The sequence below is a fragment of the Flaviaestuariibacter terrae genome (genome assembly GCF_054777635.1).
Genome location: NZ_BAAHAL010000008.1, coordinates 906,787 through 1,022,129, shown reverse-complemented (window position 1 = coordinate 1,022,129; position 115,343 = coordinate 906,787). Strand labels below are relative to the sequence as shown.

General features: G+C 58.0%; 92 protein-coding genes (2 of these 92 only partly in view). 53 read left to right on the top strand and 39 right to left on the bottom strand.

From position 1 onward, the window contains the following. A protein-coding gene (locus ACYU7Z_RS12465; protein ID WP_460570928.1) for a GH92 family glycosyl hydrolase crosses the window boundary here: on the top strand, positions 1-1,139 show its 3' portion. Its footprint begins 1,129 nt before the window's first position; 1,139 of the gene's 2,268 nt are visible here — the last part of the coding sequence; the start codon falls outside the window, past its left edge; the stop codon is at positions 1,137-1,139. Positions 1,140-1,385: 246 nt separating this feature from the next. Continuing rightward, on the top strand, positions 1,386-2,444 hold the full coding sequence (locus tag ACYU7Z_RS12460) for a hypothetical protein (protein ID WP_460570927.1): 1,059 nt from the start codon (positions 1,386-1,388) through the stop codon (positions 2,442-2,444). 330 nt (positions 2,445-2,774) lie between these two features. On the opposite strand, the gene ACYU7Z_RS12455 is transcribed toward ACYU7Z_RS12460, so the two are convergent. Then, complete coding sequence (locus ACYU7Z_RS12455) at positions 2,775-3,932, bottom strand: zinc-dependent alcohol dehydrogenase (protein WP_460570925.1); 1,158 nt, start codon at positions 3,930-3,932, stop codon at positions 2,775-2,777. A gap of 129 nt (positions 3,933-4,061) precedes the next feature. Here ACYU7Z_RS12455 and ACYU7Z_RS12450 point away from each other — a divergent pair, with 129 nt between their 5' ends. Both ACYU7Z_RS12450 and ACYU7Z_RS12445 read left to right on the top strand, forming a co-directional pair. Then, the gene (locus ACYU7Z_RS12450; RefSeq protein ID WP_460570924.1) at positions 4,062-5,555 is read left to right on the top strand and encodes an alpha-amylase; all 1,494 of its coding nucleotides are present in this window, start codon (positions 4,062-4,064) and stop codon (positions 5,553-5,555) included. Between the two features lie 323 nt (positions 5,556-5,878). After that, positions 5,879-6,754, top strand: a complete 876-nt coding sequence (locus tag ACYU7Z_RS12445) for an SDR family oxidoreductase (protein WP_460570922.1) — start codon at positions 5,879-5,881, stop codon at positions 6,752-6,754. 131 nt (positions 6,755-6,885) lie between these two features. Here the strand turns inward: ACYU7Z_RS12445 and ACYU7Z_RS12440 are convergent, their stop codons facing one another. Beyond that, entirely contained in the window at positions 6,886-7,203 is a 318-nt protein-coding gene (locus ACYU7Z_RS12440; RefSeq protein ID WP_460570921.1) for a GIY-YIG nuclease family protein, read from the bottom strand. Positions 7,204-7,775: 572 nt separating this feature from the next. Continuing rightward, positions 7,776-9,983 (bottom strand): sensor histidine kinase, encoded by a 2,208-nt coding sequence (locus ACYU7Z_RS12435; protein ID WP_460570920.1) that lies wholly within the window; start codon positions 9,981-9,983, stop codon positions 7,776-7,778. A 510-nt stretch (positions 9,984-10,493) separates the two neighbouring features. Between ACYU7Z_RS12435 and ACYU7Z_RS12430 the strand changes: the two genes are divergently transcribed. The 5 genes from ACYU7Z_RS12430 to ACYU7Z_RS12410 are packed head-to-tail and all read left to right on the top strand — an operon-like array spanning position 10,494 to position 17,469. Beyond that, entirely contained in the window at positions 10,494-11,393 is a 900-nt protein-coding gene (locus ACYU7Z_RS12430; protein ID WP_460570918.1) for a DUF4007 family protein, read from the top strand. Beyond that, positions 11,374-14,613, top strand: a complete 3,240-nt coding sequence (locus ACYU7Z_RS12425; RefSeq protein ID WP_460570917.1) for an ATP-binding protein — start codon at positions 11,374-11,376, stop codon at positions 14,611-14,613. Before ACYU7Z_RS12430 ends, ACYU7Z_RS12425 begins: the two co-directional genes overlap by 20 nt. Beyond that, positions 14,606-15,715: a phosphoadenosine phosphosulfate reductase family protein gene (locus tag ACYU7Z_RS12420; protein ID WP_460570915.1), complete on the top strand. Its 1,110-nt coding sequence runs from the start codon at positions 14,606-14,608 to the stop codon at positions 15,713-15,715. Before ACYU7Z_RS12425 ends, ACYU7Z_RS12420 begins: the two co-directional genes overlap by 8 nt. An 8-nt stretch (positions 15,716-15,723) precedes the next feature. Continuing rightward, complete coding sequence (locus ACYU7Z_RS12415) at positions 15,724-16,224, top strand: GIY-YIG nuclease family protein (RefSeq protein ID WP_460570914.1); 501 nt, start codon at positions 15,724-15,726, stop codon at positions 16,222-16,224. Between the two features lie 9 nt (positions 16,225-16,233). Continuing rightward, the gene (locus tag ACYU7Z_RS12410; RefSeq protein ID WP_460570913.1) at positions 16,234-17,469 is read left to right on the top strand and encodes a DGQHR domain-containing protein; all 1,236 of its coding nucleotides are present in this window, start codon (positions 16,234-16,236) and stop codon (positions 17,467-17,469) included. Positions 17,470-17,585: 116 nt separating this feature from the next. Here the strand turns inward: ACYU7Z_RS12410 and ACYU7Z_RS12405 are convergent, their stop codons facing one another. Genes ACYU7Z_RS12405 through ACYU7Z_RS12385 form a run of 5 tightly spaced genes read right to left on the bottom strand, consistent with a single transcriptional unit; the run spans position 17,586 to position 23,163 of the window. Beyond that, positions 17,586-18,197, bottom strand: a complete 612-nt coding sequence (locus ACYU7Z_RS12405; protein ID WP_460570912.1) for a hypothetical protein — start codon at positions 18,195-18,197, stop codon at positions 17,586-17,588. A 45-nt stretch (positions 18,198-18,242) separates the two neighbouring features. Beyond that, positions 18,243-18,740: a hypothetical protein gene (locus ACYU7Z_RS12400; protein WP_460570910.1), complete on the bottom strand. Its 498-nt coding sequence runs from the start codon at positions 18,738-18,740 to the stop codon at positions 18,243-18,245. Then, a complete protein-coding gene (locus tag ACYU7Z_RS12395) occupies positions 18,740-20,923 on the bottom strand; it encodes an AAA family ATPase (protein WP_460570909.1) in 2,184 nt (727 codons plus the stop codon). The genes ACYU7Z_RS12400 and ACYU7Z_RS12395 overlap by 1 nt, the downstream gene beginning before the upstream one ends. A gap of 3 nt (positions 20,924-20,926) precedes the next feature. Further along, entirely contained in the window at positions 20,927-21,142 is a 216-nt protein-coding gene (locus ACYU7Z_RS12390) for a hypothetical protein (protein ID WP_460570908.1), read from the bottom strand. Then, positions 21,139-23,163 (bottom strand): DEAD/DEAH box helicase family protein, encoded by a 2,025-nt coding sequence (locus tag ACYU7Z_RS12385; protein WP_460570906.1) that lies wholly within the window; start codon positions 23,161-23,163, stop codon positions 21,139-21,141. The genes ACYU7Z_RS12390 and ACYU7Z_RS12385 overlap by 4 nt, the downstream gene beginning before the upstream one ends. Before the next feature lie 472 nt (positions 23,164-23,635). Between ACYU7Z_RS12385 and ACYU7Z_RS12380 the strand changes: the two genes are divergently transcribed. From ACYU7Z_RS12380 to ACYU7Z_RS12355, 6 genes are all read left to right on the top strand, one after another. Next, positions 23,636-24,481, top strand: a complete 846-nt coding sequence (locus tag ACYU7Z_RS12380; RefSeq protein ID WP_460570905.1) for a hypothetical protein — start codon at positions 23,636-23,638, stop codon at positions 24,479-24,481. A 308-nt stretch (positions 24,482-24,789) separates the two neighbouring features. Beyond that, the gene (locus tag ACYU7Z_RS12375; protein WP_460570904.1) at positions 24,790-25,098 is read left to right on the top strand and encodes a GNAT family N-acetyltransferase; all 309 of its coding nucleotides are present in this window, start codon (positions 24,790-24,792) and stop codon (positions 25,096-25,098) included. Positions 25,099-25,118: 20 nt separating this feature from the next. Then, the gene (locus ACYU7Z_RS12370) at positions 25,119-25,400 is read left to right on the top strand and encodes a hypothetical protein (RefSeq protein WP_460570902.1); all 282 of its coding nucleotides are present in this window, start codon (positions 25,119-25,121) and stop codon (positions 25,398-25,400) included. 135 nt (positions 25,401-25,535) lie between these two features. Beyond that, on the top strand, positions 25,536-27,401 hold the full coding sequence (locus ACYU7Z_RS12365) for a PAS domain S-box protein (RefSeq protein ID WP_460570901.1): 1,866 nt from the start codon (positions 25,536-25,538) through the stop codon (positions 27,399-27,401). Positions 27,402-27,995: 594 nt separating this feature from the next. Continuing rightward, positions 27,996-30,257, top strand: a complete 2,262-nt coding sequence (locus ACYU7Z_RS12360) for a PAS domain-containing protein (protein ID WP_460570899.1) — start codon at positions 27,996-27,998, stop codon at positions 30,255-30,257. Positions 30,258-30,384: 127 nt separating this feature from the next. Further along, entirely contained in the window at positions 30,385-31,767 is a 1,383-nt protein-coding gene (locus tag ACYU7Z_RS12355) for a M48 family metalloprotease (RefSeq protein ID WP_460570898.1), read from the top strand. Positions 31,768-31,885: 118 nt separating this feature from the next. On the opposite strand, the gene ACYU7Z_RS12350 is transcribed toward ACYU7Z_RS12355, so the two are convergent. Together ACYU7Z_RS12350 and ACYU7Z_RS12345 are read right to left on the bottom strand one after the other, a co-directional pair. Further along, on the bottom strand, positions 31,886-32,305 hold the full coding sequence (locus ACYU7Z_RS12350) for a hypothetical protein (RefSeq protein WP_460570897.1): 420 nt from the start codon (positions 32,303-32,305) through the stop codon (positions 31,886-31,888). A gap of 66 nt (positions 32,306-32,371) precedes the next feature. Further along, positions 32,372-34,795 (bottom strand): outer membrane beta-barrel protein, encoded by a 2,424-nt coding sequence (locus ACYU7Z_RS12345; protein ID WP_460570895.1) that lies wholly within the window; start codon positions 34,793-34,795, stop codon positions 32,372-32,374. Positions 34,796-35,280: 485 nt separating this feature from the next. Between ACYU7Z_RS12345 and ACYU7Z_RS12340 the strand changes: the two genes are divergently transcribed. Then, positions 35,281-35,646 (top strand): hypothetical protein, encoded by a 366-nt coding sequence (locus tag ACYU7Z_RS12340; protein ID WP_460570893.1) that lies wholly within the window; start codon positions 35,281-35,283, stop codon positions 35,644-35,646. Then, positions 35,646-37,421, top strand: coding sequence for a DEAD/DEAH box helicase (locus ACYU7Z_RS12335; protein ID WP_460570891.1), 1,776 nt, complete (start codon positions 35,646-35,648; stop codon positions 37,419-37,421). Before ACYU7Z_RS12340 ends, ACYU7Z_RS12335 begins: the two co-directional genes overlap by 1 nt. Before the next feature lie 77 nt (positions 37,422-37,498). Here ACYU7Z_RS12335 and ACYU7Z_RS12330 read toward each other — a convergent pair whose 3' ends face one another. The 5 genes from ACYU7Z_RS12330 to ACYU7Z_RS12310 form a co-directional block, all read right to left on the bottom strand. Further along, positions 37,499-37,759, bottom strand: a complete 261-nt coding sequence (locus ACYU7Z_RS12330; RefSeq protein ID WP_460570889.1) for a short-chain dehydrogenase — start codon at positions 37,757-37,759, stop codon at positions 37,499-37,501. A 230-nt stretch (positions 37,760-37,989) separates the two neighbouring features. Continuing rightward, positions 37,990-41,379, bottom strand: a complete 3,390-nt coding sequence (locus tag ACYU7Z_RS12325) for an ATP-binding protein (RefSeq protein ID WP_460570887.1) — start codon at positions 41,377-41,379, stop codon at positions 37,990-37,992. A gap of 29 nt (positions 41,380-41,408) precedes the next feature. Further along, positions 41,409-41,786 (bottom strand): hypothetical protein, encoded by a 378-nt coding sequence (locus ACYU7Z_RS12320; protein WP_460570885.1) that lies wholly within the window; start codon positions 41,784-41,786, stop codon positions 41,409-41,411. Positions 41,787-41,850: 64 nt separating this feature from the next. Further along, entirely contained in the window at positions 41,851-44,007 is a 2,157-nt protein-coding gene (locus ACYU7Z_RS12315) for a S9 family peptidase (RefSeq protein ID WP_460570883.1), read from the bottom strand. A 96-nt stretch (positions 44,008-44,103) separates the two neighbouring features. Then, the gene (locus ACYU7Z_RS12310; RefSeq protein ID WP_460570881.1) at positions 44,104-45,048 is read right to left on the bottom strand and encodes a hypothetical protein; all 945 of its coding nucleotides are present in this window, start codon (positions 45,046-45,048) and stop codon (positions 44,104-44,106) included. A 276-nt stretch (positions 45,049-45,324) separates the two neighbouring features. Between ACYU7Z_RS12310 and ACYU7Z_RS12305 the strand changes: the two genes are divergently transcribed. Then, a complete protein-coding gene (locus ACYU7Z_RS12305) occupies positions 45,325-45,492 on the top strand; it encodes a hypothetical protein (RefSeq protein WP_460570879.1) in 168 nt (55 codons plus the stop codon). 103 nt (positions 45,493-45,595) lie between these two features. On the opposite strand, the gene ACYU7Z_RS12300 is transcribed toward ACYU7Z_RS12305, so the two are convergent. From ACYU7Z_RS12300 to ACYU7Z_RS12290, 3 genes are read right to left on the bottom strand one after another with little or no spacing between them, the layout of a single operon-like run. After that, complete coding sequence (locus ACYU7Z_RS12300; RefSeq protein WP_460570877.1) at positions 45,596-47,323, bottom strand: OmpA family protein; 1,728 nt, start codon at positions 47,321-47,323, stop codon at positions 45,596-45,598. 34 nt (positions 47,324-47,357) lie between these two features. After that, on the bottom strand, positions 47,358-48,347 hold the full coding sequence (locus tag ACYU7Z_RS12295) for a PorP/SprF family type IX secretion system membrane protein (protein WP_460570875.1): 990 nt from the start codon (positions 48,345-48,347) through the stop codon (positions 47,358-47,360). Positions 48,348-48,351: 4 nt separating this feature from the next. Then, a complete protein-coding gene (locus ACYU7Z_RS12290) occupies positions 48,352-51,588 on the bottom strand; it encodes an Ig-like domain-containing protein (RefSeq protein ID WP_460570874.1) in 3,237 nt (1,078 codons plus the stop codon). A 402-nt stretch (positions 51,589-51,990) separates the two neighbouring features. Here ACYU7Z_RS12290 and ACYU7Z_RS12285 point away from each other — a divergent pair, with 402 nt between their 5' ends. Further along, positions 51,991-52,194, top strand: coding sequence for a hypothetical protein (locus ACYU7Z_RS12285; RefSeq protein WP_460570872.1), 204 nt, complete (start codon positions 51,991-51,993; stop codon positions 52,192-52,194). Here the strand turns inward: ACYU7Z_RS12285 and pepE are convergent. Together pepE and ACYU7Z_RS12275 are read right to left on the bottom strand one after the other, a co-directional pair. Next, entirely contained in the window at positions 52,191-52,919 is a 729-nt protein-coding gene (pepE, locus tag ACYU7Z_RS12280; RefSeq protein WP_460570870.1) for a type 1 glutamine amidotransferase family protein, read from the bottom strand. The two genes, ACYU7Z_RS12285 and pepE, sit on opposite strands and share 4 nt — an antisense overlap. Before the next feature lie 236 nt (positions 52,920-53,155). Beyond that, positions 53,156-53,560, bottom strand: coding sequence for a YqaE/Pmp3 family membrane protein (locus tag ACYU7Z_RS12275; protein ID WP_460570868.1), 405 nt, complete (start codon positions 53,558-53,560; stop codon positions 53,156-53,158). A gap of 338 nt (positions 53,561-53,898) precedes the next feature. Here ACYU7Z_RS12275 and ACYU7Z_RS12270 point away from each other — a divergent pair, with 338 nt between their 5' ends. Further along, entirely contained in the window at positions 53,899-55,035 is a 1,137-nt protein-coding gene (locus tag ACYU7Z_RS12270; RefSeq protein WP_460570866.1) for a L,D-transpeptidase family protein, read from the top strand. Between the two features lie 143 nt (positions 55,036-55,178). Here ACYU7Z_RS12270 and ACYU7Z_RS12265 read toward each other — a convergent pair whose 3' ends face one another. The 3 genes from ACYU7Z_RS12265 to ACYU7Z_RS12255 all read right to left on the bottom strand — a co-directional run bounded on the left by ACYU7Z_RS12265 (position 55,179) and on the right by ACYU7Z_RS12255 (position 58,688). Next, a complete protein-coding gene (locus ACYU7Z_RS12265) occupies positions 55,179-56,561 on the bottom strand; it encodes a rhomboid family intramembrane serine protease (RefSeq protein WP_460570864.1) in 1,383 nt (460 codons plus the stop codon). Between the two features lie 147 nt (positions 56,562-56,708). Further along, complete coding sequence (locus ACYU7Z_RS12260) at positions 56,709-58,010, bottom strand: DNA recombination protein RmuC (RefSeq protein ID WP_460570862.1); 1,302 nt, start codon at positions 58,008-58,010, stop codon at positions 56,709-56,711. Between the two features lie 207 nt (positions 58,011-58,217). Next, positions 58,218-58,688 carry a response regulator gene (locus ACYU7Z_RS12255; protein WP_460570860.1) on the bottom strand — a complete coding sequence of 157 codons (471 nt, stop codon included), beginning with the start codon at positions 58,686-58,688 and terminating at the stop codon, positions 58,218-58,220. A gap of 525 nt (positions 58,689-59,213) precedes the next feature. On the opposite strand from ACYU7Z_RS12255, the gene ACYU7Z_RS12250 reads away from it, so the two are divergent. After that, positions 59,214-60,551, top strand: a complete 1,338-nt coding sequence (locus ACYU7Z_RS12250; protein WP_460570858.1) for a DEAD/DEAH box helicase — start codon at positions 59,214-59,216, stop codon at positions 60,549-60,551. 253 nt (positions 60,552-60,804) lie between these two features. Here the strand turns inward: ACYU7Z_RS12250 and ACYU7Z_RS12245 are convergent, their stop codons facing one another. Both ACYU7Z_RS12245 and ACYU7Z_RS12240 read right to left on the bottom strand, forming a co-directional pair. Next, entirely contained in the window at positions 60,805-61,299 is a 495-nt protein-coding gene (locus ACYU7Z_RS12245) for a hypothetical protein (RefSeq protein WP_460570856.1), read from the bottom strand. Between the two features lie 131 nt (positions 61,300-61,430). Beyond that, positions 61,431-63,203, bottom strand: coding sequence for a hypothetical protein (locus ACYU7Z_RS12240; RefSeq protein WP_460570854.1), 1,773 nt, complete (start codon positions 63,201-63,203; stop codon positions 61,431-61,433). A gap of 442 nt (positions 63,204-63,645) precedes the next feature. Between ACYU7Z_RS12240 and ACYU7Z_RS12235 the strand changes: the two genes are divergently transcribed. From ACYU7Z_RS12235 to ACYU7Z_RS12225, 3 genes are all read left to right on the top strand, one after another. After that, complete coding sequence (locus tag ACYU7Z_RS12235; RefSeq protein ID WP_460570852.1) at positions 63,646-64,143, top strand: hypothetical protein; 498 nt, start codon at positions 63,646-63,648, stop codon at positions 64,141-64,143. 334 nt (positions 64,144-64,477) lie between these two features. Further along, positions 64,478-64,960 carry a hypothetical protein gene (locus tag ACYU7Z_RS12230; RefSeq protein WP_460570850.1) on the top strand — a complete coding sequence of 161 codons (483 nt, stop codon included), beginning with the start codon at positions 64,478-64,480 and terminating at the stop codon, positions 64,958-64,960. A 121-nt stretch (positions 64,961-65,081) separates the two neighbouring features. Beyond that, positions 65,082-66,152: a hypothetical protein gene (locus ACYU7Z_RS12225; RefSeq protein ID WP_460570848.1), complete on the top strand. Its 1,071-nt coding sequence runs from the start codon at positions 65,082-65,084 to the stop codon at positions 66,150-66,152. Positions 66,153-66,538: 386 nt separating this feature from the next. On the opposite strand, the gene ACYU7Z_RS12220 is transcribed toward ACYU7Z_RS12225, so the two are convergent. Together ACYU7Z_RS12220 and ACYU7Z_RS12215 are read right to left on the bottom strand one after the other, a co-directional pair. Further along, positions 66,539-66,796, bottom strand: a complete 258-nt coding sequence (locus ACYU7Z_RS12220) for a hypothetical protein (protein ID WP_460570846.1) — start codon at positions 66,794-66,796, stop codon at positions 66,539-66,541. A gap of 96 nt (positions 66,797-66,892) precedes the next feature. Continuing rightward, positions 66,893-67,681, bottom strand: a complete 789-nt coding sequence (locus ACYU7Z_RS12215) for a hypothetical protein (protein WP_460570844.1) — start codon at positions 67,679-67,681, stop codon at positions 66,893-66,895. Between the two features lie 183 nt (positions 67,682-67,864). On the opposite strand from ACYU7Z_RS12215, the gene ACYU7Z_RS12210 reads away from it, so the two are divergent. The 6 genes from ACYU7Z_RS12210 to ACYU7Z_RS12185 all read left to right on the top strand — a co-directional run bounded on the left by ACYU7Z_RS12210 (position 67,865) and on the right by ACYU7Z_RS12185 (position 75,288). Continuing rightward, positions 67,865-68,713 carry a DNA/RNA non-specific endonuclease gene (locus tag ACYU7Z_RS12210; RefSeq protein WP_460570842.1) on the top strand — a complete coding sequence of 283 codons (849 nt, stop codon included), beginning with the start codon at positions 67,865-67,867 and terminating at the stop codon, positions 68,711-68,713. Between the two features lie 279 nt (positions 68,714-68,992). Further along, positions 68,993-70,330, top strand: a complete 1,338-nt coding sequence (locus tag ACYU7Z_RS12205) for an APC family permease (protein ID WP_460570840.1) — start codon at positions 68,993-68,995, stop codon at positions 70,328-70,330. Positions 70,331-70,462: 132 nt separating this feature from the next. After that, on the top strand, positions 70,463-71,134 hold the full coding sequence (locus tag ACYU7Z_RS12200; protein WP_460570838.1) for a uracil-DNA glycosylase family protein: 672 nt from the start codon (positions 70,463-70,465) through the stop codon (positions 71,132-71,134). A 504-nt stretch (positions 71,135-71,638) separates the two neighbouring features. Next, a complete protein-coding gene (locus ACYU7Z_RS12195; protein ID WP_460570836.1) occupies positions 71,639-73,060 on the top strand; it encodes an MATE family efflux transporter in 1,422 nt (473 codons plus the stop codon). A gap of 247 nt (positions 73,061-73,307) precedes the next feature. Next, on the top strand, positions 73,308-74,360 hold the full coding sequence (locus ACYU7Z_RS12190; RefSeq protein ID WP_460570834.1) for an AI-2E family transporter: 1,053 nt from the start codon (positions 73,308-73,310) through the stop codon (positions 74,358-74,360). Between the two features lie 175 nt (positions 74,361-74,535). Further along, positions 74,536-75,288, top strand: coding sequence for a murein L,D-transpeptidase catalytic domain family protein (locus ACYU7Z_RS12185; RefSeq protein ID WP_460570832.1), 753 nt, complete (start codon positions 74,536-74,538; stop codon positions 75,286-75,288). Positions 75,289-75,417: 129 nt separating this feature from the next. Here the strand turns inward: ACYU7Z_RS12185 and ACYU7Z_RS12180 are convergent, their stop codons facing one another. Next, on the bottom strand, positions 75,418-76,287 hold the full coding sequence (locus tag ACYU7Z_RS12180) for an OmpA/MotB family protein (RefSeq protein ID WP_460570830.1): 870 nt from the start codon (positions 76,285-76,287) through the stop codon (positions 75,418-75,420). 60 nt (positions 76,288-76,347) lie between these two features. Between ACYU7Z_RS12180 and ACYU7Z_RS12175 the strand changes: the two genes are divergently transcribed. The 5 genes from ACYU7Z_RS12175 (at position 76,348) to ACYU7Z_RS12155 (ending at position 81,494) form a co-directional block, all read left to right on the top strand. Then, positions 76,348-76,878: a class IV adenylate cyclase gene (locus ACYU7Z_RS12175; RefSeq protein ID WP_460570828.1), complete on the top strand. Its 531-nt coding sequence runs from the start codon at positions 76,348-76,350 to the stop codon at positions 76,876-76,878. 246 nt (positions 76,879-77,124) lie between these two features. After that, positions 77,125-77,970, top strand: coding sequence for a hypothetical protein (locus tag ACYU7Z_RS12170; RefSeq protein ID WP_460570826.1), 846 nt, complete (start codon positions 77,125-77,127; stop codon positions 77,968-77,970). Position 77,971: 1 nt separating this feature from the next. Next, positions 77,972-80,380, top strand: a complete 2,409-nt coding sequence (locus ACYU7Z_RS12165; protein WP_460570824.1) for a hypothetical protein — start codon at positions 77,972-77,974, stop codon at positions 80,378-80,380. A gap of 192 nt (positions 80,381-80,572) precedes the next feature. Next, the gene (locus tag ACYU7Z_RS12160) at positions 80,573-80,869 is read left to right on the top strand and encodes a hypothetical protein (protein ID WP_460570822.1); all 297 of its coding nucleotides are present in this window, start codon (positions 80,573-80,575) and stop codon (positions 80,867-80,869) included. Positions 80,870-81,155: 286 nt separating this feature from the next. Then, the gene (locus ACYU7Z_RS12155) at positions 81,156-81,494 is read left to right on the top strand and encodes a hypothetical protein (protein ID WP_460570820.1); all 339 of its coding nucleotides are present in this window, start codon (positions 81,156-81,158) and stop codon (positions 81,492-81,494) included. Here ACYU7Z_RS12155 and ACYU7Z_RS12150 read toward each other — a convergent pair. The 4 genes from ACYU7Z_RS12150 to ACYU7Z_RS12135 form a co-directional block, all read right to left on the bottom strand. Further along, positions 81,430-82,575, bottom strand: coding sequence for an N-acetylglucosamine-6-phosphate deacetylase (locus ACYU7Z_RS12150; RefSeq protein WP_460570818.1), 1,146 nt, complete (start codon positions 82,573-82,575; stop codon positions 81,430-81,432). The two genes, ACYU7Z_RS12155 and ACYU7Z_RS12150, sit on opposite strands and share 65 nt — an antisense overlap. Positions 82,576-82,605: 30 nt before the next feature. After that, a complete protein-coding gene (locus ACYU7Z_RS12145) occupies positions 82,606-84,282 on the bottom strand; it encodes a hypothetical protein (RefSeq protein ID WP_460570816.1) in 1,677 nt (558 codons plus the stop codon). Between the two features lie 75 nt (positions 84,283-84,357). Further along, on the bottom strand, positions 84,358-85,038 hold the full coding sequence (locus tag ACYU7Z_RS12140; protein WP_460570814.1) for a response regulator transcription factor: 681 nt from the start codon (positions 85,036-85,038) through the stop codon (positions 84,358-84,360). Next, positions 85,035-86,513, bottom strand: coding sequence for a sensor histidine kinase (locus ACYU7Z_RS12135; protein ID WP_460570812.1), 1,479 nt, complete (start codon positions 86,511-86,513; stop codon positions 85,035-85,037). Before ACYU7Z_RS12135 ends, ACYU7Z_RS12140 begins: the two co-directional genes overlap by 4 nt. A gap of 143 nt (positions 86,514-86,656) precedes the next feature. Between ACYU7Z_RS12135 and ACYU7Z_RS12130 the strand changes: the two genes are divergently transcribed. Next, complete coding sequence (locus ACYU7Z_RS12130; protein ID WP_460570810.1) at positions 86,657-87,478, top strand: GLPGLI family protein; 822 nt, start codon at positions 86,657-86,659, stop codon at positions 87,476-87,478. A 127-nt stretch (positions 87,479-87,605) separates the two neighbouring features. Here the strand turns inward: ACYU7Z_RS12130 and ACYU7Z_RS12125 are convergent, their stop codons facing one another. After that, positions 87,606-88,133, bottom strand: coding sequence for a hypothetical protein (locus tag ACYU7Z_RS12125; RefSeq protein ID WP_460570808.1), 528 nt, complete (start codon positions 88,131-88,133; stop codon positions 87,606-87,608). 159 nt (positions 88,134-88,292) lie between these two features. Between ACYU7Z_RS12125 and ACYU7Z_RS12120 the strand changes: the two genes are divergently transcribed. Further along, positions 88,293-88,451, top strand: coding sequence for a hypothetical protein (locus ACYU7Z_RS12120; protein WP_460570806.1), 159 nt, complete (start codon positions 88,293-88,295; stop codon positions 88,449-88,451). A gap of 181 nt (positions 88,452-88,632) precedes the next feature. On the opposite strand, the gene ACYU7Z_RS12115 is transcribed toward ACYU7Z_RS12120, so the two are convergent. Then, positions 88,633-91,539, bottom strand: coding sequence for an outer membrane beta-barrel protein (locus ACYU7Z_RS12115; protein ID WP_460570804.1), 2,907 nt, complete (start codon positions 91,537-91,539; stop codon positions 88,633-88,635). A gap of 302 nt (positions 91,540-91,841) precedes the next feature. On the opposite strand from ACYU7Z_RS12115, the gene ACYU7Z_RS12110 reads away from it, so the two are divergent. The 9 genes from ACYU7Z_RS12110 (at position 91,842) to ACYU7Z_RS12070 (ending at position 102,495) form a co-directional block, all read left to right on the top strand. Further along, entirely contained in the window at positions 91,842-92,348 is a 507-nt protein-coding gene (locus ACYU7Z_RS12110) for an ankyrin repeat domain-containing protein (protein WP_460570802.1), read from the top strand. Positions 92,349-92,491: 143 nt separating this feature from the next. Beyond that, positions 92,492-95,056 (top strand): M43 family zinc metalloprotease, encoded by a 2,565-nt coding sequence (locus ACYU7Z_RS12105; RefSeq protein ID WP_460570800.1) that lies wholly within the window; start codon positions 92,492-92,494, stop codon positions 95,054-95,056. A 165-nt stretch (positions 95,057-95,221) separates the two neighbouring features. Continuing rightward, positions 95,222-95,989 carry a hypothetical protein gene (locus ACYU7Z_RS12100; protein ID WP_460570798.1) on the top strand — a complete coding sequence of 256 codons (768 nt, stop codon included), beginning with the start codon at positions 95,222-95,224 and terminating at the stop codon, positions 95,987-95,989. A gap of 84 nt (positions 95,990-96,073) precedes the next feature. Next, entirely contained in the window at positions 96,074-97,321 is a 1,248-nt protein-coding gene (locus ACYU7Z_RS12095) for a S41 family peptidase (RefSeq protein ID WP_460570796.1), read from the top strand. Positions 97,322-97,376: 55 nt separating this feature from the next. After that, positions 97,377-97,568 (top strand): hypothetical protein, encoded by a 192-nt coding sequence (locus tag ACYU7Z_RS12090; protein ID WP_460570794.1) that lies wholly within the window; start codon positions 97,377-97,379, stop codon positions 97,566-97,568. 86 nt (positions 97,569-97,654) lie between these two features. Next, positions 97,655-98,272 (top strand): PRC-barrel domain-containing protein, encoded by a 618-nt coding sequence (locus ACYU7Z_RS12085; RefSeq protein ID WP_460570792.1) that lies wholly within the window; start codon positions 97,655-97,657, stop codon positions 98,270-98,272. A 104-nt stretch (positions 98,273-98,376) separates the two neighbouring features. Next, positions 98,377-99,270 carry a hypothetical protein gene (locus ACYU7Z_RS12080; protein WP_460570790.1) on the top strand — a complete coding sequence of 298 codons (894 nt, stop codon included), beginning with the start codon at positions 98,377-98,379 and terminating at the stop codon, positions 99,268-99,270. Between the two features lie 112 nt (positions 99,271-99,382). Continuing rightward, complete coding sequence (locus ACYU7Z_RS12075) at positions 99,383-101,497, top strand: M3 family metallopeptidase (RefSeq protein WP_460570788.1); 2,115 nt, start codon at positions 99,383-99,385, stop codon at positions 101,495-101,497. 239 nt (positions 101,498-101,736) lie between these two features. Further along, complete coding sequence (locus ACYU7Z_RS12070) at positions 101,737-102,495, top strand: slipin family protein (protein WP_460570786.1); 759 nt, start codon at positions 101,737-101,739, stop codon at positions 102,493-102,495. 242 nt (positions 102,496-102,737) lie between these two features. Here ACYU7Z_RS12070 and tnpA read toward each other — a convergent pair whose 3' ends face one another. The 3 genes from tnpA to ACYU7Z_RS12055 all read right to left on the bottom strand — a co-directional run bounded on the left by tnpA (position 102,738) and on the right by ACYU7Z_RS12055 (position 109,090). Further along, positions 102,738-103,199 carry an IS200/IS605 family transposase gene (tnpA, locus tag ACYU7Z_RS12065; RefSeq protein ID WP_460570784.1) on the bottom strand — a complete coding sequence of 154 codons (462 nt, stop codon included), beginning with the start codon at positions 103,197-103,199 and terminating at the stop codon, positions 102,738-102,740. A 359-nt stretch (positions 103,200-103,558) separates the two neighbouring features. Beyond that, positions 103,559-107,305, bottom strand: a complete 3,747-nt coding sequence (locus ACYU7Z_RS12060; RefSeq protein WP_460570782.1) for a DEAD/DEAH box helicase — start codon at positions 107,303-107,305, stop codon at positions 103,559-103,561. A gap of 195 nt (positions 107,306-107,500) precedes the next feature. Then, entirely contained in the window at positions 107,501-109,090 is a 1,590-nt protein-coding gene (locus ACYU7Z_RS12055; protein ID WP_460570780.1) for an ABC-F family ATP-binding cassette domain-containing protein, read from the bottom strand. Positions 109,091-110,053: 963 nt separating this feature from the next. Between ACYU7Z_RS12055 and ACYU7Z_RS12050 the strand changes: the two genes are divergently transcribed. The 7 genes from ACYU7Z_RS12050 to ACYU7Z_RS12020 all read left to right on the top strand — a co-directional run bounded on the left by ACYU7Z_RS12050 (position 110,054) and on the right by ACYU7Z_RS12020 (position 114,030). Beyond that, on the top strand, positions 110,054-110,611 hold the full coding sequence (locus ACYU7Z_RS12050; RefSeq protein WP_460570778.1) for an RNA polymerase sigma factor: 558 nt from the start codon (positions 110,054-110,056) through the stop codon (positions 110,609-110,611). An 88-nt stretch (positions 110,612-110,699) separates the two neighbouring features. Then, entirely contained in the window at positions 110,700-110,975 is a 276-nt protein-coding gene (locus tag ACYU7Z_RS12045) for a hypothetical protein (RefSeq protein ID WP_460570776.1), read from the top strand. 5 nt (positions 110,976-110,980) lie between these two features. Next, positions 110,981-111,544 (top strand): hypothetical protein, encoded by a 564-nt coding sequence (locus tag ACYU7Z_RS12040; protein WP_460570774.1) that lies wholly within the window; start codon positions 110,981-110,983, stop codon positions 111,542-111,544. Between the two features lie 39 nt (positions 111,545-111,583). Continuing rightward, complete coding sequence (locus ACYU7Z_RS12035; protein WP_460570772.1) at positions 111,584-111,964, top strand: hypothetical protein; 381 nt, start codon at positions 111,584-111,586, stop codon at positions 111,962-111,964. A 45-nt stretch (positions 111,965-112,009) separates the two neighbouring features. Further along, entirely contained in the window at positions 112,010-112,792 is a 783-nt protein-coding gene (locus ACYU7Z_RS12030; protein ID WP_460570770.1) for a YHYH protein, read from the top strand. Further along, positions 112,764-113,333: a toxin-antitoxin system YwqK family antitoxin gene (locus ACYU7Z_RS12025; protein WP_460570768.1), complete on the top strand. Its 570-nt coding sequence runs from the start codon at positions 112,764-112,766 to the stop codon at positions 113,331-113,333. The genes ACYU7Z_RS12030 and ACYU7Z_RS12025 overlap by 29 nt, the downstream gene beginning before the upstream one ends. Then, on the top strand, positions 113,305-114,030 hold the full coding sequence (locus tag ACYU7Z_RS12020) for an SCO family protein (RefSeq protein ID WP_460570766.1): 726 nt from the start codon (positions 113,305-113,307) through the stop codon (positions 114,028-114,030). Before ACYU7Z_RS12025 ends, ACYU7Z_RS12020 begins: the two co-directional genes overlap by 29 nt. 314 nt (positions 114,031-114,344) lie before the next feature. Here the strand turns inward: ACYU7Z_RS12020 and ACYU7Z_RS12015 are convergent, their stop codons facing one another. Together ACYU7Z_RS12015 and gcvT are read right to left on the bottom strand one after the other, a co-directional pair. After that, on the bottom strand, positions 114,345-115,100 hold the full coding sequence (locus tag ACYU7Z_RS12015; RefSeq protein ID WP_460570764.1) for a 2-phosphosulfolactate phosphatase: 756 nt from the start codon (positions 115,098-115,100) through the stop codon (positions 114,345-114,347). A 144-nt stretch (positions 115,101-115,244) separates the two neighbouring features. Continuing rightward, positions 115,245-115,343: the final stretch of a glycine cleavage system aminomethyltransferase GcvT gene (gene gcvT / locus ACYU7Z_RS12010; RefSeq protein ID WP_460570762.1), read on the bottom strand. The gene runs 1,005 nt beyond the window's last position; only the last 99 of its 1,104 coding nucleotides appear in the window; its start codon lies off the right edge, out of view — the gene reads right to left on this strand; its stop codon occupies positions 115,245-115,247.

Sequence of the window (115,343 nt, the reverse complement as noted above, 5' to 3'; positions counted from 1 at the left end):
GCGAGGGCGGATGGCTGCCCGAGTGGAGCTCGCCCGGCTATGCCGACATCATGATCGGGAACAACTCGGCCTCCGTGGTAGCCGAAGCCTACCTCAAGGGCGGCCGCGGCTATGCCGTCGATACGCTGTACACAGCACTGCTGCACGGCGCCAACAACGAAGGCCCGCTGAGCGCCGTGGGCCGCTACGGCGCGGGGTATTACAAGCGTCTCGGCTATGTGCCCTATGATGTAAACATCGACGAGAGCGCCGCGCGCACACTCGAATATGCCTATGATGATTTCAGTATTTACCAGCTCGCCAAAGCACTGCATCGCCCCGACTCCGAAATAAACGAATACCGCCGCCGCGCGCTGAATTACCGCAACGTATTCGACCCGCAGACCGGCCTCATGCGCGGCCGCAATGCCGACGGTTCGTTCCAGTCGCCCTTCAATCCCTTCAAGTGGGGCGATGCGTTTACTGAAGGCAACAGCTGGCACTACACCTGGAGCGTCTTCCACGACATCGAGGGACTGAAGCGCTTCATGGGCGGCAACGAGGCTTTCATCCGTAAGCTTGATTCCGTATTTATACTGCCGCCGGCGTTTGATGAGAGCTATTACAAAAGCGTCATCCACGAGATCCGCGAAATGCAGATCATGAACATGGGCCAGTACGCCCACGGCAACCAGCCCATCCAGCACATGATCTACCTGTATAATTACGGGGGACAACCCTGGAAGACGCAGTACTGGGTGCGCGAGGCGATGAACCGTCTCTACCGCCCCACGCCCGATGGCTACTGCGGCGACGAAGACAACGGCCAGACCTCGGCCTGGTACCTTTTCTCCGCCATGGGCTTCTACCCCGTGTGCCCCGCCAGCACACAGTACGTGCTCGGCGCACCGCTGTTCCGGCAAGTGACACTGCACCTCGAAAACGGCAGGACGCTTACGATCGCGGCGCCCAACAACGGCCCCGCCAACCGTTATGTCGGAAGCCTGCTGCGCAACGGGAAACCCTGGGACAAAAACTGGCTCGATCACTTCGACCTCATGAAAGGCGGCAGCCTCCGGTTCAACATGCAGGCGGTGCCGAACAAGCAGCGCGGCACGAAAGCGTCCAGCTATCCCTATTCCCTGTCATTGGAACGCTGACGCAGCGCGCGAGCCAGGCGGGGATATGGTGCACGAGGTGCCGGTTGCCCGAGCGCGGGTAGCAGGTCGGGACAAAAATATTTTGCGAACGCTGCATGCAAAGTCCCTGTCTTTTTAAGAGCGGCCCTTTGCAGCATATGGAAGGCGATCGCTGTCTCTCCAACAGGAACGGCCACTTCCCCGCGCAACACCTATCGGCACCCGGACAACGAGTCCGCTATTTCTGCACACGCTAAATGGATGCACATGAGAACCCTCCCTGCGCCGCGCGCCGTTGCGCGCCTGCTGGCCCCTGCCCTTCTGTTGCTGCTCTTTTCTAACGCCGTTGCACAACCGCGCCCCGACTCGCTGCGGAAGGCCGCACAGCAACAGCTGCTGTATACCGTCGACTTTCTCGACGCGGCCGTCAACTCGCTCAACGCCATCAACAGCCTGCTTCGCAAGGAAGCCTACCGCGTGCGGATCACTTCCTTTAACAACCCTGCGTCCTCCGACCTCGGCTTCAACCTCGACCAGGAAGTGCAGACGGCGCTGAAACCGCTGCTCGACAAAACACGCAGCACCGATCCGCAAAAATTCAGCAGCGTCGTTACCTCGCTCCTGCTCGGCAGCGGCAAGTCGCTGCTCGGCAACCCGGGTGGATCGGTAACCGGCGTACTGCCTACGCTTATGAGCCTCGTGGGCAATCTTGCTGTCCAGGAAAAACGGATCACCCGCGACGATCTCGATTCGTTCCTCGCCGTCACGGGCCGCTACTTCGCGCAGTTCGAAAAACTGCATGCGGCCAATGACTCTTTCGAAGGATCGCTGGGCCGCCTCGACACAAGGATGCACGACCTGCAGTTCGACCTGCGCGAGTACGAGCTCGATCTCTGCGCGCTGCTCTACCCCGATGTGCCGCGGGCCTCGCTCCGCGCGCTCAGCGACGAGGAGCTGCTGCTCCGCTACCTCAACCGCGACCGGCTTGCGGCGCGCTGGGCTGCCGCGCCGCCGCCGGCAACGCTCCGCTACCCGTCGGACGCCATCAAAACCGCAAAGGACCTGTCGGGCAACCTGCAGAAGCTGTTTGCCGACTACCAGAAGATCTACAGTGAAAATTACCAGCAGGTGCGCGGCATCCTCAACGACACGCGGCAGCTGGGCAAGCGGATCAACACGCAGCAGCTCGACCTGTCGCTGAAGGAAGTGGAGGAGCTCTATACAGCAAGCCGCTCCTCCGACGGGCTGGGCCTCCGCCTCGGCACCCTGCAGGAGCGCCTCCGGCTACTGAGCGCCGCCGAGCAATCGGTGCAGCCGGTTCCGTAACACAATGCCTCGGGAAAACGCCGCCTTTCGCTTAGGGAAGGGGCCGGGGGATGGGCCTGGCGGCTGCGCAGGTGGTCGGCTTCTTAAGGGATTTTTTGGCCGGGCAAAAAAAGACCCCTGTCAACACAGGAGTCGTCACCTAAACCAACTGCATGTTTACCCCAGAAACCGGGGCTAGTGAGCAGGGCTCGAAAATAGAAAAAATCTGATTCCAAAAAAACACCGGGCGCAGGGATTTTCGGCGCTAAGGTGCAGGGCGTAAGCGCGCCTCCCGGTAATTTCTTAGTTGCCGTTCAAAATCAACGGCTTATACGATTTTTCTACCGGCGCTCAGGGCTTGAGTACCACCTTCACGCAGTCGTCCTGCTTGTTTTTAAAGATATCGTAGGCATGCGCCGCGTCGGCCAGCGGCAGGCGGTGCGAGATGATGTCGTTGAGTACCACCTTGCGGTTGAGCGTCAGCTCGAAGAGCTCGTCGATGTATTTCTGCACCGGCGCCTGCCCGAAGTGCACGTGCAGCCCTTTGTCGAACACGGTGTGCAGCGGGAAGTTGTCGTACGGGCTTCCGTACACCCCCACCACGCTCACGTGCCCGCCGCGGCGCACGGCCTTGAAGCAGTTGGCCAGCACTTTCATCGTGCCTTTTTCGAGGTGCAGCACCGCCTTAAGCTTTTCGGCAGGCGTGCGGTTGGCCTCCACCCCCACGGCATCGACGCACACATCTGCGCCGCGGCCGGAGGTCATGTCGTAGATCTTTTGCACGAGGTCCTCGTCGTTGGCGTTGATCGTCTCCACGTTATTAACGCTGCGGGCCCGCTCGAGCCGGTACTCCTCGGGGTCGACCGCGATCACGCGCTTCGCCCCGCGCACCCAGGCAGCTTTTTGAGCCATCAGCCCCACCGGTCCCGAGCCGAAGATGACCACCGTCTCGCCACCCGTGACCCCGGCCCAGTCGATCGCCGTCCAGCCCGTGGGAAAGATGTCGGTGAGAAAGAGTACTTCCTCGTCATCCACGCCTTGCGGCACCACGCGCGGGCCGAAGTTGGCGTAGGGCACCCGTACATACTCGGCCTGCCCGCCCTGGTAGCCGCCATAGAGATCGGTATAGCCGAAGAGCCCGCCGCCCTTGCCTTTCGTCATGTCGCCCTCGGGCCCGTAGTGCTCGGGGTTCGATTGCTCGCAATGCCCCGGCAGGTCGTGCGCGCAGAAGAAGCACTGCCCGCAGGCAATGGGAAAGGGCACGACCACGCGGTCGCCCTTTTTGACTTTGGTAACGGTAGGACCCACTTCTTCCACGATTCCCATGAACTCATGGCCCATCACCTGGTCTTTGAGCTGCGGGAAAAAGCCGTCGTAGATGTGCAGGTCGGAGCCGCAGATGGCGGTGGACGTGACGCGGAGAATAATGTCTTGCGGCTGCTCGATCCTGGGGTCGTCTACATTGTCGACCGAGATGTCGCCAATCTTGTGGAATACTGCTGCCTTCATATGGATTGTTTTAATAAACGAAGCGGGGAGCGCCCTGTAAGCGCCCGGGCGGGCAGAAAGGCATAATTCCGGTGCCAATCTCTGGGGTGGCCCGCGATTTTCAGAAAGGTTGCCAAACGGCACAACGACATGCAGCAAGGAACGATGATCCAGCTTTTTCATTGGTATAGCCCCGGCGACGGCACGTACTGGAAGTGGGTGGCCGATACCGCCCCCGCCCTCGCCGCGATGGGCATCAGCGCGGCCTGGCTGCCGCCGGCCTGCAAAGGCTCAGAAGGGGCGGCCTCCGTGGGCTACGATGTGTACGACCTCTACGATCTTGGCGAGTTTGACCAGAAAGGCTCCGTACGTACCAGGTACGGCAGCCGCGAAGAATATGCGGCTGCCGTGAAGGCCCTGCAGGCCGCGGGCATCTCGGTGCTGGCCGACATTGTGCTCAACCACCTCGGCGGCGGCGATGAAACCGAAACCTTCACGGCCCTGCGTATGGATCCCGAGCACCGCCTCACGCCCATCGGCGAGCCCGAACTTGTTGAGGCCTTTACCCGCTTTACCTACCCCGGCCGCGCCGGCCGCTATTCCGATTTCGTGTGGACGCACCAGTGCTTCAGCGGCGTCGACTACCACCACGGCACGCAGGAAACGGCCGTCTTCAACATCCTCCAGGAATGGGGCGACGACTGGGAGGAGCTGCCCTCCGACGAAAAGGGCAACTACGATTACCTGATGTACAACGACATCGAGTTCCGCAACCCCGCTGTGCGCGAGGAGCTGTTCCGCTGGGGCCGCTGGTACCACGAGGCCATCGGCTTCGACGGCCTCCGCCTCGATGCCGTCAAGCATATCTCGCCGCGCTTCTACAACGAGTGGCTCGACCGGCTCCGCGCCGATACGGGCAAGGAGCTCTTTGCCGTGGGCGAATACTGGGCGCCCGGCAATCCCGAGCTGCTACTCCGCTACCTCGCCGAAACCGACGACCGCATGAGCCTCTTCGATGCGCCGCTGCAGCAGCGCTTTCACCAGGCAAGCCGCGCTGGCAAAGACTACGATCTTGCCGGCATCCTCAACGATACCCTTGTGTCGGCCCGTCCCGACAAGGCCGTGACGCTCGTCGACAACCACGACACCCAGCCCCTGCAGGCCCTCGAGGCGCCGGTGGAAGCCTGGTTCAAGCCGCTCGCGTACGCCCTCATTTTGCTGCGCGAGGAAGGCTATCCCTGCGTGTTTGCCCCCGACCTCTTTGGCGCGCATTACCGCGACTACGGCCGCGACGGGCAGGAGCACGAGATCTTTCTCGATACGGTGCCGGCGCTGCCGGCCCTGCTGGCGGCCCGCCGCGATTATGCCCACGGCACGCAGCGGTCCTGGTTCGACCACGGCAACTGCATCGGCTGGACCCGGGAAGGCTATGAAGAATACCCGGGCTGTGCCGTGCTGCTGTCGAACGGCGACGCGGGCTTCAAGCGGATGGAGATGGGCAGCCGCTGGGCCGGCCAAAACTTCCACGACCTGCTGGGCAACTGCGAAGGCATTGTTACGATTGATGAAGAAGGCTTCGGGGAGTTTCGCGTATCCGCAGGATCGGTAAGCGTGTGGGTGCCGGAAGGTAAAGAAGGCAAATGAGGTTCGGAACCGCTAAGAAAAGAGCGAAATAGGTATTCGCGAAGGTCCCTTAGTAACGTCATTGCGCGCGAAGCGAAGCAATCTCTTTCTGCGACTCTGGTGTTCTCAGAAGGCGAAGACAAGGCTGCTCCGCAAGCCCGAGAGATTGCTTCGGGCCTCAGGCGACGCCTCCCCGCAATGACGGCTTCACAATCCTTAGCGTACGGCCTTCTTTTCTTATTCTCTTCGCGGTTCCGGCAATTCTTGCAGGTTGTATTCTTCCAGGTCCCGGAGCAGCCGTGTATGGTACCATTTTAGTGCTGCACCTTTCTCAAAAAAACAAGATGACCGACCCTCGTGAAAAATACCCGAAGCCCCCTTTCAAAGAACAGCAGCAGCCCTGGCCCGGCCTCGCGAAAAATATGGACCCGAAGCCCGATCATGGCGAAAAAAGCTATCAGGGATCGGGGCGCCTTGCCGGCCGTAAGGCGCTGATAACAGGTGGCGATTCGGGTATGGGTCGCGCTGCTGCCATCGCCTATGCCCGCGAGGGCGCCGATGTGGCGATCAACTATTTCCCCACGGAAGAAGAAGATGCGCGCGAAGTAGTGGCGCTGATTGAAGCCGCCGGCCGCAAGGCGGTAGCGCTTCCCGGCGACCTGCGCAGCGAAGACTTCTGCAAAAAGCTCGTGGCCGATGCCGTCAGCGCCCTCGGCGGTCTCGACATCCTGGTGAGCAATGCTGCCAGGCAGCAAACAAAGGCGTCCATTCTCGACATCAGTACCGAGGATTTCGACGCCACGATGAAAACGAATATTTATGCGCCTTTCTGGATCATCAAGGCCGCGCTGCCGCACCTGCAGCCCGGGTCGGTGATCATCGGCACTACCTCCGAGCAGGCCATGGACCCCTCGCCCGAGCTTTACGACTATGCACAAACGAAAGCCGCCACGACCAACTTCGTGCGCTCCCTCGCCAAGCAGCTGGCGCCGAAAGGCATCCGCGTGAACGGCGTCGCGCCCGGCCCCATCTGGACGCCGCTGCAGGTAAGTGGTGGGGCTACCATGGAAAAGCTGAAGCAGTTCGGCGGGCAAACCCCGATGGGTCGCCCGGGCCAGCCCGTGGAGCTCGCCTCCATTTATGTGCAGCTGGCTGCGGATGATGCGAGCTATGCCACCGGCCAGGTGTATGGCGCCATGGGTGGCGGGGGGCAGCCGTAGGGAGGCAGCGCAAATGCGAATCAGGTCCCGGCCGCAAGCGGCCGGGATGACGACGAGGTGCGCTGCGCGCCTGGTCCCCATACAGTCTGATTCCCTGGCCCGACTCATCCGGTTATGGGGCCCCGTGGGATTTAGGGCGTGCCGCGTGCCGGGAGCAGTGTATCGGGATCATAGAAGTGCATATGGGGATTGACCGAAACGATCAGCGTGAGCTTCTGCGCCCGTGACCAGTCTTTCAATAACTTCTCGCGGCGAATGGCGTCGACGATCGTCGGATGCCGCTCGAAGTAAACGAGGTTCGTGCATTTGTACCGGGCCGTAAACGATGTGGGATACAGGTGCCGGATATGTTGCCTGAGTCTTTTCCGAAGGTCGCTGGTTACACCAATATACAATACCGTCTTCCGCAAATTGGTCAGGATGTATACGACGCCGCCGTACGTTCTCATACGGCAATTTGCGCCGTTCTGCCGCTTCGGCGCTGTGCATCAACCGGGCATTTCAAGGTATTATTCCCAACGACTTTCGCTGTTTTTCCCATCATCCGGAAGCAACCTGCGTCATCCTTGTTTGTCATCCATGACAATGCCCCACGGGGCCCCATTCCCGATGGACCCGGGCAACAGGGTAGCTTCGATGGGGACATATGCGCAGCACTTGTCCATTCGTCATCCCGGCCGCAAGCGGCCGGGATCGCGTCCCACTTCTCTACTGGCCGTTACAGTCGCCTGATGCTACAACCTGCCCTTGCACCAGCGCTAAGGCAATCACTGCGGACCCAATGGCCACATTTTATTTAGAGGAATGCACCTGCGACAATGCCCCACGGGGCCCCATTCCCGATGGACCCGGGCAACAGGGGAGCTTCGATGGGGACATACGCGCAGCACTTGTCCCTTCGTCATCCCGGCCGCAAGCGGCCGGGATCCTTGTCGCGCACGAGGATCAACCAATGCCCCTTATTTGTTGACAGCATTTGCCTTTGGCTCCCCAGCGCATGACCACGCCCCAGCCCGCCCACTCATCGCTGCCCATCACCCGGACCCGCCATTCCCGGCTGCCCCGCAGCCGGCACCGTAGCCGTCACCACGGGCAACAGCACCCGGAACACCGATCCCTCGCCCGGAACACCCTGCGCCGAGATATGCCCGCCGTGGCGCCGCACGATCTTGCGGCAGAGGGCGAGACCGAGACCGGTGCCTTCGTACTTGTCTTTGGAGTGCAGGCGCGAGAAGGTTTCGAAGATGTGCTCGGCATAGCCCTGGTCGAAGCCGATGCCGTTGTCGCGCACCTCGATGGAGCTCCAGCCTGGGAGGCGGTCGGCATGACCGGAGATCTCGATACGCGGCGGCACACCTTCGCGGGCAAACTTGAGGGCGTTGTTGAGCAGGTTGAAAAAGAGCTGGTACAGCAGCACCGGCGATCCCTGCAGCACCGGAAGGCGCGTGCAGGTGATGGTCGCATTCTTCTGGCGGATGGGCACCTCCAGGTCTTCGCGGATGGAAGTGAGCAGGTCGGCGAGGGGCACCGGCTGCCAGTCGGGCTCCGACTCGTTGAGGGTCGAGTACGACAGCACCCCATGGATCATCGTAAGCATGCGGTTGGCCGCGTTGCGGATCTTTTCGAGCAGGTTGCGGCTGCGTCCCGACAGCGGCGTATCGGGGTCGTCGAGGATCATCCCCGAAAAGGTCTTGATCTTGCGGGCGGGCTCCTTGAGGTCATGCGAGGTTACGTGGGCAAACTGCTGCAGGTCTTCGTTGGAACGTTGCAGTTCGGCCGTCCGCTCGCGCACCAGCGACTCCAGCAGGGTGGCCGTTTCGCGGCGCTCGGTAACGTCGATGCCGATACCCGAATAGCCTGAGAAGGAGCCGTCGCTGGCATAGCGTGGGGCCACGGTAAACTGGAACCAGCGGTACACGCCGTCGTGGCGGCGGAGACGCAGCTCGTGGGTGGCCGGTGTGCGGCGCGCCACGGCGCTGTTGTAGGCGCTGATGGCTTCCTCCACGTCTTCGGGATGCGCTGCCACGCGCCAGCCCTTGTCGTGCGAATCGAGCACGCTTAGCCCGGTAAATTCAAGCCAGTATTTGTTCCAGTAGGTAGCGTTGTTGGGGGCGGTCATGAACACGATCACCGGCACCTGGTCGGCAAGGCCGCGAAAGAGCTCCTCGCTCCGCTGCACAGCCTCGGCCATTTTGCGGTAGTGCTCCCAGTAGGCTTCGAGCTTGGCCTTCGCGCGTGCCTCCTCGGCCTCGCGGTCTTCGGTATAGGCCACAAAGGCCGTCAGCGTCGAGGCCAGCAACTCGTAATAGGTAAGGTAGGCTTCATTGAGCGTGAGCCGCGGCGATACGCCGGCCACGGCAAAGGCCGCCGGGCCGCTGTAGCCGGGAGGGGTAATGGGCAGGAGAAAGGCCCGCTGCGGCAGCTCGGGGTATGGGCCTACCGAAACAGCGCCGAGGCGGCCGGCCACCATTACTTCAAAGGGGCCACCCTTCTGCGTGGCGCGCTCGAAGGGCCAGTCGGCCGCTTCGGCCACGGGCAGGGGGCTCGTGTGGTCGTCAGAAAAGCCTGCGTGGGCCACGAGCTGGTTGCCTTCGGGGCGGGCGCGGAACAGCAGCAGGAAAGGCAGGTCGAGGTCGAAGGGAGCGAGCGTGGTGGCGGCGAGCACGAGGGCCGCCTCCACGGTATGGGCCTCCCCGCTGCGGCTCGCCAGCGCGCGAAGGGCGCGGCGGCGGCGGATGGAAAGCACCTTGGCCGTCTGGCTGCTTACCGGCATGAACACGCCGGCCACCGTCCCGTCGGCGCCGCGTATGGGGCTGAACGAGAAGGTGAAGAAGCTTTCTTCCAGGTAGCCGTTGTGGTCGAAGAGGAGGCGCTGGTTTTCCACGCAAGAGGCCTCGCCATGGGCGGCCCGCTCGAAGGCGGCGCCCAGGCCGGGCCAGCCGGGCGCGCGGCTGCGGCGGAAGTCGTGCCCCAGGATCCGCGGGTGCCGCGGGCCGCAGAGCATGCGGTAGCTGTCGTTATAGATTAAGGTGTGATGCGGCCCCCAGGCGATGGCCGTCGGGTCGTTGGACGGCAACAGGAGGGCCAGCGCATCGCGGAGCGCGGAGGGCCAGCCGTCAATAGGCCCCAGGGGAGTTTTCGACCAGTCTTTGGCTGCGATGGCGCGCCCCATATCGCCGCCGCCCGCCAAAAAGTCGGGCAATGCCGTTTCGGTGTTTAGGTGCTTCATAAGTAAAGCAAAAAGTGTTTTTCAATAAGGACATAGGGAGGCACGTTTAAGTTACGCCATTGTGCGCGCCGGACGAACGGTTGGGGTTGGAAAAAAGATCGGAGCGGGGCTGTGGGGGCGGGGTTCAGGAGGGATAGTCACGTGAAGTGGACCTTAAGCAGCGTCCTATAAGTCTTAGAATCTAGCATTGTTTCGTTTATAGTAATTAAAGCTCGGTTCAATTTAGGTAAGTGGTAAACATCGAACGAGGTTCGGCCGCGATTCTTTTTATGCCAACATAGATTCAAAGTGCGGTTTCCTTAAATCCGAAGGATAGGCACCCTGGAATTGTGATAGTTTACTCACCGAAAAAGTGTGTGAAAAACGCTATTACTTTCTGCCGAATAATCCTCAAATTCGCCAAACCAATTGACCCAACTGCTTAATCGAGTTTTGCACACATTGTGCACAACCGGTGGACCCAGTAAATATGGGCACGTATCTGGCGGCAATTGGTTAATACCATTCTCTATGAAGTTCCAGTTTTCGGGGCACGATTCATTTATTTGCAAGCATTTCTGGCTTAAAAAAGGATATGATTTCGTTCAATCCAATGGAAACTTCAACGACGAAAACTCTGTAGTGAAATTAGGTGTAGGTAAGAACATGGTTACGTCAATAAACTATTGGCTTAAATCATTTGGGATTCTTGAAGAAAACAGCGGGGGGTTATCTAAGCTTGGCAAGCTTCTGATGGATGACAACAAAGGCTATGATCCTTATTTAGAAAACCTGGGAACCATCTGGCTTTTGCATTACTACTTGATTAAAACTGGAAAAGCTTCCATTTACCATTTGTTCTTTAACGAATTTCGCAAGAGCAAGTTCGAATTCACAAAAGAGCAGCTGGCCAACTTCATAAAGAGAAAATTAGAAGGCTCGGATCAGAATACTTTTAATGCAAATACGGCCAATTCAGACATTAGCGTATTTATACGGAACTACCTAAAGCCGAACTACAAGGCAAGTAAAATCGATATTGAAGACGATTTCTCAAACCTGATGATTGACCTCGATCTAATGGAACCCTATCAGTCTGAAAACATCGATGGCAAGGCCGTTGAATGGTATCGTGTGGAAAGCAAACAGAGAATGGACCTCCCTTCTCAAATAGTATTATTTAATATTCTCGACACTGCCTCAATGCCACCAAGCGGCGAATTGTCGATTTCCTTCCGTGAGCTGCAAACTGGTGAGAACCTGCCCGGAAGCATTTTCGCTCTTACGGAAGAAGGGCTTTTTCAAAAGATTGAGCAAATAATAAATGACAATCCTGGAAAAGCAATTTTTACAGAAACTGCAGGTGTAAGAACGCTGCAAATCTCTAACCTCGATAAATGGAGCGTGTTACATGCCTATTACAAAGATTAAGTTCTCCCCTTCGATTAATATCGAAAGAGACGGCGAATACGACTTTAATTACATCGCTACACCAAACTCTACTAAAGTTTTCACTCAGATCTTAAACGATGCGCTAGTCGGTGTAAAATCTCATGTGATTATTGGCGCTTATGGCACCGGCAAATCATCACTGCTTCTAGCCACCAAGCAAACATTAACAGGGAGTAAAAAGCACTTCAAAGGATTTGACAAAATCGCGAAGCAGTTACCGAACTTTGAATTCATCACAATTATTGGTGCCTTCTCCTCTATCACCGATTCGTTTGCCGCGGCCCTTAAACTCGAAGGAAAAGATTATTCTTCTAATGACTTGATCAACGCGTTAAACAAACGTTATCAAACCCTACAAAAAAAGCACGGAAAAGGGTTGGCCATTTTGATCGATGAATTCGGCAAGTTTTTAGAGTTTGCCGCAAAGAACAATCCGGAAGCAGAGTTGTATTTCATTCAGCAATTAGCGGAATGGGTAAATAATACCGAGTCTCAAACACTATTGGTTGCCACCTTACACCAGGACTTTAATGCCTACGCATTGGCCTTGAACAAAAGCCAACAGCAAGAATGGCAAAAAGTAAAAGGGCGCTTAAAGGAAGTAGTTTTTAATGAGCCGGTCGAACAACTTCTCTTTTTAGCCTCCGAACGAGTGCAAGAAAAATTCAAAGACCGCGCGCCCGATAAAAACTTTGTCAAACTTTTTGATTGCATTGCAGAAGCAAAAGCATTTCCTCTTCGAGACTACTTCGATAAAGATTTCGCTAAAAAGCTATTTCCCTTTGACATTCTGTCTGCAGCCGTCCTTACCTTATCCTTACAGCGGTATGGCCAGAACGAGAGAAGTCTTTTCTCCTTTATCGAATCTCAAGACCATGATGGAATAAACGAGCACAAGGCAGGATATTATTCGATTGCGCACGTCTATGATTACTTAATAAATAACTATTACTCCATCATCTCAAGTAAGTATAATCCGAATTATACACAATGGACGTCAATTCGAAATACTTTAGAACGAGTAGATGGCCTTTTGGATAAAACCATATTAGCAGATGCTGCGTCGTTGGTAAAGACGATTGGCCTGTTGAACATATTTGCCAGCGCATCGGCAAAACTTGAACCTGTCTTTTACCACACCTATGCCAAGCTGGCTTTAGGTGTAACGAATCCGGAAGAGGTCGTTGCTCAACTAGAAAAGCATAAGATTATCCGTTATGTGAGACACAGTTTCAAATATGTTTTGTTTGAAGGCACAGACCTTGATATTGAACTTGCAATAGATGAAGCTGGTAAAATTGTAGAGAAAGCCACGAATGTAGTTGACCACCTTAATCAGTATTTTGAATTTCCTTTTATTTCAGCTAAAGCCGCATATTACGAAACGGGCACACCACGATTCTTTCAGTTCAAATTGACAGAACAACCCATCGACCTCCTTCCCGAGGGGGAAATCGATGGTTTTATCAATCTTGTCTTTAATGAAGACGCTAAAGCTGAAGGCCAGATAAAAGCTCATTCAAAGCAATGCGGTGAAGCTATTCTCTTTGGCTACTACAAAAACACGGCGCACATCCAAAACACACTATTTGAAATCCAAAAAGTAAAAAAGGTAACTGCGATTAATAGTGATGACAAAGCAGCTGTAAAAGCACTAAAGGAAATCGAGGGTCATTACATTAAGTTGTTGAACCATTACGTTCTTGACAGCCTGTATTCGACCGGAGAAAATGTTGTTTGGTATTTCAAGGGAGAACCTGTTAGTATCAATGATCGCCAATCTTTCAACCAGGCACTATCAACTATTTGCAAAGGGATATATAAGTCTACGCCTGTATTAAGAAATGAATTGCTTAACAAGACGAGGGTCTCTGGACAAGTGGCCATGGCGAGAAGAAACCTACTTGGAAGGCTACTGAATAATTTGGAAGACGAAAACTTGAGCTATGAAGCGACCAAGTTTCCGCCAGAAAAGTCCATTTATCTCTCGCTGATAAAAGAAACAGGATTACATGTAAATATTGATGGCGTTTGGACTTGGAGTAAACCAACCGAAAAAAGCTTTCAAGCATTGTGGGAAGCTGGCGAATCGTTCCTGGCATCAACCAGGTCGAAAGAAAGAAGCTTACAAGAGTTCATTGAAATATTGTTATTTAAACCCTTTAAGCTCAAACAAGGTTTTATTGATTTTTGGCTGCCGATCTTCCTCCTTGCCAAGAATGATGAATATGCCTTGTATGAAGGCGACAGCTATCAGCCCCAATTGAATGAAGACATTTTAGAGTTGATTAATAAAAAACCTGGACTCTTTAAAGTAAAGGCATTTGATGTAGCAGGTGTAAAGCTTGAGCTATTCAACCGTTACCGAATTTTCCTCAACCAGGCAGAAAATCACAATCCAACAAATAAGCTGTTTATTCAAACAATCAAACCCTTTTTAGTATTTTATAGGGACTTGCCGGACTATGCGAAAAAGACCACTCGAGGACTTTCTAAAAAGAGCATTGCGCTTCGAAATGTAATTGCATCAGCTAAGGATCCTGAGAAAACATTTTTCGAAGATTTTCCGACAGCTTTAGGGTTCAGCATTTCGGAACTGCAGTCGAACAAAAGCATTTCAGAAAAGTATATCCACAGTCTTCAAAGTACCATTCGTGAGCTTCGCACATCATATGACCAGTTACTAGATCGATTCGAAACATATTTTATACAGGAGGTATTAGGAATCACTCAAGCCTTTCCAGACTATAAAGCACCCATTAAGGAGCGATTTAAAAAGGTAAAGACGCATTTGCTTCTCAACCACCAAAAGTCATTTTACAATCGCCTTACATCGGAATTAGACGATCGTAAGGCTTGGCTTAACTCCGTAGCTCATGCCTGTGTTGGAAAATCACTGAACGTTATCTCAGACGATGAAGAGATGATTCTCTTGGAGAAGGTGAAAGATTTGGTTCACGAATTAGACAACCTATGTGATATCAGCAAAAAAGATTTCGACGAGCAGAAAGAAGAGGTATTCAAAGTGGAGATCACTTCCTTTGTAAATGGAGTCAATAAAGAATTGATACGTATTCCTAAAAAGAAAGCAAAAGAAGTTGATACCAAAATCGGCGAGATAAAAGGTATTTTAGGAAAGGATAAGCAGTTAAATACAACAATATTAGCTAAGCTACTTCAAGAGTTGATGAATGAGTAAGAAAGTACGACACGTGTTGGGCATCTCGGGTGGGAAGGACAGTGCAGCATTAGCCATCTACCTAAAGAGGGAATATCCACAATTGGATATTGAATACTACTTTACCGATACTGGGAAAGAGCTAGATGAAACCTACCAAGTAATTGAGAGCCTGGAAAGTGTTTTGGGAAAGAATATTATCCGCTTGAAGGCTTCCGAAACAGAAACCAAAGATCCATTCGATTTCTACTACGAAATATTTGGCGGCTACTTGCCTTCATCGAATGCTAGATGGTGTACCAAAAAGTTGAAGCTCGAACCCTTTGAGCGCTTTGTGGGAAACGACCCAGTGATCTCCTATGTTGGAATACGTGGTGACGAAGACCGTGAAGGATATATTTCCATTAAATCAAACATCCAATCGATTTTTCCTTATCGAAAAAACATCTGGAGCGAAGACGTCGTAGTAAAGATTCTTAAAAACGAAAATATTACCGCTCTAAAGGAGATCTATTCTTTTTCATTTGGATATCAGGCTACAGACCGTGTGATTCAGATACTTGAACAGCCTATTTCAGCCAGATTTACTGTCCAGCAAAAGCTAAACCTTCTGCTTGATCAAAACATCAAACAGTTTAACCATGCAGTTTTTGAGATGTTAAAAACAACTAGCTATCCCTTAGCGACCGAGACTTCCTTCCCACTGTTAGATAATGAAGATGTCTTGGTGCGTGAAGACGTTTTCCAAATTCTTCGGGAGTCCATAGGAATCCCTGCCTATTATCAAAAGATCGACTTCGATTCTAAAGCAGGCAAGGGCTCTTATGCTCGGAGCAGATCAGGCTGCTACTTCTGCTTCTTTCAGCAAAAGATTGAATGGGTCTGGCTTTATGAACAGCATCCTGATTTGTTTGCGAAAGCAATGGAGTATGAAAACATAAAAGAGGGATTTACTTGGAATCAAAATGAAAGCTTAGAAGAACTAACGGTACCAAGCAGAATTGAAGCAATAAAAAAAGAGTTTTTGACTAGAAAAAGAAGAGATAAGAAGTTCTCTAAACTAGTGGAAAACCTTGATCTATTAGATGATGAAACAGAAGGCTGTGCAGCCTGCTTTATATAAATCGTTTTATGCCTTACGATATCGATTTTGCGAAAGAAGCGGAAATTATCCAACATATTAAAAGATTCCTTCTCTATCCTAGCTTTTGGGAAGACAGTTCAAAGCACTTCACTTATAAATGCAATTGGAGGTCATACAAATTTACCACCTCCAATTCAAGCAAGATCCCTGTTCGAAAAGGCATATACTGCTTTGTAATCAAGCCATCAATACCGAACTTTTTCCCAACTAATTATCTGTTTTACGTTGGTCAAACCAAGAGAACGCTTAATCAAAGGTTTAAAGAATATCTAAATGATCAACAAGGGAAAGGCAAGCCTAGGAAAAAGGTTTTTAAGATGCTCAATCTCTATAAAAAAAATGTTTATTTCTACTTCACTCCCGTGTCGAACAATACCCGAATAGACGAAATTGAAGAGAAGTTATTAAATGTATTTGTCCCCCATGTAAATACACAAATACCAGAAGCCCGCATTAGCCCCGAACTTCAATACATTTACGAACAATAGCTTATTGAGATGAATAGAAAGCTTGTCTTGCCATGTTTAAAAGGCCAAATTGGCGACTGGTTCTTTTACTCAGCATTAATGACATTTGAAGAAGTTTCTAAAAGAGTCAAATTACCAGTCGAGATAGATAAGAAATATTCGGACGATCAGTTAAAACTTGGAGAATGGATTCAACGAGACTTGGAAAAGTCAAGAACATTAAGAATTGTTGATTACATCAATAAGACAAGACAGCGTTTTTTTAATAGTCTTATTCTTGGCATATACAAAGGTTCGCCATCCTGGCAAGAGATACAAGTAAGTCAAAGGTCAACAACTCAAGTTCAACAAATTGGAGAAGAAACAGAGATTTACTTATCTAATTCTGTTGGCATCCTTTCATTAAACGGTGATGAAAACATCTTTGCTATTGATGGTCAGCATAGAGCCATTGGGATAAGGGAGGCTGTTAAACTGAATAAAGAGATTCTAAATGATGAAGTTCCGGTAATATTTGTTGCTCATAAAGCGAGCTTTGATGGAAATGTGAGGACGAGAAGACTATTTTCCACGTTAAATAGATATGCAAAGCCAGTTGGCAAAAGCGATATAATAGCACTTAGTGAAGATGATAACTGTGCTATAATAACGAGAGAGTTAATTGATCATTTTGAACTATTTAAGAATAGGATCATTGTTAATAAGTCGCCATCAATCAACCCTGAAAACAGTGTTGACTTTACCAATATTAGAACGCTTTATGAAATTGTAGAACGGATTATTACAAACAAAAAGGTTTACGCGTTTAATGTACAGGGTGAAGACCATTATTCTTTTACCAATACCAGGGTAGAAGACGATACTTTGGAAAAACATATCACTAGGATTAAAAGATATCTTACATCTACTCTAACAATTCTACCTGCTTTTCAAAAATATAATAGCACAGGCACCCTAGAAAGAAGCGTCAAGGGCTCATTAATTTTTAGACCAATTGGACAGTTCATTTATTTCGATGTTTTAAAAGTTGCAGAAGCCAATAATAAGTTACATGCGGCTAAGACATTCTTTGCATCACATGATTTTTCATTGAAAAACAAAGTATGGAAAACCATATTTTGGGATGAGGAAAGCAATAATATAAAGACCGATAAACCTAGGGTCAAATATGCTACGATGCTGATAATCGAACATATTGGCATCTCTTTTAAGAAGACAAAAAAGGAGCGAGAGCTGTTTGAGTCCTTTAATCTAACTCTCGGCTAATTAGATCACATTCATTACAGGTAATCCAATAACCGCGATAGGATTTTAGAGATTAATGTCCTCATAGCTCACCTGAGAAAAGTGAATAAGCAATTGAAACTTTAAATAGAAACTTACTATTGCGCCGCCTTATTAAACCTTTTGTGAATTTTATTTTCTTCAACCAATGCCTTTACCTTGTAATATTTCATTAAAAAGTATGTAGTCATTCCCGATAAAACCCCAAACCAACTCCAATTAAAATACTCAGCATAAATTGACTTTATTGAAAATATCACGGTAGCAATATTAATTACAGCAATTGAAATGAATATGGAATTAATGAATGCAATAATCAAAGCTTCCCAATAGAAGTGCCTATACTTCCTGTAATATGGAGGCTGGTTCACATCTGCCCTCCAAAACAAAAACTCCTCAATTCTTTTGTCTTCAGAATTTTGTAGAAACCATTTCCGATTAAGATTAATACTTTTCACATAGGCGATTACTAATATCCTGTGTTCAACTATTTTAAAAAAGATGAACAGTCCAACAAGAGAAACAAGAGAAAAGGAGAATATTTTAAGTATATCTAATTTGAATAGATGCAGATTTTCCACATCCCTTTTCGAAAATGAAATGAAGCTTATGAGAGCGCCGATAAAAACAAGGTAAAATTGAATTGTTTTTTCGATGACTTGTTGGTGTGCGTCAAGCTTTCCATATAATTTTTCGTATTCCTTGATCATAAACTGGAAAACGATTGAGTCTTTATTCACCATAGGAGAGCAGATCTATTTTTCTTCTAAAAAATCCAAAAAGCAGTTCTCATTGTTTTCAAAGAACTCGGGCTCCGATTCCAACTTGGCTCTAATCTTATCGAAACCACCATTAGCATATCCCTCAAGCAATCCTTTCAACTTACTTATCTCTTTATCGACATTTTTATCCTCCATGTCTTCAATCGCATTCAAATCGACATCAGACTCTGCAACTACTCCCATCAAAACGTAGTCAACTAAGTCCTGGTCATCCCAATTCTTAATTTCCCAAAACTTAGATGTGTCCGCCTCGGAACCTAATGGAAGGCAGTAATTTGATTTCAAGCCAGCCAATACTGCGTACATATAGATATCATATTTCCTCAGAAAATATTTGCCTTGTTCCCATTGGCCAGCCTCATTAGTATTACCGCCGCGACCTCCTTGTTTCACAGTAAATCGTAGAATCATTTCTTCCAATGATGAATCGTATAAAGGCGCTTTTTCTTTTAGACGTTTTATAAATTCCATTATGCTAAAGGTTGAAGTTTTGTAGCTAAACTGTTTCTACTTGTTCTTTCATGCTCGTCAATCGTTGGCATGATCAGATAAACCTTTCCTAGATGTATCTCCTCGCTTTCTAGGAGCTCCTTCCTTAGCTTCTCATTTTTGTAAAATTCCTTGCTCATAATAATGCTCTGCTTGTACACTTTACTCACGGTTTTGCAAAAGCCAATAGTGTAATCCTCTCCAAATACAGACATGGGTGCATCCGTAATCAAAGTGTACAGATCTGTGGCTCGGCTGCCCTGGCGAGCAGAGATGATTGCCATGATTGTAGCCAGCTTGATAAGGATGATATTACCTGTATTCAAGTGTGGCAAAACATTTCCATCAGCATTTACCAACTCAGGCATATAATTGATATTGGTCTTCCGCAGACGAATCTGGCCACGGACTGATAAATTACCCTCAGTCATAGAACTATAGTGCTTATTCGCCTCTTCTTCGAGTTTTTGAATAAGCTCGTTAAACACTCGATCTCTTGTCGAAGAAGTAACCAACTCGAAATCTTCGAGGACAGATAACTTCTCAACAAGTTTCTGTGACATTGCACCTACAACTAAATCTTTAAGTTTCTTGTCAATTTCCTCTATTTCCTTTTTGCTAGTTGCAATACTATATCTTATTGACATTAGCTCATCCCGATACTTAGTTCGGTATTTGTCATTGATAGCTATCTCATTAAGTATATCATCCGCGTCTTTTACCTTTATCGAAGAATCATTTAATGCCCTTTGTATTTCACTATCGATATGCTCATATTGCTTGTTTAGCTCCTTAATCTTGGTTCTGACGTTTTGCATAGCAAACAAGGTATTGGTGAGGTCCTCATCGATGCCTTTTACCCTATAGCTCAACGCTACTCCAGTCTGATACAATTTCCGAAACTCGGCTTGGAAATTATGTTTTGAAGGAACATCATCTTCTTGCTTAACCTTTTCCTGCGGTCGGTCTATCAGCTCTTTAATCTTATTCCAGGCCTCTGAGTCCTTCAAAGCTTCGCGGTCACAGACCAGACACCGTTCTTCTTTGAGCATACGCTCTACATAGATGGGTTCGGGGACATCAATTGGCAAACGTGTCTGCAACTTCTTGATAAGTTCTCCTTCCGCTTTAGCCCTTGCTTTGATTTCGGCTTGCTTCTGAAGCTTGTTTGTTTCGTATTCAGAGAACTTCTCACTGTATTTTTCAAACAAATGCTCTGTCCCTTTTAAAACCCAACGGTTTTTAAAGAGCTTCCCGTGAAACGACACTTGACCTTCGGACTGATGCTTCTTCTGTTCTTCTAATTGATATTGAATTTGCCTTCTTTCGCTTTCTAAAGATTTGATCTTCTGCGCATCCTCCATTTTATTTAGGAGCCTTTCAAATTTCTCTTCTGCCTGTAAAAGATTCCTTTGTGCTTCCTGCTCTTCTTCAATAAAATGATTCAATCGGCCTTCCGCCCGTTCACGCTGCTTTTCCAAATCATCACTTGCCTTCTTATCAGTGCTTAAGCGCTTGGCTTCCTTTTGATACTCATTCTTTGCAGCTTTAGCCGCTAATTTGGCTATTTCTTTAATCGAGTCGAACTTGGTAATATTCGATAGAATATTGATTGCCTGGTTAAGAGTATCTTCCTTATTGAAATCAATTATCGACTCTACTTGTTCGCCTTGGAACCACATGTAAGGCTTGATATTATCGGGCAATATTGTTTTTCGAATGCGATCCTTTTCGGCCTCATCGGTAACTAAATTGCTATTCAGGTAAGATAGCTCTTTCTTCCAGATCGTTAAATCCGAATAGGCGCCCTCTCTCCATCCATCTTCGAGTTTAGCAATGGAATACTTCCTTTCTAGAGTAAACTCATTGTCTTTTTCAGGATTATAGAAAGTAATTTTCACAGATGTAACAACTTTACTATCAACCTCGCATTCGTGCTTTGCTTTGTCGGAGACAATTGACGATTTCAGAAAGTTTGTTTTTACAAATGCTTTCTTATTGGTATCAAAGCATTCGTCATACAATACCCAATAAAAAGCATCGTATAATTTTGATTTCCCATAACCATTATCTCCAATGATGATGTTTAGACCCTCCTTGAACTCAAAGCAGTTATATCCTGCATAGCACATGAAGTTCTCGATCTCCAGCTTCGTGATAATCATAGCCTACTTATTGAGGTAATTATTGAGTGCCCTCGCAACAGATGAATCATCAAAGTCACCTTTGACCGTTGCTTCAATTGTCTTCTTGATCACTTCAACAAGTTTATTTGGACTGGTTTCGGAAAATTTAATTGTGTCGACCTGGTGCTGATTCAGATAACCTTTCTCTAGGAATAAATCATCCTTCAAATACGCTTTCAAGATATCTTCTCTGGTCATACGGTTTTTAGTTCATTTTGAATTGTATAAATATTCAAGTTATAAGCATTGCATACCTCATCGAATACCTTTTCAGTGTAGTACGGATTCTTTGCAAGTGAAGCGAAATACATCACTCGTTCCAATTCAGCCCTTACAAGATTCCTTTCTGCATTATAGGTCTCGCTTCCTTCTTGTGCATTCACGTTTGGAATTACAACTAGATCGTGGATAACTGCATTATCCTTGTCTGGATGCCTTCTCAAAATCCTGCCTCTTCTCTGTATAAACTGTCTGGGATTTCCCGTGCTCGAGCAAAACACCGCATATTCGGCTCGTGGAATATCCACTCCTTCATCTAGGCACTTCATCGAAGCAATTACTTGAATATCGCCACTTTGAAACTGTCGTAGAATTTCATTGCGATTTGGCATCCCGCTTACGAATTGATTTACGGTGATCTTTGCATTAATGCGTCCAATCTCTCTTGTGTACTGGTTGATTAACTTTATTTCTTCTAGATCTCCCGTGTCATTTTCATTAACTTCCTCTGTTACACCTTCGGGAACGTAAACAAAAGTGTAATTCAAGTTGCCCTTCTCTCGATAATGTCCCTCCAGAATTTGGCGCATAGCTGCGAGCTTATTGGAAGCCTTGTGAATAATTCGCTTCCTTTTTAAAAGGAGCATTTCTACTATGTCCGATTCAGCAAATCCATTTTTGTTTGGATTGAAAAACTTTGCAAGTTTTTTAGTAATCTCTATGTACTCTTCAAACTCAACGTCTGTCAACCGTACGATGCGCGGATAATAATAGTATTTACATAAGATGCCATCGTTGATGGCTTTATCCATCGGAAATGAGAATGTGTAAGGTTCCTGGTCCTTGAAAAACTCCTCCATTACTTTCGTGCCTTCTAGATCATATATTCGCTTGGGGGTGGCGGACAGTCCGATTCGCTTTTCGAGTGTGATATTCTTCAGTCGCGCTAATACATTCGGAGATGCCAGATTATGACCTTCGTCCGCTATAAAAACCGTGTCTTCGGGCAAACTTTTGAGAAGCTTCTGAAATTTATCCTTAACGAAGCTGGCATAAGTACTAATGATAATGAACGAAGTGGGGATTCGCTTTGCTGTGGACAATAGAGTTCCTAGCTCTTCTTCCCAATCAAACTTAGACGAGACCTTTATTATTTCTTGGAAATTGAAGGATTGAGCTTCTTTTTCCCACTGCTCAACTAAAGTCAGGGTTGGAGCTAAAACCAAAGCATGATAGATCTTATCTTTTGAAAGCCTGCTTTCGATAAGTAAGCAATTCAATGAAGTAATCGTCTTGCCGGTCCCTGTTGCCATAGCGAATATTCCTTTGCACCCATTTGCCACCCACTTGTCGTAAGCTTCTTTCTGGTATTGCCGTGGACCTTCAGAATAAGGGAACTTCGGCTCTCTAATATAGGATACCAAATCCTCCTCTGCTTTGTAAAGAATCCTTTTCAACTTCTTGTTTTCGTTCGCTTTCTGCTTCTTTTCAACGAGCTCCTTCTCCTGCAAAACAAGTTCGTTCAATTCTCTTTCCCCAAACTCATTCCTTATTGCTATTTGAATACTTTCGACTGGAACGTATTCTACGAAATCAGCTTCTTCATTGAATATTTTCTCAAACCAATTAGTCTGACTATCTATTTTGGACTTACCATTTTCCCATGTAAGCGCCACATCTAGCTCTTCTAGATTTTCTAATAACCCGTAAGCAGTAAAATTGCATGAGGCTTTAAATCCAACTTTATCAACTCCGTCAGAGAATACACCTGATTTATAATGGGATATTCCATTTTTCTTGGGTCTGATTACTTTGATCTGAATTCGTTGATTTGCAATCAACCAGGCTAAACATTCGAAAAAGTGCCGACCGTAATCATCCAAAACGCTTTTTAGTTTGGGAATGTCAGTCAAATCAAATATTTCCTTGATATCCCTGTTTTCAAGTCCTCGTTGAACTGCTTCTTTATCCTTTTCAGAAAGAATATCGTTGACGATCATACGAATTGTCCCGCCTGAGCTCAGAAACTTTGCAAACCCAGGCGATAAGACGCTTATAGCGGCGGAGCTGAAATAGCCCAACAACAAATCGAACGAATTACTATTCGAAAGGGCATCTAAATAAAATTGGAGTGGCTCGCGCTCACCGTTTGTGCGATATGACCGATCCTCAGGCCAAGAAACCTGTCTAAGCATGCTATCAGCAGTTGAGTTAGTTGGTTACAAGTTTATTGAAAATAAATGACTTGTACAGACTTTACGGAACGGCTCGTTTTTGAAACTTTGTTGTTAGTTCCCGAGGTGAATCGAAAGTTTCCTTCTCCCCCCCACGTAAAAACACGCTCCCGCCGTTTTTTTCACCACAAATTCCTGTTGAAAAACCCACGAATTCCTGTTGTTTTTCCCCTCGCCGCATCCGCGTTTCCTCGGAGCTTCCGGTTGTCAATCTTTTCTTCATTCAAAACACTTTGTTATGCCGAAAACACAACCGGACGCTACCCACAGCACGAACATCAACAACCTCGCGGCCGCAGCGGCCGCCTGCCGCACCCTGGGCGCGACCTTTGCCCCTGAGGAGGAAAGCTGCAAACCCGCCGTGGTCGAAGCTTTCTGCACCGACTGCGAAGTAACCCTCACCGCCACCTACCGCAAGGAACGCCTCTATGGCGAAGCCCGCGAAACCCGCCGCGCGCTCTTCGATGGCCAGGCGCAGCTGGGCACCCGCATCGTGAACGCGCTTAAAAGCTGCAAGGCCAGCGAAGGCATCGAGCAGGAGGCCCGGAGCCTCGTGCAGAAGGTGCGGGGTGAGCGCATCAGCCGCCAGCCAAAGCCCGCCGCTTCCGATACCCCCGCCGAGGAAATCAGCAAGCAGATATCGGTGTCGCAAACCTCCTTCGACAACCGCCTCGAGCATTTCCGCAAAATGGTCGGCCTTTGCCGCGGCCTGGGCGCCGCCTACAAGGCGCCCAGCGCCGATCTCAAGCTCGATAAGCTGGAGGAGCGCCTGGCCCAAATGAGCAGCGCCAACAGCGCCGTGGCCACCGCTGGCAGCGACTATACCGCCGCCCTCATCGCCCGCGATCGCCTGCTCTACGACAAGCAAACCGGCATCGTGGCCCGTATGGACGCCATCCGCACCTACCTCGTGGCCAGCTACGGCGCCACGTCGGCAGAGCGCAAGCTGCTCAACGGCCTTCGCGTGCGCGACCTCAGCGTACGCCGCCTCCAGGCCGTGTGGCCCGCCGCCGGCGAGTCCATCTCTGCACAGGGCATAGCGCCCTACCCATCGCTGCATGCATTCCAGCTGCCTGGCACATAAGGCCCGCCGCACAGGGCAGGATACCCGGCAACGCAAGGCATAGAAGCCCTCCACGCGGAGTAGAGGGAGCGACCACGCAGGGCATAGAGGCCAACCACGCAGAACACAAAGGCCGCCGATACAGTACTTGCTGGGCAACAGCACGCTGCATAAGTCCCACTCGCGCAGTGCCTAAAGGCTGGCTACCCGGCACACAAAGCCCGGGCATGTGCCCGGTTACGCTTCCCCTCCTTTCAAGGCGCGCCACCCGCGCCTTTTTTGCTGCCAAAGCTGCTCCGCTGCGTCCGCCCCCATCGTACCTTACCCCTATGAACATCGTCAACAATACCAGCAACCTTCGCTTCGAAACCGACCAGGACGGCCAGCTCGCCTACCTCGAATACAGGATCTCCGGCCGCCAGAGCCTTGGCGACGGCGCGCTCCACGACGGTAAGATCATGCTGATGCACACCTGGGTGCCCGAGGCCATCGGCGGCCGCGGCATCGCCGGCGCCCTGGCGCAATACGCCTTCGACTATGCCAAAGCCGAAGGCCTTCCCGTGGTCGTGTACTGCCCCTACGTCAAAGTGTGGCTGGAGCGGCACGCTTCTTATAAGAACCAGGTAGTAACCCCCTGACACCCTTAAAATCATCTTATATGAAACCCAGTACCTCCCTTCGCGCCGCCCTCGCCGCCCTCCTTCTCGGCGGCGGCATTCTTGTGTCCGCCTTTGGCCCCAGCCCCAGCACCGGCCGCCCCGCCGCCGAAGCGTCAGCAAAGGCCCCCAAAAACTACCGCGTCATCTACGACACCGACCTGCAGCGCCTCGTCACCAACGTCCACGAGGCCATGGTCGCCAACTGGCAGGTCGCCGGCGGCATCGCCGTCTATGTGTCGGAAGGCAAGGTGCGCTATGCGCAGGCGATGATCGCCAATTGACCAGGCGAACAAGGAACAAGGAGTTAAGAACAGGGAAGGGCCAAATGCCTTCTCCATTCCTTGTTCCTTGTTCCTTGTTCTTCTGTTCTGTCGGCTTGCATCGTATCTTTATATTCCCCCACCGTAAAAACTCCGATGCCCGGCCACGATCCAATACCCGCCCCAACCCCGGTCTATCCTTCCGCGGCCCAGCTGCGTAACCTCTTCGACTCCTCCCCCGACGTCATCTGCCTCTTCGACCGCGAGGGCCGCTTCGTGGCCGTCAGCGCCGCCGCCCGCCGCTGCTGGGGCTACGAGCCCGCCGACCTGATCGGGCGCTCCAGCCTCGACCTCGTACACCCCGACGACCGCGCCGCCACGTGCGCCGCCGCGGCCGCCCTCCTCACAGCTGCGTCGGCCCAACACTTCGAAAACCGCTACCGCCGCGCCGACGGTTCTGTTGTCTACCTGCTCTGGTCGGGGCACTGGAACGCCACCGAAGGCCTCGTTTACGCCATCGCCCGCGACATCAGCGCCCAGCGCCTCCAGGAAGCCGAAGCCAGCTCCTGGCGCGCGGCCGCCCGCCAGCAGCAGGAAACGCTTTTCCGCCTCCAGCAGGAAACCGAGGAGGAGCTCCGCCGCTCCAACGAGCGCTTCCGCCTCGCCGCACGCACCGACGCCATCTACGACTGGGATATCCCTTCCAACGCGCTCCACTGGGGGGAAGGCCTGCAGACCATCTTCGGCTATGCCAGCCACGAGCTCCAGATGGACCAGTGGGAAGCCCGCGTTCACCCCGATGAGCGCGCCGCCCTCCTCCACAGCCTCGACCGCACGCTCCACGACCCGGCCGCCGACCACTGGGAAGCCGAGTACCAGCTGCTCCGCCCCGAAGGCGGCTGGCGCTTCGTGCACGAGATCGGCTACATCCTCCGCGACGCCGCCGGCAACGCCCTGCGTATGGTGGGCCGCCTCCGCGACATCTCCGGCCGCCGCCAGCGCGAGGCCGAACTCCGCAAGCTCTCCCTCATCGCCGAGCAAACCGAAGACGCCATCGTCATCACCAACGCCGCCAAGGAAACCACCTGGGTCAACGACGCCTTTACCCGCCTCACCGGCTATACCCTCGCCGACATGCAGGGCCGCCGTCCCGTTGCCGTACTCGAAGGCCCCGCCCTCGACCCGGCCACGATCGCCCGCGTCGACGCCGAGTATGCCCTGAAGCGCCCTTTCAGCCTCGAAGCCCTCAACTACCGCAAAGACGGCACGCCCTTCTGGAGCATCATCAGCATCGAGCCCGTGCTCGACGCCAACGGCAACGTGCTCGAATACTTCAGCATCCGCAAAGACATCACCGAGCGCAAGGAACTCGAACGCCAGCTGGAGCAGCAGCGCCAGCAGATGACCGCCGCCGTCATCGCCGCCCAGGAAAAAGAGCGCTCCGACATGAGCCAGGAGCTGCACGACAACGTCAACCAGGTGCTTACTACCGTTAAGTTGTACCAGGAGCTCCTCCTCACGGGTATCGGCGACCGCGAAGAGCTGGCCCGCAAGTCGATGACGCTCCTGCAGGAGTCGATCAACGAGATCCGCTCCATCTCCAAGCGCCTCTCCGCCCCCTCCCTCGGCAAGATCCGCCTGCACGAATCGGTACGTGAGCTCGCCGACGCCGTGGCCGCCACCAACAAGCTCCGGATCTGGCTCGACACGGCCGCCATCCAGCACTATGAAGCGCCGCAGCAGCTCCACATCACGCTCTACCGCATCCTCCAGGAGCAGCTCACCAACATCCTCAAGCACGCCGGCGCCTCCGAAGCCTGGCTTTCCTTCAGCATCGGAGAGGGCAGCCTCCGCATGACCCTCAGCGACAACGGCGCCGGCTTCGACCCCACGCGCCACCACGCCGGCATCGGCCTCAACAACATCCGCAGCCGCGCCGAAAGCCTCGGCGGCCGCGTCGACCTGCAAAGCAGCCCCGGCATGGGCTGCCGGCTCACGGTCAGCCTGCTGCTATTATCCTGATTGTACATAAGCCCCCGACGGTCTGCAGCCACATAGATCATCCTTCTCCACGGGGACCCTGCACCCCGCGTTCCGCGGGGCAGACCCAATGCCCGTCCCCGGCCACCAAACGAGCATCCCTTCGGGATGCGCACCCGATGGCCCGCTTTGACAAACCGGCGTAGCCGCGTCCCTAAAAACCCGTATCCCAACGGGTGCCTGCCTCGTAAACCCCCGAAGCTCCATAACCAATCCCGGCGCATCCCAAAGGGATGCCCGTACCGTAAACCCCGCGGTTCATGCCCCCCGCATCCCGAAGGGATGCTCGTTTGGTAGAACATGCGATTCAAAACCACCCCGCACCCCGAAGGGGTGCCACACCCCCTCTCCTTTAGGAGAGGGGGCAGGGGCTGAGGTCCTTACGGGCCACCGCCGTATTTTCACATATCCCTCACATCCGGAAACCATTACGCCAACGTAGGGAGGCTTCACCGATGGGCTGGGCCTTCCGGACGAACGGTACCTCCCGGATGAGTGGATTTGATTAGTTTCGTCGGGAATCAATCCAACCCTACCCCTGCGGCCGTTCTCGCAATGCCGGATCGTTCTGTCTTTATGAAAACACACCGACTGGACTCCCTGCCCGCCTCCTATGCTTCCGCGCTGGAAGACCTGCTCGCCAGCCTGGACGAGTCGCTGGCCGTCGTCGGGCCCGACCTTCGGATCATTGCGTTTAACGAAGCCGCCTGCAACTCCTTCCGCGAGCTCCATGGCCGCGAGTTGGCCGTTGGCCTCCCCGCGCTCGACCTGCTCCGCCCCGCCGACGTCGAATCCTTCCGCCAGATCTTCCAGGACGTGCTCCACGGCCACAAGCGCGTCGTCGAGCACAGCCACCGCCTCGAGGGCGGCGGCCTCCGCGTTTACCGCAACCACCTGCGCCCCTTCGTCCAGGGCGGCAGCGTCGCCGGCATCATCGTACACGCCCGCGACATCAGCGACCAATACCGCTCCGAGCAGGCCCTCCGCGAAAGCAATGCGCGCTTTGGCCGCGCCGCCGAAGCCTCCTTCGATATGATCTGGGAGCACGACCTCCGCACCCACCGCCTCAGCCTCAGCGAGCAGTTTTTCCGCCAGCTCGGTTACCCCGAGCCGGAAATGGACGCCCGATACTTCCGCGTCGCCGTCATTCACCCCGACGACGCCGCCGCCGTTCGCGACAAGGTCACCGCCTTCCTCGCCTCGGGCCGCACCCACCTCTATTATCCCCCGCACCGCCTCCGCAAGATCAGCGGTGACTATATTTTCGTGGAAGCCCACGCCATCGTCTCCCGCGACGAGCACGGCGTTCCCTACCTCCTTACCGGCGTTACCCGCGATATCACCGCGCAGCACCTCCTCGCCGAGGAGCTCCGCGAAAGCCACCGGCGGTTCGAGCTCGCCGCCCGCGCCTCCGTAGACCTCATCTTCGAGGCCGATATGACCACCGGCGCCCTCAGCCACAACGACGTGCTCCACACGGTGTACGGCTATGCCCCGGGCGAGCTGTCGATCGCCGAGCGCTCCACCGAGCTCATTCACCCCGACGACTTCCCGACGTACACCCGCGCGATAGAAGAAGCGCTCGCCGCCGGCCACAGCCACGTGCATGTGCCGGTGCTTCGCCTCCGCAAAAAGAATGGCGACATCGTGTATACGGAGATAAAAGCGCTGCTGATCTGCGACGAGCAGGGCCGCCTGCTGAAGCGCATTGGCTCGGCGCGCGACATCACGCGGCAACACCTAAACGAGCTCGAGCTTCACTCGCTCAACCAGCAGCTCGAGCGGCAGGCCACTGCGCTGCAGGAAAGCATGGAGCGTCACACCCTCGTGTCGCGCGCTACCTCCGACGTGGTGTGGGACTGGAACCTGCTGACCAACGAGAACTGGTTCAACGACAACTTCGAGCTGCTCTTCGGCAACCGCAGCACCTCGTCGCCCGATATCAGCGCCTGGGAAGACCGTCTCCACCCCGACGACCGCGAGCGCATCCTCGACAGCGTCGACGCCGCCATTCATTCCGGCGAGCCCTACTGGGAAGGCGAATACCGCTTCCGCAAGGCCGATGGCTCCTGGGCCCACATCCTCGATCGCGGCCACACCCTCTACAACGAGCAGGGCGAGCCCGTGCGAATGATCGGCTCGATGCAGGATATCTCGCACCTCCGCGCCCTCCAGGAAGAAATTCTGCAAAAGCAGCTGCGCTACCAGCGGCATATCACGGAAGCCGCCCTCCGCTCGCAGGAACAGGAGCGCGCCACCCTGGGCCGCGAGCTCCACGACAACATCAACCAGATCCTGGCCTCCTGCAAGCTGTTGACCGAAATGGCGCTGCGCGAGGAAAACCTCCGCGACCTGCTGCTCGAGCGCACCCACAACCAGCTGGTCACCGTCATCAACGAGATCCGCAGCCTCTCCCATTCGCTGGTGCCGCCAGCCCTCGGCGACATCGGCCTCGAGGGCGCCCTTCGCGAGCTCACCGGCTGCAAAAGCGTTTCGGGCGACACCCTCGTGCACCTGTCGGTTAGCGGTTGTACGCAGCGTCTCGACGACGAGATCGCCCTCATGCTCTACCGCGTAGCGCAGGAAGCCCTCCACAACATCCAGAAATACGCAAAGGCCACCGAGATCCACATCAACCTTACCCGGACCGCCCACAACGTGCAGTTGCGCATCGCCGACAACGGCATCGGCTTCGACCCCGCCACCCGAAAGGAAGGCATCGGTCTCCGCAACATCCGCACGCGCATCCAGCTGCACCAGGGCGACCTTCAGCTCGACGCCGCTCCCGGCAAGGGCTGTGCGCTCACCATCCGAATTCCGCTGGCCGCTACATCCTGAACTGCGGCGCGTAGCGCCGCCACTTTATTGCACCGGACCTCGGTCCGGTTTCGATAAAATACTGCTTTCTGGGTATGGGACAACGCCTCCCGCGCCCACTACCTTGCTGCTACAAAACCCTGGTAGTATGAAACAGTTCCTCGCCCCCGTATTGGCCCTGCTCCTGCCGGTGCTTGCCGGCGCACAGGAGTACCGCTTCGCCTGCTTCTACGGCGAAACCGCCAACCCCGACGCACTCTGTCTTCGGATGCGCTCCTTCAGCGCCACGCCCTCCGGCGATGCCGCCGACGCCGTCCGCAACATCCTCCGCCCCATCGGCCTCGCGCCCAACTTCGTGCTGGTGCCCTGCGACAACATCCAGAACGCCGCGGCCGTCACCCTCGACGACGGCTTCCGCTACATTGTATACGACCGCAGCTTCATGGACGCCATCGCCCACCGCGCCCAGACAGCATGGAGCTCCACCGCCATCCTGGCCCACGAGATCGGCCATCACCTGCAGGGCCACACGACCACCGGCAGCAACAGCTCGCTCGCCCAGCGCCGGCGCCAGGAGCTCGAAGCCGACGAATTTTCGGGCTTCGTGCTGCAAAAGCTTGGTGCGAGCCTCGAGCAGGCACAGGCCGCAATGCAGCAGCTTCCCGAGCCCGAAGACGAAAGCCGCAGCGACCACCCGCTCCGCTGGCGCCGCCTCGCCGCCATCAAGGCCGGCTACGACCGCGCCGCCAGTAACGAGCCCGCCACCAGCCCGCAGGAGCCGGCGCCCTCGACGCCTTCAGGTGGGCCTTCACGCGAAGAGCCCTCAACCACGCACAGCGGGCTGGAGCGGCACGACATCCTGAGTGGCACCGAATTTCCCTCGCTCCGCGCCGCTTGGGACGCTGGCTTCCAGATGAGCGAAGCCGTATGGGCCAGGGGCAACTGGTATGTATTCCTGAAGAAGTCGGAAGAAAGTGGCAACCAGAGCTACCGCGTACGCAATGCCTTTCCGTCGGCCGATATCCGTGAGCTGTGGGATAAAAAGAAGAACGTAACGAGCATCAATTTTTACAACAACCAATGGGTCCTGGTGATGGGCGAGCAAGCCGGCAACCCCAACCAGCGCTGGCGCAAGCGGGCCGCCTGGCCCGCCGAAGAGATCCGCCAAAGCTGGAACGAAGGCTATTACATCAGCGATGTTACCTATGGCGACGGTGAGTATGTCGTGCTCTTCAACGACAAGGCCTCCATCGGGTACAGCGACCAGCAATACCATAGCAGCAAGGCCTTCCCCGAAGACAAGATCCGGGAGCTGTGGGCCGACGGCTACCGCATCAACGTGCTCAAGTTTCTCAACGGCGAGTGGATACTCGTGATGACCAAATACCGGGGCAGCGAATCGGTGACGCAACGCTGGAACACAGGCGACAGCTTCCCGCTCGATGCGCTCCTCCGCAACGAAGGCGACGGCTTCAGCCTCCGCAGCGCCGCCTTCGACGGAACCAGCTGGGCGATCGTGATGGACAAGTAAGGTGAGCGGTGAGCAAGTGAGCGGTGAGCGAAAAAGAAAAAAGCAGCCCTGGGGGCTGCTTTTTCAATTTGTTGGAAGCTGGATACGGTCGCTCACACGCTCACCGTTCACCTGCTCACTACGCCTGCTGGGGCTGCATATCGATCAGGGGCAGCACCGCGTTGTGCAGGAACGTACCCTTGAAGGTGGCGAACATCGCGCCGCGGGCGGTGGCGATGGCCTGGTTGGCGAGCAGATCGGTGAGAGGCTGCGGCACATTGAGGTTGCCGTTGTATTCGACCGTGATCACCTGCTCGAAGTTGGCGATCTCGAAGATGTTGCTCAGCACCATCGAGCCGAGGAGGTGCTGCTGGTCTTCGTTCTTGATCTCCACCTGTACGATCAGTACGAGGAGCTTATTGGGGGCGTCGGCTTTCGTATCGAGGTTGATGTTGAAATGAAAGTTGCCAATGTTGACATTGGGTTCCTGCGGAACGCTCACGGACGCATGGAGCACTTCCAGCGCCTTCAATTGCAGTTGGGGGATTACTTGTGCCATGGCGCGAAGGTAAGCCTGACGGGCATTGAATACTGACTATCGAAAAGTGATTATTTGCAGCGCTGCTCAGCCGTTGCCCACGCGCTGCAACTCCTCGCCCGCGCTCCCGCTGCGCTTTGCCTGCTTGAAGGCCTTGCCGAAACGCCAGCTGAAGTTGAGGGCCACAACACGGGTATCGCGGGTAAGCTTGAACCACTCGGTGGCGCCGGTAAACTGCGTGTTGCCCTTCATCCACTGCGTGTACAGCAGGTCGCGGCCTGCGAGGCGCAGGGTGCCGGCACCCTTCAGGATCGTCTTCGACACACCCACCGACAGCTGCCCGGCCGGGTCAACGAGCTCCTGGATGTCGTTCTGGCTGCGGCTCACATATTGCCCCGACAACTCCGCCGACCAGCCTTTGCCGAAGCGGAAACTGTTCGTCATCGACAGGGTTCCCTGCGCGATCTGCGCTGTATACGCATGCCCGATAAAGCCTTCCTGCCACTTGTGCTGCAGCAGCACGCTGGCCGTGAGGCTCCAGCATTTTGCCGGCTCGCGCTGCACACCCACACTCGCGCTGAAAACCTGCAGGCGTCCCAGGTTTCCCTCGGTGTACACCACGATGCCACCATCTTCCACCGGGAATAGCTGCGCAAAGTAATCCGTAGTAATACTGTAGCCGGCACTCGTAAGCAACCAGCCCCGGTAGTTGTGCGCCAGCTCTATGTTCCAGCTGTATTGCGGGCGGAAGTAGGGGTTCCCGCGCTGCACCGTGTACTTGTTGATGAAGAAGCTGAAGGGATTGAGCTTCTGGAACGGCGGCCGGTCGATGCGGCGGCCGGCGCTCAGCGTAAAGCTGTTGTTGCTGTCCGCTGCCAGCGTTACGAGCAGCGTCGGGAAAAGCGAAGAATAGCTCCGCGAGAAGGCGGAGTCCTTTACGAAGCCGTTGCCCAGCTGCCGCGCGTCGTAGCTCGTAGCCTCGAAGCGAAGGCCGCCCTGCACTGTCCAGCGGGACCCTTTCCATTCGGCCGAGCCATAGCCCGCGCCGATACGCTCCTGGTATACAAAGTGATTGCTCCGGCCCATATCGGGATGCCAGCCGCCGCCTTCGTTGGCTTCGTAGCGCACCTCGTTGTCGGTATGGATGCCGGCCCAGCGCGCGCCGGTTTCGAAATTCCAGGAGCCGGCACGTGCGTTGTAATCGGCGCGGGCCGAAAGGATCCGCAGTGCGCCCGGCGCATCGGAGCGGTAGGCCTGCGCGGCGCTGCTGCCCGCCACGGCACTGTTGTCGAAATACTGGCCGCCCTGCATGCCATACCACTGCCCGTCGAGATCGACGCTGAGGCCACGGCTGGCGCTGAAGGAGTGACGGAGGCCCAAACCGAGGCCTCCGTTATGCCACTTGCTCGCCGTGCTGCTGTTGGTGCGCATTGTGGAATCAGGTTGGCCCGTGGGCGTCTTCCAGTTCGCTTCATTATTGCCATCGCTTGTGCGCTTCAGCAGGAGCCCGTTGGCCGCGAAATAGAGGCTCGTTTTCTTCGTCGCCGCGAAGTCGGCGTTGGCGCGCAGGTTGTGCGTGTAGTTGTTGCCGGTCAGCAGCGAGAGTTGCTCGGCCACCGACACGGGCGCGCCCGAACTGTTGTAATAAGTGCGCAAGGCATCGATGCGGGTAAAGCCGCGGCCGGCATTGAGGCTATAGCTTGTGCCGATGCTCCAGCGGTCGCGGCGCCAGGCCAGCTGCAAGCTGTTATTCGTCTTGGCATAGCGGCCCTGCGTGATGCCCGTGGACACCGACCCGTTGAAGCCCTTTTGCCGCGTGCGCTTCGTGATGATGTTGATGACACCCGCGCCGCCGGCCGCCTCGTAGCGCGCCGGGGGCTGGTCGAGCAATTCGATCTGGCTGATGTTGGAGGCGCTCATGCCCTGGAGCAGGGTGGCGAGCTCGGCGCCCGACAGGTTGCTCGGCTTACCATCGATATACACATTCACGCCGCTGCGTCCCTTAAGCGCGAGGTTGCCGTCTTTGTCGACGCTCACACCGGGAAGCCGCTCGAGCGCCTCCGACACCGTGCTGCCCACGGATGTGATGGAGCTCTCGAGGTTCACGACCGTTTTGCCCGGCTTCTGCTCAATAAACGGACGACGTGCGGCAACGGTTATCCCGGCCAGCGTGCCCGCGGGCTCCAGCTGCAGCGCGTACGTATAACTACTGTCTGCCGTCGCAACCGTAAAGGGCGATGTTATTGCCCGCGCAAAGCCCACGTGGCTGGCGCGGAGAAAATAAGTTCCGGCCGCGACCCCGCCAAAATGTGCGGAGCCGTCCGCATCGGTAGCGCCGATCTTGACCAGCGACGAGTCGGGAAGCTTCCGTAGTTCTACGGTAGCGGAAGGAAGCGCGGCTGCGGCATCGCGCACGTTGAGGCGGATGCTGGCAGCCCCTTGTGCCCGGGCGCCGGAGCAGGCTGCCGTCGCGAGCAGCAGGAAGGCGAGGTGTTTTTCGAACGCGTACATAGCGGAAAGCTACCCAAAAGCGGGCGGCGGCGGGAGCAGCTTTGGGCGGGCGGCGCCTGCAGCACGATGGCCTGTCCGCATTTTACATGAATGGAGATCGTGCTGTTTGCCCTGGTATCTGTTCCGTAGGTGGAGGTTCCCCCGAAGGCCAAAAGTGTGCCCCGGTCGCATTTCCAATTTTAACGCAGAGAAGCAAAGTGGACTTTGACGCGAAGGAGGAAAAGATGCAAAGGAGCGTTCCTATGCGCAACAGAACCTTGGGGCGCTCTTTCTTACGCCAATGGCCTGAAAGCAAGCAGCCTTCTATTTACCTTCTCCGACCTGAAAACGCAGCTCCGTGTCCGCTGCGAAACGCTCCGTGCCCTCTGCGAGGGAATGAGGCTGCCTATTGCACACTATCGCCCCCGAAAAATCCCAGCGTTTGTTGGTTAAAACATCATGGCCACAATCATCGGGCGCGCCAACTTCACAGCAAACAATTGCTTATGGTTTCCCAAGAGATCGATGCCCTCGAGCTGTACCCCGCGCTGAAGCGGCGCTGGGGCCGGCAACTGCGCAAAAGCCTCCGCTCCGTGCTGCTCCGCCAAACGCCCGACTGGGTGGATGTGCAGCTACGCTTCCGCAACGGCGCCGAGCGTTTCTATTTTCTCGGCTTCCTCTGTGCCGGCGCCGAGCCGCTCTTCCTCCCCGAATATGATATCGTCGACAACGCCGAGCTCTTTCTCCGCCTCGATGCGCTCACCCTCGGGCACTGCATCCGCGGCCTGTTTCGCCGCGCCGTGCTGCGGCAATGGGATAGCTTGCTGGAGACGGGATTGGACGCCAACGATCGGTACCTTTGCTCCTTCTGATGCAGCTAACCGCCGAACAAAACGCCATCCTCGCCGCCAGCGGCCACCTCAAGATCAACGCCGTGGCCGGCTCGGGCAAAACCACGACGCTGATCCAATACGCCGCCTCGCGCCCCGCCGGCAGCCGTATCCTCTACCTCGCCTTTAACCGTACCGTGCGCAACGAGGCCGCCGCCCGCTTCGCCGCCCTGGGGCTGACCAACGTACGCGTCGAAACGGCCCACTCGCTGGCCTACCGCCACGTGGTGACGCGCAGCGGCTACCGCGTGCGGGCCTCCGGCTACAACACCCGCGAGATCGCCGGCCTGCTGGGCCTGCAGCTGAGCGGCGAAAAGCACGGCGCCTACATCCTCGCCAACCACGTGGCGAAATTCGTGGCCCACTTCTGCAACAGCGCTGAGGAAAAGGTGACCGACATCGATTACACCGCCTGCGTTCAGGACGAAAAAGCACAGGCCTTTGTGCGCAGCCATTACGCCTCCATCGAAAAGGGCACGCGACTATTGCTGTCGAAAATGGATAAGGGAGAGATCGAGTGCACGCACGACTTCTACCTCAAAAAATTCCAGCTTCAGCGCCCGCAACTGCCCTTCGACTATATTCTCTTCGACGAGGGCCAGGATGCCTCGCCTGCCATGCTCGATGTGTTTCTGCAGCAGCCGGCCACCAAGCTGATCGTCGGCGATGCCCACCAGCAGATCTACAGCTGGCGCGGCGCCGTCAACGCGCTGGAGGCCGTGCCCTTTGCAGCATACGGGCTTACGGCTTCCTTCCGCTTCGGGCCCGATATCGCGCGGCTCGCCGTCCAGGTTCTTTCCTGGAAAGGCTACTTCGGCGACATACCGCTCATCGACATCAAAGGCAACGGGAAACCCAAGGGCGAGGGAGGGGCGGCCACCATCGCCCGCAGCAACCTCGGGCTGCTGCTGGCCGCCATCCGCTTTATTACCGACAACCGCTCGGTGGAGCATATCTATTTCGAAGGAAATATCAACTCCTATACCTACGCCGAGGAAGGCGCCTCGCTGTACGACGTACTGTATTTATACAATGGCCAGCCCGACAAGGTGCGCGACCCGCTGCTCCGCGAGCTCGGGAGCCTCGAAGGACTCGAAGAATATATCGAGAAGACGGAGGAAGCCGGCCTGGCAACGCTGCTGGAGATCGTGCGCGAGTATGGCAACGAGATCTTCGACCTGCTCCGCGCCCTCAAAGCCCGCCACGTGGGCGACACGGAGCGGCACAAGGCCGGGATGATCTTCTCCACCGTGCACCGCGCCAAGGGCATGGAGTACGATACCGTTCACGTCGCCGCCGACTTCGTTACCGAAGCCAAGCTGGAGCGCCTTGCTTCGAAGAAGGAACCGCTCAACAGGGTGCGCACCTTCGAGGAGATCAACCTCCTCTACGTAGCACTCACCCGCGCCCGCAAGGAGCTGCACATCCCAGAGTCGCTGCTGCCGAAAGGCTACGTGGCCTCGCCCGCGGTAACGGTGATCAAGACGCCGCAGTCGGCGCTTACCGGGCTCCAGCGCGACATCGAGGCGCGCCATACGCCCTATGCGAAGAAGGGTGCTGCGAAGCGCTCCTTTCTCGAAAGCCGGCTGCAGAGCAAGAACGCCTACGAGCCCTGGACCCCCGATACGGACGCCGAGCTGCGCCGGCTCTTTCACCAGGGTCGCTCCCTGACCGACCTGTCGGCGCACTTCGGCCGCAACAAGGGTGCGATCCTGTCGCGCCTGCGCAAGCTGGGCAGCCTCGGCGAGGAGGGCTAAAAAAAAAGAGACGCAGGACTGCGTCTCTTAAAAGTATCGTGAGCGAAATGCTTCGCTTAATTACGGGAGTGTGAGGCTTACGCTTCTTCCTTAACGATGCTCAGCTTCTGGAAGTCGGAGCCGTGGAAGATGCGCGACAGGTTCATGTCTTTCGACTTCTTGTAGGCGTCAAGGTTGGTCTTGGTCACGATGCGCCAGAAGTTCTTCGAGCTGAGGTCGCTGTAATCTCGGTCCTTGATAAAGAGGCCTTGGATGGCATCCCGCTTTTTAAAGGAAATCTTGAAAGGGGCTTCGATAGAGTGGCGGGTCAGGAATGTTTGAATTTCTTCTGTGGTCATTGTTTGAATTTAGGAACATCCGGGAATGCGCGGAGAACCACCGCGTTTCTGCCTCCGGAGCGACCGCTGGAAGCGGGCCGGCCGTCGCTGAAGGCTTCGGCTGACAGGGCTGGGGAGGGCCGTAAAGCTAAGGTTTTTGGGCCGGTAGCCGCTGTTAAAACCCTTTAACACCGCGTTTTAAACGGGAAATACCCCTATAGCAGACCCGGAATCGACCCGTCCGCCGCCCTTTACAGGAACCCCTGAGCCTGCTTCAGCGGCAGCACGATGATGAATTCGGCCCCGCCGTCTCCCTGGCTGGCAGCACGGATGCTGCCCCCGTGCCGCTGCACGATCCGGCGGCACAGCGACAGCCCCAACCCGGTTCCCTCGTACTGGTCTTTTGAATTGAGGCGGGTAAAGGGCTCGAAGATCCGCTCGGCCTGCCCCTGGCTGAAGCCGATGCCGTTGTCGGCAAACCGGATCTCTACGGCCTCGTCCCGGGCTGCGGCGCTGATCATGATCTCGGGCGGCACCCCGGCACGCGCAAACTTCAGGGCATTGTTCAACAGGTTGTAAAAAAGCTGGTAGAGCAGCACCGTCGCGCCTTCGAGTACCGGAAGGTTGCCGTAGCGTATTGTCGCCTTCTTTTGCGTAATGGGGATCTCCAGGTCCTGCTCGATCTGCCGCAGCACGCTGTTGAGCGCCACCGGCTCGGTGGGCTTGCCCGCGGCGTTGAGCATCGAGTAATTGAGCACGCCTTCGATCATCGCGTACATCCGGTCGGCGGCGGAGTTGATCTTTTGCAGGAAGCCGCGGCTGCGGTCGGAGAATTCCGTTTCGGGGTCGTCCACGAGGCGGCTGATGAAGGTCTTCACCTTGCGGAGCGGCTCCTTGAGGTCGTGCGAGGCCACGTGGGCAAACTGCTGCAGGTCCTGGTTGGACTGCTGCAGGTCACTGTTCAGGGTTTCGAGCTCGCGCGTACGGCGGGCCACTTCCACTTCGAGGTTATGCTCGCTCTCCTGGAGACGCTTGCGCGCGCGCACCGATTCCGAAACGTCGATCCCTACACCCACGATGCCGTCAATGCGGCCGTCGGGATGGCGAAGGGGCTCGTATATGAAATTGACGTACAGCGTTTCCGGGCGGCCATGCCGGTGGAGCTCGATCGGCATTTCGTTGGCTACAAAGGGCGTCCCGGTTTTATACACACCTTCAAGGATGGCACCGAAGCCCTGGCCAATGAGTTCCGGGAAGGCTTCCAGCGCCGGCTTGTTGCGCACCGCGTCGCCGGGTTTGCCCCAAAGCTCGAGGGCGCGCTCGTTGGCCAGCTCGATAACGAGGTTCGGGCCGCGGAGAATGGTCATCGCCACCGGCGCCTGCAAAATCACCTGGCGGAGGTTTTGCTCGGCAACGCGGCGGCTTTCCGCGATCTTGATATTGGCTTCCACGCGGGCCACGAGCTCGCGTGCCGAAAAGGGCTTGACGAGGTAATCGTCCGCACCGGCATCGAGGCCTTCCACCTTGGCTTCCTCGCCCGCCCGGGCCGACAGGAAGATGACCGGCGTGTTCTTGAGATCGGGATGGGCGCGCACTTTCTGCAACAGCCCGTACCCGTCGAGTCGGGGCATCATGATATCAGACAGCACGAGGTCGGGGCGCTCGGTCTCGAGCAACTCCAGCGCTTCCAGCCCGTCGCGAACGGTAACCACCCGAAACGAGTGGCTGAGCAGCCGCTGGATGTAGGCACGCATATCGGTATTGTCGTCGGCAAGCAGGATCGTAGGGCGTTTGCCGTCCTTACTGGGTCGCTCTTCCGGCACTGCGGCACCGATGCCCGCTTCGGGAATCCATTTCAGCGCTTCCATCAGGAATACATCTGAATGACGGGGCCCGGCTGCCTGGCCCGCCACGATGCGGTCGGCCGGAAGGTGGGCGCGGCCTTTGGGCAGCTGCACGGTAAACCGGGAGCCGGTGCCGGGCGTGCTTTCTACGTGAATGCTGCCGCCGTGCAGGCGCACAAGCTCGCGCACCATAGCCAGCCCGATGCCGGTGCCTTCCTGGCTCCGGCCACCGCGGCTCTCGATGCGGTGAAAGCGGTCGAATACCTTCGAAAGCTGGTCTTCGGCAATGCCGATCCCGGTGTCTTCCACGCTCACCGTGATAACATGGCCCGCATCCTGAACCTGCACGGTGATGGTACCCTCGCTGCTGTATTTGAAGGCGTTGCTGAGCAGGTTGAGAACGATCCGCTCCCACATTTCGGTATCAACATAAACTGCACTCTGTTCCTGGTCGGATTCGAAGCGAAGCTCCATCCCCGCCTTTTCCACTGCCGAGCGGAAGGTGCTGGCCAGGTCGCGCGTGAGGGCCACGATATCGGCACGCATGAAGCTTCCTTCAAGACGGCCCGCTTCGATCCGCGAAAACTCGAGCAGTGTATTCACCAGCTTCTGCAGGCGAAGACCGTTGCGGTAGGCAACATCCATCCGCTCGCGGTTGACCGGTATCGTCCCCGGGTCCTGAAGCGCATCTTCCACGGGCCCGAGCAGCAGCGTCAGCGGTGTGCGGAACTCATGGCTGATGTTGGAGAAGAAGGTTGTCTTGGCCCGGTCGATCTCGGCCAGCGCTTCGGCCCGCTTCCGCTCTTCCTCGAGCAGCCCCACGTCGGCAAAGCTGTTGGCGACCCGGTCGGCGAGCAGCGAAAAAAAGCTTCGGTACGCTTCATCGACAAGGCGGTAGGGATTGAGACCAAAAACGAGGAAGCCATACGGCTCCTTGCCCGAGGCAGCAATGGGCAGCACGGCCACCTGCGCCGGCGGGATGCTCCAGGCGCCGTTGGGAAGTGAACCCGCGCCCGTATGTGCGCTCTCCAGCACCTGCAGGCTCCGCGTTGCGGTAGCCGCCGCGATAGCGGTAGCGAGGGCGTCATCGCCCCGGAGCGGGATGCTTTCGGGCAGCCGAACCTCGTCAACAGTTCTGCCGCGTCGTTGCGCGACGCCGTCGCGGAGCTCGTAATACAGCGCAAAGGGGAAGTCATGCCGGTTCTGCGCCAGCGCGCCGAGGGTTTTTTCGAACACCTCTTCGGCCGTTTTGGAATCGGTAAGCTGGTTTCCGAGCCGCGTAAGCGTGCGCAGCTGGCGCTCGCTGATGATCCGCTCGGTATCGTCGGTATTGGCGCAGATCATCCCTGCCGGTCGCCCGTCATCGCCGGGGATGGGAGTGTACGAAAATGTATAGTAGGTCTCTTCCGGGTAGCCGTTGCGCTCCATGATCAGGAGCTGCGACTCCACGTAGGTGCCCTGGTCGTCGTTCATCACGGTGTCGAGCATCGGCTCGATCTCCCGCCAGATGTCGCGCCACACCTGTGCGGCGGGCTGCCCCAGTGCCCAGGGGTGCTTGCCCCCCACGATGGCTTTGTACGGATCGTTATAGAGCTTGATCAGCTCGCGGCCCCAGCCGATCCAGATGGGCTGGCGCGAGGCGAGCATAATGCGGACACAGGTGCGGAGGCTTTGTGGCCATTGGCTCACCGGTCCGAGCGCGGTATCCGCCCAATCGAAACTGCGAATGCGCTCACCGAGTTCCCCGCCGCCAAGCAGGAAATCCGGGATGGGTTTTTGAAGGTCAGAAGAGGCCATAGGGTAAGGGTCAATGACTTAAAGATAGGTCATTGATCTCCTTCTTCCTGTAAACCAATCTGATCGGGGGTCGTTACTTCGAGCTGCGGACGACCGTCCACTAGCGTAAGTTTGCCGTAAAAGCAAAGCGCCCCATCGCCATACAGGAGCTCCACCGGCTTGGGAAAATTCTTCCGGTCCTTTTCCCAGATCACTACCGACAACTGGTGGTTGGGATAAGGCTTCCCGAAGTAAAAAACCGTGGGCTTGCCCTGCACCTGCACGTAGTAGCGCGACGACCGCACGGTAGCGCAGATCCGCACGGAGTCACCAATATGGCTCGCGGCTTCATCAACCTTGATCGTGGTACGCTGGGCGGAAGCGCCGGCGGCGGCGCCAAGAAGCAGGGCAAGCAGGATCAGTCGCATAGCAATGGTTTTGGAGGGCTAATGTAACAAAAAAGCCGCTGTGGCAGCGGCTTTCGTAAGAAGATCAGCGGAGGTTTTGGTCCAGGTAATCGGTCACCTTCCGGTACAGGTGAACACGGTCTTTGCCGAGCACGTTGTGCGCATGGCCCGGGTAGATCATGTAGTCCACCTGCACGCCCTTGTCGATGGCGGCCCGCACAAAGCGCACCGAATGCTGCTGCACCACCACATCATCCTGCAGGCCATGGATCAGCAGGAGATGATCCTTCAGGTTGGCCACCTGCTTTGTGAGATCGGTATTGGCGTAGCCTTCGGGGTTTTCCTGCGGCGTATCCATGTAGCGCTCGCCGTACATCACCTCGTAATAACGCCAGTCGGTCACGGGGCCGCCGGCCACGGCTACTTTGAAAACGCCGGGATTGTGCAGCAGGAAGTCGACGGTCATAAAGCCGCCGTAGCTCCATCCAAACAGGCCCATGCGCTGCGTGTCGGCATAGGGCAGGCTGCGCAGGTAGCCGATGCCGCGGTTGAGGTCTTCCATCTGGGCCACACCGGCCCGGCGGAAGATGGCCTGCTCGAAGGCGCGGCCGCGGTTGTCGGAGCCGCGCGGATCGAGGCTGAACACGAGGTAGCCGCGACTCGCCATGTATTGAAACCAATAGTCGCCGGCGCCGCCATTGTAGCCGGCGGTAATGAGCTGAGCGTGCGGGCCGCCGTACCAATACACCACCACGGGATATTTTTTCGTGCTGTCGAAGCCGGGCGGCAGGAAGAGGCGGGTATAGATGGCCGTTCCGTCGCCGCCGGCGATTGTAGAAATACGGACCGCGCCTTTCACGTATCCGGCGAGCGGATCGGGCGCCTCGAAGATGCTGCGCGATTTCGTCGGCGTTGATGCGTCGGCAATGCGGATGCTCCGCGCATGATCGCGGTTGCTCAGCACGTCGATGATGTAGTGCCCGCTGGCGCTTACCTGGATGTTGTGCACCGACGTGTCGCCAGGAAGCGACATGCGCTGCGAGACGCCGTTGTGCAGCTGCAGGCGGAAGGGCGTGCGCGACAGCGGCGAAAGGGCCGTGCCCAGGTAATACAGGAATTCGCCTTTCTCATCGAAGCCCTTTACATCGGTTACTTCCCAGGGTCCGCTCGTCAGCTGCTTCAGCATACGGCCGCTGGTATCGTATAAATACAGGTGGTTGTAGCCATCGCGGTTGCTTTGCCACACAAACTGGCCGGCAGCCTTCGGCACAAACAGCATGGGCACCAGCGGCTCCACGTACTTGTCGTCGCGCTCCTCAAGCAGCGTCTTGATAAAGGCGCCGCTTGCCGCGTCGTACTGGTTGAGGCGCATATGGTTCTGCTCGCGGTTGAGCACGGCGATATACACGTAGCGGTTGTCAGGGCTCCACGCAATGTTGGTGAGGTACTGCTCCACGGGTCCGCCGGTTTGCAGGAACACGAGCTTGTCGGACTGCGTATCATAAACACCCACCGTCACCTGGTGGCTTTTATCACCCGCCATGGGGTACTTGATAAGCTCCGCCTTTGCCGGCGTGGTCGTCCAGTCGATAATCGGGTAGTCGGTCACCATGCTCTGGTCCATGCGGTAGAAGGCAAGGCGCTTGCCATCGGGGCTCCAGAAGGTACCTTTCGTGATGCCGAACTCATCGCGGTGCACGGAGGATGCGTAGACGATGCTGCGGCTGCCGTCGGCGCTGATCTGCCGGCTGCCCGCGCCATTCGCCACAAAGAGGTTGTCGTTGTCAACATAGGCAACGTAGCCGGCGCCACTTTCCTCCATGTGCTCCTTATTGAGGATCTCGCGGGGCACCAGCAGGCGCGCCGTGCCGTTCGCGGGCGAGTACTGCAGCCGGCCCTTTGGGATGTTGAAGTACCAGTTGGCGTCCTTGTTGAACTGGATGTTGGGCATCGTCGCCACTGTGTCGAAGCCGTTGCGGCGCAGGATCGCGTTGAGATCGCCGAGCGTCAGCAGCGTGGTTTCCCCCTGGCGGTAGGCGCCCTGCACCCATACGTCGGCGCTGCCTTCTTTTTTCAGGTATACATAGTTGTCGCTGTTGTAGCGAAACTGTAACTGGCGCAGGTTCTGCGGCGGCGTTACGTTCTTCTGGGCGAAAGCTTCCTCGAGCGTAAGCAGCTTGTCCTGTGCCGAGGCGCCGAAGCCGAGCACAAGCAGGGCGGCGGCAAAAAAAGATTTGTTCATGATGGCTGTTGAATCCGGGCAAGTTAAGCAATGCGGTGCCAAAAAAGCCGCCCCGGGAACGGGGCGGCTTTTTCCAAACGGACGGTTGCGGACGGTTTAGAAATACGGGCGGATAACGGTTACGCTGTTGCCAGCGGCGTTGGTCCACACGGCTTTGTAATAGTATGCGGCAGTACCCGGGCAGCCCGTGGGGTTGCCGTTGGCGTCGAGGCCGTAGGTAACCTGGAGGCTATGGGCGAGACCGGTATGCAGCACCTGGCCTTCACCAACGCGGAAGTTACATTCGCTGCGCAGGCGGAGCGGGGTGGTGATGCGGGTGGTAAACGCGTTGCCGTAGCGGTTGGTGCCCCACTCGGCGATGTCGGTCACGCTGCCGTCGCTGTGGTTGCCCGAGATGGCGATGTTGAGGGCGGCCATCGTGGGATGCGTGTAGGTGCGCTTGCGGGCCATCTGCCACTGGCGCTGGCTGCCGTCGTCGAAGGTGATCGTCATGCTGGCGTCGACGGTGTGCACGATGGTAGCGCCAACAGGCATGTTGAAGAGGCGGCCGCCGCTGACGTTGGTATGCGTGCGGGTGCCGTTGACGGTGATGCTGCGGTTGTCGCTGCGGCGCGTGATCCGCAGGTTAACGATGCTGTCGCGGAGCGTGGCGCCCGGCTGGCCCCAGCGCTGCTGGCGCGGCTGCGATACGTAGATGGTACCTACGCGGGTGCGGTAGGGATGGCAGGTGTCACCGGTGAACGTGAGGATCATGCGGCGCTCGGTGCTGGTGGAGTCGAAGGACACCGTGGCATCGCAGGGAAGGCTGAGCGTGCGCGAGCTGTTGTCGACACGGCCGAAGGCGTTGTTCGATTCAACGGTCGCATTGATGTCGTTGTCGACATCCTCGAAGTCGTTCGACACGCGGCTCTGGTCGTCCGAATGCTGGGTCAGCTGTTCGGTGATGCGGGTCTCGTTGTCTTCTTTCGATGAATTCTTCTTGCAGGCAGTCAGCGTGAGCGCAGCTGCGGTGGCGGCAAAAGCCAGGTTGCGAATTTTCATGGTCGTTTGTGTTTGGTGAGAGACAGTGCAGTACAGACGATGGTAAAGAAACAAAGTTTAACGCGGTATGAGGATTTCTTTGGCAATCCGGTAACGGGGCCGGACAAACTGGGGACCAATTCCGCACTCCGGACAGCCTATATAGTTATTTTTTTCTATGTGTAGCGCCTTGATGGACGGCGATCTTGGGGAATTTTAGGGTTTTGAAAACAGTTTGGCACGCCAGTGGATATGTTAGTGGTGTCACTCAGTTGTTAACCTAAATAACCCCTTACCATGCAACCGGCAAAAAACACCCTGGCCATCTTTCGCCAACCCCTGACCTGGATTCTCCTCGTATCGCTTACCACATTTTCTTCCTGCTTCCGCAGCTCTTACCGCTCGGGCGAAGGCTGTCCGGCCATGAACTCGGCCGCCATGCGCGCTTCGTACCGCGGGCGTTAATTGTGAGCGGTGAGCAAGTGAGCGGTGAGTGTCTTACCTCACCCCATATCATAAAAAAGGCGCAGCCATGCTGCGCCTTTTTTCATGCTCACCGTTCACCGGCTCACCGCTCACTTTCCCACGTCAGCTCCACGCGGCGGTTCTTCGCGCGGGCAGCGGGGTTGTCCTGTCCGTTTATTTCCTCCGTTTCCAGCGGACAGCACTCGCCGAAGCCTTTGATCCAAAGGAGTTCGGATGCAATGCCCTTGCTATAAAGGTAATCGCGCACGGCGCGGGCGCGGCGGTCGCTGAGGCGGTTGTTGTAGCCTTCGCCACCCTTGCCGTCGGTGTAGCCGCCGATGCGCAGCTTCTTGCGCTCCGCCTGGGTCTGCATCAGCACAGCCACGGAGTCAAGTTGTTGCATCGCTTCCGCACTGAGCGTCGCTTTGTCGAATTCAAATACAATAACGGGCAGCTTGTAGGGCGGCACTTCCACGATGTGCGCCGTGTCCACCGGCATCGGAGCCGGGGGCAGCTCCACAACGGGGGGCTCCTTTTTGGTTACCGTAAAAATTTCGAGGCAGCAGTCCGATGCCCGGTCGGAGCTGAGGTACGCTTTTGCGTAGAGGCTTTCGGGCGACGCGCTGAAAAAGTAGCTGTCGTCTTTCACCGAGTTGAGCGGCGCGCCCAGGTTGTGGGCCGGGCCGAGGCCCTGCAACGTGCCGTTGCTGGCAAACAGGTCGAAGCCGCCAAGGCCGGGATGGCCGTTGGAAGCAAATACAAGCGTTTGTGTGGCGCTGTGGTAAAAGGGCGCCGATTCGTCACCAGCCGTGTTGACGACGCTGCCGAGATTCTGCGGCGCGCTTGCGGCATTGCCGTTGAGCGTGCTCACCCAGAGGTCGTAGCCGCCGGCGCCACCGGCGCGGTTGGAGCTGAACAGCAGGTAACGGACGCCATCCTTTTCCACATAAAAAGGCTGCGCGTTGCTCGAGCCTGCGGCGTTGATGTTGCTGTCGAGCGCCACGGGCGTCGTCCAGCCGCCGTCTTCGCGGGTTACCGTATAAATACGGGCTGTGTTGCGGCCGCCCTCGCGGCTCCAGGCGGTAAAGTAAAATCGCTTTCCGTCGGCAGTAAAGGAGCCAAGACCCTGGTCGAGGTCTTGCCCGGGCAGCGGATCGGCGTTGAGCGCATCGGTGCCCACCACGCGGTAGAGGTGATTGCGGTTGGGGCCTTTCCCGTTGCTCGCACTGTCGGCACGGCTCGAGGTAAAGAAAACAACGCCGCCCCACTCAACTGCTGCATAGTTGCCATGACCCGTGTTGAGGTCGCCGCTGGCTTTGCTTACGTTGAACAGCGAGTCGGCGGGCTGGGCTGCGAATTGAACGGACTGCAGCTCCCGCTGCACCTGCAGCCGCTGCAACGCCGTCAACGAAACGTCGGCCTGCAGTGTGCCGAGGAGCTGCTGCGCCTCAGCCCCGCGGCCCGTTGCGCGCAGGCTCGACGCAAACGCGATCCTGTCGGAAATGCTGAGACTGCTGCCGGCCTTCGCGTAGTAATCGGCTGCTTTCGCATAGTCGTGCAGGTTATAATAACAGCCGGCGAGCCGCGCGAGGAGCGCGCTCTTTTGAGCGGCAGTTCCCTTGCTGCTGCTCCCGGTTTTTTGCGGGGCATACGGCGTGAAACCCGCGCTGTTCGATTTGCGGATGCCGAGGTATTCCTCGTACTGTACGGCGGCATTGTAGAAATCGCCGGAGGCATGATAGCGCTCGGCCTGCCGCAGGTGATCGGCACCCTGTGCCGAGGCCAGCTGGGCGGCGAGCAGGAAGAGTACCAGCGAACGAAAACGGATCATAGTAATGTTTTGCTGCGAATGATTCGGTTTAGGATCAGAAGCGGGGACACTTGAAGTAGGAAGGCTCCTCGCTGCGCTTGCCGAAGAAGGTAAGGCTGATCTCGAAGCTGTTGGCACCGCCGGCCATCTTGCCGAGCGGCGTGGTGTTTACATCGTAGCTCGCCCCGATCATCAGGTTGTTGAACAGCACACCGGCATAGGGCGACACGGCATCGTTGACGCGGTAGTTGGCACCCAGCATGAGGTCGGCCGATTCGTTGACCTTGAGCTGCGCATATGCGCCCGCCATGATCTCCTGGGCGGTTCCCTGGCGCAGGTAAAGCGCGTTAGGAACGAGGTAGAAGTTGTCGTTCAGGAGGATCCGCGCACCACCGTGCACCGTAAGGCGCACCGGGAGGCGGCTGGCATTGCCACTCCCTACAAAGGGATCAACGGGGCGCGTCAGGTGACCCGCCGAAACCCCGAAAAAGGGATTCACGGTCACGTCCGTGGCGCTGTTGAAGTAAGCGGCGCCGGCACCGAGGTCGATGTCACCGGTCGAGCTGTTGGTCAGCGGGTCGGAGCTGGCGATATTGGGGTTGAAGCCGAGGCCCGGCACCCACTGGTCGCCGCCCTGGAACTTGCTGGGGTCGAAGCGCCGTGCGAGCAGCCCGCCCTGCATCCCGAAGGAAACCGTATGGCGTCCGTCGGCGCCCCAGTGTATGCCGCTGTACGACAGCGAAAGGGCAGCATTGGTGTAACTGTAGCCACCCGTGCCGGCCGTTTGGCGGAGGATGTTCAGTCCGAAGTTGAGGCTGCTGTTCGTGCGCATGTCGCCCGAAACACCTACTGTCGAATAGGGGCTGCTGATGTTGCGCCACTGGTTGCGGTAGATGGCCGAGGCGCGGATGCCGCCCTCGCTCTGTCCCGCAAGGGCGGGGTTGAGCCACATCGGGTGTGTGTAATACTGCGAAAAATGCGGGTCCACCTGCGCGCTCGCCTGGAGGCTGGCACCGGTGATCAGGAGGCAAAATAGCTTTCTCATTGCGTTAGCGAATCAGGTTGATGGATCCTTTAAGTGTGCGGGTCTGGCCGTTGGTCAGCGTTACTTTGGCGACGTACATATATACGCCCACGGGTTGCTGCTTGCCGGAGGCGCTGCCGTCCCAGCCGCGGCCTTTGTCGCTGCTGCCAAATACTTGCTCGCCCCATTGGTTGAAAATGCGGAAGTCGATCGCGGCTACGTTCGATCCGTAGAGATACAGGATGTCGTTGCGGCCGTCGGCGTTGGGCGTAAAGAAGTTCGGCACGAACAGGTCGTCGCTGAGCGGGAGCTGTACCACGAGGTCTGCGAAGGCCGTATCGATGCAGCCGGCGCTCGTCTGGCCGACCACGAAGTAGCGGTTCGACGTTGTCGCCGTGAGCGTTTGCGTCGTGGCGCTGTTGCTGGCGAAGCTGCCTGCCGGGCCCCAGGCCGTGATGGTATGGGGCGCGCTGCCGCTTGCGGTAAACGTTACGGTGGCACCGGGCTGCGCCGGGTTGGGCGTTGCCGTGAGCTGCATCGTCAGGTCCTGAACGGTGACGGCTACATTGCGGGTAGCCGTACATCCGCCGCTGGTCAGCGTGTAGGTGAGTTGCGCGCTGCCGGCAGCAATTCCGGTTACGACGCCGCCGTTGGTCACGGTGGCAACTGCCGTATTGTCGGAGGTCCAGGTGCCGCCCGGTGCGCTGGGTACCAGGGTGCTCGTGCCGCCGCTGCAGATCGTCAGCGGCGCGATGGCTGCGATCGTGGGAACCGGGTTGACGGTCAATGGTGAGTTGGCAGTGCCGGTGCAGCCGTTGTTGGTAACGGTATAGGTGATGGTCACCGGGCCGCCCGCAGCTACGCCGGTTACAACGCCGGTTGTCGCATTAACGGAGGCGATCGTCGCATTGCTGCTGCTCCAGGTGCCACCCGCAAGGGTATTGCTGAAGGGAGCGGTCGTGCCGACGCACAGGGTGGCCACGCCCGTATTGCTGCCGGGGTTGGGCGTGGTCGTTACCGTGATGGTCGCGCGGTTACTGCCGGTGCAGCCGGCACCGTTTGTCACTGTATAAATAATGTCGGTCGTGCCCGTGGCCACTCCGGTCACAACGCCGGTTGCCGGGTTCACGGTAGCAGCCGCCGGGTTGCTGCTGCTCCAGGTGCCGCCCGCTGTGGCGTTGCTCACGGTAACCGTCGTTCCGGAGCACAGGTTGGTAGCGCCCAGTACGGGCCCTACAACGGGGAGCGCGTTGATGGTCAGCGTGAAGGGCACGGTGCTCGTGCAGCCTGCGGTGCCCGCGGTAAAGTTGATGCTGGCGACGCCGGCGCTCAGGGCCGTAACGTTTACGATGCTGGGTCCGCCGGTGGGAGCGGTCGGTGTGAGCGTTACGAGACCGGCAGGAGTGGCCGTCCAGGTGCCGGAGCCGTTGGGCTGCAGCGGGTTGGTAAGTTGGATGCTGCCGCCAACGCACAGGCTGTTGGGACCCGTCGTGGGTTGCAGCGCCGGGGGTGCGGTGACCGTAATATCGTAGGGAGCTGAATTGCTGCAGCTGCCGTTCGTAACCGTGTATTGGATCTGCACCGTGCCGCCGCTCACACCGGTCACCACGCCCGTAGCGGGGTTGACGGTGGCGATGCCGGGCGTATTGCTGGTCCAGGTACCGCCTGCGGTTGCATCGTTCAGCGTGATCGTCGAGCCGACGCAAACCGAAGTGGGGCCGGTAACGGCAGCTACGGACGGACGCGGGTTAACCGTAACCGGAAACGGCATCACGGTCGTACAGCCATTGCTGGTAACAGTGAAATTGATGATGCTGTTGCCGGCGGCTACACTTGTGACGACAGCGGACGAAGCACCGGCTGCCGTAGGTGCGACGGTCGCAACGGAAACATCGCTGCTGCTCCAGGTGCCGGTACCTGCCGGCGCCGGGTTGGTCAGCGTAACGGTGCCGCCGACGCAGACCGACGAGTTGCCGGTCGTGGGCTGTACAACGGGTTGTGCATTCACGGTCAGCGGCGCGGTGGCGCTTCTGGCGCAGGCGCCCGAGCCGACCGTATACGTGATCGTAACTGAGCCGGCTGCAACCCCTGTGGCGATACCCGTTGCCGGGTTGATCGTCGCGATGGCCGGGTTGCTGCTCGTCCAACTGCCGCCGGGCGTGCCGTTCGAAGTAAAAGTGGTCGTGCTGCCCGAGCAGACTGCAGGGCCGCCGCTGACCGTTCCCGCGTTGGCAGCGGCCAGCACGGTGATATCATAGGTTGCGGTGCCGGTGCATCCGCCGCTGGTAACCGTATACGTAATGGTCACTGGCCCGCCAACTGCTACGGCTGTAGCCACGCCGGTGGTTGCATTGACCGAAACAACGCCACTGTTGGCGCTGCTCCAGGTACCACTGGGCGTCGTGCTGCTCAGCGTCGTGCTGCTGCCCACACAAAGCGAGTTGCCATTGCTGCTGCTGATGGCATTTACCGTAACACCCGATGCCGGCGCCCGCATGCTGTTGATCCAGGTTGTGTTGGCCCCGCCGTTGGGCGCCCCGGGTGTTTCGTTCAGACCGACGTCGCCCTGGGTCCAGGAGCCAGCCTGGCCGAAGTTCGCGTCGGAGAGAAACCACATCTTTCCCGAAGGCATGTCAGGCACCCATACGGTAGCCGAGGCCGGCGAGCCGATGGCGTATCCGAAAGAAAAATAGGCGCTGTTCAGCGCTGTGGGCTTTACGATGATGATGCCGTCGCCGCCGTTGGCGAGGGCTACGGTGCCCCAGTGGTTGTCGGAAGGCACACCCTGGCCGAAGCCGCTCGTGGGATACGCAGTGCCGGTGGCTACCGAGGGATCAACGAAGTTGCGCTCCAGCATCGAGGAAGAAGCCGGCAGCACGTACACCTTGTCGTTGTTCGCGTCGGTGGGATCGTCGGGGAGCGTAATGCTCGAGGCTTTGTCCTTTTCGTTGTACACCAGGATGATGGAACCGTAAGGCACAGCCGACCAGTTGGCCACGTTGGCGAAGCGGATGCAGCCCGCGGCAATACCCTGGCCGGAGCCGGCAGCGATCCAGCCGTTGTTGTCGTCTATGATCCAGCCCCGGAGGTCGAGGGTCGTTTGGGTACAGGTAGGCGTACCGGCAACGACGAATTCGAAATATTCCTTGGAGCTGCTGGAAGGTCCTTGCGAAACTTCATTGAGTACGAGACCGGGCAGTGTTTGCGCGCCGGCAGCAATCGACCCGGCAAGCAAGGTTAGCAGAAAAAGTGCTTTGCGCATGTTAGTTTGGACTTGGGGAAGCAAATATCCCGCTTTCCACTTGTACTGCCGGGTTTTGATTATTATTTATTTCTATAATACTATTAGGATCCAATAAAAATCCCGGCCTTCAACGCAGCATTTTAAAGCGGAAAAGCGCATACGCACGCCCCGGTGCTCACCGCTCGCGGCATTCTGGCACGCTATTCGAAATGATAGACCCGGACGCGGTTCCCCGCACAGTTCCTGGCCCCTCCTGATTGTCTTCAGGACGCATTAACCGGGGTGGTCAAATAACGCTGTAGGGCCCTTAACAGAATCGCATTTTGGGTTGAACATTCAAAAAAAGGTTGGACTTACGTTCAACCTTTTTTGATGCCCACACCTGTAGTACATGGCTTGGGTTTTGCATTTATTTTCCCGATGAAACGCGCAACGACATTGACCCTTAGCCTGCTGGCCATCGCCGCCACCGGTGTACTGCTCAGCGAGCTTCGCCGCAGCCGCAGGCAAAGCCGCATGCGGGCGGCCATTTCAAACGAAGGCTACGAAACCGCTCCCGATATATTATACCCGAGCCGCCGCCGGGGCAATGATGAGCGCTATGGCCCGGTACTCCCGGCCTAATCGCCGTAAATGCGCCCCGCCAGGTCGGTTCCGGGCGCCAGCTCCTCGCGTTGCACCTCGTTGTTCCCCATTCCGGTAAACAGGTAGCCCGGCACTTCGCCGCGGTATACGAGCGCCTCACCCTTCAGGTGCAGGGCCGTTCCCTCGGGCAGGGCCAGCACGGGTATGCCGGGGTTGAGCTGGCAGAACTCGGTCAGGCGCATGTCGCGCGTCTCCCCGTGAAAGCCCGGGATCTGTACATTATAATAATGCGGGTTGATCTGGAAGTTGATGAGCCGCAGGGCCAGGAAGCTTTCGGGCTGCACGATCGGCATATCGTTGGTCGTGCAGATGCTCCGTCCGATGACGTTCGAGCCGGCGCTCCACCCGATATAGGGAATACCCTGCAGCACCCGGTCGCGGATGCGGTCGATCAGTTGCTGGCGGTACAGGTCGGCCATCAGCTTGAACGTATTGCCGCCCCCAACCATTATGGCGTCGCAGCGTGAAAGAAGGGTGCGCGCGTTCTCCGCCGTGTAAACCTCTACTTCGTAAGGAAGCCCGTTCAGGGCGGCGCGAACGTTGTCGGCGTACTGCTCGTCGCTGATACCGACGGCGGCAAAAGGAAGGAAGGCAATTCGTCGCCGCTCTTCGCCGAGTACCTCCCGGATCCAGGGCAGCGCTGCCCCCAGGTAGGGCCCGCCGCCCACACGGGAACTGCTGAGGGCCAGGATCTGGTGTAACATGCGTTGTGGTTTTTGTTTGGACCCAAAGGTAACGGCACCCCCTAGCCGCACCATGGGAAAAACAACAGGAAATCATGGTTTTTTCCCCACGAAAAAACGGGTAAAAGGCAGCACCCTCAACCCGCGCGGCGACGCCGGCCCGCGGACGCCGTTGTCCCAAAGAGATACAAAAAAGCCCCCGGAGGGGCTTTGCTTTGAGTAACGGTTGTGCCTTGCGCTGTCGACTCCGCCGCTGCTTATCCTTTGTCGCCAAGGATGATCACGAGGGCGTAGATAAGACCAGGCAGGTAAAACAGGAGCGTCAGCAGGAGGTCGATCCAGAAGCGGCTGTTGATGACGCCTTCGTGCAGGTATACACCCAGCGGCGGCAGCAGTATCGCGACGATAACCTGCACCACCGTGCTGGCTTTCGGCTCACGGTTGGCGCGCTTCTCGGCCTTGAACTTCCGGACTTCCGATTTCACCGAGCGCAGGCGGTCCCGGCGCTCCTTGGCGGTCAGTCCTCTGAACTCGGCCAGCGCCGACTTCACGACGGCGGGATCCGGATCGGTGGCCGGTACGGGCACAGACGCTGCGGTTTCGGACAAGAAGAAGCTGCTGCAGCATGCCAGCAGCAGGAGGCGGGTAAAAATGAATTTCATGGCTGAACGTTTGAGGTTATGCGCAAAATAATTGGGCCAAACCGGGCGGTTTGAAAAAGCCCGGGCCGGCACGCAAGTAAAAAGCAGCCTCACGGCTGCTTCATCCTAAAAACGTTGGTCTGTAATGAAAAGATTCAGTTGGTTTTGGCGCGACCCCAAGCGGCTCGTCCGGTTGACAGGTCAAAGGAAAACCATTTTGAAACGCCAGACAACCGTAGAAATACGGAGTTTTTCCGGGCATTTTTGCCAACTTCCTTAGCAAAGGGGCCATTTTCGGCCCAAACCTTGCCCTGCCTTACCGGTTTCCGTTGTGCTGAAGCCGTTTGAAACTGTGTGGTATGAAAACAACGATCGTTCCCGCCCGCCATATCGGCTGGCTTGTCCTGGTGCTGCTGCTGTTCGTTGCGCAGCTCGCCGTCGCCAGCCCCGGAAGCCCATCCTTTGAGCAGGCCAGCAGCGAAGGGGCCACTGCCGGCACCTCTTTTACACATCCGCAGGTACCCCGGCTCCAGGGCCAGCTGGAGCGCTACCGCTCCATCGCGGCCAGCGGCGGCTGGCCCGTGGTCAGGGGAAGCCGGAAATTTTACCAGAAAGGAATCTCCGATGCCGCCGTCGTGCAGCTCAAGCAGCGGCTCCGTGCCACCGGCGACTTCAGCTCCGAAGACCGCAGCCCCGAATTCACGGAAGAACTGGGCGATGCCGTGAAGCATGTGCAAAAGCGCTTTGGCTTTCCGGAAAACGGTGTCGTCGATGCGGCGCTGCTCAAGGAGCTCAATATCTCCGTCGGCCGGCGCATCGCACAGCTCGAGGCCAACCTGGCCCGTGTGCAGAAGCTTCCCGAGCCCACGGCCGGCACCCGCCTGGTGGCCAATATCCCCGAGTACAAGCTCCATGTATACGAAGGGGACCGCCTTATTTTCGACATGAACATCGTTGTCGGCTCGGAGTCGAACAAGACCGTGCTGTTCAATGACGAGATGACCTACCTGGTGTTCAGCCCTTCCTGGAACGTGCCGCCGAGCATCGTCAGAAAAGAGATCCTCCCGAAAATGCAGGGCTCGCACGATTACCTCTGGCGCAACAACTACGTGATGGAAGGCGAGGAGGGCGGACTCCCCAAGATCCGGCAGCTTCCCGGCGCCGGCAACTCGCTGGGCCGCGTCAAGTTTGTGTTTCCCAACGAGAACAATATCTACTTCCACGACACGCCGGCGAAGTCGCTGTTCAGCCTACGCAAGCGCGCCTTCAGCCACGGCTGTATCCGCCTGGCCGAGCCGGAGAAGCTCGCCGAATACCTGCTGCGCAACAGCCCCGGGTGGACACCGGCGAAGATCCGGGCGGCCATGAACTCCGGCCGGGAGCAGCGCGTTGACCTGCCGGGCAAAGTGCCCGTGTCGCTCACCTACCTCACGGCCTGGGTGGACGACGATGGCTCGCTCAACTTCCGCGAGGATATCTATGGGCTTGATTCGTGAAGAATGTCGTGAGGCGCGAGGAGAGAAAGAACGCCTATTCATTATGATCAGGCGTAAGCAAGATCATCATTGATCTTAATAATCTGCATGTACCGCTTGCGGCACCTGCGTTCTTTCTCTTGTTCCCGCATACACCTGTAGAACTACGGCCGCGCATTGAGCTGCTGCAGTACGGATTCAATCGCCTGCTTCGTAGCCTCAACCGAGTCGGGAGGCGGCGCTTCGCCGCGCAACGATGGCGCGACCTGCCTGTCTTCGCGGATGCGGAGGTCGATGTATTGCTGAAAGAGGCTGCGGCGGCGTGCATAGTCGGGCGGCAGGCTGTAGCGGGCGCGCTGCAGCTCCGTGCGGGCACTGTCCCAGCTGGCGGCGGCACGGGCCGGCTGCGCGAGCGCCCTTTTCTCGAGGTCTACAACGCGTTGTTCCTGTTGCTCCCAGCGCAGGCGGTTGTCGGGATGGGCGGCCACGTAAAATCCGCAAAGCGCGATAGCGGCCACGAGCAGGGCGGCGGCGACTCCCGTGCCCGCGGATTTACGCCGAATTGTCGGCAGTAACGCATACCCGCAAACGAAGCCCGCGATGAAGCCGCCGATATGCGCCGAATTATCAACGCCTCCCTTCATCCCATACAGCAGGTTGATCACGATGACGGCGCTGATGCTGCCCAGCAGTCGCGAGCGTACTTTTTTCGGAAGAAGATCGGTTGTAAGGAGCGCGAGGAACAGACCGAACAGCCCGAAGATGGCGCCCGAAGCGCCTGCGCTTACTGCCGCCTCGTTACGGTGCCACCACAGGCTTGCCAGGCTCGACAAAAGTCCTGTAGCCAGGTAGGTAAGCAGGTAGCGGGCCCTTCCCAGGATGGGCTCGAGGAATGTTCCGAGCTGGTAAAGGCCATACATGTTGAGCACAAGGTGAAAGATGCCGATGTGCACGAAGCAGGCCGTCAGCAGGCGCCAGGGTTCGCCGGCGAGCGTATAGGGCGCGAAGTTGGCGCCCCACTTTACAAGCGCCTCGCCTGAAGGCTCGAAGACGCCCGCGCCACTGATGGCCATCAGTAGAAATACAAGTGCATTCGCGGCGATGATCCCATAGGTAACCCAATAGCCATGCTTTGTATAAGGCATCGCCTGGGCAAGCGCGGCTTCGTCGGCCTCCTGCTCGGCCAGCATCCGCTGCGTGTCGGCATGAAGCTGGCCGAGGGCCGTGCGCCAGGCAGCCCGCTCCTCAGCGCCAGCTGTCGCCGCCAACTCGCTGATTACAGGCGAGAACGCGGCTACCCTTTCGTGTTGCATTTCCGCGGGCGCCTCGGCACCACCCGGGAGCGCCGCCCGGAAGTGAAGGTCGCCCCCGTTGGTATCGACGATGATCATATCGATCGGGCCCTTGCGCTCCTTCCGCGAGGTGCCCACCAGTCGCCCGTCGTGGGTCCATTGCGGGATCCAGCCGAGGCGCTCAAAGGCTCCGTAGGCCAGCACCAACTGTTCGGGCAAAGAAGAAGTGGTAACGTGGGAAACATCGGGCGTCATGCCCGTGAAAGTAAGGAACTATCGGTCGGGGCGCCGCAAGCGGCGGGAGAGACCGAACGCAGCCTTGGCTATGCGCACTGTGACACTGTCATCCGGAGCGTAGTCGAAGGATGACCTGGTGAGCGAAGTCGAACCGGCGTTCTTTCCCTACTCTTCTTCCGGGGCATCAAGCGCGAGGGGCTCGTCGGCGGGAAGTACCTCAACGCCCTTGAGCTTGCGCTGGATGGCGCGGGTGCGCTTGCCCACCACGTCGTCGAGCTGGTTGAGGCCCGTCTGGATGTTGTGCTGGGCTTTTTCGAGGAGCGTGCCGAACTGGCTGAATTCTTTCTTCACCGCACCGAGCACCTGCCATACCTCGGAGCTGCGCTTCTGGATGGCGAGCGTGCGGAAACCCATTTGCAGCGAGTTGAGAATAACGGCCAGCGTGGTGGGACCGGTGACCACCACGTGGCAGTCGCGCTGCAGCTCTTCGAGCAGCGAGGCCTTGCGCACCACCTCCGCAAAGAGCCCTTCGAAAGGCAGGAAGAGGATACCGAAGTTGGTGGTGTTGGGCGCGTCGAGGTATTTCTCGCAGATGTCTTTCGCCATCCGCTTGATCACGGTCTCGAGGTTCTTCTGCGCGGCTTCGATGGCCGGGAGGTCGCCGCTATCGTAAGCGACCTGCAGGTGCTCGTAGGCGTCTTTCGGAAACTTCGCGTCGATGGGGAGCCACACGTACTCGCGGTCGGCCTCGCGGTTGGGAAACTTCACCGCGAATTCAACCCGTTCGGCGGAGCCTTTTTTTGTAGCCACATTCGCTTCGTATTGCTCGGGGGCGAGGATGTTCTCGAGCAGCATCTGCAGCTGTACCTCACCAAAGCCGCCGCGCATCTTGACGTTGCTGAGCACTTTCTTCAGCCCGCCCACGTCCTGCGCGAGCGTCTGCATTTCACCCAGTCCTTTCTGTACGCTTTCGAGCTGCTTGCTTACCAGCTCGAAGGAATGGCCGAGGCGTTCGTTGAGTGTTTTCTGGAGTTTTTCTTCCACCGTCTCGCGCATCTGGTCGAGTTTCTTCTCCGTGCTTTCCACGAGGAGCTGCTGCTTTTCCTGGAGCTCTTCGAGCTTGACGCGCTGCAGCTCCTTCATGCTGTCGACGTTCTCGCCGAAGCGCTCGGCAAAGTTGCGGAGCGAGCGGTCGAGCGCGGAGCGCTGCTGGTCGGTGAGGTGGTTGAGCGTGGCCGAAAGCTCGGTGCGGAACTGCTGCAGGGCCGCGAGCAGCTCCTGGCGGTTTTGCGCCGCCGAGGCGGATGCTTCCTCGCGGGCGGCCTTGAACTCCGCGCGCAGGTTGCCGTTGAGCCGGTCGAAGTGCCTGTCGAAGTCAGGAGCGTCGGCAGGCTTTGCACGAAAAACAACGATCAGCACGATCGCAACGACACTCAGCAGGCAGGCGGCCAGGGAAAGCGCAAACATAGGCGGGAATTGGCCTGCAAGATATTAGAGATTCTCCACATATAGGAGCCGTCCCGTTCGGGAATCGGCAAGCGGCATAGAGAAAGAACGCAGATTTTTTATGATCGTTACGATTAACGCTGATAAGAGAGCTGCGTCAGCAAATCCTAACCAATCTTAATAATCTGCGTGTACCGCTTGCGGTACCTGCGTTCTTTCTCCCTCTCCTCACGCCACGCAGTTCGTTGCCGTAAAGGGCACAAACTGGTTGTTGATGAAATAGCGGTCGCGGCAGTCCTGCGTCCAGTCGATGCTGAGCACGTGCTCGAGGGCATTGAGGAGGTGCTGCTGGCTGAAGGGCTTCACGATAAAGAGGTTGGCCCCGTTGCCGTAGGCCTTGGCGATATCGGTCATCCGCACGGAATTGCTGTACACCACCACGGGAACGCGGTCGTTGCGGCTGTCGGCGCGCAGGGCGGCCAGGCATTCGAGACCGCTTTTGCCGGGGAGGGTGAGGTCGAGGAAGAGGATACCGACCTTCAGCAGGGGCCATTCGGCCAGGAGAGCTTCGCCGCTGTGCAGGGCGGTAAACGGAAGAAGGGGGTCGATTTTGTGGAGAGCTCGTTCGAAGAGAAGGCAGGCATCGGTGTCATCATCCACCAATAGCAGGTGGGGGTAAACAAGGGTAGGGTGCTTCATTCGGTTTTGCGTGGTGTGTGGGTGATACAATCGGCCTTTCGACCTTTGCATTTCAAATTTAGCTAATATCAATTCGAAAATGCAGGATAATTTTTTTTAATAAAGCCCGACTGTAGCCATTATTCACATCTTGTTGGCGGCGCCCCGATTGGGCGAAACTTCCCTTTACCAAGTTATTCACATGGAAACGCGTACCTTTAACAGGTATTTCCGGATCGCCCGCTCGCTCTTATGATCCTCCGCTTGCCCGCGGCTTCGACTACGCTCAGCCTGACAGCTGCGCCAACATCGACCCGGCAGGCACAAAGGGGCTCCCCGCCCCTGATCTCCGAAAGCAAGTAAGGTAATGCAGCAACCCCTGTGGAGTTGTCGCTGCGGTCTGGCCTTATTCAAACCGCCTTAAGGCCCCCACAGCCTCGCCCCAGGCAAGTAACGTCGCAACCCGGCCCATAAAATAAGGTGCCGCCCGGCGTCTGGAGCAGAGTGTGCCAGCAAGGCAACAAGCTTTACGCTTTTTTATTGACCATGACATTTGAACAACTGGGTCTGTCCGAGCCGATTCTGCGCGCACTGGCCACCGAAGGCTACACCACGCCTACTCCCATTCAGGAGCAATCCATTCCCATCGTGCTGAAAGGCTATGACCTCATCGGCCTCGCACAGACCGGCACCGGCAAGACCGCTGCCTTCGCCCTACCGATCCTCGACATCCTGCACGAGGACAACAAGAACACCAAGGGCTACAAGCATATCCGCACCCTCATCCTGACGCCCACCCGCGAGCTCGCCTCGCAGATCGGCGATTCCTTCGCCGCCTACGGCCGCCACACGGGCCTCAAGCACGAGGTGATCTTCGGCGGCGTATCGCAGGTGCCGCAGGTGCAGAGCCTCCGCATCGGCACCGACGTGCTCATCGCCACGCCGGGCCGCCTGCTCGACCTCATGAACCAGGGCTACGTGCACCTCGACTACCTCGAGATATTCGTGCTCGACGAGGCCGACCGTATGCTCGACATGGGCTTTATCCACGACGTGAAAAAAGTGATCAAGGTGCTGCCCACCGACCGCCAGACGCTCTTCTTCTCGGCCACGATGCCGAATGAAGTGAGCTCGCTTGCCGAGTCGATCCTCTACAAGCCCGAGCGCGTGGAGGTAGCCCCCGTATCGTCGACCGCCGAAACGGTGGAGCAATCGATCTACTATGTAAACGGTAAAGACAAGATCGACCTGCTCGTGCACCTGCTGCAGGAGCACAAGATCCAGCGTACGCTCGTGTTTGCCCGTACCAAGCACGGCGCCGACAAGCTGGCCAAGAACCTGAAGAAGGCCGGCATCCGTGCCGACGCCATCCACGGCGACAAGAGCCAGGGCGCCCGCCAGAACGCGCTTTCGTCGTTCAAGGAAGGCAAGCTGAAAGTGCTCGTAGCCACCGATATCGCCGCCCGCGGCATCGACGTGGACGCGCTCACGCACGTGATCAACTACGACCTCCCGAACGTACCCGAGAGCTACGTGCACCGCATTGGCCGTACCGGCCGCGCCGGCGCGAGCGGCATCGCCTTCTCCTTCGTCAACGGCGAGGAGCGTGCCTACCTCAAGGACATCCAGAAACTCATTAACAAGCAGATCCCCGTGGCCGAGCACCCCTATACCGACCACAACCCCGTTACCGACGCAGCACCGAAGCCCCAGGGTGGCCGTGGTGGCGGTGGAGGTCGCAACCGCGGTGGCGGTGGCGGCAACCGTCAGGGTGGTGGCAACCGTGGCGGTGGTGGCGGACATCGTCCCCGCAGCGGCGAAGGCCGTGCCCAGCGAGGTGGCGGTGGTCAGCAAAGAAGCCAGGCTTCTTCGCAGCAGGCATAGACCCATCCTCCCGGCCTCTTTCCCTAAGGGAAGGAGGAGGACCTCAGCCCCGGCCCCTCTCCCAGGGAGAGGGGAGCAAAAAAGGGACGCACGGTGTGCGTCCCTTTTTTATTGAGATTTTACCAGGTCTTTTACGAATCGAGTTATTAACCATTTCACTTTCATCAAGCCTTTCTAAACTTGCATTTGCCACACTTGTAGCTGATTCGAGATGCATAGTGAAATGTTCGCAGGTTTCACATTCGCCTTACCGCTATTGGACTACGCGGAAGCAATATACATATCTGGCCTCCCGCATGTCGAAGGCGCGCCCCAAGGCCATCTGATACACGTTGAAGTGCTTGTCTGGGTTGGTGATCGTCATCTCGAACGCAGCATTAGTGCAGTTCCGATTTCCCAAAGACCGGCTGACGGGATCCGGAAAAGAGAGCAAGTAACTGCCGGCTCTGATAGGAACAAATGCGATCTTGAGTTCGTAGGCGGCTTGTTCACTATAGTACACATTGATTCCGTTCTCTCGCTCGAAGTCCAATTCGGTCATTCTCCCTACTAGGGGAGCGATGGTAAAATCATAACGCCCTCCGCTGTCACGGCGGCTTACGGAATCAAGGCGGCGTAGAAAGATGTTACTGCCCAAGGCAAAAGACCCACTGTAATCAATCATTTCTCCACCACCGCTCCGGTCGCGCTGTACCTTGGGTATCGATGAAATCAATAAGATCGTGTCTCCTACCTGGTAGGTTTCCATGGCCGGGGAGAGGGCCGCTGTGGCCTCGAAGGCATACCCCCCGTGCTCACAGGGGCGACCAACATCTCTGGGTGTGCAACCCAAAAGCAAGAAACTAAAAATCCAAGAGAAGGTTGGCTTTAGTCGCATAATCAATAGGTATAAGAGTGAAATAACGTATATACGGCACTTGCCTGAGAATTAAGATTCTGTTGCAGAAGAGCGTCTCGGAAAGCAGGCACCGAACCTACACTTGGCCCAAGGGCATCGAAACATTGCTTCGCACTAAACCCCGAAACGCCATCTGTAACGTCTGTGAACGATCTAGGTTCGCCAGTGTCCTGTAAATCTAAAGGTAGACCTTTCGGAATCCAATGATCAACATCTTCAAGGGTAGATAGTTTTAGTCGGTAATTTTCCAATGCTTCCAAGTATGCGCCCTTTAAATCAGTATAGTTGTTATTAAAAACATGTCGTTGGAAAATCACATTGAAATTATTGGAATAATCACCAAAGCCGAAATACCGATCAGTGAGCAAGTAACCAATATGATATCCCCACATTTCGCTGACCCCAATCAAAGGAACTGTAGTCTGGTCACTGCCGTTTCCATAAGGAGCATATTCTGGATGAAAATATTTGGACTTTACCAGTTCCGTAATGATGTTTTGCCGGTATTGATTCCAAAAGATACAACCGACCTGTGCATAATGAGATGCATGGCCGAACTCGTGGTAGGCGGTTTCTTTTAATGTAGCGGAAGTAACTTTACAATAATTATCCTCATTGTACCCTATAACAATATCTACTTGTCGCGACAAGGCATTAGCCAGTGTTCCAAAAGGCACAATATTCGAAATAAAGAAGGCAGCGAATTCCACGTCAAGACTGGCTAAACATTTGTTGAGCATAGGTGTAGCACCGCGGCCTGCCATTGAGCCCCAATTGGTCATCAACACTTTCAAATGGTTGGGAGGAAGTCCGAATTCCAGTTCACTTGCATAACTCCGGAATTCAATCAGGCTATTGTGCGTGGTAAAAGCCGTCCAAAGTCCCATGGTGCGTCCATCACTGTTCGGCTTTAAAAACGTGTGTGTTATTTGGGCCATGTCAGCATACTCAAATACGCCTAACCGGTCGCGAACCGGAAACAAGATTTGCCAAACCCGAATACCTCTGATCTTCCGAATGCTTCCGTAGTCGTTTCTAGCTTTTACGATCACTTTCACTTTATTCCGGAACTTCTTACTGGATAAAAAGCGTCCTTGGTCGTCTGTATAGGTTCGGGCGATCTTAAACCAACGCTTGCATACCACCCGCGCCTGGCGAACGGGGACATCCTTGGTGGTGCCGCCACAGGACGCAATTTCCTGCACCTTAATGGTTCCCTTTGGAACTTCCGGGTCGGAGCCACCGCCACCACCACCGCCGGGGTCGCTGTCACAGCCTGGTTCGGGCAGGCAATCGCGTGTAGGGTCATTGCAATCGCAAGGAATACGAGGATACTGATACGTATCCGTCGCTACATCCGTACGCTGAATACTAACCAGGCCGGTTTCGCTGGAATAGCTTGACTGGTAACTTGCGCCAGCTGCCATGCTTTCCGCCACTTCCTCAAGAAACAGGTCATCTTCAGGCAGATAAAGTTGGTCGAGAACCTGGTATTGAATGTTTGCGGGAAAGCTGTACGAAGCCGGCACCACCGTATAAAGCCAGCCAAATTCTTCCGTAGTCAGCGTAGAATCTTGATAATAGTCCCCATCCTGTACTACTTCATAATCCATCGGATAATCCTGCAGTTCAAGGTCTTCGGTCTCTTCCAGGATGGTAAATTGGTCGGCATTGGCCGGCTTGAAGCGCACATAGAGGTGTGTAACACTTATTGGATAATGGCCGCCATACATTTGGTCGACTGCTTGCTGCATTATATGGTAAGACCGTACGGGTTTTGCAACTGAGCTCCCAGAATAACCGGGAGATCGCCATTATTCAGATCGGAGGTATCGACCGTTCGCGCCAACGCTCCCGGCCTGGCAACTCCAGGAATAGGCGCGTTTTCGACAAAAAATCCAGGCGGCGGCTTAGGAGAAGTTCTTGTCAGGGTAGCGTCCTTTACTCCCTCAATATTGCGTTTGCAAGACACGCCTAAAAACAAAAAGTACAAAGAGCCAGTTTGATGGTTAATCGCATAACAGTTGGTTTAGTATCCCCAATATAAGAAGCATCCCCGGGCTATTCTAATTATTCTTCCGAAGGGAGCGCCACTTCCAGCACCAGAACAAAATCGACAACAGCTATTTGAAATGTCCCGGCGCCTTTTTATTTTACTGTACGTAAACCCCTTTTAAAACCAAAACGAACATTTGTATGAGTAACCTCACGCTCAACCGCATCGACACAACCCTCAGCGATGCCGAATTCAACAACATCAAGGACGCCATCCGGAACATCGACAGCAGCCTCGGCGGCAAGACGCGCAGCCTCACGAAGGAGGAGCGCAAGAAGCTGCCGAAGATCAACAAGGACAACCTGCTTTTTGTGCAGGATGCGGCGCTGGCGGCCGACAATGCCCGCGACCTGCTGCCGGCTTACTTCAGCAGCGAAGCGATGCGCACCGACACCCAGTACCACCTGCAATTAAAAGAGCTTTCGCTGCTATTGGCCCAGCTCCAGGAAAAGATCAGCGACACGATGATGCTCGCCGGCTCCGAGGCCTATACGAGCGCCCTCACGGTGTACCGCATGCTGCAGGCCGCGGCCAAAGGCGGTGTGTCCGGCGCTGAGCCCTTAGCTACGAAGCTGGCCGAGCGTTTCAAGCAAGCCAGTAATGCTCCGGAGGAAGACACCCCTGCCCAAAACGGCTAAGGCCCGTCTTTCTATAGAATTGCCCCATGCCCCGGCCGCGACGCCGGGGCTTTTTCGTGCGCCGGCGCGGCGCGGAGCCGGGCGGGCGCGGTTTGCACTCTGGACGACGCGACGCAAAGCTGGTCGCGCGCGGCAAAAAGGCGGGGCTGCGCAGCCCGGGGCCTCGGTGTCGTACGCCCAAGCCGGGCGAACCCGGCAGAAAGCTGCGTCGGCGCGGCCCGGAGGTGGAGGGGGGTACCTGGGAGCTGGGGGGTATAGCAGGAAAACATGGGCCGGATGACCCGGAATGAAACAATCCGCCGTAACGGCTACCTTAGCGGCCAAATCAAAACTGATGAAACGCATTCTGACCCTCTGCGCCCTCTTCCTTACGCTGGCCGCATCCGCGCAAAACACGCTCCGCGCCGGTGCGAAAGGCTCCGCCTACAAAGGCATCAGCACCGCTTATGGCGGCGAAGTAGTGGCCTCCTTCTCGATCCACAAATTCAATATCGGCACCGGTGTCGACATCCTCTACTTTGAAAAGCTCGCCGACGTGGCCGTGCCGGCCTACATCACGGCAGGCTTTGACCTCAACGACGCCTGGAGCTTTCACGTCGACGGTGGCAAGGTGCTCTATGGCCGCAACACGGCGGTGGACGGCAAGACCCTCCGCCAGGACGGCGACCTCTACCTCGGCGCCGGCGCCCGCTACAACCTTACGCGCCGCTTCTACGTAGGCGCACAGTACTCCCGCTACGGCTTCAAGCTGAAAGGCTTCGACGCTACCTACAGCGATGCCGCAACCCTGTCGATCGGCGTGCGTCTCAAGGGATAACCCGACCGTTCTCTTTTTGCAAAGGCAGGCCCGCGGGTCTGCCTTTGTTGTTGGGAAAGCAACGTTTTGGGTTTTACGTTCTACGTTGCGCCCGTTCGTAATTTTAGACAAACATCTCCCGATGCGCCGCCCGATCCTGCTGCTGCTTGGCCTCTGTGCCGCTACGGCTACCGCATACACGCAAGACCTCACCGGTACCTGGGAAGGCACCGAGGAAGGCAATTACATGAAGCTGGTGATCATCAAAGTGGGTAACGAGTACGTGGGCTACACCTACGACACCGACCCGCGCGGCGGCTGGTGCCGCGCCAACTTCCGCGGCGCCTTCCGCACATCGGCGAAGGAGCTCCGCGGCGCCGGCGACGGCATGATCGCCATGAAAGGAAGCCACGTGCAGTGTACCTACGAGCTGACCTTCTACCCCGGCGCCAACGGCGACCGCCTGATGGGCACCGAGCGTACCAAGGGCCAGGAAAAACCGCTCTTCGACTTTCTCGATTTCGACGCCGGACCCGTAGAACTACGGCGCATCACCCGCAAGGTCGACACTACCTCGTATATGCGCGGCTTCCTCCCGCCACCGGTGGCGGCCGCGCCGAAACCCGCGCCAAAACCGACGCCCGCGCCGCCCGTGCGCAGTACCGCGAAAACGACTCCGAAGCCGGCGGTGCGCAAGCCCGCGCAAAAGCCTGCCGTCCGACCCGCGGTTTCATCAACAGCGCGCCCCGCGCCGACGGCGATCCGCACAGCCAAAAAAGATTCGCTGCAGCGGGCAGTGACGGCGGCACCGAAGCGAACGCTTCCGCCACCACGGCCGGCAGCCCCGGCGCCACTGCTGGCGCTGAAGCAGGAGCGGCGCAACATGGTGGTGCAGGAGATCAGCACCTCCGTTTCCGAGATCAGCATTCATGTATTCGACAACGGCATGCCCGACGGCGACACGGTGAGCATCCTCCACAACAACGAGGTGATCTACGACCACAAGCTCGTAACGGTACAGCCCTTCACCTTTACCGTTCGCCTCGACGCCGGCAACCCCGTGCACGAGATCACGCTCATCGCGCACAACGTGGGCACGATCCCGCCCAACACGGCGTCGATCATTGTCGAGGCCGGCGACGAGCGCTACCGCCTCACCGCCAGCACCGACCTGCAGCGCAACGCGGTCATCCGCATCGTGTACAAACCCTGAGCGGTTTGCCGTATCGGGCGTTGGACAGATTTTTTAACCGCAGAGGGACGCAGGAGAGCGGAGTACGCCCTTTGAAAGACGGGGAGGCTTATAAATGGCGAGCGATTTTTTAGCACAGCTTTTCTTAGCCCGCGCCGGCGGGCCGGCGGCTGCGTACTAGTGGTGTAGCTGGCTGTTGACGACCGCAGGTCGTCGCTTCGCGTGCTAAGAACTTTCCGGATCCAGGGCGCCTGCACTTGCAGTAAAGTAACAGCAGGCAAACCATTCTCCTGCCCGCGCGCGTCCCTCTGCGGTTACAGCACCCACTGATCCTGCCAAGGCATGCGGCCAACTGGCAGCATCGCCTGCAAATTCTTGCTACGGAGTAATAAAAGGAAGACAGCCGCTCAGGCGTCCATATGCTCGCGTATGGCCCCGTCGAGTTTTTCTGCTGCGTCGATTACCCAGGTTGGCAGCTGGGGCGCATCGGTACGCCAGTGGCCTTCGGGGCCGCGTTGCATAACAAAACAGATCCGGTGGCCGCGGTCGTCGGGCACATCGACTTCGTAGCGCGTGTCGTCGCCCATGGGGAGACGGCGGAAATTGAATTCGCGCTGCCGGTCGCCGGCTTTTATGATTTGAGAAAAGTAGATCGTTCGGCTCATGGTTGTGCTTGGCCCCGGGGGGCTTTTCACTACCTGAAAAAATTATGCCCCGCCTCATTTGAAGCGGGGCATTTCCGTTACTTTTTTCCTAAAGGCTCAGGGAAGGGCCGGGTAGTCTTTCACATGTGCCCTTGCCGCGGCGCTTCCATACTGCTGGCGCAGGCCGGCGATCGTTTTCCTGGAGTCGCTCAACTGCACGATGTAATTGAGGGAGAAGTCGGCCGATGCATTCATCGCGGGCGACAGGCCTTTGTCGAGCGCTGCTTCGAGACGCTCCTGGCGGGCCATATAGTCGGCGCGGTCGGCGGCGGTGGCGGTCTTTGCAGCGGCGCAGTCGCGCACGGCGGCCTCGAGGGCGTGCAGCTCGGGCGATTTGTCGCCGGCATTGGCGCGGAGGGTCACGTAGTCCTGCGCCAGCTTCGTGCGCTTGTCGCACTCGCCCTGCAGGTTGTTCCAGGCCGTCTGTGCGGCGTCGGCATAGGCCGGATGATTCACGAGCGCATCAACGAGGTCGGCGGCCGGGACCACCTTCCAGCCATCGTCCTGCTTGCGGAGGGTGATGCGGAGCTGGTTGTTCTGCACCACGATGTCGTCGCCGCTTTTCGATTCGGTAAAGGTTTCGGTGTCGAACACGTTGTCGGCGGTGGCGGCCGCGCGGCGCGCGCGCTCACTCTCGATGTCGGAGCGGCCCTCGAGCTGCTTGCGGCTTTGCGTCAGCAGGGCGGCACCGTCGGGGGTCATCATTTTGGCGGCCTCGTCGAAGTCGAGTGTATAGAGCCGTTGCACAAATTCGGTAGCGAGCGCTTTGGGACTTTGCTGTTGCTGGCAGGAGAAAAGGAGGACGCCCAGCAGGAGCGATCCCATCAGGTACTTCAGACGGTTCATAGTGTGCGTTTTATAGAGAGGGTTATAAAATCGGCCCCGTTGAGATGCGCCATCCCTGCGCTGCAATCGTCGTAAATCCCTATCGTACCTGGCGGACGGCTCTTGTAAGATACAGCGGAATTCGATAAGCCGCGCCCGGCCTTACCCACAATAAGTACATTTACCTGCAGAACCAACTATTCCATGTCGCGAACCGCTCCCTCCCGCTCGTCGGGCTACCTGCTGCTGGCCATTGTCCTCGCCATCGTTGTGCTGCTGGCGCTGTTCCTGCTGCTGCGCAAGGGCGCCGGCCGCCATGCCGATGAGCCCGGTGCCGTGCCGCTGTCGGGGCGCCTCGAGCTGCCCGCGGCACGCAATGGCGACGCACCGCTGCCGCACCATGGCTACACCGTCGGCTTCCGCAGCGACTACCACCAGGCGGCCTGGGTGGCCTACCTGCTCACCGCCGCGGAAGTGCGCGAGGCAAAAGCGCCTCGGACCAACAACTTCCGCGTTGATCCGGCCATACCGGAAGGCGGTGCCGACGGCAGCGACTACGAGGGCTCGGGCTACGACCGCGGCCACCTCGCGCCCGCCGAAGACCTTTCCTACAGCCCCCGGTCGATGAGCGAGTCGTTTTACTACAGCAACATGAGCCCGCAGGTGCCGGCCTTCAACCGCGGCGTGTGGAAGCGTCTCGAGGAGCTTGTGCGCTACTGGGCCGCCATCTACGACAGCCTCTACATCGTGAGCGGCCCGGTGCTCGAGCCGGAGCTGCACGTCATCGGGCCGCACCAGCTGCCCGTGCCGCAAGAGTATTACAAGGTGGTGCTGCAATACGGCCAACACGGCGTGAAAGGCATCGGCTTCCTGCTCCGCAACGAGCCCTCGGCGGCCACGCTCCGCAGCTTCGCCGTTCCCATCGATTCCGTGGAGCGCATTACGGGCATCGATTTTTACCCCCGCCTGCCCGATGACCAGGAAGTGCAGATCGAGCGAAGTGTGGACCTGGAGAAGTGGCGGTGGACGCGGAAGAAAGAACCGGCTTACTAACTGATTGTCGACAAAAGGTGCCCTCCGGGCACCTTTGTCACGCTGAGGAACGAAGCGTCTGTGGATCGATCAGCAACGGCCATTCAAATCGTGCGACGGCGTGAGTAGGAGAACAGGCTGGCTTGGATGACCTGTAGTACTACGGGACATCGATAGGAGGCTTCACGACTGGTTCGGAGCTACCGCAGCGGCAAGCTCAGACACTTCGCTTCGCTCAGTGTGACAAGGGCCGCAAGCGGTCCCTTGTGCATGCAGGTTCGCATAACTACATTTGGCGTCATGTCGCACCCGGTTGCCCCTGGCGAAAAGAATCGTAAACTAAAACCGCTGCAGCTCGCCGCCGTCATCTTCCTCACCGTATCGGGCGGGCCGTACGGATTGGAGCCGCTGCTGCAGCAGGCCGGGTCGCACGGGGCGCTGCTGTTGCTGCTTGTTACGCCGCTGCTGTGGGATGTGCCCACGATCCTCACGGTGCTGGAACTGAACAGCCTCTACCCCGAAAGCGGTGGCTATTACAAATGGGTGAAGCGCGCGCTCGGACTCCGCTTCGGGTTTTACGAGGGCTGGTGGAGCTGGCTCTACACCTTCGCCGATCTCGCCATCTACCCGGTACTTTTTGTGTTTTACCTAGGCTGGTTTTTCCCGGGCATTGAGCACTATAAAATTCCCATTTGCCTCGTCATCATCTGGCTGTCGGCCGGTATCAACATCCGCGGCATCGTGCCCGTGGGGCGGCTGTCGCTGCTTCTCAGCGGCGCCGTGCTGGCCACCTTCCTCGTGCTCTTTGCCTATGCGCTTTACCGCGGCGGCGGTCAGCTCCAGGTGCCGGAGCAGTCGCTGCGAAAGATGCCCTTTACAGCATTCGGCCTCAGCCTGTACACCGTGATGTGGAACTTCATCGGCTGGGACAACGTCACTACCTACGCCGACGAAGTGCGCCGTCCCGTTCGGGCTTATCTCATCTCCATCGGCCTTGCCTTCGTGGCGGTCATCGCTATATACGCCATCGCGCTGCTCATTGCGCTGAATGCCGGCATCGACGGGGCTGTGCTCGAAGAGCGTGGCTTTCCCGCGCTGGGCGAATTGGTGGGCGGTCGCTGGCTGGGCAACCTGATCGCCGCCGGAGGCCTTGCCTCCACCATAGGCTTGTATTCGGCGGTGCTGCTGTCGGTGTCGCGGATCCCGAAGGCGATGGCTGCCGACAGGCTCCTGCCCGCGAAGCTGCATGCCCTGCACCCGCGCTGGGGCTCGCCCTGGCTGTCGATCGTATGTTGCTCCGTGGTCGTGAGCGGGATGGTGTTCTGGGATTTCGGCGAACTGATCGTGATCGATATCACGCTGTATGGAGCGGCGCTGCTGCTCGAGTACGTAGCGCTGATCCGCTTCCGCATCACGGAGCCCGGGCGGCCTCGGCCCTTCCGTATCCCACTCGGCGTGCCGGGGCTGATCGTGATGGCGCTGCTGCCCTTCGCGGTGTATGCGGTGGCGCTCTCGGCAGCCTTTATCGACGAGGGCGGATCGTTGCGGCCGCTGCTTTTTGCGCTTGTCGCGCTCGCCAGCGCCGAACTTATGTACCAGGTAGCGCGAATCATGATGCGCAGAGCGTCGACGTTTTAAGTTTTACGTTTTTACGTTTGCGCCTTGAGCGATTCATTTTTTCTTGGAATAAACTGCATGGATCATGGCTCGCAACCATACGTGAAACGCAAAACCCAAAACGTAAAACCCAAAACGTAAAACGTATTCTCGATGAAAACCTGGGCGCAGCAACTGTATCATTTCTACACGCACTTCGATCCGCCGCGGCCGTTGCCCAACGGGGTGGAATGGCTTTTCCCGCAGGAGGAGCGCGAGGTACAAAAAGTGGTAAAGGCGTTCCTCGACAAGTATTACAACGACCGCAACGAGCGGCGTCTCCTGCTCGGGATCAACCCCGGACGCTTCGGCGCGGGTGTCACGGGCGTCAACTTCACGGCGCCGCGGCAATTGACCGACGCGCTCGGCATCAAGCATTCCTTTAAAATGCAATCGGAGATCTCGGCCGAATTCATCTACGAGCTCATTGCGGCCTACGGAGGCCCGGACGCGTTTTACGGCCGGCACTTCATCGGCTCGGTATGCCCGCTCGGGTTTGTGCAGCACGGTAAGAACATCAACTACTACGACGACAAGGAGCTGCTGGCCGCCGTAGAGCCTTTTATCATCGAAAGCATCGAAGCGCAATTGCAGCTGCCCGTCGACCGCTCCGTCTGCCTCGTCATCGGCGGCGAGAAAAATTTCAAATACCTCGACAAGCTCAATAACCGCTATGGCTGGTTTGAAAAGCTGCAGCCCCTGCCCCACCCGCGTTTCATCATGCAATACAAGCGAAAGGAAAAGCAGCGCTTCATTGATCAATACCTGCAAGTGCTGATTTCCTAACAACTACGCCAGCTGCCCGTACAGCAAACCGCAACCTGTAGTACAGCCTTCGGTATGTCCCGCCCGCGGGACGCTCCCGTACGCCAGCGCCTTACAGACGCGTAGCCGAAGGCAAGCTGCAACGACGCATCAGGAGGGCCCTTTGCATCTTTTACTTCCTTTGCGTCAAAATGCTTTCTTTTTTCTTTGCGTTTTAAAAACGCCAAGACCCAAAGAATTCCTTCGGACGCCAAGGTGGCCAGGGGCGCTACCTTCCCGCAGCATGGAAATCAGAACAACAGGCACCCACTAACACTTCATCACCGGTTTGGCGCAATTACCGCACAAAGGCTAAGGCCCGGTTGGTCATCTTGAAAAATGCCGCTAGTTTTGTTGCCGCTACAAGTAACGTCTATGAAGTTTTAATCCGGAGCAGCAGCGCAGACCGCTTCTCCCCCACCTGCCTCACCCGATCAACGGCGCCACTACGGCCGCTGCATTTCCTGCCAGTAAAACTTCACTACCATGACGACAACGACGTCTCCCGATACACAACGCGTTTCCCCGCTTACCATCATCCGTAAGGCCGTGCTCCAGGGCGAGCAGCAGGACTTTACCCAGGGCAGCCTCCGCCGCGCGGTGGTGCTGCTGGCCATCCCCATGATCATCGAGATGATCATGGAAAGCATCTTCGCACTTGTAGACCTGTACTTCGTAAGCCGGCTCGGGCACCATGCCGTGAGCACGGTGGGCCTCACCGAGTCGGTGCTGACCCTCGTGTACTCGCTGGGCATGGGCGGCTCCATGGCCGCTACCGCGCTGGTGGCGCGCCGCGTGGGCGAAAAGAACGCGAAGGGGGCTGCCGACTCCGCCATGCAGGCCATCATCGTTGGCCTTATCCTCGCCCTCGTGATGAGCAGCATCGGTGTCCTCTTCGCGCCCGACATCCTTCGCCTCCTGAAGGCCGAGCCGGCCACCATCGCGCTGGGCACCGGCTATACGCGCACCATGATGGCCAGCAGCACCGCCATTATCCTTCTCTTCCTCATCAACGGCATCTTCCGCGGCGCCGGCGACGCCTCGATTGCCATGAAAAGCCTCGCGCTCGCCAACTGCTGCAACATCGTTCTGTGCCCGCTCCTGATCCTCGGCCTTGGACCGATCCCGGCCCTCGGGCTTACGGGCGCCGCGCTCGCCACGACGATCGGCCGGAGTATCGGGGTGATCTACCAGTTCTGGCACCTGTTCCGTGGCAAGGGCGTAATCCGGCTGGTGCGCGCATCGGTGCGGGCACAGTGGGCGCTTATCCGGAGCCTGCTGTCGGTGGCCTGGCCGGCGGCGCTGCAGTTTCTCATCGGCTCCTGCAGCTGGATCTTCCTGGCGCGGCTCGTAGCCGAAACCGGCGGCAGCATCGCTTCCGCGGGTTATATGACGGCCCTCCGTCTGCTGGTATTCTTCATCCTGCCGGCCTGGGGTATATCGAATGCGGCGGCTACACTGGTGGGACAAAACCTTGGCGCCAAAAACCCGGCGCGCGCCGAAGCCTCTGTATGGAAGACGGCCCAGTACAACGCCATCTTCATGCTCGGCGTTACGCTCCTCTTCGAGCTCGGCGCCCGGCCCCTGATCGGCTTTTTCGCCACCGAAACCGCCGTGATCGAGATCGGGGTGCAGGCCCTGCGGATCGTAAGCGCGGCCTACCTCTTTTATGGCGCGGGGATGGTGTTCACCAATGCCCTCAACGGCGCCGGCGACACGCGCACTCCCACCTGGATCAACGTCTTCGGCTTCTGGGCCCTGCAGATCCCGCTGGCCTACTGGCTCGCCAAGGGTGTCGGGCTTGGCCCCACGGGCGTGTTCATCGCGATCCCGGTCTCCGAAACGGCCATTACCCTCGCCAGCTTTTACTTTTTCCGGAAGGGGAAGTGGAAGCGGGTGGTGGTTTAACGATCGGTCGACTAAGAGAAAGAACGCGGACGACGAGCCCGTCATTGCGAGGCGGGCAGCCTGCAGGCTGGCCATCGAGGCAATCTGCAGGAGCGCGGTCCTGTGGCCCGATGAAGCAGCAGAGTTAAGGTGGCGAAGATTGCTTCGCTCCACTTTGTTGCGCTCGCAATGACGGACGGAGTGAGGCTCGCGCAATAACGAACCGCAGGGATTATCCCGGCATTAGATTTTTAGGGAATCCATTGCCATGACCCCAACCCCGTCCAACGCCCCGCTCGACATGAACCTCATCCGGCAGGTTGCCTTCATCCTGCTGATCCTCTTCCTGGGCATCGTGCTTGCGCGCGAGCTCTGGTTTTTCTTCCCTGCCCTGCTGGGCGCCATCACTTTTTATGTGCTGATGCGCGGCCGCATGTTCTTCCTGGTGGAAAAGCGGGGCTGGAAACCCGCGCAGGCGGCCTGGGTGCTGATGCTCCTGTCGTTTTTCGTGATCCTCGTTCCGATCGGCATTCTCGGCAACATCCTCTACGCGAAGATCTCCTACCTCGTAACGCACAGCTCGGAGCTGCTGGCGACGCTGAAGGGGGCTGCGGGCCGCATCGGCAAGAGCATCGGCTACGACCTCGTCAACTCCAACGCCATCAACCAACTCGGGCCCTGGCTCACCCGCCTCCTGCCCAAGCTCCTCGGGATCACGGCTGATACGCTGGCGCTCATTTCCACCCTTTATTTCATCCTTTACTATATGCTCATTAAAGGACGGCATATGGAAGAGGCGCTGTACGAGTACATTCCGCTGAAAGACGGCAACGTAGAGCTGCTGGGCAAGGAGCTCCGCACAATGGTGGTGTCCAATACCATCGGCATTCCGCTGATCGCCTTCATACAAGGACTCGTAGGGCTTATCGGTTACCTCATCATCGGAATTGATGAGCCCTGGCTGTGGTTTGCTGCTACCTGCATCACGTCGATGCTGCCCGTGGTGGGCTCGGCCGTGATCTATGTGCCGCTGACCATCATGCTCTTTGCAAAAGGCGAAACCGGCAAAGGGATTGCCATGGCGATCTGGGGGCTGGGCTTTATCGGGCTGGTCGACAACGTGGTACGGCTGTTTTTGAACAAGAAGCTGGGCGATATCCACCCCTTGGTGACGATCTTCGGGGTTATTGTCGGGGTGTCGCTCTTCGGCTTCATTGGCCTCATATTTGGCCCCCTGCTCATCAGTATGTTCCTGCTGCTCTTGCGGATTTACAGCAACGAATTCCTGCTCAAGCGCCGCGAAATGAGGCTGGGGAAATAAAAAAACCGCCTACGGTCGGGCATGCCACCTTTGTTCATTTCTCATTGTTTTTCAGGACTTTAACTTCGATGTTAAGTCCCATACAAAACGCGGTATTCGTTTCGTTATGCGATCCCGGTATACTAAATTTGTGCTCCCAACGTTCCTAACCACGAAAAACCTGTCCTGAAAAACCATGAAAAAATCCATCCTCCCCCTTCTGCTTTGCCTGGTTGTATCGCTTGGCCTCCTGTCGTTCATCAAAGCCGGTAACCGTGACGGTGCCAGCCTGGCTGCCTCGGTAGCTACGGCCGTTCCCGCCGACTCGACCGCTTCGATCGACGCCTCCAGCTCGATGTCGGCCGGTGCCCGCCTCTACCAGCAGTTTGGCCTCGGTGCCCTTGGCCTGTCGCAGGATGCCTTCCAGTATGCCTATAAAGGTTTCCAGAACCTGACCAACATGGGTATGCTGCAGGAGCAGGTGCTGACGATCGTCGACTTTTCGCAGCCTTCGTCGAAGAAGCGCATGTACATCCTGAACATGGCTACCGGCGAGGTGCTCTTCAATACCTATGTAGCGCACGGCCGCAACTCGGGTCTTGACTATGCCGAGCATTTCTCCAACAGCCCCGAATCGCTGGAAAGCAGCCTTGGCTTCTACGTTACCAAAGGCACCTACTCGGGCAAGCATGGCCTGTCGCTCCGCCTCAGCGGTCTCGAAGAAGGCTGGAACAGCAACGCCGAAAGCCGCGCAGTAGTGGTGCATGGCGCCGAATACATCGGTTCGAGCCGCTCGGATGCCGCTTACATGGGCCGCAGCTGGGGTTGCCCCGCGGTACCGCAGGCGCAGGCCTCCAAAGTGATCAACATGATCAAGAACGGAACGGCACTCTTCATCTACCACCCCACCCAGCAATACCTGGCCAGCTCCAAGCTGATCAACGGGTAACGCACACGGAAAACACGGAATAAAAAGACAAAGCCTCGCATTGCGAGGCTTTGTCTTTTTTAGCTTGGTAGCAAGTTCTATAGAGAAACTACGAAACACATTTTCCGTGCTTTCCCTGCCTTCCGTGAGCTACTGCCCGCCAGGGGCTGCTGCCGCTGCGGCCGGGGCTTCGATGAGCTTCAGCAGCTCATCAAGCCTGGGAGCCAGGATGATCTCGGTGCGGCGGTTGCGGGCGCGGCCTTCGGGGCTGCTGTTGCTGTCGACAGGCTCGTAGTAGCTGCGGCCCGATGCGGTGAGCCGTCCCGGCTGCACGCGGTAAGTATCGGCAAGTACCCGCACGATGGAGGTGGCGCGGGCAGTGCTTAACGCCCAGTTGTCCTCGTAGCGGCCGCGGATGGGAATCGAATCGGTATGCCCCTCGATAAGCACGGCAATATCGGGGTTGGCGTTGAGGGCCTGGGCGAGCTTTCCGAGGGCCTCCTTACCCCGCGGGTTCACCTCGGCAGAACCCGAGGGAAACAGGAGGCTTTCCTGCAGGCTTACGTACACTTTGCCGTTGCGCACCGATACGGAAAGCTCCTCGGGCTTGAAGTTGACGAGTGCATTGGTCATTTTCTGGCGCAGGCTTTCCACGGCCGAGCGCTGCTGGTCGAGCAGCTGCTGCATCCGCTGCAGGCGGGCGCGCTCCTCGGCGAGCTGCTGCTGCGTCATGTTGGCGCGGCGGCCCTGCTCGGCGGCATTCTGCCCGGCGGCGTCCACCTGCCCGATGAGGCGGCTGTTTTCAGTTTGCACCTCGGTGATACGCGCGTTGGCCGTTGCCAGCTGCGTATTGAGTCCCGCTACCTGCGTGTTGAGGTCGTTGACGTTGGTCGTGAGGCGGGCATTGGACTCCGAGAGGCTTTGCTCGCGGGCGAGGGCGTCTTTATACTTGCGCGACGACACGCAGGAGCCCAGGGTAACGAGGGCCAGCATGCCAAGCGCGATACGGGTCATTTTCATGATCTTTGATTTTTCAGAATTACAAAAAAACAGTGCCTCGTCAAAAGGCCGACTACTTCCATGCACCTCAATTTTGAATTCAAGGCAAAGACGAGCCGGCTCGATGAGCTCGAGGCCGCGCTGCAGGCCAGGGCGCCGCGCTTCGTGGGCGAAGATGCGCAAACCGATACCTACTTCAACGTGCCCCATGGCCGCATGAAGCTACGGGAAGGAAACATAGAAAATTCGCTCATCCACTACCAGCGTCACAACATCGCCGGCGCCAAGCAAAGCGACGTGCTGCTTTACGAGCATGCACCTGCGCCGCGCCTCAAGGCCATCCTCAGCACAGCCCTCGGCGTGAAGGTGGTGGTCGACAAGCGCCGCCGCATCTACTTCGTCGACAACGTAAAGCTGCACTTCGACCGCGTGGCCGGCCTCGGCACCTTCGTGGAAGTGGAAGCCATCGACCTCGACGGATCGATCGGCATCGAAAAGCTGCAGCAGCAATGCCGCGAGTATGCCGCATTCTTCGGGATCGAAGACGGAGACTATATGTCGGAGTCGTACAGCGACCTGATCATGGCCCGCGAAAAGGACCCTGTTTCGTAGAACTACGTACGTATTTCCTCTCTTGTCCCGCTCAGAAGCCCGGTTTATTTTTAAGCCGGGCTTTTGTTTGTCCCAGCCCCAACAAAGCGCCCACCCTTTCCTGCGAAGCCGCAACCAAACATCTGCAAAATGAAACGCTCAGCGAAGGCTGCTCAGGCGACCAGCCCGGAAACATGCAGCGGCGCGCCCGCCTATGGCAGCAGTGCCCTGGCGCGGCTTGCCTTGAAGCGGTACGCCAAACGGTGGATGAAGCGATACCCCAACATCGAAAGCATGAGCGACTCGCTGCGGACCGGTGCGCCGCTGCTGGTTGTTTACCTGCGCGACGAACACGTGGAGAACCTGCCCGACCATGTATCACTCCGTCTTCCGGATGGCAGCAAACAGAAGATAGCAACGGAGATCGTGGCTTGCACCGGCACCGCCGTGCCGCATATCGGCCAGGTGTCCGCCGAGGTTTGCGACGCCGCCAATGCCAACAGCCCCGGGTCGATGTGCTGCCTGCTGCGCTCCACTACGCGACCGGGCTGGCGCGGGCTTGTTACCTGCGGCCATGTGCTCACCGGTGGTTACTTTATCGATTATGGCGGCGTGCTCGGCGCCGAGCGGTGCACGCCGGTACTGCTCAACGGGCAGACCGGAGGCAACTGGTTTTTCCAGCAGATGCGCTCCAACCAGGATATCGCCGTAGCCGAGGTACCTGCCGACACGAACCTGCTCGACGGCTACCATGCCTTCCCGGGGGATTACTACAATGTGGATGATTCCGACCTCGCGACGCCCGAGCCAAATGTGACGATACTCTCGCACAGCAACAATAAACGCGATGCCTACATTCTCGATTACAATGTGGGCTTCCCGGTCAATTATTTCGGAGCGCCGCCGCAATATATCTGCGACATCATTTTGCTGGGAAGCACGAACGACCGTCAAACCTCCACTACCGTGTCGGCCGGCGGCGATTCGGGGAGCTGCGTTTTTCACAAGGCCAGCGGCCGCCTCATCGGGATGCTGATGGGCGGCAACAACAAATTCAGCTTTGTACTGCCGCTGCAGGCGACACTCGAAACCTTCAATTTCAAACCCTTGTAACATGACCAAGCTTACTGCCTTTCTTCTTGCGCTGCTCGCCGCTACGGCCGCCTGCGCGCAAACCACCGTCAGGCTTTCGGCCGGAGAAAACGGAACGTTGATCGCCGACAGGTCTTCCGACCTGACCCTCCCGCTCAACATCATCTTCCCGCCCGGCTACCGGGACCATACCGTAGATATACGGGATAGCGCCGGGCAGGCACTCGGGCTCGACCCGAAGCGGTTAGGTGCAGGCTTTCCAAAGGACGGGGAAAGCGGCGCCTTCGTTATCCTGATCGATGCCCAACGCAAGCTGCAGCCTGGCTCCGCCAGCGTGGCCGGCAACAGCTTCGAGCTCCTTTATGACGACAACAAAAAGCTAAGCTTTCAACTCCGGCCCGCGGCAAGCGGCGGCAGTGGCGGCGGAAATGCGGGCCCTCCCGCTGCCGGCGGAACATTGGGATCCTATGAAGCAGGCCGCTTGTATTATGATGCCATCCGCCTCAGCGAGGAAGGGCAGAACAGTGCGCTCGTATTGTCCATCCTGAAAGCATACGGGCTCGACATCGATAGCCGTATGGACAACAACCCCTACCTGTCGGAGTATTTTCCCGAATACAAGGCCACAGCGTCCATGCACCAGTCGGCAACGCCTGCCGCGCTGCTCGGGAGCCTTGGCAATGCCGATGTAACAAACCTTGCCTCGGGGCTTGCCCGCTTCCTCGCCGAGCGCGCAAAAGCGGAGCTCAACGAAGCGTTCTTCTCGCGCATGAAGACGGAGCTGATGAAATACCCGGAGTTGAAAACGGTGTTTCCCAAAACCACATCCTTTCTCGACATCATCGACAGCTATGCTTATTCGTCGGTCATCCAGGTGCTGAAGGAGGCCTTTGAAACCGACATGGAAAATTTGCCGGCGAACCTTTACGCGCTGAAGGCATTGACGCCGGCGTCCTGCCCCGCAAGCCTGTCGAAAAACGATGCGCGCTCCTGCCAGTCGCGGCTGACCGGGCTGCAGGATTTCTTTCAAAAAAGCCGCGAGGGCAAATGGGTGGGATTGGGTCTTTATGCTGTGAAGGACGCCGTGAGCGCACCCAATCCCGCAGTGCTGCTCAGCGACCTCTCCGGCTGCGACGAGCTTCGGCAGCTGCACGCGCTCGCCATCGACCAACAGCTGCCCGACCATTACAACCTGGCCTCCACGCTGCAGCTCATTTCCCTCGTCTCCGAAAGCCTCCGCAGCAAGGAGGAAGGGCAGGTATGGGTGAGTACGCAGGAGTTCGGCCGTCTCTTCCGCAACGAGCGCACCTTCAAGATCTACCTCGGTCTCCTGCTTGCCCGCGAGCAGAACGGCTCGGCCGACATCCGCTTTTTGCAGGATACCGTTGCGCACGGCTACGGTGAATTTTTACGGAATGTGTATCGCAATTACAATACGCAGGCCGCGCAGCTCGGAGACCTTGTGCGGAGCCTGTACAGCTCGTACCAGGCGGCGAACAATGCCGTCCGCAAACTATTAGCGGCGGCAGATAAAGTAGAGGCCGCCGACCCCCAAGCCATCTACCAGAGCTACAGGTTGTTTGTAAGCGCCCTTTCATCGGCGGCGCACAACCCGCTTCTCAACACCTACCTCGGCGAGCGCTGCAAGCCCGCCCCGGTATTCGACCAGGTGGTTGCATACCTCGATCCCGCCGTCGACATTGCCTATCATGTCAGCGTCCGAAAATATTCAGCTGCTGTTTATGATGTTACCGCGTTGCTGAAAAACTTCGAAGCGGGTGAGAGCGGGCTGCTGCGGTCGTTCGTACGGTATGGAACGGCGATTTCGACAGTAGCGACCGCGCAAAGCTCCGACGAAGTGAAAGCCGCCATCCAGGCCTCGGCATTGCCGGTGGGCAGCGCCTCAATCAAACGAAAAACAAGGTTCAGCATCAGTGTCAACGGATACGTTGGCGGCTTCTGGGGTGAGGCGCACAGCACCGTTACCGATACGGTGTTCAACGCGGCCGCCAACCACCTCGACTCCATCGAGCGAAAGTCGACCGTGCGCGGTTTCGGGCTCTATGCGCCGGTAGGCGTTTCGTTCAACGGCAGCCTCCGCAGCGGCTGGGGCCTCACGGTGTCGGCGCAACTCATCGACCTGGGTGCCCTGGTGAATTTCTACGTTCTCGAGGGCGACCGTACGGCGCTGCCTTCCGATTTCGGCGTGCGCCTTTCGAATATTGTTGCACCGGGTGTACAACTGGGTCTGAACATTCCGAATACCCCGCTGACCTTTATGGGTGGCTTCCAGTATGTGCCTGCCCTGTATAAGAAAGAGCAGGTCACAGGCTCCGAGCAAACGATTGCCGTGAGCGCTACCCGCTGGCAGCTGTCGCTCGTGGTCGACATCCCGCTGTACAACCTGCGAGTATGGGAGTTCCGGAAATAAGCACGCGCCAACCCGCATCAACGGCCGCCCCGGGGGCGGCCGTTGATTTTTGGACCGAGGCCAATGGAGAAAACGCACCCCTTTTCTGCCGGGGCCGCAACCCACTCCTCCGCTAACTCTTTGGTAGTAAATGGCCTCGCGGGCACCGGTCCGGTGGCACGCGTTTTTTACCGGCTCAACCAAAAGCCCGCAATGAAACAAGTCGAACATCCCCGCTTCCCATCGCCCCGGAACGGCCATTCCTACCCGGGCGAAGAACAAACCCTGCCCCAGCCCTTTGCGCTCCTCGATGACGACGACGATGAGCTCGACGATGAAGAGGACGACGAGAGCGATGACCTGATACTCGGCGATGAAGACGAGCTGGATGATGCCGACCTCGAGGAAGTTGCCGACGTGGAGATTGACGACGATATCGACGACGACCTCGACGACGATGATCTTGTGCTCGATGCCAACGACGACGAAGACGAAGAGGACGACGTGTAACGGATCCCGCCCCCGATACCTATGCCGGCCATACGCCGGCATTTTTATTTTCCAGGCAGGGCGGAGTAACTCTCTTCACGGCATAATAGCGGAGCCAGTCGGCCGCTTTGACACCCTTCGGGTAGATGAGCTCGGGCCAGAGCTTTCAACGCGACCCGGAGGTGCCGGCAGGGAGCCGTTTTGTCAGCATTTGGTGAAGCCTTTGCTAAAGAATCCAGCCGCGCCAGAGTTGGATATTGCTTTGCTCCACAGGAACGGTTGCGGAAAAAACTGCAATCTCCTGCTCATGAAAAGTTTGCTCTTCAAGCCCCGGAAAACCCAGGTAGTTCAGGTCGAGCGGCCCATGCCCTCGCTGGCTGCCTGTATTGTCATGGACCTGCTGGGCTGTGCTTCTTTTGGCATCCCGGTGATCGGTGAGGTATTCGACATCATTTGGGCGCCGATATCGGCAGCGATCTATTACCGGATGTTCGGCGGTGGCAAGTTCGGCATCTTCGGAGGCGCCTTCTCGTTCCTCGAGGAATTGCTTCCCGGCACCGACATCATTCCCACCTTCACCATCAGCTGGTTTCTCCAGTATGCCCGGCGCCGCAAAGCGCAGGTGTCCTACTCCCCTGTTCGCTGATGCGCGTCACCAGGTTCCAGTCACGATCGTAAACGAGGAAGCAGGCCGCTGATCCCGGCCTGATCTTCCCGAAAGCGTCCCAGCCAAACAGCGCTGCCGGCAGCGTGCTGCACATCTGCAGCGCCCGCTCCGGCGAGAGCCCGGCATAACTGCGCAGGTTGCGGAAGGCCCCTTCCATGCTCAGCGCCGAGCCGCTCAGTGTGCCACCGCTTGTATAATAGCCTTCGGGGGTTCGCTGGTGCCGGTACGGACCGCAGTCGGTTTGCGTCACCGCATCGGTGATCGCAAAAAGGCGGCCGTCCATCAGCGTCGCGGCGATCCGGATCGCCGGCCAGTCTACGTGAATGCCATCGGGTATGATGGAGGCGCAAACGCTGCCGTGCTCGAAGCTGGCGCCGACAAGACCGGGCGCGCGGTGCTGCAGCGGGCTCATGGCGTTGTACAGGTGCGTAACGGCGCGGATGCCGCGGCCGAATGCCTCCATTGATTCGTTGTAGGTGGCATTGCTGTGACCCGCCGACAATACGATCCCCGCCGCCAGCAATTCATCCAGCACCGCGGGCGCGCATTGCTCCGGCGCCAGCGTGATGGTACGGATAACGCCGCGGCCATAGTCGAGCAGTGCACGCACTTCACCGACCGAAGGCTGGTGCACGTATTCGCGCAGGTGCGCCCCGAGCCGCTCGGGGCTGATCCAGGGCCCTTCGAGATGCAGCCCGCCGATTCCTTCGCCGCCAGCTTTCCAGTAGCCACGTACCGCATCGATGCAGGCGCGCATGATCTCCGGGCTGTTCGTCGCTACCGTCGGCTGGCAGAGCGCGGCGCCGCCGGCCCAGGCCTCGTTGGCAAGAAGCTGCAGCGAGCGTGGCTCGGGGTAGGCCGAAAACAAGCGGCCGGCGGCGCCGTATACCTGCGCATCCACAAACGCAGGCAGCAGCACACATCCCTCGAAAAAGGTTTCGCCTTCCCTCGCCGCTCCGGGATCATGCTTGTAAAAACCGGCAACCCTGCCGGCTTCCGTTTCAATACCCCCGCTGCGCCAGCTGGTCCCGTCGAATATCCGTTCGGCACGATAAAACATACGTTGCATTTACTCCCTCGCTTTTGTTTCTTACTCCGGCTCGCCGGTATTGGTCATGATCGTTTGAATACCGCTGAAGATGGTTTGCCATACAAGCCCGAAATAGGTTTGCGTCATCAGGCGGCTACGCTCCACGTTGCGCGCCACAATCGCCCGCCCGTCGGGTCCGGGATTGTCGTGCAGGATCGTGTATTTGTTCAGCAGCTTGGTCAGGAATTTTTTGGTTTGCAGGAGGCCGGTTTCGGGGTTCTCTTTCTGAAGCAGGAGCACGAGATTGTTGTAGCGCATCCGCACCGTGCCCCGCGCGGTGTATTCATCGCCCGAGAGGTTGTAGCGCAGCTCCTGCAGATCGAGCGATTGCAGGCGGATCCCGGCGAGTGGCTCTGCGAGGCCATTGAGCTGCGACGCGTGCACGTTGCGTATGCGGCCTTCGGCATCGAAGCGGCCCTCCGGAGCCCCGAGGTAAAACCGGAAGCTCGCATCGATCGGCGAGCCATGCAGGAGGCTGCCGCTGGCTACCAACCGGCAGGTGCTGTCGCGACGAATGGAATCGGGGATATTGGTTACGTTGCTTACGGAGATGTTGAGCCGCTCGAAACTCAGGGTACCTTCCTGCCCGCTCTTTTCGGAGCGCTCGGTATAGGTCAGCCCGGCGCCGCGAAGGGCAATACCGCGGATGCTGATGTCGGTGAGGGCGTTGAGCAGCAGCTGCTGCGGGTAGCGGCCCATTTTGCCCTCGAGCGAGGGCGGCAGCGTCTTGTCCGTATAAATACGGATCGACGGCGTATCGATCAGCAGGCTGTCGGCGATGATGGCATTGCTCCGCACAAACGATTCGAGGCGGAAGCGCTGCAGGTCGAGGCGCGCAAATTCGATCACGTTCATCTCGCGCTGCACGGAGGCGCCCTGGTAAAAGTCTTCCTTGTCTTTCAGTGTCGGCTGCATCTTGAAGTCGGAGATGCTGAGCAACTCCTCTTCCGAATTGTAATCGATGGTCTTTGCCTTCAGCTTATACGAAGAGTCGGGCGAGCGGTACTTGAGGTCGTAGAAATGCAGCTTCACGTAGCGGCAGAAACCGATTCGGTCGGGATCGGTGGCAGCGACGCTGTCGATGCGGATGTCGCGGATAAGCGCCGAGCAGGTGTCGAACTTCAGCTGCAGGTTGGCGCTGTCGCCCGACTGCCGGTAGGCGAAGCGGACGCCTTCAAGACGGAGCTCCCGCAGCACGATCTCGTTGAGACCCGGGCGGATCATCTTCCACAGCGGCTTCCGCTCCGAGTTGACGCGCGTCTCCTTGCCGTTGCGCTCCACATCGATCCGCGCGTCCTTGGTAAAAAGCTCGCTGATCTGCACGCTGCGGCCGAGGAGCAGCCGGAATACATCGAGGCCGCGGAGGTGACCGTGGGGCATATCGACCTGCCAGGTCAGCGGCGGCAACCGCCTTTCGTCGCGCAGGCGGCGGTAACGGTTGCTGTCGACGCCCACGTGGAGCCCGTCCATTTCGACGTGCCCGCCGAAGAGGCTGGCGCTGAGGCGGTCGAGATGCCAGGTGTATAAGCTGTCGGAGCCCTGCACGATGATGATACCGATTCGCTTGCGGAGCAGCGGCTCGACGTAGCGCTCCGCGGCCAGCGCAAAACCCAGCAGCAGGAGCACGAATACAGAGAAGCCGCCGAGAAACCAGCGTTGACGTTTGGACAAGCGCATAAAGCAGGGGCTAAAAACACGTGCCACGGAAACGGGAACCGCACAGTATGCGCCCGGTTATGCGTTTTATTGACGTCAGCCGAGCACAAACCGGTAACCGATGCCCTTGATCGTGATGATCTCGATGTTGGGGTCCAGCTTCAGGTAGTTGCGGAGCTTGGTGATGTACACGTCGAGGTTGCGGCTGTTGAAGAAGGAGTCGGAGCCCCAGAGCAGGTTGAGAATATCGCGGCGCTCCACCACGTCGTTGCGGTTCTGGTAAAGGAGGCGCAGCAGCTCGCTTTCGCGGTAGGAGAGCTTGCGCGTTTCCTGCGGGTGAACGAGCGTTTGCCGCTTTGAGTTGAAGACGTAGTTGCCGAGCCGCACATCATCCTGCTCGTTGGGATTGGCGGGCTGACGGAGCACGTTCTCGATACGCACGATTAGCTCTTCCATCGAGAAGGGCTTGCGTATATAATCGTTGCCACCCACCTTGAATCCGTTGACCACATCGGTGGCCTCGCCTTTGGCGCTCAGGAAGATGATCGGAACCTCGGTGTTGCGCTCGCGGATGTCGTCGGCAATCGAAAAGCCGTCCCGGTTGGGCAGCATGATATCGAGCAGGCAAACATCGGGACCGAATTCCTCGAAGCGCTGAAAGGCCCGGGCGCCGTCGCTTTCGAGCAGCACCTCGAAGCCGCGGCCCTGCAGCGACTCGCTGACGATCTTGGCCAGGAAAATCTCGTCTTCTACATAGAGGATCTTCGGTTGCTTCATGCTTCGTGTTTGGGAAGGGTGATGATAAAGCGGCTTCCGGCATCGCCGTTGGGCTCCATCCGGATAGTGCCGTGGTGGCGCTTCACCACGTGCGACACATAGCTCAGGCCAAGCCCGTAGCCTTTGGCGTTGTGCACATTGCCAGTGGGCACGCGGAAGAATTTTTCGAAGATGCGGCCGCGGTATTCCTCGGGCACGCCCACGCCTTCGTCGGCGACCACGAGCAGCACCTTGTTGCCGTTCCCGATCATGGATATGCGGATCTGCGGGTCATCGTTGCTGTACTTGAGGGCATTGTCCACGAGGTTGAAGATGACGCTCACGAGGTTGAGGCGGTCGCCCTGGAGCGTGGTGTCGCCGGAGGCTTCGATGGTTACGGTGGCATTGCGGCGCTCGAACTGCAGGCGCATCGAATCGGTCACTTCCTGCACGAGCTCCTGCATGTCGAGGTCTTCGTAGCGAAGCTCCATCTCGCGCTTTTCAAACATCGACAGCTTCAGCACTTTGTCAACCAGCAGCGAAAGCCGCTGCAGCTCGTTGGCCGAGATGTCGAGGTATTCTTTCGAGCGCGCCGGGTCCATCGTGGCGTTGAAGCTGCGCAGCGCCTCGATGGCAACGCTCACCGTGGCAATGGGTGTTTTGAGCTCGTGGGTGATGTTGGAGATGAATTCATTCTTGATCTCGCCGAGGCGGCGCTGGCGCACAACGTTGCGATAGAGCACCCAGAACGAAAGGGCGCAGAAGAGCACGAGAAACAACGACAGGATGATCGGGCCCGAGATCTTTTGCAGCAGGAAGGGCGTGCTGTTGCCCAGGTCGAGGCGGAAGGTAACGGGGCTGCGCAAGCCAACGGTAACGGTGTTGGGCAAGGTATCGCGCGCGCTTGCCGGGATGCGGCTCACCGTGAAGGGAACCATGAGGCTTTGCTGGCGCATGCGGCGGCTGAACAGGCTGTCGACCTCGCGGAGGCGCAGCGAGTCGCCGGGCGATTCGGTATCGAACATGAACTGGAAGAGGCGGTCGCGCTCCTTGTGACGGCGGCGGCGGTCCTGCTCCATGCTGTCGCTGCGCGGTCCCTGGTCTTCGGAAAGCACCAGCGCGCGGCCGATGCGGGTCGTGTCGTTGAGACGCTCGCGCACAAGGCGCTCGTTGAGCATCTGCACCACGCCTGCCATGTTGGAGTCGGGCTGCAGCGCTATGCGCGCCGTGCTGTTGGTGAAACTGCGCACGATGACCTTGCTGCCGGGTGTGTCGGGCACAAAGCGGTCGAGCCGGATCTTGGAGGCCTGCAGCTGGCGCACGCTCTCGCGGAAAATAAAATTGCTCCCGCGCGACAGCGAACGGGCTTCCCGCTGGAACGCTTCGCGAAGCCAATAGAACTGGAAAGCGGCAATACCGGCGATGGCCAGTAGCATGAGCATGGGCATCCACCGCTTTTGAAAGAGACGCTGCATCACAACAAATGTAGCTTCCATTATGAAGCCGCCCTTTGTTTACTTAACGATAATTAACGTAGTTCCAACGCTCCTTAACGGCGCCCGTAGCGGCGGCCGCTCTATATTTGACGAAAGTTTTCGTATTCAGGGCGGCCTTCCGCCTCCAACCAAAAACCAGACGTATGAAAAAACTGTTTCTCCCCCTCCTCCTGCTGGCCGGAGGAATTGCACAGGCGCAGCAGCAGGGTGCCGCCAGTGAAGCACCCGCCAGGCGCGAGGGCACGGTGACCTATGAGCGCGTGATGCAGCTACGCCGCCCCGCCAACCTCCCCGACGAAGTAGCGGCACGCATCCCCAAAGAACGCACCGATGTATTCGAGCTGCTGTTTGGCAACAACCTGTCGCTGTGGCGCGCGGTGCCGACGGCCGATGGCAACGGCGATATTGTAGCCGGTAACGGCAGCTTCGTGATGCGCACGCCGGGCGGCAACGACGAAAGCTTCTTCAACTTCGCCAGCGGCCAACGTATCGACCGACGCGAGCTGTTCGACAACGAGTTCATCGTAACCGATACCATCGCGCGTCTTCCCTGGAAGCTGTCGGAGGAAACCAGGACGATCCTGGGCCACGTGGCCCACAAGGCAGTGGCGCAACGCATCGGCACCCGGATGTCGGTGTCGTTCGAAAACGGCGAGATGAAGCGCACACCGGTGGCCGACACGGCTTCCATCGTAGCCTGGTATACGACCGACTTTCCCGTGAGCGTTGGTCCGCAGGATTTCCAGGGGCAGCTGCCTGGTCTTGTGCTCGAAGTAAATGTCAACAACGGGCGCCAGGTGTTCCGCGCCGTGGAGATCAAAAACAAGGTATCGCTGTCGGCCATCAGGGAGCCGAAGGGCGGCAAGCGCGTTACACCCTCCGAGTTCGAGAAGGAGCGCGACAAGCTGCTCGAGAACATGCGCGCCAATATGCCCGCCGGCGCAACGATCAAAATACAGCAGTAGAGTCTGCTAATGAAGTAGTCTGCCAGTCTGCTAATAATTAAGCAGCTAATAAAAGAGCCGCTCCCTGGGGAGCGGCTCTTTTACTTCAAACATCATACATCAGCGATCAGACATCCGAGATCCGACATTAATCAGCAGAGGCCATCTCGTTATCCTCGCGGTCTTTCTCAAACACGGAGAGGCTTACTTTCCATTCAAGGCCTTCGAGTTGGAGCTGCACGCGCACGCGCAGCTTGCGGAGGGTTTCGGGCGGGCGAGCGATGCTGAGGTCGCTCACGGCGAAGGCCTTTCCTTCATCAGGAATGCCGTAGCGTCCTTCGAGGGTGTATTGATCGACCACGTAGCGAACGTTCATGCCACTGAGCTGGCCGAAGGCCCACTTGTACTTCTTCACGGCCTCCTCGTAGCTCTCGCTGCGCAGCAGCACGGTTTGCCAGCTGTACACGGCCTTGCCGCCGCTGCTGTACTCGGTGATGCTGCTCTCGGTACTGCCCTCCGGCACTACCGTGGATGCATACTCCACCGACTGCGGGCTCTGGTCGATGGCGCGGCCGCGGAGGGCCGAAAACTCATGGGGAAAATCGGCCACCACCTTCTGGATGTCGGCACGAAAGACGGAGGTACCCGGCACTTTCAGCTGGGAATGGACGGACATGGTAAACAGGGTGACACCCAACAGGGTGCAGAGACGGTGGTACTTCATAAGCAGGGATATTTGGCTCAAAATACACAGGAAATGCACATTTTTTTGCATTTTATCCACAAACTTTCCTTATCTTCCGAATCCTATTGTTTTCACCTTAAATCGTCCTACATGAAAAACAAGCAGATTGCCGACGTGCGTACGGAGATCAAGGTTTACGAAGCTCATTATAAACCTTCCCTGAACGTATTCTATACGCTCCGCTCCATTATGGGCGTATTGCTTTTTGGCCAGACGACGGTAGCGCCTTCGCTCCGCCGCCGCAAGTAAGCCGCAGCGTTACGATTGCCACAAAAAATTAAAGGGCCGCTCTTCCGAGCGGCCCTTTTTTGTTACGTAGCGTATTACCGTCATTGCGAGTGAAACGAAGCAATCTGTTGCTACCCGAAGCCGGTTGCTTCGTCTGTCGGCGCGCTCCGCCTCCTTCCTCGCAATGACGCTTACAGAAGCATTACATCCCGATACGCATATTATTCATGCTCCGCTGCATCGGGCGAGGCACGCTGAACATGTTGCGCCCGGCCATCTTATTGAGGTTATAGGTAAGCGACAGCATGAAGAAGCGGCGCAGCACGTTGGTCTGCACATCTTCCACGTAGTTGGCGCCGGTGTTGCGGGTGATGCTCTGGTTCTGGTTGAGGATGTCGTTGACCGAGAAGCGGATCTCCGCCTGCTTTCCTTTGAGGAACTGCTTTGCCACCGACGCATTCCACATCGGGATGCTCTGGTTGTAGCCGGCCGAGCGGCCGCTGTTCACGTAATAATCGAAATCGGTAGCCACGATGAAGTTCTTCTTGAACGTGTAGCTAAAATCGAAAGAGTACGTCTGCGTGAAGTAATCGTTGTTGAGCGCCGGGTTGCTTTCATACTTCACCTTGTTGTAGGCGAGCGCGCCGGTGAGGCCGAGATCCAGCTTGTCCTTGTAGTTATAGTTGAAGCCGAGGCTCTGGTTGGCGAGATACGTATGGTTGAAGTTGCGCACCTTGTACAGGAGGCTTACGTCGCGGTTGTACATGCCCATGGTATTGAAGTTGAGGCTGAGGCCTTTGAGCTTGCGTACCGGTGCGCCGTACACGAAGAACAGCATGGCATTGTACGCGCCTTTCACATTCACGGGGCGAATCAGCTGGCGCGGCACAAGGTCGGCGGGGTTGAGCTTGAGGCTGTCGATGCTGTTGACGATCTTATTGCTCGTTTGCGTCACCGCGAGGTTCACCGAATAATACTTGAAGGAAGTGAACTGGAACATGTTGTAGTTCACATTGATCGTGTTCACGAATTCCTGGCCCAGCATGGGGTTGCCGGTGGTTACCTGCAGCGGGTTGCTGAAGTCGGGCGCGTCCTGCAGCTGCGAGATCGTGGGCTGGTTGGTGCGGCCGCGGTAGTTGAACCGCAGGTTCTTGTTGCGGGTGAAGTTGTACTGGAAATTGGCCGTCGGGAACAGGTTCGTGTACGACTGGCGGTAGGTGGTGTCTTTGTTGCCCTGCGCCTTGAAGCTGTGTGTCGACAGCTCGCCCAGCTGCACGCCCACGCCTACCTGGAAGTTGTACTTGCGTTGCTGGAGGCGGAAGTTGGCGCCGACACGGTTGGCGACATAGGTGTTGGAAAAAGAGTTCGTCTGGGGCGCGCTTACGATATCGTGCTTGCCGCTGCTCGGGTTGAACAGCCAGGTGCGGCGGTCCGATTCCGAGTAGTTGCGCGTGTAGGCGTAGTTCAGCTCCACAACCTTATTGCGGCCGATGGGCTCGGTGTAGGAGCCACTCACGGTGTTGTTGAAGGCGCGCGTTTTCTGCGCCGTTTCCTGGTCCTGCACGATGGCGAAGGGACTGCTGCCTTCGCGGTAGTAGGTGGTCGGGGCGAGGATGGAGCCGCTGCCATCGCTGTTGTTGATGGCGCTTGTCCAGCCCATCGTGAGGGTGCGTCCGGCGCGGCGCGTGCGGTGGCGCCACAGCAGGTTCTGGTTGATGCTTTGGCCGTCGCGGTCGCTGCTGCTGGTATTTTGCGAGGAGAGCGTCGGCTTGAGCGGCCCGCCATTGACGATGGCCTGCTGCATGGACGTATCGTAGGCATCGGTGGCCGAATGCTGGAGCGTCACGGCCGGTGTGTACAGGAGGCTGTTCATCGAATCGAGGCGCCACTCGAGGCGGAAGTTGAAGCGGATGTTGTTGTTCTGGCGCAGCGACTGCGAGCGCGTGTTGGTGAAGTTGGTCGAGTCGATACCGGCGAAAGGCTTGTCTTCGCGGTGGGTGAGGGTGTAGGCGTTGTTGCGCGAATTGCTCCAGAACAGCGAGCCGTTGGCATCCACACGCGGGCCCCAGGTGTCGCGGTAGTTGAGGCCGCCGGAGAGCGCGCGGGAGATCCCCGTGGCCGAAGTGCCGGCGCCCATGCCCGGGAGTCCGCGGCCACTGATGGTCATGCTGCCGGCACCGCCGCCAAGCATACCGCCCCCGTCGCCGCCGGCGCGGGCCATGCCGCCGAAGCCACCCATCATGCCGACCACGTCGGAGAAGGAGAAGCCTTGCTTGTTGACGTTGTTGGCTGCGCCGATGGCCGAGATCTGACGGTTGCCATTGAAGCGGTTGAGCGAGAAGGAAGCGTCGTAGCGGTCGTTGCTGCCATAGCCGGCGCTGGCCTTGCCGAAGAGGCCGTTTTTCTTGTCTTTCTTAAGCTTGATGTTGATGGCCTTGGCGCGGCTGCCGTCGTCGATCTTGTTGAACTTGGCCTGGTCGCTCATGTCGTCGTACACCTGCACGCTCTCCACCATATCGGCGGCGAGGTTCTTCGTGGCCAGCTTCGGGTCGGAGCCGAAAAACTCCTTGCCGTCGACGTACACCTTCTGCACCTGCTCGCCCTGGGCTTTCACGGTGCCGTCCTTATCGACCTGCACGCCGGGGAGCTTCTTGAGGAGGTCTTCAACGTTGGCGTTGGGTTTTGTCTTGAAGGCGCCGGCGTTGTATTCCACCGTATCCTGCTTGATGCGGATCGGGGCCACATCTTTCACCACTACCTCGTCGAGGGTCTTGTAGTTGGTGGCCATCTTTACGTCGCCGAGGTCAGCAACGGGCGCGGCGGCGCTGACGGTGAACGATTTTTTCAGGGTGGAGAAGCCCTGGTAGGAAACCAGCAGGTAGTAGCTGCCGAAGCCGATGCTTTTGATCTCGAAATAGCCGGTGCCCGAGGTCACGTTGAAGGCCACCAGGGTCGAATCGGAGGCCTGCATGACGGAGACCGTTGCCTCATCAAGCGGGAGGCGGGTCGTGGCGGTGCCATCGAGGAGAAATCCTTTCACGGAGCCGCTCTTTTGGGCGGAGGCGGCAACAGAGATCAGGAGCAGCAGGAACAGGGTAAACTTCTTCATGCGTCAGTCCGGTTTTTGGTTCTACGAAGTTATTCGCACTGTCGATCGGCACTTGTTAAATAAGGTTAAGGCGGGGATGAATGGTACCAGCCGCCCCATTCGCGCGACAAAAGCAATTCCGGGTGCAGGGAAAACGGCAACCGGGAGCCGCGAATCCGGAGTGCCGAAGACAAACGATGGAGCAACAGGCTTCGAACTCCGCTTCCCTTGGGGAAGGGGCCAGGGATGGGTGTTGCGACTGCGGATTCCCACGTCCCGTGCCGCTTCCCGTTTTTTTGTAACTTGCTGCAAAGCCCTTTCCCATGCCTTCTCCTTTCCAGGCGGCCTTTTTCGATGCCTGCCGCCGCAACGACCGGACCTCGGCCGAGCAGTTGCTTCAGGAAGATCCCCTGCTGCTCGACGGGCCCGATGCCCGTGGCTTCACCCCGCTGATCATAGCCGTTTACAACGACGCACCCGACGTTACCGACCTGCTGCTGCAGCGGGGCGCCGACCTCGATGCGGCCGACGCCGCGGGCAATACGGCGCTGATGGGCGTTTGCTTCAAGGGATATCCCGGCCTTTTTCATCGCCTCCTCGAGTCGGGCGCGAACGTGCACCTCCGGAACAGCAACGGGGCCACGGCCCTCACCTTCGCCGCCACCTTTGGTCATATCGGCTTTGCCGAAGCCCTGCTCCAGCGCGGCGCTTCGGTACTCGTAGCCGACGCCCGCGGCAAAAATCCCATCGACCACGCCCTGATCCAGGAAAACGAGCCGATGGTGCAGCTGCTGCTGCGCTACCTGCCGCAGGAAGAGGAGCCGGCCTGAGGGCAAACAGGTCTCCCCCATGCCTGCCGAATTAACCTTATTTAACGGGACGAAACGCCCTTTGGGCCGGCTTTTTCGGGCCAGTTGCCGGCTATTCATTAATTTTAGTCCCTATATTTTTCTTAACGCCAAACTTCCCTGCTTTGAAAAAGTTTACACGCTACTTCCTGGGTTTATGCGTACTGGTCGCATCTACGGCTGCGGCGCAAACCTCCCGCACCGATTTCCCCAAGAGCCCCCAGACACGCTCCTGCGGTACCGAAGTGGTACTTCAGCGCCAGCTCCAGGATCCTGCCTACCGTGCCGCCTATGAAGCGCACCAGCGCGAGGCCGCCCCGGCCCGCACCTCCACGCTCACCGCACCGGTGACGATCCCGGTAGTGGTGCACGTAGTACTTCCCAACCCCTTCATCATCACGGAAGCGCAGGTCGATGCCCTGATCGCCCAGCTGAACCTGGACTTCGGCGGTACCAACGCCGACAGCACCAACGGTGTGAATTTTTACGCGAAGCGCGGTCACTCGAAGATCCGCTTTACCCGCGCCCGCCGCACCCCCACCGGTGGCTTCACTACCGGCCTGGAGCGCCGCGCCGGCGAACTTGAAATCCTCACCCAGACCTTCCAGCCGATCAAGCACGCCAACTACGGCGGCCTCGACCCCTGGGATGTTACCAAGTACTACAACATCTGGGTAGGCAGCTCCGCCACCCTGCTGGGTATCTCTCCGGCGATCGGACCTGGCAACGCCACGGAAACGACGGCAAGCCAGGTAGGTATTGACGGCGTATGCATCGAATACTCGGTATTCTCGACCGGCTGCTTCTCCAATAGCAGTTTCAACAAGGGCCGCACCGCCGTTCACGAGATCGGCCACAACTTCGGCCTTTACCACATCTTCCAGGGTTGTGCCGCCGGTAATGACTTCGCCCAGCTGAGCCTCGGTACCGGAACCCTTCCCTCCAACCTGTACGGTTCTGCTGCCGATGACACGCCCGGCCAGACCAACGAGACTTCGGGCTGCCCCACAGGCGCTCAATCGTCGACCGGCTGCACGCTTGCGCAGGCACCGAACCCCCCGGGAAAGATGTACCAGAACTTCATGGACTACACCAATGACGCCTGCTACTCGATGTTCACCACGAACCAGGTAGCGCGTATGGAATATGTACTCGAGAACCTGCGTCCCGGCTACCTCACTACCGATGGCGCCACGGCTCCCGTAGGTACTCCGAACCTCGACGTTGCCCCGGCCCGCCTTATCAACCCCGGTGGCATCCTGTTCGACAACACGGCCTGCAGCGCTTCGGGCTTCTCGATCCCCGTGTGCCCCGGCGCCATGACGCCCCGCGTTGAGATCGTTAACCGCGGCAACAGCACCATCACCTCGCTTACGGTTTCGGTTCAGCTGAACAGCAACACACCGGTATCGACCACCTTCAACGGCCTCAACATCGCGTACGGCAACACGGCCACGCTGACCCTCCCGTCCATCACTACAGTAGCTGGTACCAACGTGATCAAGGTGACCACGTCGAGCCCCAATGGCGGCGTTGACGGCGCGGCAGCCAACGACGTCATCTCCACGACGATCAACCTCGGCACCGTTACCGCTCCGCTCACCGAGAACTTCGAAGGCGCTTCCTTCCCCTCGGCCAACTTCAACATCAACAACCTGCACGGCGACACCACCTGGCGCAAGGTGAACGTTGGTGCCGGCGGCAGCGGCAGCTCGGCCTTCATCGACAACTACGACAACGCCAACACCGGCAGCACCGACGATATCCGCCTCGTGCCCACGGCACTGACAGCGGGCGCCGACTCGCTCGTTGTGTCCTTCGACGTGGCCCACCAGAACTACGTTGATGCCACGACCGGCGACGAGTATTCCGATACGCTCAACGTACTCGTGAGCAACAACTGCGGAACCTCGTATACGAACATTTACCAGAACGCCGGCGCCAACCTGGCAACTGCCGGACCGTCGACTACCGCCTTCACGAACCCTACGGCCGCCCAGTGGCGCCGCGAGCGCGTCGCCGTTGCCGGCGCCCTGGCCAGCGGCACGGTGGAAGTTATCCTGCAGAACAAAACCAGCTACGGCAACAACATCTTCGTTGACAACATCAACGTAAGCAGCACCTGCCGCACAACGACTATCACCACGCAGCCCGCTGCCACGCAGGCCGTTTGCGCCGGCTCGCCCGTCACCTTCTCGGTGGCCGCTACCGGCAACGCCAGCCTCAGCTACCAGTGGTACAAAGGCAGCAGCCCCATCGCCTCGGCCACGGGCGCTACCTACACGATCGCCTCGGCCAGCGCTACCGACGCCGCCACCTACTACGTAGTGGTCAAGAACGCCTGTAACGTAACGACACAGTCGGGCAACTCGGTACTCACCGTAAATACCGGCGGCGCCTGCGGTGGTACTGCCGTCAGCAACATCAACACCGACGTGCAGAGCATCGTGCTGATGCCGAACGCCATTCGCAACACATCGACCCTCCGCGTGTACGTGGCCCGCGCCATGAAGATCGAGTGGAAGGTGATCGATGCCAACGGCCGCATTGTGAAGCGCTTCACCCAGCAAGCGGTTGCCGGCCAGAACACGCTTGGCTTCGACGCCAACGCCCTCGCCACCGGCGCCTACCAGCTCGTGGGCGACACCAACAAGGGCAAGACGACGACGCTGAAGTTCGTTCGCCTCTGATCTTTCTTACCGTAGAAATACGAAAGCCCCCGCCGCCCGGCGGGGGCTTTTTCGTTTATATCATCCCGCCGCGCAATTCACGCCGCGCTTTTGGCAACTCATGATACCTGCAGGATGCGCGACACTCCGCGACGAACATCTTTGCGTCACAAACCAGGAATAACCATGAAACGCACCTCACTCTCCATCGCCGCCATTGCGGCGCTCAGCCTCACGGCCTGTAAGAAAAAAGACAGCAACAGCAATCCCGGCACGGGCGGCAGCACGACCATGTACCTGAAGAAGCTTACCGAAACCGAAAACGGGGTCAGCAAGGTTTACAACTTCACCTACGACAGCCAGCACCGCCTCCTGCAGTTCAAGACAACCGACAACAGCGAGACCACCGTGTTCTCGTATGATGCCGCAGGAAACCTCGTAACCGTTGATGAATCGGAGACCGAATTTCACAACATCTACAGCTACACCTACAGCAACGGCAAGCCGGTGAGCGGCACGTTCAAAAGCTGGAAGCACATTCCCGGCCAGCCCGACGAGCTGTACGAAGACGACCAGCTTACCTACACGGTGACGGCTAACCGCGTAACGGGCATGCACCTCGAAATGCTCCTCGATGCCGACTCGGACGATTTCACATTCAGCTACGACGCCAACGGGGAAGTAACGCAGGTGTCCGATAATGCCGGCATGTACAAGGCCAGCTTCACCTACGGCAATCACAAAACGGCGTTCCCGTCGATCTCGGCGTGGGTGCTCGACCAGGCCGGCTTCTCGCTCCACTTTTATGCGCGCCATGAGCTCACTTCGGTAGCCTACGATTTCCCGGGCACAGTACTCGATCAAACGGAGTCTACCAGCTACACGTTCAACGCCGCCGGATACCCCGCTACGGCAACAAAGGGTACGCAGGTCAGCACTTTTGAATACGAATAAGCAGTTAACTTTTCTCATAGGACAGAAGGTCGGCTCCCTCTTTTGCGGGGGCCTTTTTTTGTCCATCACCTACCTTTAAACGACATGAACCGCGCCGCCCAGTTTCTTTTTGCAGTGCTGCTGGCCAGCACGGCCCGCGCACAGCAACAGTTGACGCCTGCCGATCTCCGCGAGGATTTCGACGCGCTGTGGACCACCGTGCGCGAGCAATACGCCTACTGGCCCGGGAAGAAAACCGATTGGAATTGCGTGCGGGAAACCTACCGGCCCCAGCTCGACACGATCCGCACACGGGCGCAGTTTACCGGCTTCCTCGAGCGCGTGCTCCGCGAGCTTTACGACCAGCACGTTGGTCTCAATTCCAACACGGCGGCTTCCTACCGACTGGTGCCCACCGGCGCCGACCTGGCCTTGCGGCTCGCCGGCCCAAGGGCGTTTATCACCGAAGTACGTCCACGCAGCGGCGCCGAACGCGCGGGTATCCGGGCGGGCATGGAAGTGCTGGCGATCGATGGCCTTCCCATCGAAGAAGCCCTGCGCCCCCTGCTGCCACGCTGCCTCAGCACGCCCGACCCGGCCGCCCGCCTTTTTGCGTTGCAGCTCCTCCTCGCCGGCACCCACAACCGGCCGCGACGCCTCCGCCTCGGCGGCAGCAACGGCAGCGCCGAATACGCTCCGGATGCCGCCTTCAACATCGACAGCTTTTCCTACAACGGCCTTCTCGAAGCGCGCGTGCTCGAAGGAGGCATCGGTTACATCGCCATCAACAACAGCCTCGGCGACGAGGACCTTGTGCCCGCGTTCGATTCGGTGATCGACCGGATGGCCGGCAGCACGCGTGCCCTCATCCTGGACCTCCGCGAAACGCCCAGCGGCGGCAACACCGCCGTTGCCCGTGCGCTTATGGGTCGCCTGATCACCCGCGAAGGCTACTACCAGCGCCACGAGCTGCCTTCCGACAGTGGCCGCTTCGGCGCGCGGCGAAGCTGGGTGGAGATCGTCTCGCCACGGGGCAAGGCCTATACAAAACCGGTGGCCCTACTGGCGGGTGCCTGGACGGGCAGCATGGGCGAAGGCATCGTCATCGGGCTCCATGCACTGGGGCGGGCCGAGTTGTTCGGCCACCCGATGGCCGGTCTCAACGGGGCCATTTATTCTTTCCGCCTGCCGCACAGCGGCATCGGCTACAACCTCAGCGCCGAGCGGCTCTACCACGTTGATGGGACGGCCCGCGAGCGCTTTCGGCGCATCCACGAAACGCCGCCCGCCCCCGCCGGCACCGACGCGACCCTGCAGGCCGCGCGTGCCTGGCTCGCCGCGCACGCGCGCTGACCCGGCCCCTTCTGGCACAGATTTTATACCGGGTTAAGGGTAAAAACTATTTGTTATGGCAGAACTATTGGTACAACGGCGGAAGCGCTCCGTATTGCCCTGGGTGCTTGTGGCGATCCTTGTCTTGGCCCTTATCGGTTACCTCGTATGGCGCAACCAGCATGTGTCGAACGATACGACGCCCGCGCCGGCCAGCAACACAACCACGCAGCAGGCGCCCGACAATGGCGCGAACCGTAATCCTTAACGCGGGGGCCCGTGTACGTGAGCGGACAGCCTTTGCTGGCTGAGGCCTTATGGCACACGAAACCCAATCAATAAAACAAAACAATTATGGCAACAGATAAAAAGCGCCTGCAGGAATTCCGCGGCTCCGGGTTTGAGATGGTGAAAGGCCAGCCCGATATTCACAACTGGCAGGTGATCAGCAGCGATGGCCACCGCCTCGGCAAGGTGAGCGAGCTCATCATCGATACCGTGGCGCAACGCGTGCGCTACCTCGTGGTAGCCCTGACCGATAACAAGGAGCTGCAGCTGGAAAAGCGGAATGTGCTCGTGCCGATCGGCTTTGCGCAGCTGCACCCCGCCGATGACAGCGTGATCCTCGCCAGCGTCACCCCGTACCAGCTCCGCGCCCTGCCGCGCTACGACCGCAGCCACCTTGGCCCGAAGTCGGAGATCGACATCAGCCAGGTCTTCGGCCGCGAGCACACGGCCCTTGGCAGCAACATCGCCGGCGAAGACCTCGACCAGAATTTTTATAACCACGAGCATTTCGACGACCGTCGCCTCAACCGGCCCACGGCAAGCCGCGACACAGCACCGCTGCGCCGCGAGGCCGAAGAGCTGCCGGCCAGTCACCTCACGGGCGACGACCCCGAAGCGATCCGTCGGCGCCACGAGCAAAATCTGCGCGACGAGGAAGAGGCGCGGCGCAAAGGCCTGCTCTGATAGTATTTGACCAGCAAAAACAGGAAGCCTGCGCAGCGATGTGCGGGCTTTTCTTATGCGGGAGCAACGCCTGTCGTATCTTTCTTGTCCATAAACCAAAATCTATGCGTGCTCCGCTGTTTGCTTTCGCGCTCCTCGCCCTGGCCGCTTCCTGTAAGAAAAAAGATGATACTACGCCTGCACGAAGTGGCCCCAACGTAAGCGCATCTGCGTTGTCGCAGCAATTTGTGCCCGGCAGCTACCTGCTGTTCAATTATTATACGGCCACCTCAGGCTCGCTGCAGCCTGCAACCGGCACTGGCCAGACCTGGAACTACAGCAGCCTCAGCGGCGGCACCGCCGACACGATGCGCCTGGTTGCAGCATCCAACAGCAGCTTTCCCAGCGCCACCTATGCCCGCACGCAGCAAATAGATTTCGGTGTCGGCGGCAATACACAGCCGATCAACATCAGCACGTATTATGAAGTGTCGAACAACGGCTGGTTCGAGCTCGGGCGCTCGCTGCCTGCGGTCAATTTCGTGGTGCCCGGTACGGCTACAATCAACTTCAGCGCGCAAAGCAACGCGTATACGCCCAACAAGATGCCCTGGACGCCGCCACTGCCGGCCTACGAAGGCGACACCGTTTCGTTCACATCTGTCATCCAGGAAAACGGCACGGTTACAGCGCCCAACTTCTTTCTTAACAACGCACCCATTGCACAAAAAACAACCTACAGCGGCGGCCTCAGCGTCGTTGGCTCGGGCAGCCTGCAGCGTCCCGGCGCCGCGGCCCCGGTCAACGCGCTGCTGATCCGCCGCAGGTACACCCGCACCGACAACTTCCTGCTCAATGGGACGACGCCGCCGGTGCAGATGCTGGCCCTGCTGGGCATCGTCGACGGGCAAACGACAGCTGTTGTTTCGTACGACTTTTACGGACAGGGCTCAGAGGGCTACCTTGGCTCCATCTACCAGGAAGACGGCAGCACGCTCTACGCCTACTTCCGCAAATAAAGAATCTGAGACCACAGAAGCCCCTTCGTCACCGGAGGGGCTTTTTGTTGCGCGCGCTCCTGCTGAAGCTGCGGCGATTAGCTGTATCTTTTCCAAACTCAAATCATCGTGCATGAATATCCGCTTCCTCATACCCGTATTTATACTGGGCCTGTCGCTGCCGGGCGCCGCCCAGGAACTGCCGGCTAACAATCCTTTTGCCGAGCCAAGCACGTTGCCCTACGGGGTACCGCCCTTCGACCGAATCCGCAGCAGCGACTATGGCCCCGCCCTCGAAGCGGGCCTGCGCGCGCGGCTTTCCGATGTGGAACGCATCGCCAACGACAAGCGACCGCCTACGTTTGACAATACCATCGTGGCGCTCGACAAGGCCGGGCAATTGCTGATGCGCGTATCCTACCCGTTCTCGGCGGTATCGTCGGCCAACACCAACGACACGCTGCAGCGCCTGCAGGAGGAGTTTGCACCGAAGATGGCCGCCAGCCGAAATGCCACCTATCTCAATGGAAAGCTCTTTGCGCGCGTGAAGGCCGTGTATGCCCAACGGCAAAAGCTGAAACTCGATCCTGAGTCGCGGCGCCTGCTGGAGCTCACCTACCAGCGCTTCGTGCTGTCGGGCGCGAACCTGTCGGAAGCCGACAAGACGCAGTTTGCCCGCCTCAACGAAGAGGAGGCCGCACTGACCGCGCGGTTTTCGAACCTGCTGATAAACGGCAGTAAAGCCGGCGCGCTAGTGGTTTCCCGCGAAGCCGACCTCGAAGGCCTCAGCGAATCCGAAAAAGCGGCGTATGCGTCCGGTGCCAAAGCACGTGGCCTTACCGGCAAGTGGCTCATTCCGCTCCGCAACACAACGCAGCAGCCGGCGCTTGCCAGCCTTCGCCAGCGCGACGTGCGCGCCGGCCTCTTCGAAGCATCGTGGAATCGCGGCGAGCGTGGCGACTCGAACGACACGCGTCCGCTGATCCTGCGTCTTGCTGCCCTGCGCGCGGAGAAAGCCAGGATGCTGGGCTTCGCGAGCTATGCCGACTGGAAGCTGCAGGACCAGATGGCCCGCAACCCGGCGACCGTTGATGCTTTTTTTGCCAGGCTGACGCCGTTGCTCCGCGCGAAGGTGCAACAGGAGAGCGCCGACATCCAGCAACAGATCGACAAGAGTGCTGCCGGGTTTACGCTCGCTCCTTATGACTGGGACCTGTATTCCGAGCAGGTGCGCAAGGCCAGATACGACCTCGACGAAGCGCAGGTAAAACCCTACTTCGAGTTGAATACCGTGATCGAGAAGGGTGTGTTTTATGCCGCCGAAATGCTGTACGGAATAACCTTCCGCGAGCGGCACGACCTGCCGACGTGGCAGCCCGATATGCGGGTGTGGGAAGTGTTCGATAAAGACGGCAAGCCGCTGGCGCTTTTCTACGGCGATTATTTCAAGCGCGACAACAAAAACGGCGGCGCCTGGATGAACAACCTCGTACCGCAAAGCCGCCTCTTCGGCACGCGTCCCGTGGTGACCAACAACTGCAACTTCACGAAGCCCGCCCCGGGCCAGCCGGCGCTTCTCAGCTTCGATGATGTACGCACGCTCTTTCATGAGTTCGGCCACGCGCTCCACGGCATGTTCTCCGACCAGAAGTACCTGATGCTCTCGGGTACCAGCAATGCGCGCGACTTCGTCGAGTTTCCCTCGCAGTTCAACGAGCACTGGGCGCTTGACCCGGCAGTGCTGCGCAACTACGCGGTACACTACCAGACGAAGCAGCCGATACCGCAGGAGCTGGTGGCGAAGATCCGCCGCGGCGGCACCTTCAACCAGGGCTACGCGCTCACCGAGGCCGTGAAGGCTGCGCTCCTCGACATGAGCTGGCACAAGCTGCCGCCAACTGCTAAACCGGCGGATGTCGACAGCTTCGAAGCGCAGGCGCTGCGCAGCACCGGCCTCGACCTGCCGCAGGTGCCCCCGCGGTATCGCTCGAGCTACTTCCTGCACATCTTCAGTAACGGCTATGCCGCGGGCTACTATGCGTACCAATGGACCAAGATGCTGTCGGAAGATGCCTTTGCCTGGTTCCAGGAGCATGGCGGGCTGACAAGGGCCAACGGCGAACGATTCCGCCGTATGGTGCTTTCGCGCGGCAGCAGCATCGACTACGGCACGATGTACCGCAGCTTCCGCGGCAAGGACCCGGATATCCGCCCGATGCAGGCCCTGCTCGATACCAATGCGCATTAACGAATGAAAGCCACCACTGCGGTGGCTTTTTTCGCGGCGTTCCTAATAGTCATGCGCGGTTTCGTCCCGACAATCCGATGCCACGAATAACAACCGCTTTGCCGCAAACGCGTCGTTGCTACCTTTATTTCGCCTTAGCACACAGTGCCGCCCGGCACTAAAAAGAAGCTACCGCAGTCTTCATGACCAACTGGTCGCACTAACAACACTGCTTTTTTACCACTTTAAATTTTACAGCCATGCCTATCCAGATCATTTTGCTGATCCTTTTCGTGCTTGCCCTATCCGGCTTTCGTATCGCCCAGGAATACCAGCGCGCTATCGTGTTTCGCCTTGGTCGCTTCCAGGCTACCAAGGGCCCGGGACTTTACTGGATCATTCCGTTTATCGAGCGGCAGCAAACCATCGACATCCGCACCCGCACCGTAGACCTCGAGCAGCAGGAAACCATCACCAAGGACTCCGTCACCATCAAGGTGAACGCGGTGCTCTGGTTCCGCGTCAACGACCCGCAGAAGGCCGTCATCAACGTCGCCAACTACACGCAGGCTGTATACCAGTTTGCTGTAACGGCGCTCCGCAACATCATCGGCCAGCACCTGCTCGACGACGTGCTGAAAGACCGCGAGGGCATCAACAACACGCTGCAGCGAATGGTCGACGCCGCCACGGAGCCCTGGGGCATCCAGATCGTGATGGTGGAAATGAAAGACGTGGAGATCCCGCAGTCGATGCAACGCGCGATGGCGCGCGAGGCCGAAGCGATCCGCGAAAAGCGCGCCCGTCTCATCAAGGCCGAAGCCGAGCTCGAAGCCTCTATCAAGCTCACGCAGGGTGCCAAGCAGATGGAAGACTCGCCGTTTTCGCTGGAGCTGCGGCGCATGCAGATGCTGAGCGAGATCGGTATCGACAACAACACCACCACCGTTGTACTGATGCCGGCAGAATTTGCGCAGGCGGCGAAGGCCATTGGCCAGAGTGCCAGGCAAAACACCTGAAGACCGGGCGCGTAGCGCCCTTTTTTTATCGAATCGGGCTTCAGCCCGATGGGTGCCCGGCGCTGAAGTATCGCGTAGCGCCTCTTTCACCTGAGGCTTCAACTGCCCGGCAACGAGCACCGAAGCGTGGCGCGTAGTGCCAATACTTTTTCGCCGGGCTTCAGCCCGAGGACAGCGGGCAGTTACACAGGAATGCGGCGCGTAGCGCCGCCACTTTATCAATGGGGCTTCAGCCCCATTGCCTATTCGGGATCGTGAAATCCATACTGCGGATCGAATGGCACGCCCGCTTCCTGAAGCAGTCGCCGTTCCTCATCGAGAAAGCGCTCCCGGCCGTGATGCTCGGGCTGGCTACGGATGTACTGGGCCACCGTTGAAATGCGGTCGGCCGACACATGAAACCAGCGATAGCCACGCTGCCATTCGAAATGTGCGGGCAAAAGCTGCTGCTCATTCATCCAATGAGACGTTTCACCCTTTACGACCTGCATGATCATGGCCGGCGCCATATTCATGGAAATCGCCATCAGGATATGCACGTGATCTGGCATTGCATACATAGCCATCAGCTGATGACCCATCCCGTCGATCTTCCCCGCCATATGTCTTTCCACGCGCTCGCGGATAGAAGGCAGGAGCAGCGCTTTTCGATACTTGGGTGCAAACACAACATGCACGGCCGATTGCTTCCAGGTGTTGGACATAGGACCAATTTGCCCGAAAGCTAGCGGTATCTGGGGCGCATTTCCATGGGGAAAACAACAGGATTTCCTGCTTTTTTTCTCTTGCAGGGCGTGGTGTATCGGGCTAAAGCCCGAGGCGATAAAATGCCGGCGCTACGCGCCGGTTGACACACTACATGAGCGATATCCTAGTTTGGTTGGGCGCGAGACAAGAGGTTGAGATGTGTAAAAAGTGAACGTTGACTATCAATTTGAGAAACAGACAGGCTTATTTCGTAACGCACTCACTCCGAAACGACAGCGCCCCTCGCAATGCGAGGGGCGCTTTATTTTTTTTCGTGATTTGCTTTCGGAAGCTTCGGGTTCCGTGAACCTAGATTTTAGCTGAACAGGTACTCCACATCCTCGCGGCTCAGGCTCTTCACGAAGCTGGCATCGTCGGCGATGAGCTCCTTGGCCAGCACCCGCTTGCGCTCCTGCAGCTCCATAATCTTGTCTTCGATCGTGTCTTTACAGATCATGCGGTACGCGAAGATATTTTTCGTCTGCCCGATGCGGTGCGTACGGTCGATGGCCTGCTGCTCCACGGCGGGATTCCACCAGGGATCGACGATGTAGACGTAGTCGGCGGCGGTGAGGTTGAGACCCACGCCACCGGCTTTGAGCGAGATAAGGAACACGCGCACCTCGTCGTCTTTCTGGAAGCTTTGGATCGCCTTCTCGCGGTCGGTGGCCGAAGTGCTGCCGTCGAAGTACTCGTAGCGGATGCCGAGGCTCTCGAGCTTCTCTCTGATCAGCGCCAGCATGCCGAGAAACTGTGAGAACACAAGCGCCTTGTGGTGACCAATATTCTCCGTGATCTCGCGGGCGAGCTCGTCGAGCTTGATGGAGTGGTTCTCGAATTTCTCTTCTTCGTTGAGGATCGCCGGCGAGTCGCAGATCTGGCGCAGCTTCATGAGGCCCTGCAGGATCGTGAACTGCGACTTCTGGATGCCCTGCTCCTCGATGGTGCCGAGAATGCGTGCGCGGAAATCGTTGCGGTACGCATCGTAGATCTTGCGCTGCTCGTCTTCCATTTCGCAGAAGAGCACCTGCTCGGTTTTTTCGGGAAGGTCTTTTGCTACCTGTTCTTTCGTGCGGCGGAGGATGAAGGGATAGAGCAGTTTCTTGAGGTGCTCCTTCTGCTCGGCCTCGCCGAACTTGTCGATCGGTATGGCAAACTCCTGGCGGAAGAATTCCATCGTGCCCAGCATGCCGGGGTTGAGGAAGTTCATCTGCGCGTAGATGTCAAAGGTGTTGTTCTGAAGCGGGGTACCGCTCATGCAAAGACGGTTCTTCGCGGGCAGTAGTGCCGCCGCTTTCGCCACCTTGCTTTGCGGGTTTTTGATGGCCTGCGATTCGTCGAGCACGGCGTAGTCGATACCGAGCGAAGTGAAGGTCTTGATGTCGCTGCGCAGCGTGCCGTAGGTGGTGATCACGACGTTGAACTGCTTCAGCACCTCGGGGTCGCGGTGACGTTGCGGGCCGTGGTGAATATGATAGGTAAGTGAGGGCGTGAACTTCTTGATCTCGTTCTCCCAGTTATAGATCAGCGTGGTCGGGCAAACCACCAGCGCGTGCATATCGGGATTCTCGTCGTGGTAATGCTGCAGGTACGAAAGCGCCTGCACGGTCTTACCCAGACCCATGTCATCAGCGAGGATACCGCCCCAGCCAACTTCCTGCAGGTAGTTGAGCCACTGGAAGCCCGCGGCCTGGTACGGACGCAGGATCGGCTTCAGGTGCGCCGGCGGCTCTATCTCGCGGATCTGGTGGTTCTCGCGGATGCGCTCGTACTTCTCTTCGAGCTGGATCTCGAGCTCCTCTTCGTCGCGGTTCTCATAGAGCTCGTCGATGACGCTCAGGTGGTAGCGCGACAGCTTCAGGCTGTTGGTCTTGCCTTCGCCTACGCGAAACAGCAGCGCGTACTTCTTGAGCCACTCTTCGGGGAGGATGCCGAGTGTGCCGTCGTTAAGCTGTACGAATTGCTGCTTGTTGGCGAGCGCGCGTTTCACCTCGGCTACCGACACACGCTGGTCGCCGAAGAGAATGTCCACCTTGGCATCAAACCAATCGGTGTTGGACGAGATATAGATATGCGTTGTGGGCTTGGCCGTGTTGAAGCGGAAGTTCTTCAGCTGCTCGAAGCCGAACACCTGCACTTTCGCTTCCTGCATCGCATCCACAAAAAGGAAGAACCAGTTGTTCTTGAGCACCTCGGTGCCACGGAGCGCTAGGGCCGCGCCGTCGTCGTAGTCGATAAAGTTGGAATGCAGCGCGCGCACCTTTTCCACGAAGCGGCTTTCGGCCGGGCGGTTGCGGTGCACCACGACTACCTTGTCGCCAAAGGGCAGCACGAGCTCGTCGCGGTCGTTGCCACGCGTATCGAAGCCTTTGTAATTAAAGACGGGCGTGAACACGAGGTAGTCGCCTTTTTCCTGGAGATACAGCTTCACATCGGGCTCCCCGTCTTTCACCTGGTCGATGAGGCGGCTGTCGAAGTCGACCTTGTATTCGCGTGCCAGCGGCAGCACGATCTTCTCGAGCGTTACGGGCCAGGCCTCGTTGTCGACGGTCATGGTGCCGGTCGGAAGAAACTGCATGGCCACCGAGGCAGCCTCGTTGTTCTGCCAGAAAAAGAGCTCGCCGTTGTACAGGAAGAAGAGCGGCGTCGGCGCTTCGTTGTCGGAAAGACCAAAGGCCACCGACTCGGGCTTTACGAAGCAGTCAATCTCGTAGCCTTTGGCTACGGGCGCTACGGCAAACTGCGGCACGAGCGGCTTGTCGTTGAAGGCCACGGGGTCGAGGTTCGCCGTTTTGAAGCTCTTGCCCTTGGGCAGTAGAAATACGGGCGAGCTGCTGAAGTCCTGCGCCAGCTTGCGGAGACGCGGCAGCAGGTATTCATCCATCAGCGCCTTGGTTTCGGCGGGTAGCTCCTCGCCTTCCTGCTGCACGATGTTTTCCCAGAAGCCGGAGAAGGGCGAGTTGCGGTTGAGGTATTTATTGAGCTCGCCTTCCTGGAGCTTGCGCGCTACGGTGATGAGGCTGCGGTCGGTTTCGCTGTACGACTCCAGGTCGATATACCGGCCCAGGTCAAGCTTTTCAACGCGGCCCGTGAGCGTGCCGTCGGCCAGTTCGCCTTCCACGACGTCGATGCTGAACCAGGGGTAGGAGGTCTTGTTGCAATTGAACACAACAGCAACGCCGCGCTCGGGCGCGCCCTTTTCGGGCAGCTTTTCTTCGGGCTCGGCAACGGGCACCGGCTCGGGTCGTCGCGGCGCGCTGAGCACCGGCGGCGCCACGCGCTTGATGCTCGGGTCGAGCACACGCAGGTAGGGCTTGCCTTCCTTATAGGTGAATTCGAATTTGCCCTTCAGGTCATCGCTCAGCGAATAGCCATAGAGCTCGAGGAGCTTGTTCTTTTCTTTATCCCAGTTGCGGATCGTGTCGAAGTAGTTGGCGCCATAGGTGGCGTGCAGGTAAAGAAACACGATCACTTTGGGCAGGCAAAGGGGATGGTCGGGGTCGACGTAGTCGGAGCTTGTGTCGAAGGTGCGCTCTTCGTTGCGGCGGATACCAACGCGCCAGGTTTCGCCCTCGATGGTCACCGAAGCCTTCACCACTTCGTCGATGGCGCTCTCGATAACGGGCTTGCGCGTTTTGAGGTATTCCTCGGCTTCCACGAAGATCTCCGGCGACGAGAGAAGACGCAGGGTCTTCATCTCGATCGACTTCATCTTGGCCACCGTATGCCCCTGGTCGTAGGCACGCTCGCCGTTGAGGAGGAGGCCCTTGTCGAGCATCTCCTGCAGGCGCAGCAGCGCAGCGACCTCGTGGCGGCAGATGTCGCCGAGGTTGTAGGGGCAGCTGCAGCGTACCGAAAGGCCCTTGGGGTCCTTGTACTGCTGCACGAACACCTTGTAATAGGTGGAGTAGTTGTCGTCCTTTACGCGGAACGTTGCCGATCCGAAAAGTTCGTCGTGTTCTGCCAGGTCTACCAGGCCCAGCGCATGGATCTTCTTCCCACGACGGATCACTTCCTCACTGCCCTGTGTATAGATGTATTTCAGTAGATGGGGTAATGCCAAACAATATGTGATTTAGGGTTCTCGCGCACTGCCTCTTCACCTGCGCCGGCTCCAGGTTTCGGAAAGCGTTTCGGCTTTCGCCAAAGCTTCGGCGTTCGGGAAAGGGCAATTGGCAAAAGTAAAGGAAAAAGACCCGGATTACCTGAGCTTCAAGGATATTTTACCGTTAATTCGGTAGGCGACGAAGCGCTCCGCTCACAGCTGCAGCCCGATGCTTCGCACCACACCTATCTCCTGCAGGAACTGCGGATCGTGCGACACAACCAGCAGCGTTCCCGTATAAGCGCGCACCGCATCGGTGAGGATGCCGATGTTGGCCAGGTCGAGGTTGTTGGTCGGCTCATCGAGTACCAGCAGGTCGGGTGCCTCGTCGGCAATGCGCACGCAGGCCAGCGACAGACGCATCCGCTCACCACCGCTCAGGTCGCCGCAACGCTTGTCCATCGCCGCGGCGCCGAACAGGAACCAGTCGAGGCAGATCCGCAGCTCGTGCTCCGGCAGCGCGCGGCGGTTGAAGCGCTGCGCCTGCTCCAGCACCGTCAGACTGTCATCGAGGAGGGAATACTGCTGGTCGATGTACAGGGCGCGCTCCGCGAAGCGCTGTAGCGTGCCGCCCGAAGGCTCGAGGCTCCCCAGGAGCAGGCGCAGCAGGCTTGTCTTGCCGGCGCCGTTAGCGCCTTCGATGGCGATCCGCTCGCCGCTGGCAATGTGCAGGTCGAGGGGCGCCCACAGCGACCGCCCGCCGGCGCTGTATTGGAGCCCTGTGGCCGCGAAAAGTGTCTTGCCCGGGTGCTGGGCCGGCGCGCCGAATGCGAGCTTCATCTTGTCGCGCTGCGGTTGGGCGGCGCGCAGCTCCTCCACGCCGAGGCGTAGTTCTTCCACCTTCTCCTCGTGCACGCCCTTGGCGCGGGCGGTGCTGTTCTGGGCGTTGTTGCGGAGTGTGTTGATCACGATCGCCGGCAGGCCGGCCTTGTGGCTGCCTTTTTCGGCGCGGCTCTCGAGGCGCTGCCGGCGTTCTGCATTCTCGCGGGCCGCCTGGCGGGCCTTTCGGAGCTCTTTTTCCTGCTGCTGGAGGCTCCCGGAAAGCGCCTCGAGCTCCTGCGCCTTGCGCGTGGCGTAGAAGTCGTAGTTGCCGCCGTAGGCGTCAAGCCCGCCGGGACCGAGCTCAAATGTGTGCGGCAGCAGGCGCAGCAGCGCGCGGTCGTGGCTCACCACGAGGAGCAGCGCGTTCACCTGTTGCACGAAGTCGTAAAGCAGGGCGCGGCCCGCGGCATCGAGGTGGTTGCTCGGCTCGTCGAGCAGCAGGATGCGCGGCTGGCGCACTGTGGCCGCCGCCAGGAACGTGCGTGTTGCCTGCCCGCCGCTGAGCGTCGGCATCGGCCGGGTGAGGTCAATGTCGGCGAGGCCCCAGTGGGCGAGGGCCGCGCGGCAGCGCTCCTCCACGGTCCAGTCGTCGTCGAGGCGAAGCAGGGCGTCCTCCACGTTGTTGCCGGCAAGCACCTGCGCCAGCGCGTCGAGCTTGTCGCGCGCGCCGAGCACGTCGGCCACGGTTTTGCCATACGAATCGTCTGCGTGCTGGGGCATATAGAAGGGCGCCGGCTGGGCGCGCACCGTACCCTCCGAAGGGCTGAGCCGTCCGGCCAGCAGGCGCAGCAGCGTGGATTTGCCGGCGCCATTGGGGCCGACGAGGGCGGCTTTCGCAGGCGCGGCCAGGGATAGATCGAGATTGCGGAAAAGGACGCTGCCGTCGGCATGACGGTAGGTCACGTTCTGTAGAAATAGCATCGGGGCTTTCTTTGGGAGTGAAGAATCGGGCCGCCGTGGCGGCTTATCGTATGTCCGGGAAAGAAAGCGGGTATTACATCGACGCGTATTGAGTGGGGAAGGACACAAAGATAAGAATTGATCCGGCAACCGTTGAATGTTAACAGCAGTAGCCGGAGCGCGGTTCGAGGGTTGGATCGCGCGGGCTGGCAACGCTAGCGGCTCCGGAAACCGGCCTGGTCGTGCTGGAGGCGGTCGCGCATGCCCCCGCGGTGCAGCCGGCCCTGTAAATCATCCTGCTCCCCGGGGACCCCGAATCCCCGCGTGCCGCGGGGCCGACGCCCATCCCCTGCCAGAACCATCCCCCAACCCCTTCCCCGAACGGAAGGGGAGTAAGACCCATCCCCCCGGCCCCCTTCCCTAAGGGAAGGGGGAGATCGATCATTCCCCTCCTTTTCCCAGGGCGTACCGCCCGGGGCCACAGACATGGCGCCCCGCCGGGGCGCTGTTCGCTCCTGGCGGCCATTCCCTACCCCCAAAAGTGGCCTCCCCGCGGGATGCTTGCGAATGATTTGAACCCCTGCGGGCCACTAAGCGTGCATCCTTGCGGGATGCCATCCGATCGATCTGTTTCGTATTCACCCCCTCAATGACGCCCACCAATAATCCATTTTTGAACCCCTATGCATCCCGCAGGGATGCCCGCTCGGTTATTCCCTTTCCCTGTCAATCATTAAGCACCGGCCCACCCGGCTTCCACCGTCAATCCCTCCGCATCCCGCAGGGATGCCCGTTTGGTAAAACGTCAATGTGAAAACAAAAGCCCACACTCCCCTCTCCTTAGGAGAGGGGCCGGGGGTGAGGTCATCTCCCCCTTCCCTCAGGGAAGGGGTCGGGGGGTGGGTCACCGCGATGCCCGGGTGCGCAACCGCATCCCGCAGGAATTCCGTTCCTTCGTCGTCTAACTTCTAAACGAGCCCATTTTTGACCGAAACTGACCTGATCGAGGGCCTGCAACGGCGGGAGGAGCGCGCATTCCGCGTGCTGGTGGAGCAGTACCAGGACCGCATCTACAATACGGTGCTGGGCCTTGTGCAGCGCGCCGAAGATGCCGAGGACCTCGCCCAGGAAGTGTTCATCAAGGTGTGGCAGGGTATCGGCGCGTTCAAGCGCGAGGCGCAGCTGGGCACCTGGATCTACCGCATCGCGGTGTCGGGGGCGCTCGACTTCAACAAGAAGCAGCAGCGCCAGAAGCGCGGGGGATTGCTGGTATCGCTCTTCAGCCGCCACGAAACGGCGCCGGAAGCGCCCGACTTCCAGCACCCCGGTGTAGCGACCGAGCAGCGGGAAGACAGCGCACTCCTGTTCCGCGCCATCCGCGCGCTGCCGGAAAACCAGCAGGCCGCCTTCGTGCTGCAAAAGCTGGAAGGACTCGGGCAACAGGAGATCGCCGACGTGCTGGGCACAACCGTTTCGTCGGTGGAGTCACTGCTGCAGCGCGCGAAGCAGAACCTGAGGAAAACGCTGAAAGGAATGGGGTGATAAAGGGAATTGAACTCTGTCATCCTGAGCCTGTCGAAGGATGCTGGCGAATAAGTGCCGGTAACCTGACAGATAAAATAACGTCTTTATGAACGACAAACGCATCGACGACATACTGGCTTCTCTCGACGGCGCGGCGCGTGCCGAAGCGGGTCCGTATTTCTACAGTAAGCTGCGCACACGGATGGATGGCGAGCTGCTTCCGCGAAGGATGGCCTGGCGCCTCGCGCTGGCGCTGCTGCTGGTAGCGGTGCTCAACGTATTCACGCTGCGCGCCGTTCGCCAGGAGCCCGCGGTCAGCGACGCCAGCGCCCGCACGATCGCCTCCGACTATTCACTCAGCCTGCCGGAAACCTATCAATAACACGTATGAACCGCAAACCGAACTGGGTCGCCATTGCTATAACCGTACTGCTGTTGCTCAACATCGGCCTCATGGCTACCATCTGGCTGCAGAAGGAAAAGAGCCGCGACGCCGACACTACCGAAGGCCCGCAGCGCGGCGGCCCCGGCGCTTTGCTCGTTCGCGAGCTCGGCTTCGACAGCCTCCAGCGCCTCCGATTCGACTCGCTCCGCAACGACCACCACAGCCGCGTGGAAGGCTATCGCAACCAGATGCGCGACCTCAAGGAACGCTTCTTCGCCGGCATCCGCCGCAACGAGCCCGCCTCCGACTCCATCGCCGCCGCCATCGGCAGCCTGCAGGGGCAGATCGACCGCAGCACCTACGACCACTTCCGCCTTGTGCGCGCCCTCTGCAACGATTCGCAAAAAGAAAAATTCGACCGCATCATCAACCGCGTGCTCGGGCAGATGGGAGCCCCTCCCCGGCAGCATCGTCCCGGACCGCCCGGCGACGACCGGCCCGATGGCCCGCCCCATGACGGTCCGCCGGAAGGACGCCCCGACGGCCCACCACCCGGCGACAACTAGTACGGATACACGTTACGATCATCTTTTAAAACCTCCATCATGAAAAAGATCCTGATGGGCAGCACCCTCCTGCTGCTCACCTGCTACCTCCATGCCCAGCCTCCGCAACCACCGACGCACGAAATGCGCTGGCGGCACGACAGCAGCTGCATCCTGCACAGCCTCCCGCTCACGCCGCAAAAGCTGCAGCGCCTGCATCCCGCGTTCGAAGATTTCTATAGCGCCATGGATCGCCTCCACGATCAGGATCGGGCGCAGCCTCCGGCCCGCGGCGCCGTGGAGCAATTGGTGAAGCAACGCGACGCCCGCATCCTCCCCGAGCTCACACGCGAAGAGGCCGACGACTTCCTGCGGATGGAGCACCGCCTTCTGCCGCCACCGCCGCCCGGCGACGTGCCTCCGCCGCCCGCAAGCCGCTGACCGCAGGAATTTTTTTCGTTCATCGTCTAACTAAAAAACAAAGCCATGCTCAAAGCCCCGCTCCTTGCCACCGGTAGCCTGGTGCTCCTTTTTTCGTTCGCGTGCAAAAAGAACAACGACACGACAAATAATACGACAGGCGCGACAACCGGCGGCACAACGATCGACGCCAACGTACCCGCAGTCTATACCAGGATCTATGGCGCAACCAGTATAACTACGGATGGCTCCTGGGTTTACATCAAGACAACCGGCACGCCCGATCACAAGAGCGCCTATTATCCTACGAGCAACGCGCTCTATGAAAACTACAGCGGCAGCACCTTTGGCGGCAACCAGTTCCACCGCAATCCCAACAGCATCGCTACGCAGAACTATACCTTCAAGCTGCCGCTCAACCCGCAGGCAGCAACGGCACATGCGGCCACACCCCTCGGTCCCATCGGCATATCGCTCAACGGCGTTCCCTTCTTCAACCAGTATGCCGGTCCCAACCAGCCACTTACCAACGAGGTTGTCTCCTTCGACCAGTGGTGGGGACACCCGGCACAAGGCGGCGATTACCACTACCACGTAGAGCCGAAATACCTCACTACCGTGAAGGCCACGAAGTCGGCGCTGCTTGGCTTCCTCCTCGACGGCTTCCCGGTGTATGGCCCCGAGGAGAACGGCGCCACGGTTACCAACAGCCAGCTCGATGCCTTTCACGGCCACACGTCGGTCACGGCCGATTACCCGGCGGGCATTTACCACTACCACATTACGTCCACCGATCCTTACATCAACGGCAGCGGCTTCTATGGCACGGCAGGTACGATTACACGCTAGCCTGGCGCTGCTGCTCGCGGGATGCGCATCGGCACCGCAGGACGCCGGCTCCTACAATGCAGCGACACTGTCGCTCGAAAACCGCGCGGGTATTTACTACAGCGACGGACGGCCCTTCAGCGGGCGCGTGTTCGAGCTCGCGCCCAATGGCCGCGACAGCGTATCCAGCATCGCCTACTGCAATGGGCTCGAGGAGGGCGAGTGGCGCCGCTACTATCCCGGCAACCGCCTCGCCGAAAGCCGCTTCTTCGACAAGGGCCGGAAAACCGGCACGATGCGCAGCTTTTGGGACAACGGCCGGCCGAAGCTCGAATACCATTTCAAAGAGGGTGAGTACGAAGGCACTGCGCGCGAATGGAACCGCGCCGGCGCGCTCATTGCCGAACATACCTACCGCGCCGGCTACGAGGAAGGACCGCAGCGCCTCTGGTACGACAACGGGAAAACGCGCGCCAATTACGTGATCCGCAACGGGCGCCGCTATGGGCTGCTCGGAACCAAAAACTGTGTCAATGTTTCGGATTCTGTTTTTCGCTTTTAGTATTGGCCTCGTGGCGTGCCACGGTGCACGGAACCCGCCTCCGGAGTCTTTTCCTCTTCCCCTCGGGAAGGGGTCAGGGGATGGGCTTACCGCCCTCCCCTATTACAACAGCCCCGACTTCAGCCCGCAGTTCCTCGCCAACGCCGACTCGGCGCAGAAGGTCATCGACCACCGCATCGGCACCTTTTCCTTTGCGGACCAGGATGGCCGCATCATCAGCAACCGCAGCATCGCCGGCCGCATCCATGTAGCCAATTTCATGTTCACCTCCTGCGGCTCCATCTGCCCCATCATGACGGGCGAGCTGCACAAGGTGGCCCGTGCCTTCCGCGGCGACAGCAGCGTGCTGCTCCTCTCCTACAGCGTCACGCCCTGGATCGATTCGAGACCGAGGCTGCAGCAATACCGCCGGCGCAACGGCATCGACAGCTTTCCGCAGTGGCATTTTCTTACCGGGGATAAGGGCCGTATCTACTCGCTTGCACGGCAGTCGTACTTCGCCGAAGAGGCAATCGGCTACAGCCGCGACAGCAGCGAGTTTCTCCACACCGAGCACCTGCTGCTCGTTGATGGCAGCGGCCGCCTCCGCGGCATCTACAACGGAACGCTCGCACTGGAAACAGAGCAGCTCATTGCCGACATCCGCGCCCTTCAGGCAGAAATCAAAGCGCCAGTCTACAAGGCCCGCACGCTATAACTCTACTCGTTTTTACAGGTTGAACCGGCCGCGCCATTCCTGGCAGCGGCCTCTTTTTGCCCTGTCGCAGCCAGCTGGCCGAGGACAATGAGATGGGCTGTACTGTTTGTCCTGGTCCGTCCGCACGTCTATAATATTCAATTCTCAACACTCAATAGTCAATAGTCAAGTGCAACGGTGTACCGCTTCACGCACTCCCTCTTTGAGCATTGAAAATTGAACATTGAAAATTTTTAAGTAGAAAGCCCCGCTGGTAGCGGGGCTTTTGTATCAAACAACTTTCGGAGTATTTAAAAAAATATGCACCGTTCAACCTACGTGCCCCCTTTGGGGGACAGGGGGCCGGCCAGCAGCTTGCCATCCTTGTATTCCGGCAGCACGTTGGCGAGGTCTTCGGTGAGGCAATGGCGGATGTCTTTCTCCAGCCCGAAGTTGGTCAGGCGGTGGTAGTGCGACGCGTCGTTGCGCTTCATGAACTCGTACATATCGTCCTTCGCGAGGCCATAGAGGCATTCGGCCATATGCGATGCGTCGCAGTTGACGGTGAAATGCTCCTTGATGCGGCTAACGACAGCGCCGGCAAAGAGGGTGTCTTCGATATTGGGCTTGTCTTTCCACGCGGCGCATCCAAGAATCACATTGCGCTTCAGCGATACGAGGTGATCGCACACCGCGCTCAGGTTGAGAAAGGATCCGGTGATGATCTCGGTAGCGCCTTTGGCCAGGGCCATGTGCAGCAACTTGGTGCCGTTGGTGGTGGTGAGCACGAGCGTTTTGCCGCCGATGAACTCGCGGGGATACTCAAACGAGGAGTTGCCGTATTGGAGCCCGGGCGCCACCTGTCCGTCGCGCTCGCCGGCGGTGATGCAGGCAAGCTCGCGACCCAGCTGGATGCAGCGCTCCACGCTGTCGACGGGGATGATTTCCTTGGCGCCATTGTACAGCGCGGTGGCCATCGTGCTCGTCGCGCGCAAAACGTCGATCACCACCACTACGCAATCGCGTACATCATACAGATGTAATAAGGCGGGAGAAAGACATGTATAAAGAGTCGGTTTATTATTCGTCATTTCTTATAGGTTGGAGCTGCGTAAAGAGAAAGAACGCAGATTTATTATGATTATTAAGATTAGCGCAGATCTCCTTATTAAAAAATCATAACCAATCTTAATAATCTGCGTATCCCGCCCTGCGGGATCTGCGTTCTTTCTCTCCTATTCAAACGGGATCTTCACCACTTTCGCCTGCAGCTGCTTATCCCGCACTTTGATATAGATCGTGCTGTCGATATCGGAAAGGTCTTTGCGCACGTA

Excerpts from the sequence above, each read along its gene's own strand:
- ACYU7Z_RS12265 (WP_460570864.1), bottom strand. The coding sequence starts at position 56,561 with ATGACGCCCGATGTTTCCCACGTTACCACTTCTTCTTTGCCCGAACAG.
- ACYU7Z_RS12205 (WP_460570840.1), top strand. The coding sequence starts at position 68,993 with ATGTCGCACCCGGTTGCCCCTGGCGAAAAGAATCGTAAACTAAAACCG.
- ACYU7Z_RS12350 (WP_460570897.1), bottom strand. The coding sequence starts at position 32,305 with ATGGCACAAGTAATCCCCCAACTGCAATTGAAGGCGCTGGAAGTGCTC.
- ACYU7Z_RS12325 (WP_460570887.1), bottom strand. The coding sequence starts at position 41,379 with ATGGCCTCTTCTGACCTTCAAAAACCCATCCCGGATTTCCTGCTTGGC.
- ACYU7Z_RS12405 (WP_460570912.1), bottom strand. The coding sequence starts at position 18,197 with ATGATCAAGGAATACGAAAAATTATATGGAAAGCTTGACGCACACCAA.
- ACYU7Z_RS12320 (WP_460570885.1), bottom strand. The coding sequence starts at position 41,786 with ATGCGACTGATCCTGCTTGCCCTGCTTCTTGGCGCCGCCGCCGGCGCT.
- ACYU7Z_RS12390 (WP_460570908.1), bottom strand. The coding sequence starts at position 21,142 with ATGACCAGAGAAGATATCTTGAAAGCGTATTTGAAGGATGATTTATTC.
- ACYU7Z_RS12135 (WP_460570812.1), bottom strand. The coding sequence starts at position 86,513 with ATGGAAGCTACATTTGTTGTGATGCAGCGTCTCTTTCAAAAGCGGTGG.
- ACYU7Z_RS12235 (WP_460570852.1), top strand. The coding sequence starts at position 63,646 with ATGAGTAACCTCACGCTCAACCGCATCGACACAACCCTCAGCGATGCC.
- ACYU7Z_RS12055 (WP_460570780.1), bottom strand. The coding sequence starts at position 109,090 with ATGCTATTTCTACAGAACGTGACCTACCGTCATGCCGACGGCAGCGTC.
- ACYU7Z_RS12190 (WP_460570834.1), top strand. The coding sequence starts at position 73,308 with ATGACCCCAACCCCGTCCAACGCCCCGCTCGACATGAACCTCATCCGG.
- ACYU7Z_RS12415 (WP_460570914.1), top strand. The coding sequence starts at position 15,724 with ATGCCTTACGATATCGATTTTGCGAAAGAAGCGGAAATTATCCAACAT.
- ACYU7Z_RS12425 (WP_460570917.1), top strand. The coding sequence starts at position 11,374 with ATGCCTATTACAAAGATTAAGTTCTCCCCTTCGATTAATATCGAAAGA.
- ACYU7Z_RS12410 (WP_460570913.1), top strand. The coding sequence starts at position 16,234 with ATGAATAGAAAGCTTGTCTTGCCATGTTTAAAAGGCCAAATTGGCGAC.
- ACYU7Z_RS12080 (WP_460570790.1), top strand. The coding sequence starts at position 98,377 with ATGCGTGCTCCGCTGTTTGCTTTCGCGCTCCTCGCCCTGGCCGCTTCC.
- ACYU7Z_RS12295 (WP_460570875.1), bottom strand. The coding sequence starts at position 48,347 with ATGAGAAAGCTATTTTGCCTCCTGATCACCGGTGCCAGCCTCCAGGCG.
- ACYU7Z_RS12210 (WP_460570842.1), top strand. The coding sequence starts at position 67,865 with ATGTCGCGAACCGCTCCCTCCCGCTCGTCGGGCTACCTGCTGCTGGCC.
- ACYU7Z_RS12430 (WP_460570918.1), top strand. The coding sequence starts at position 10,494 with ATGAAGTTCCAGTTTTCGGGGCACGATTCATTTATTTGCAAGCATTTC.
- ACYU7Z_RS12125 (WP_460570808.1), bottom strand. The coding sequence starts at position 88,133 with ATGTCCGTCCATTCCCAGCTGAAAGTGCCGGGTACCTCCGTCTTTCGT.
- ACYU7Z_RS12175 (WP_460570828.1), top strand. The coding sequence starts at position 76,348 with ATGCACCTCAATTTTGAATTCAAGGCAAAGACGAGCCGGCTCGATGAG.
- ACYU7Z_RS12090 (WP_460570794.1), top strand. The coding sequence starts at position 97,377 with ATGGCAGAACTATTGGTACAACGGCGGAAGCGCTCCGTATTGCCCTGG.
- ACYU7Z_RS12070 (WP_460570786.1), top strand. The coding sequence starts at position 101,737 with ATGCCTATCCAGATCATTTTGCTGATCCTTTTCGTGCTTGCCCTATCC.
- ACYU7Z_RS12085 (WP_460570792.1), top strand. The coding sequence starts at position 97,655 with ATGGCAACAGATAAAAAGCGCCTGCAGGAATTCCGCGGCTCCGGGTTT.
- ACYU7Z_RS12230 (WP_460570850.1), top strand. The coding sequence starts at position 64,478 with ATGAAACGCATTCTGACCCTCTGCGCCCTCTTCCTTACGCTGGCCGCA.
- ACYU7Z_RS12035 (WP_460570772.1), top strand. The coding sequence starts at position 111,584 with ATGAAAAAGATCCTGATGGGCAGCACCCTCCTGCTGCTCACCTGCTAC.
- ACYU7Z_RS12100 (WP_460570798.1), top strand. The coding sequence starts at position 95,222 with ATGAAACGCACCTCACTCTCCATCGCCGCCATTGCGGCGCTCAGCCTC.
- ACYU7Z_RS12285 (WP_460570872.1), top strand. The coding sequence starts at position 51,991 with ATGAAACGCGCAACGACATTGACCCTTAGCCTGCTGGCCATCGCCGCC.
- ACYU7Z_RS12240 (WP_460570854.1), bottom strand. The coding sequence starts at position 63,203 with ATGCAGCAAGCAGTCGACCAAATGTATGGCGGCCATTATCCAATAAGT.
- ACYU7Z_RS12435 (WP_460570920.1), bottom strand. The coding sequence starts at position 9,983 with ATGAAGCACCTAAACACCGAAACGGCATTGCCCGACTTTTTGGCGGGC.
- ACYU7Z_RS12250 (WP_460570858.1), top strand. The coding sequence starts at position 59,214 with ATGACATTTGAACAACTGGGTCTGTCCGAGCCGATTCTGCGCGCACTG.
- ACYU7Z_RS12370 (WP_460570902.1), top strand. The coding sequence starts at position 25,119 with ATGAAACCCAGTACCTCCCTTCGCGCCGCCCTCGCCGCCCTCCTTCTC.
- ACYU7Z_RS12445 (WP_460570922.1), top strand. The coding sequence starts at position 5,879 with ATGACCGACCCTCGTGAAAAATACCCGAAGCCCCCTTTCAAAGAACAG.
- ACYU7Z_RS12355 (WP_460570898.1), top strand. The coding sequence starts at position 30,385 with ATGAAACAGTTCCTCGCCCCCGTATTGGCCCTGCTCCTGCCGGTGCTT.
- tnpA (WP_460570784.1), bottom strand. The coding sequence starts at position 103,199 with ATGTCCAACACCTGGAAGCAATCGGCCGTGCATGTTGTGTTTGCACCC.
- ACYU7Z_RS12305 (WP_460570879.1), top strand. The coding sequence starts at position 45,325 with ATGCAACCGGCAAAAAACACCCTGGCCATCTTTCGCCAACCCCTGACC.
- ACYU7Z_RS12110 (WP_460570802.1), top strand. The coding sequence starts at position 91,842 with ATGCCTTCTCCTTTCCAGGCGGCCTTTTTCGATGCCTGCCGCCGCAAC.
- ACYU7Z_RS12120 (WP_460570806.1), top strand. The coding sequence starts at position 88,293 with ATGAAAAACAAGCAGATTGCCGACGTGCGTACGGAGATCAAGGTTTAC.
- ACYU7Z_RS12220 (WP_460570846.1), bottom strand. The coding sequence starts at position 66,796 with ATGAGCCGAACGATCTACTTTTCTCAAATCATAAAAGCCGGCGACCGG.
- ACYU7Z_RS12300 (WP_460570877.1), bottom strand. The coding sequence starts at position 47,323 with ATGATCCGTTTTCGTTCGCTGGTACTCTTCCTGCTCGCCGCCCAGCTG.
- ACYU7Z_RS12185 (WP_460570832.1), top strand. The coding sequence starts at position 74,536 with ATGAAAAAATCCATCCTCCCCCTTCTGCTTTGCCTGGTTGTATCGCTT.
- ACYU7Z_RS12225 (WP_460570848.1), top strand. The coding sequence starts at position 65,082 with ATGCGCCGCCCGATCCTGCTGCTGCTTGGCCTCTGTGCCGCTACGGCT.
- ACYU7Z_RS12375 (WP_460570904.1), top strand. The coding sequence starts at position 24,790 with ATGAACATCGTCAACAATACCAGCAACCTTCGCTTCGAAACCGACCAG.
- ACYU7Z_RS12155 (WP_460570820.1), top strand. The coding sequence starts at position 81,156 with ATGAAAAGTTTGCTCTTCAAGCCCCGGAAAACCCAGGTAGTTCAGGTC.
- ACYU7Z_RS12150 (WP_460570818.1), bottom strand. The coding sequence starts at position 82,575 with ATGTTTTATCGTGCCGAACGGATATTCGACGGGACCAGCTGGCGCAGC.
- ACYU7Z_RS12140 (WP_460570814.1), bottom strand. The coding sequence starts at position 85,038 with ATGAAGCAACCGAAGATCCTCTATGTAGAAGACGAGATTTTCCTGGCC.
- ACYU7Z_RS12385 (WP_460570906.1), bottom strand. The coding sequence starts at position 23,163 with ATGATCGTCAACGATATTCTTTCTGAAAAGGATAAAGAAGCAGTTCAA.
- ACYU7Z_RS12455 (WP_460570925.1), bottom strand. The coding sequence starts at position 3,932 with ATGAAGGCAGCAGTATTCCACAAGATTGGCGACATCTCGGTCGACAAT.
- pepE (WP_460570870.1), bottom strand. The coding sequence starts at position 52,919 with ATGTTACACCAGATCCTGGCCCTCAGCAGTTCCCGTGTGGGCGGCGGG.
- ACYU7Z_RS12395 (WP_460570909.1), bottom strand. The coding sequence starts at position 20,923 with ATGATTATCACGAAGCTGGAGATCGAGAACTTCATGTGCTATGCAGGA.
- ACYU7Z_RS12170 (WP_460570826.1), top strand. The coding sequence starts at position 77,125 with ATGAAGCGATACCCCAACATCGAAAGCATGAGCGACTCGCTGCGGACC.
- ACYU7Z_RS12015 (WP_460570764.1), bottom strand. The coding sequence starts at position 115,100 with ATGACGAATAATAAACCGACTCTTTATACATGTCTTTCTCCCGCCTTA.
- ACYU7Z_RS12255 (WP_460570860.1), bottom strand. The coding sequence starts at position 58,688 with ATGAAGCACCCTACCCTTGTTTACCCCCACCTGCTATTGGTGGATGAT.
- ACYU7Z_RS12450 (WP_460570924.1), top strand. The coding sequence starts at position 4,062 with ATGCAGCAAGGAACGATGATCCAGCTTTTTCATTGGTATAGCCCCGGC.
- ACYU7Z_RS12460 (WP_460570927.1), top strand. The coding sequence starts at position 1,386 with ATGAGAACCCTCCCTGCGCCGCGCGCCGTTGCGCGCCTGCTGGCCCCT.
- ACYU7Z_RS12115 (WP_460570804.1), bottom strand. The coding sequence starts at position 91,539 with ATGAAGAAGTTTACCCTGTTCCTGCTGCTCCTGATCTCTGTTGCCGCC.
- ACYU7Z_RS12195 (WP_460570836.1), top strand. The coding sequence starts at position 71,639 with ATGACGACAACGACGTCTCCCGATACACAACGCGTTTCCCCGCTTACC.
- ACYU7Z_RS12030 (WP_460570770.1), top strand. The coding sequence starts at position 112,010 with ATGCTCAAAGCCCCGCTCCTTGCCACCGGTAGCCTGGTGCTCCTTTTT.
- ACYU7Z_RS12365 (WP_460570901.1), top strand. The coding sequence starts at position 25,536 with ATGCCCGGCCACGATCCAATACCCGCCCCAACCCCGGTCTATCCTTCC.
- ACYU7Z_RS12315 (WP_460570883.1), bottom strand. The coding sequence starts at position 44,007 with ATGAACAAATCTTTTTTTGCCGCCGCCCTGCTTGTGCTCGGCTTCGGC.
- ACYU7Z_RS12075 (WP_460570788.1), top strand. The coding sequence starts at position 99,383 with ATGAATATCCGCTTCCTCATACCCGTATTTATACTGGGCCTGTCGCTG.
- ACYU7Z_RS12145 (WP_460570816.1), bottom strand. The coding sequence starts at position 84,282 with ATGCGCTTGTCCAAACGTCAACGCTGGTTTCTCGGCGGCTTCTCTGTA.
- ACYU7Z_RS12400 (WP_460570910.1), bottom strand. The coding sequence starts at position 18,740 with ATGGAATTTATAAAACGTCTAAAAGAAAAAGCGCCTTTATACGATTCA.
- ACYU7Z_RS12260 (WP_460570862.1), bottom strand. The coding sequence starts at position 58,010 with ATGTTTGCGCTTTCCCTGGCCGCCTGCCTGCTGAGTGTCGTTGCGATC.
- ACYU7Z_RS12200 (WP_460570838.1), top strand. The coding sequence starts at position 70,463 with ATGAAAACCTGGGCGCAGCAACTGTATCATTTCTACACGCACTTCGAT.
- ACYU7Z_RS12330 (WP_460570889.1), bottom strand. The coding sequence starts at position 37,759 with ATGACCACAGAAGAAATTCAAACATTCCTGACCCGCCACTCTATCGAA.
- ACYU7Z_RS12270 (WP_460570866.1), top strand. The coding sequence starts at position 53,899 with ATGAAAACAACGATCGTTCCCGCCCGCCATATCGGCTGGCTTGTCCTG.
- ACYU7Z_RS12130 (WP_460570810.1), top strand. The coding sequence starts at position 86,657 with ATGAAAAAACTGTTTCTCCCCCTCCTCCTGCTGGCCGGAGGAATTGCA.
- ACYU7Z_RS12290 (WP_460570874.1), bottom strand. The coding sequence starts at position 51,588 with ATGCGCAAAGCACTTTTTCTGCTAACCTTGCTTGCCGGGTCGATTGCT.
- ACYU7Z_RS12040 (WP_460570774.1), top strand. The coding sequence starts at position 110,981 with ATGAACCGCAAACCGAACTGGGTCGCCATTGCTATAACCGTACTGCTG.
- ACYU7Z_RS12245 (WP_460570856.1), bottom strand. The coding sequence starts at position 61,299 with ATGGAAACCTACCAGGTAGGAGACACGATCTTATTGATTTCATCGATA.
- ACYU7Z_RS12020 (WP_460570766.1), top strand. The coding sequence starts at position 113,305 with ATGTTTCGGATTCTGTTTTTCGCTTTTAGTATTGGCCTCGTGGCGTGC.
- ACYU7Z_RS12045 (WP_460570776.1), top strand. The coding sequence starts at position 110,700 with ATGAACGACAAACGCATCGACGACATACTGGCTTCTCTCGACGGCGCG.
- ACYU7Z_RS12180 (WP_460570830.1), bottom strand. The coding sequence starts at position 76,287 with ATGAAAATGACCCGTATCGCGCTTGGCATGCTGGCCCTCGTTACCCTG.
- ACYU7Z_RS12340 (WP_460570893.1), top strand. The coding sequence starts at position 35,281 with ATGGTTTCCCAAGAGATCGATGCCCTCGAGCTGTACCCCGCGCTGAAG.
- ACYU7Z_RS12420 (WP_460570915.1), top strand. The coding sequence starts at position 14,606 with ATGAGTAAGAAAGTACGACACGTGTTGGGCATCTCGGGTGGGAAGGAC.
- ACYU7Z_RS12345 (WP_460570895.1), bottom strand. The coding sequence starts at position 34,795 with ATGTACGCGTTCGAAAAACACCTCGCCTTCCTGCTGCTCGCGACGGCA.
- ACYU7Z_RS12335 (WP_460570891.1), top strand. The coding sequence starts at position 35,646 with ATGCAGCTAACCGCCGAACAAAACGCCATCCTCGCCGCCAGCGGCCAC.
- ACYU7Z_RS12380 (WP_460570905.1), top strand. The coding sequence starts at position 23,636 with ATGCCGAAAACACAACCGGACGCTACCCACAGCACGAACATCAACAAC.
- ACYU7Z_RS12310 (WP_460570881.1), bottom strand. The coding sequence starts at position 45,048 with ATGAAAATTCGCAACCTGGCTTTTGCCGCCACCGCAGCTGCGCTCACG.
- ACYU7Z_RS12360 (WP_460570899.1), top strand. The coding sequence starts at position 27,996 with ATGAAAACACACCGACTGGACTCCCTGCCCGCCTCCTATGCTTCCGCG.
- ACYU7Z_RS12165 (WP_460570824.1), top strand. The coding sequence starts at position 77,972 with ATGACCAAGCTTACTGCCTTTCTTCTTGCGCTGCTCGCCGCTACGGCC.
- ACYU7Z_RS12215 (WP_460570844.1), bottom strand. The coding sequence starts at position 67,681 with ATGAACCGTCTGAAGTACCTGATGGGATCGCTCCTGCTGGGCGTCCTC.
- ACYU7Z_RS12095 (WP_460570796.1), top strand. The coding sequence starts at position 96,074 with ATGAACCGCGCCGCCCAGTTTCTTTTTGCAGTGCTGCTGGCCAGCACG.
- ACYU7Z_RS12025 (WP_460570768.1), top strand. The coding sequence starts at position 112,764 with ATGGCACGGCAGGTACGATTACACGCTAGCCTGGCGCTGCTGCTCGCG.
- ACYU7Z_RS12275 (WP_460570868.1), bottom strand. The coding sequence starts at position 53,560 with ATGAAATTCATTTTTACCCGCCTCCTGCTGCTGGCATGCTGCAGCAGC.
- ACYU7Z_RS12160 (WP_460570822.1), top strand. The coding sequence starts at position 80,573 with ATGAAACAAGTCGAACATCCCCGCTTCCCATCGCCCCGGAACGGCCAT.
- ACYU7Z_RS12440 (WP_460570921.1), bottom strand. The coding sequence starts at position 7,203 with ATGAGAACGTACGGCGGCGTCGTATACATCCTGACCAATTTGCGGAAG.